The following is a 115,343-nucleotide window of genomic DNA, read 5'->3' as shown; positions in this document are numbered from 1 at the left end:
GGCACACTGATGATAGTAGACCCCGAGGGTGAAGTCAGGCTCGTTGTCCAGATTGCCGTAAGAACGCAGATAGTGGGCGAGCGCCAGATTGCGATATCCGGTTGCCTTTTCAGAGGCGGCGACGGTCTTGTTGATATGGATGTCGTCGTCCTCGGCGGCGGCCCGCACAAAATGGATGATTTCCGAAAGGGCTTCCTTCGGCGCATGGCCGGAGAGCAGAGCATCCGTTGTAACAATCGCTCCGGCATTGATAAACGGATTGCGCGGTTTGCCTTTTTCCTGCTCGAGCTTCATGACGGAATCAAACGGATTTCCCGATGGCTCGCGGCCCACCCGGCGCCACAGAGTATCCCCCACCCGGCCAAGCGCAATTGACAGGGTGAACACCTTAGAGATCGACTGGATCGAAAACGGCACATCACAGTCGCCCGCGCTGAGGATCATTCCATCCTCAAGCGCCACAGAAATCGCAAACTGGGCAGGATCGATGTGCGCGAGTTCGGGGATGTAGCTGGCAGGTGCACCCCAAACGTTGGGATCATCGGCAGCCAGAGCATGGACATCGGCAACCAATTGGTCCAGATAGTCCTTGCTAAGTTCTCTCGTCATGACCAGCCTTCCCTCACCATACGCATCACCGGGCTGCATTGCCTTGTTCCGTGATAATTTGGGAATGCCCGCTTGGCAAGGCATGGGAAAGCGCGCTTGTTCAATAAGAGGGCTTTTCCAGAGCCGACATTCCACTATGCTCGGGCCACTATGCTCGGGCCACTATGCTCGGGCAACCGATCAAACAACCACCAAAGCCGGGGGATGCCTTGCTTTTCTATCTCTGTGTCATTCTTCTTTGCCAGTTGGCCGGAGAGGCACTTGTTGCCCTCCTTGGCCTGCCCATTCCCGGACCAGTCGCGGGCATGGCCCTCCTGTTTGTCGGGTTATTGATCCATGGTGCCATTCCTGAAGGATTGTCAAAAGTCGGGGACGGATTGCTGGCGAACCTGTCGCTGCTTTTTGTGCCAGCAGGAGCGGGCATCGTTGTGCATGCGTCCCATCTCAAACGCGAGATGGTGCCGATAGCGGTCGCTCTGGTGATCAGCACGCTGCTTGCCATCGCGGTCACAGGGGTTCTGATGCAATGGCTCTCCAAAAACGCTGGAAGCGCTCCCGATGACCCAGAGCTTGACACCTCCAACAGGGAGCAGGCGTGATGGTCTTTGACCTGTTTTCTGAATTGAGTATCAGCCCGCTTTTTCATCTCACGCTGACCATCGCCGCGTATCTGATCGGCCTTGCCATCTATCGGCGCGCCGGCATGACGCCGCTGCTCAATCCGGTGCTGATTGCCGTTGCCATCGTGGTTGCGGTTTTGCTGCTGGCAGGCATCTCCTATCGCGCCTACTTCCTGGGCGCACAGTTCCTGCATTTCCTGCTTGGTCCGGCGACAGTGTCCCTTGCCATCCCGCTCTATCGTCATTTCGGCAAAGTGCGCAGAGCTGCAGCTGCAATTCTGATCAGCCTGTTGACGGGATCCGCTGTTGCCGCGAGTTCCGCGGTCGGCATCGCATGGGTGTTGGGTGGTTCGGAGCAGTCCTACATATCGCTCGCTCCCAAGTCGGTGACAGCCCCGGTTGCCATGGGCATTACCGAGGTGCTGGGCGGCTCGCCGTCTCTCACCGCGGTTATGGTGATCATCACCGGGATCCTCGGCGCGGTGCTCGGGCCTTATGTGCTCAACATGGTCGGCGTGACAAGCTGGGCCGCGCGGGGCCTTGCCATGGGCACAGCCAGCCATGGCATCGGAACGGCGCGGGCGCTTCAGGTCAATGAGGAAGCGGGTGCCTTCTCGGGCCTTGCGATGGGCCTGAATGCCCTGCTCACAGCGATCCTGTTGCCGATCATCTGGTATCTGATCTTCTGAGGCCGTCTGGCTCAGGCGATTTCGCCACTGGCGATCGCCTCATCCAGATCCTTGCCAAGTGCTTCAAAGACCGTGCGGATGATACCATCTGCATCCAGATTGCTACCCGCATACATATCCTGCGGCTTGCCGTGGTCGGTGTAAGCGTCGGCCATGGTCAACGAGCGGATCTTGAGATCCCGATCCAGTGCGCCTTCGTTTGCCAGCAGGTTGAGCACCTGTGATGCGAACCCGCCAACGGCACCTTCCTCGATGGTTATCAGCATGTCATGGGTGCCCGCCAGCTTCAGGATCATGTCCTTGTCGAGCGGTTTGGCAAAGCGGGCATCGGCGACCGTGGTCGATAGACCATAGCCATCCAGTCGTTCGGCTGCGGCCAGAGCTTCGGCGAGACGGGTACCCAGAGACAGAATGGCGACACGCGCGCCTTCCCTCACAATGCGCCCCTTGCCAATTTCGAGCGGAACACCCTCCTCGGGCATCTCGACGCCAACACCCTCTCCACGCGGATAGCGGAAGGCAATCGGTCCATCATCATAGGCAGCAGCGGTTGCGACCATGTGCACGAGCTCGGCTTCGTCGCTGGCTGCCATGACAACCATGTTGGGCAGGGAGGCCATGTATCCGATATCGAAACTGCCGGCGTGGGTCGGGCCATCAGCACCGACAAACCCGGCCCGGTCGATGGGGAATCGCACGGGCAGATTCTGGATCGCCACATCGTGGACAATCTGATCATAGGCGCGCTGCAGGAAGGTCGAATAGATGGCGCAGAAAGGCTTGTAGCCTTCGCAGGCCAGACCGGCAGCGAAGGTCACCGCATGCTGTTCGGCAATGCCGACGTCGAAGGTGCGGTCGGGAAATTCCTTCTCGAAGATATCCACGCCCGTTCCAGATGGCATCGCGGCCGTGATGGCAACGATGCGATCATCCTTGGCACCCAATTTGGCGAGGGCCTGCCCGAACACCTTTGTATAGCTCGGGGCATTGCTCGGAGCCTTGAGCTGGGCGCCGGTCACGACGTCAAATTTTGACACGCCGTGATATTTGTCCGTTGCATTCTCGGCCGGGACATAGCCCTTGCCTTTTTGGGTAACCACATGGACAAGGATCGGCCCTTTGTCTGTGTCACGGACATTTTTCAGGATCGGAAGCAGGTGATCAAGATTGTGACCATCGATGGGGCCGACATAATAGAAACCGAGCTCTTCGAACAGGGTGCCACCTGCCACGAAGGCGCGGGCGAACTCATCCATCTGTTGCGCTTTTTGCTTGAAGAAACGCGGCAATTGATAGGCGAGCTGCTTGGCAGCGTCCCGGATCGACAGAAACGTCTTGCCAGAAATGAGGCGGGCAAGATAGGCGCTCATTGCACCGGTTGGCGGTGCGATGGACATGTCATTGTCGTTGAGAATGACGATCAAACGGCTGTCGAGCGCTCCGGCATTGTTCATTGCCTCATAGGCCATACCGGCGCTCATGGCGCCATCGCCGATGACGGCAACCACATTGCGATGCTCGCCCTTGAGTTCGGATGCCACCTGCATGCCGAGACCGGCAGAAATTGATGTCGAGCTGTGTCCCGCCCCAAAGGGGTCGTATTCGCTTTCGGCGCGCTTGGTGAAACCACTCAGCCCCTTTGGCTGGCGCAGGGTCCGCATGCGATCGCGGCGCCCAGTCAAAATCTTGTGCGGATAGGCCTGATGGCCCACGTCCCAGATCAGGCGGTCATGGGGCGTGTTGAAAACATGATGCAGAGCAACGGTCAACTCGACCACACCAAGACCGGCCCCAAGATGGCCACCGGTCGCTGAAACAGCATCGATCATCTCGGTGCGCACATCCTCCACCAACGTCTTCAGCTCGGAGAGCGAGAGTGTGCGGAGATCCTGAGTGGTCTCGATGCTATCGAGCATGGGGGTTTTGGACACGTTTATCACCTGTCTCAGATTTTTGGTTTGTACATACGCAATGTGTCTGGCGTGATGTCTCTGGTTTATACGGAAAAGGGTTTGAAGAGGATTTCCAAAATCACCTCAACCCGATCCCAAGCACGCATTTGACTAACAAAATCGACCCAAATGCGTACGTTGGTTTCCAAGGGTTGGTCTATACTGAAAGCGCCAATAGGGCAAGAAGAAGACAACTCGCCAAATGGTCGGGTGGACTGACCGATCACGAAATCTTCATCAAGAAACTTTTTTTGTTTCACCAGCAACAATTCGAAACTATTATTGCCAAACATTGCCGGTTGTTTCTATAGAAAGGTTTTGTCATGATGAAGCGCTTATCTTCTCTCATTACGTGTATTTGCATTCTATTCGCCTTCTCTTCTGTCGCATCTTCCGAAGACCGTTTTGGCGCGTTTGCCGTGGCCGAAAATGGCGCTTATGGCTACGCTTGGGCCCACTATTCCAAGTCGGAGGCCCGACGCACCGCCATGAACGAGTGCCGCCGTCGAGGCCCGGGTTGCCGCAATGCTTTGTGGTTTCGCAATGCCTGTGGTGCGCTTGCGATGAATAGCCGCAACAGCTGGGCCACGGAGTGGAGTGAATCCCGCGCCGGTGCCCGTGACCGCGCCCTGAACAGCTGCAACAACAAGTTCGGCGGCTGCCGTATCCGCGAAGCAATTTGCAGCTGGGACTAGAATGATCGACTGGCCCGGCTGCCGTCAGTTTCACTCCAAACGCACCCGCGTGCTGGCAAGCCCTGCACGCGGGATTGATTTGTCGCACTAGATCGTGTTCCTCAGCACGATCATCTCATTGACAATGTCTCACGTCCGTTGGTATAGTATGGAACATATAGAGAACAAAAAAGCCCGGAGAATGCAATGTCGAGCACAGATCAACTGCAGGATACAGAGGCGCAGGAAGCGCCTGTCATTATGGCCCATGTGTCCATCGGCGTGAAGGATTTCGCCAAGTCCAAGGCCTTTTACGAGGCCGTGCTTGGTACGATTGGCGCCAAAATTGTCATGGATGTGGACGCGCCCACCATGCAAGCCGCAGCCTTTGGCAAGCAGTTTCCGGAATTCTGGGTTCAGACCCCTCATGATGGCGGCGAGCCGGGCGTGGCCAACGGAACGCACTTTGCCTTTCTCGCATCCAGTGTCAAAGCCGTGCATGCCTTCTGGGACACCGCCATCGAAATGGGAGGAGTGCCCGACGGTGAACCGGGGCCACGCCCCCATTATGGAGAGGCCTACTACGGCTGCTTTCTGCGCGATCCGGACGGGCATAAAATAGAAGCGATGTTCTGGGGGGCCCATGACCAATTCAAGGATGGAGAGGCGGTCAAAACCTCGGGCTGACCGGTGGTTGAATGCGATGAGCGCCCGATGCATTACGCAACACCAGTTGACAGGAGAGTTTGCATTTGTGATGACTTCCACCGGCATCGTGGCCCGCTTTGTGCGCAATAGAGCGTATGAGCACGAGAGGCCGCCCGGTGGTTGGCACTTGAGGAGAGCGTGATGAAGAAGATCTTGAGAATTCTGCTGTGGGGGCTCGTCATTCTGGTGGCCGCTGCACTCGCCTACATGATCTTCAACTGGTATCAGCAAGAACTGGGGGTGCAGCAGACCCAGTCGGGAGACACCAGCGTGCCAATCGGTGGTGACTTCCAACTGACCGACCATACGGGAAAGCCCGTCACGGCAGCGGACTTCTCCGACAAGCCGATGGTGGTCTATTTCGGCTACACCTTCTGCCCCGATGTCTGCCCTACGACCCTGAGCGAAATGACGCTGTGGGTTGAAGATCTGGGTGAGGACGCGGACAAACTCAATTATCTCTTCATCACGGTTGATCCCGAGCGCGATGATCAGGAAGCCATGGCCTATTATGTGGATGCCTTCTTCCCGCAACTGGTCGGCCTGCGTGGAACACCGGAGCAGACCAAGGATGTCATCAAGGCCTACCGGGTTTATGCCAAAAAGGTCGAGGAAGAAGATGGTGGAGACAATTACGTGATGGACCATACCGCGTCGGTCTATCTGATGAAAAAGGGCAACATCTTCTCGGGCACGATAGCCTATGGCGAGGAGCATGACACAGCGGTGGCCAAGTTGCGCAAATTGATCGCCACGGCGGAGTAGCTCAGAGGGTCCGGCCTTCTGTGGCGCGTCCCGGTGCGATGTGATAGGCTGGATCATCAACGGGCCAAGGCATGGAAGCGATGGACGAAATCTCTGCAAAGCAGGCAAACCGCGAAGTGAACCGGATCATCCTCTGGTCAGTCGGGATCTTGTCGCTCATTGCCATTTTTGGCCTCAGCGTCTGGGCCGATGCAGGCATTGCCGTATTTTTCGACAGGATTTCTGCATCCTTTGCCAATTGTTTCTAGTTGTTTGGCCCGCCTTCAGGCCCACGCCATTCACTCTTCATGTGAGGTTTCATGAGTAGAACGCGACTTGATCAGGCGCTTGTCGCGCGTGGCCTTGTGCCCAGTCGTGCCCGGGCGCGGGACGCCATCAAACGCGGCTCTGTTTCGGTGGATGGGATGCTCGCAACCAAAGCCAGCCAGATGGTATCGGAAGAGATGGACTTGCGCCTTTCTGACCCTGCATCAGGCTATGTTTCACGCGCAGCTCTCAAGCTCATTCATGCTCTTGATCACTTCGGCTTTGATCCGACGGGGCGCACCTGCGTCGATGTCGGCGCATCAACGGGCGGCTTCTGTCAGGTGCTGCTCGAACGGGGAGCTGACGCAGTTTATGGGGTCGATGTGGGCCATGGTCAGATGCATGAAAGCCTGAGGGGCAACGACCGGCTTACAGTGCTCGAAGGCGTCAATGCGCGTCATCTTGATCGCACACACATTCCTAAGCCCTACTCTGCCCTTGTCAGCGATGTTTCCTTCATTTCTCTCAAGCTTGCCCTGCCGCCTGCGCTCGAAATGGCGGAAGCTGGCGCGTTTGCGGCGCTTCTGGTCAAGCCACAGTTCGAAGTCGGGCGCGAGGGCATTGGCAAAGGCGGATTGGTCCGCGACCCCGCTGATGCAGACCGCGTTGCCAGAGCCATCGCCGACTGGATCCATTCCAGCGATGAAGGGGGCTGTGCCGGATGGCACGTGCTCGACCTTGTCCCCTCGCCGATCCTTGGCGGGGATGGCAACCGGGAATTTTTACTTGGCGCAGAAAAGCGCTGAGCCGGCCTTTTCTAGACCCACAGACTCGCTAGCAAGCCGACAAACAACAGCCAGCCGATTTGCGTGTTCGAGCGGAACAGGGCAAGACACTGCTCGGCGTCGTGAATATCGAGTTTCCAGATCTGCCAGCCCATATGCAGCGTTGCCGCTCCAAGCCCGACAAAGGCAGGCCAACTGACACCGGATGAGACGAGCGCGGACGCCATAAACACGACCATCACGCCATAGAAAAACATGAGCCAGATCTTGGTGTTGTCAGCAAACAGCAGCGCTGTGGATTTCACCCCGATCATGACATCATCTTCCTTGTCCTGATGGGCGTAAATCGTGTCAAAGCCGATGGTCCAGACCGCACAGGCGACATACATGAGCAGCGGCGCCAGCGCCAATTCTCCCGTGATCGCGGTCCAGCCGACAAGGCCTCCCCACGAAAAGGCGAGCCCCAGAACCAGCTGGGGCCAATGGGTGATGCGCTTCATGAAGGGATAAATCGCAACCACACCCAGCGATGCAAAGCCAAGCGCGATGGTATAGCTGTTGAATTGCAACAGAACGAACAAGCCGACAAGGGCCTGAAACGCCAGCCAGCCCCAAGCATGCAGCCGGGTCACCTGTTTGCTGGGCAAAGGCCGGGAGCGGGTGCGCTCGACCATCCCGTCGATCTTGTGATCGACCAGATCATTATAGGTGCAGCCGGCCCCGCGCATGGCAACCGCGCCAAGCCAGAAGACAAATCCGAACCAGAGAATCGTCAGCGCATCGGGATGGTGGGCCCTATCGGTCGTGGAAACAGCCAGCGTCATGGACCAAAGGCAGGGCCACAGCAAGAGCCACCAGCCAATCGGTCGCTCAAGGCGGGAGAGCCGGGCATAGGGGCGAAATACCTCGGGAAGCCATATATCGACCCAGTGATCCCGTACCGCGTCTGCAACCTGGCCCTTTGGCACGTCCATGTCATGCTTTGCTTGAAACTGTTCACTCATTCACTTGCCGTCTTTCTGGCACTTGCCGTCTTTCGGGCCTCGCCGTCTTTCGGGCACTCGCCGTGCTTTTGGAACGGCTGCCTTTCTGGCACGCGTATTCCCCACATTGGGTTTGGCCCAAGCAGACTGTGCCGTCAACAGTCCTTGTTCATTCGGCGTCAAATTTACCAGAACGTCAACGGGACAATTCGTCTTTGTCCGTTGCCTTGCTGCGAACAACAAAGCCTGTTTTAACGCCAATCCTCAGCTAAGGCTTTCAAAGCCCGCTAATCAGCCCCGCAAGGCTTGATTTTGCCATCACAGAAGGCTAGCAGACTGGCAGTTATACTGGCCGATCCTTGCCGACCGTCACTGGTCGAGCGGCGTGGTGCCCTCCTCTTTAGAAAGGTGACTTGATGTCCGATCGCCTCAATGTCCTTCTTATCGGCTCCGGTGGGCGCGAGCACGCCCTTGCCCATGCGCTCGTCAAATCTCCGCTCCTTGGAGATCTATACGTCGCTCCGGGCAATGCCGGATTGCTCGAGCTGGCAAAAAAGGCGGATGTGGCGGAAAGTGATCATGATGCCGTGATTGCGTTCTGCAAAGACAAGGCCATCGGATTTGTCATCGTTGGACCGGAAGCCCCACTGGTCGACGGACTTGTGGACAGTTTGACGGCCGCCGGGATCGAAGCGTTCGGACCAACAGCAGCGGCGGCGCAACTGGAAGGCTCCAAGGGATACACCAAGGACCTGTGCGCCGAGTTTGACATTCCCACCGCAGCCTATGCGCGCTTCTCCAATTGCGAGGCAGCGCTTGACTATCTTGCTGCCCATCCGGCCCCCATCGTGATCAAGGCAGATGGCCTTGCTGCTGGCAAGGGCGTAACGGTCGCCATGACCAACGATGAAGCCAAGGCGGCAATTGTCGAGTGCTTTGACGGTGCTTTCGGGGATGCCGGTGCCGAAGTCGTCATCGAGGCCTTTCTCGAGGGAGAGGAAGCCAGTCTGTTCGCTCTGTGCGATGGCAAGACCGCCATGCTGCTCGCCAGTGCTCAGGACCACAAGCCCGTTGGCGAGGGCGATACGGGGCCCAACACCGGAGGCATGGGAGCCTACACCCCCGCTCCGGTCATGACCACCACACTCACCCAGCAGGTCATGGATCGCATTGTCACTCCGACCATCGATGGCATGGCCAGCCGTGGCGAGCCGTTTGTCGGCGTGCTCTTCGTGGGGCTCATGATCACGCGAAACGGGCCGGAACTGATCGAATATAATGTCCGCTTTGGCGATCCGGAATGCCAGACGCTGATGATGCGCCTTGAAAGCGACCTTCTCGAACTGTTGATCGCTGCGGCGCGCGGCGAGCTGGCAGGCAAAGAGGCCAAATGGTCCAATGATGTCGTGCTGAACGTGGTGCTGGCATCCAAGGGCTATCCCGGCTCCTACGAGAAGGGAACCGTAATTGAAGACCTGAGCGCAGCCCAGGCCCTTGACGGCGTCACGATCTTTCATGCAGGCACGGAAAAGAAAGAGGGACAGCTGCTCGCCACGGGCGGGCGAGTGCTCAATGTTTGCGCCCGCGGCAAGACCGTGACCGAAGCTCAGGCTCTGGCCTACAGGGCTGTTGATGCTATCAAGTGGGACAATGGTTTCTGTCGCCGGGATATCGGATGGCGGGCGGTCCGCCGCGAAAAACAAGTCTTCCCGACACGATCATCATGACGACAAAAAGCCCGCTTCCCTTTTACTGAAGCGGGCTTTTTGATGTGTCGTGTCTGAAGCCAGATCAAACCACGCGGCGAGGGATGGGCCGTCTGGCCTTGCGCTTGCGGAATACAACATAAATGCTCACAGACATAATGGCGATCAGGGCGGCAAGGGCGGCGATGAGAATGCGCACCCAATTGTTGACAGACGCCACGTCATGCACGGCGCCCATTGCTGGTTCTGCAGCAGATACGACAAAGCCCGTAACGGATCGCACCACGCTGTCAAAGCTGACGGCAACCAAGTTGGCAACGGCTACGATGATCGACCCCAAATAAGCCAAAACAATTGAAACAAGATCGCCATTGTGTCTTTCTTCGGCTCTCAGGCGAGCACGCTCGGCAACGGTCGCCGGGTCGTCCCCGCCCCGTTCGATCAGCACCATACGCGCATCATTGCGCTTGGGGCGCATCTGATCGTTTGCGGCCGGGATCTTCCATGCCTTGATATCAAGCGCAACAGTTTCGCCAGCATTGACATCCATTGTTCTGTTGGTCTGCCGGTTGGTGACCTCGACAACGCCTTCATGCACGCGGACCGACGTGTCCTGATCCTTGATGTCGATTGTAAACTTTGTGCCTTTGACGGCTGCAACCATGTAAGGGGTCTGGACAGCGAAGTGTTTGACGTTCTTCTTGTCGACTTGCAAATGCAACGTGCCGCGAGCCTGATTGATGATCGTGCGACCCGGCAGCAGGTCATCAAAATCCGGCAAGCTCATGGATGTGTTGGAACCGATTTGAATGCGTTCCTTACCGCGCGTCAAAAGCAGCCTCGTGCGGGATCCTGTCGTCAGGGTTTGGCCGGGGAAAAGCATGCGGTTCTTGTAGACCCGCATCGGCTCCCGATTGCGGGTCTCGATCCATGCCTCACCACTCACCTTGCCAAGTCTCCACACATGGTCTTTGGTAACATCACTGCTGCCTGCTTCAGCCGGAATGCTAAGCACAAGCAGGAACGAGGCGAGCATTGCTGCAATGAAGGTCCGCACGGAAAACTCTCCCTTTGTGCATTTCACGCCGAAACCCTTGCGTCTTGTCACGATCATGAAATTGCGAGATTATACGTCTGACCAAAACCTACCCTCTCTGATTGAACATCCGGTAAATTTCTTAGATTTCGCCACTTCTGGTTAACGGAAACCAGTATCAACGATCCGCACAATTCAGCCACTCTTCTCAAGATATCTCTATCACTGGTTGTTACGATACAGCCACCACAATTACAACCCTGACTAAAACTCTGAAACGATTTGGCTTTCTCCTCTTACCGAGAGGCTTTGCAGAAATTATGCAGCAATTGACGCTTGAGTGTTTGCAAGCGGCAGGCTGACTGCTACAACGCAGCAAAAGCGGATACAGACCGATCCACTCATGATCGGCTTGATGCTCCCGACTGCCGGAAAAGCGTAAAGCCTCGATCACTTTTCAAAGGACCATTCCGATTGACCGATCCGGTTGAAATCACAATTGATGGACTAGGTGCCAAGGGCGACGGCGTCGCCTATTATGGCGGTGGCATGCTCTATGTCCCCTTCGCGCTTGAAGGCGAACGGGTCCGCGTGACCCCGATGGGCGAGCGGGCCGATCTTGAAGAGGTTCTGCAGCCATCCGAAGCGCGCATTGACCCGATCTGCCCGCTGTTTCAGACCTGTGGCGGCTGCATCATGCAGCATATGGCAACCAAACCTTATGGCGCATGGAAGCAGGAAATGGTGATTGACGCCTTGGCTTCGCGCGGATTGGAAGAGGCCAGTGTCGAAGAAACCATGCAGACGCGTCCGGGGGGCCGTCGCCGCGCGGTACTTACCGCCAGACTGATGGGACGACGCCTGCTGTTCGGTTATCACGAGATGCGCTCGGCGCGGATCGTGGACGTGGATCACTGCCCCGTCCTGACACCGGCTCTCAACGCCCTGTTGCCAAAGCTGGCTGATTTCCTGCCTCTTGTGATGACCAAGAAGAAGGAAGCGAGGGTTACGCTGCTTTCAACGGATTCCGGTGTCGATGTCAGTCTGGAAGACGTCAAAGACCTTCATGGCGGTCAGGACTATCTCAAGGCTGTCGAGATGGCCGAAACGCTTGATCTGGCGCGTCTGTCGGCCAATGGCGAGGTGTTACTCGAACGGCGTCCGCCTCTGTTGCGGATGGGAGACGCTCAGGTATCACCACCACCGGGCGCTTTTGTTCAGGCCGACGAAAGCGCCGAACAAGCCATGGTCGACATGGTGCTCGATGCGGTTGGCGATGCCAAACGGGTGATCGATCTTTTCAGCGGTTCAGGCACCTTCACGCTCCGGCTGGCCAAGAAGGCGCAGGTCTGGGCGCTGGAGAGCGAAGAGGCGGCGCTCAAATCGCTGGAGCGCGGCTGGCGCTTCGGAGCTGGGCTCAAGGGCATCAAGCCCGAGCGCAGAGACCTGTTTCGCCGACCTGTTCTGGCCTCTGAAATGAAGAAATTCGATGCCCTCGTTTTTGACCCACCCCGCGCAGGCGCCAAGGCGCAGTGCGAGGAGATCGCCAAGTCCAAGATTCCGGTCGTGGTGGCGGTGTCGTGCAATCCGGGGACCCTCGCGCGCGATTTGCGGATTCTGGTGGACGGTGGATACAAAATCCGCAGCGTGACGCCGGTGGATCAGTTTATCTTTTCTCCCCATGTCGAATGTGTGGCTGTGCTGCAAAGATAGCCCGGTTGCCCGCTAGGACCATCCCGCTCAGTCGAGCGGGATTCCTGCCTCCCCCTTGCTGTCCTGATAGGTGGCAGACATTTGATCATAGAGCGCAGCAATATGCTCGATGCGCTTCTCGAGCGGTGTTCGCTGCGCCTCATCGAGCGCGTGCACCATGTCCCCAAGAGCATGACTGTGCCAGAAAGCATTGTCGCGCGCATAGTCGCCATTCTCGAGCTTGAAGACTTCTTTCAGAATCTTGAGATCATGAGGGATGTTAAAGGCATCGCGTGTGTCCTCGTAGCCGAACAGGAAATAGAAATTGTCAAATCCGGTCCATGTGATCCCCGACAGGCAGAGCGAACAAGGCTCGTGGGTGGCCAGAAAGTAGCAATCACGCGAGTCGGGTCGCTCATCCTGAGGCAGTTCATAGAATCGCTTAAGCGCATGCATTTCGCCATGCCAGAGCGGATTTTCCGTTTCATTGTTGGTTTCGGCGATCACGACAGAAAGATCGGATTTGCGCAAAATCGCAGCGCCGAACAATTTGTTGCCGGTTTGCACAGCTTGCGCCGTTTTGGGTGCGATGTCTTTCTCGATGACGTCCAAAAGCCGTTCGATCAGTATCCGTTCGTTCATGCAATTTCCTTCTTGTAAACCGATAGAGGATGCGGCAAATACCCTAAGCATTTGTTGTATATTCGATCCCGTGTGGACTTGATTGCCTTGTCGGGAACCCTAAATTAGAGCAAATATGCGTTTTTAACCATAGTCCTCATGCACCGGAGACCGCCAAGGTATGGCACATCTCAAGCGCTGGCTCATGCTGTCAGCAGCCGTCGTTCTGTTTCTGCTGGGCCTTGCATCGGTCTGGACCCCTTTTCCCATTGGGGCCATCATGATGATGGCAGCAACGGTGATGCTGATCACACATAGTCGCACGGGGCGGTCGTTCGTGCGCCGGGTGCGTCGACGCTTTGCTTTCATTGATAATCTGATGATCTGGTTCGAGGATCGCAGCCAGGCCTCAATGGTTCGAATCCTCAAAACGACCCGTCCGCTGGAGAGCCGCCTGAAAGTTCGCTGACGGTCAACCGGAACGACCGGTTTTTGCCAGATCCGGCAAGGAAAAAGCATTGGCGGCTTTTTCAACGACAGTTGTCTGAAAATGCTCTGGCCGCCCTCATGTCGTGAAACTGTCATGAGCGGTCCCTAATTCATTGGATCGGCATGGAAGGTCGAGGATGCGCCAAGGGAGCGATAAAGTGTCCGCTCAGGCAATTCGACATTCCATCCCGTGATTTTTGACAAGTCTGCCGATGGTCGCAACTGGTGCGGTCCACGGGTGTGTGGGAGACGGATCGGTGATCACCAATCTGAAGCATTGGGCCGTACTGACTTTTGCAGTTCTCTGCATCATTGCCGGGCTGGCAACCATCTGGCTGCCCATCCCGACGGGCGTTCCCCTCTTGGCGCTCGGCTCTTTCCTCATCATTGCCAACAGCCGCGTCGGCCGCAATTTTTTTCGTCGGCTGCGCAAACATGTCAGCTGGCTTGATCATGCCTTGCTGTGGCTCGAGGAACGGACGGGCCGCACCTTTGGCCGCGTCCTCAAGACCACCCGCCCCTTGGTGACCCGGCACCGGCGAAGGGCCGAGTTGCAGAGCCTCAAACAAACACCTGATCAACGAGCGTCAGGCATGAGCCCTCGCTCCGGCCATGTTGTGACCGGCACGGTCAGTCTCAATCCGACCGGTGCGCTTAACAGCGCGTCCCCCGCCCAAACACCGGCCCCAGACGGCCATGCCTTACCCAAGCCTGACGCGGGCAACGTCGCTTGAGTGCAGATGCGGAGCGTTAGCCGCTCTTTCTTTGAGGTCTCTCCCTGCCTCTTTTCTTTGCAAGAGAGGCCCTAGGTGTTTGATCCCATGCTTTGATGGTGCACCTTTCTCATTTGAATGGAGGGAAGCACTATGGGCCAAGTTCTACACGGCAGCGCCACGACGACAGAGGCAGTCCGTCGAGCAATACAAAATAGTCAAGAGAGCCTGAGAGTGCTTTCCAAGCGATACGGCATCAATCAGAAAACGGTCGTCAAGTGGAAGACGCGCACCTCACAAGCGGACTTAAGAACCGGACCGAAGGAGCCACGTTCGACTGTGCTTTCGCGGCAAGAAGAAGCGACCATTGTCGCCTTCCGCAGGCATACCTTGTTGCCTCTCGACGACTGCCTTTATGCACTCCAGCCGACAATCCCGCATCTGACGCGCTCTTCACTGCACAGATGCCTGCAACGACACGGAGTTTCGCGACTACCGAGTGTCGAAGGCGACAAGCAGCCAAAGAAGCGTTTCAAGAGCTATCCGATCGGCTATTTCCATATCGATATTGCCCAGGTACAGACAGCTGAAGGCAAGCTCTATCTCTTTGTGGCTATTGACCGGACTTCCAAGTATGCCTTCGTTGAACTCTATACCAAGGCAGGAAAGATGAATGCTGCACAGTTCCTGCGCAATCTGGTCGCCACTGTGCCCTATACCATCCATACTGTTCTGACCGACAATGGCATCCAGTTCACCAATCGGTCTCGCGATCTCCATGAGTTCCAGCACATCTTTGACCGGGTCTGCACTGGAAACGGCATTGAACACCGCCTGACAAAAGTGAAGCACCCATGGACCAACGGTCAGGTCGAGAGGATGAACCGGACTATTAAGGATGCCACCGTCAAACGGTTCCATTACGACGATCACGAGCAACTCCAGAAGCATCTGGCTGTTTTCATAGATGCCTACAACTTCGCTAGACGATTGAAGACGCTAAGGGGCCTGACCCCATACGAATTTATCTGCAAAAAGTGGACAGAGGATCCGGAAAGATTCAAAATGAATCCGATCCATCAAATCCCGGGACCGAACAACTAGGCTATTGGCATCCCTTGGATGAATGGAGACTATTCAGCCCCCCTCGGTCGAGGCTATATTGAACGGCATGTGGCCCCCCGAAGCTGCCTGCAATGAAAGTGACATGATGTTGAAGCCGATTGTGAAAGTGATCGAAGTGCCGGTTGATTCCGCTACTGCCTATCAGCTGTTTACAGAGCAGATGGGCCTGTGGTGGCCTTTGGACAGCCGCTCCATTTCCTTTCATTCCGAAGGAGCGCCAGCAAAGGCGTTGAATATCGATCCAGTTGCGGGTGGTGCTATCGTTGAAATTGCGGCAAGCGATGAACGCCATGTGTGGGGCCGCTTTGTGGATTGCGATCCACCCCACTCGGTTGCCATCGAATTTCACATGGGGCAGCCGGAAGAACATGCCACAAATCTGCTGGTCACCTTCTTCGGCACCGGTGCCGACGAGACGCTGGTCAAACTGGTGCACAGCGGCTGGGAGACCTATGGCGGGTTTGCGGACATGATGCGCGAGGGATATGACACCGGGTGGGACGAGATCTTTTCAGGTGCCTATGCAAAGGCCTGCAAAGGACGCCGGCCACAGCCCGCCCCTGTGCAATCACAATAAACGGATGGCGCGGTTCGCGCCCCTCAATCCTCTTCTTCGTATAAAAAGAGCCCGGCGTGGAAACGCCGGGCTCTCGTAATTCCAGGTCTAGGCGGGAAAGTGCCGACCCGCCGCGGGGGCGCTTAAAGACCCAGAATGCTTTCTGCAGAGACGTAGTCGTAGCCCAGCGCACTGGCAACCGCTTCGTAGGTTACCTTGCCTTCATGCACATTGAGGCCGTTGCGCAGATGGACATCATCCTTGAGAGCCTGAACCCAGCCCTTGTCGGCCAGAGCCAGAGCAAACGGCAGGGTGGCGTTGTTCAGCGCAAAGGTCGAGGTACGGGCAACACAGCCGGGCATGTTGGCGACACAATAATGCACGACACCGTCGACAACATAGGTCGGATCAGAATGAGTGGTCGCCTTGGAGGTTTCGAAGCAACCGCCCTGATCAATGGCGACGTCGACAACAACAGAGCCGTCACGCATGGATTTGATCATGTCTGCGGTGACGAGTTTGGGCGTTTCCGCACCCGGGATCAGAACCGTGCCGATGACGAGGTCAGCATTGGCCACAGCAGCAGCGATGTTGCCCTTGTTGGAATAGACGGTCTTGATTGCCGTGCCGAAGCGATCAACAGCAGCACGAAGAGCGTTGACGCTGCGGTCCACCATGGTGACCGATGCACCCATGCCAAGAGCGATGCGAGCAGCGTTTGTGCCCGATACGCCAGCGCCAATGATGACAACTTCAGCAGAATCAACACCGGGGACGCCGCCGAGCAGGATGCCCATGCCGCCGCCATTGTTTTCCAGAGCCTGAGCACCAACCTGCGGAGCCAGACGACCAGCCACTTCGGACATCGGGAAGAGCAGCGGCAGAGCGCCGGTTGGAGAGGTAACCGTTTCATAGGCGATGCAGGTGGCGCCAGACTTGACGAGATCAGCGGTCTGCGTCGCATCGGGTGCCAGATGCAGGTAGGTGTAGAGAATCTGGCCTTCGCGCAATTTGGCGCGCTCGACTGCCTGAGGCTCTTTTACCTTCACGACCATCTCGGCCTTGGCGAAAATTTCATCCGGATTGTCGACAATGGTTGCGCCTGCGGCAACATAGTCTTCGTCAGAACAGCCGATACCAGCACCGGCATTGGTCTCGATCATCACAGAGTGGCCGTGAGCAACCAGTTCTTCGACAGAGGTTGGAACGAGACCGACACGATCTTCGTGGTCTTTGATCTCTCTTGGGCATCCAATAAGCATTAATGTCTTCCTTCTGAGGCAATTGCGTTGCTGCTGCACTTTTTATCGGGCTCGGCTTTATTGGATCCGGGCAATTCCGGGGTCCGGCCTTTTTGTGCATTCAGCGGTTGAACGATTTATCAATACTGATCCAACTTTCGCGCAATGTGTCGCGAAAATCAGTTGTATTAACCAGCAATTTTCGCATAAAATTCGAAGAACTAATAAATTTGGGGAATTTTATTGAATCTCAATGGCCTCGATAAACGGGACAAGCAAATTCTCAATTTGCTTCAGGACGATGGTCGACTCAGCAACGCGGAACTCGCGGAGAAGGTCAATCTGTCTCCCTCGGCGTGCCTGAGGCGCGTGCGACAGCTTGAAGAGAGCGGCCTGATCTCCGGATTCCACATGCAGCTCAATCTCAAGGCCTGCGGCATGTCCGGAGCGGCCTTTGTCTTTGTCACCCTTGATGGTCAGGGGCGGGAAACCCTCGCCCGGTTCGAAAGGGCGGTCAAGACAATCAACGAAATTCAGGATTGCTATCTGCTGGCCGGACAATATGACTATCTCTTGCGGGTCATCTATCGCAATGCCGAAGACCTTGAGCGCATCCACCACGACATTCTCACCAACCTGCCGGGTGTGGTGAGGGTCAATTCAACGCTCACCCTGAGAGCGGTCAAGCACACCGGGAAACTGGAAGTCTGAACGCCCTAACCGGAAGATGCAGCCTGATCACTATGGTTGCCCTGCTGAGATAGGGGAAATCGCACCAGAACGGTCAGCCCTCCCCCGCTTGTCTCGGCCAGTTCGATGGTCGCTCTGTGAGATTGGGCAATCTTGCGCGCGATCGCCAGCCCCAAACCAAATCCGGATTTGTCATCCATGGTGCGCGCATCCTCGCCACGGGTAAACGGCTCCAGCAGAAGGGCCCTGGCGTCCTCGGCAATGCCTGCACCGTGATCAACGATTCTCAGGCAGGCCGCGTCCGCTTCCCTGACCAACGACACCTCGCACGATCCTGCATACTTAATCGCATTGTCGATGAGATTTTCGGTGAGGCGTAAGATGTCGGTGGGTCGGGCGCGCAGTTTGAGGGTATCGCACTGCACCAGCGTGACGTCATGACCGGCATCTTCCCATTCACTCGTCAGGGTCTCTATCAAACTGCAGAAATCGAAAATGGTTTCTTCTTCATTGCGGGATCCACTGCGAAAATAGATCATCAATCTCGACAACAGGCCGTCCATCATGGCGATGTCGCGAAGAAGCCCTGCCTTGACCTCCTCCTGTTCAACCATGTCCGCCCGCAAACGCAGGCGGGTGACAGGCGTGCGCAGGTCGTGGCTAACTGCAACGAGCATCCGCGTCCGATCATCCAACAATCCCCGAATACGATCCTGCATTTTGCTCAGGGCTTGCGCGGCCACGCGCAATTCGGTTGGTCCTCCAACATCAACAGGTTGGGGGTCGGCCCCGTCAAAGGCGATGCGGTCGGTGATGGCAGACAAGCGCCGGATCGGACGGATCAGAAAAACAATCGCCCAGATCAGCAAAAGCACCATGCAGACAAGCACCAGCGCCAACATGAATGTCCACTTGGGAGGCGCGTTGATCATCATGCGTGTTTTGGCGGTTATGACCTGTTTGTCGGGCATCTGCATATGAATGCTGACAAGGGCCCAATTGGCCTTGGTCTCCTCGACATGCAGGGCAAAGGGCAGTTGGTTGATGCGAGAGGGCAAATACAATGAGAGCCTGTGATCCAGCCCATGGTCATCAATAAACTGCTGATAGTCTGTGAGCATGTGCTCTGAGAGTTCAAACGAGTCATCTTCGATCTGAAATTCGATCTCGGGATGATATTGTTTGAAATTCTGGATATAGCTCGGCCGGTCTGCTTTTTCCTGCATGGCAAGCATCTGACCGAAGACGAGTTCCTTTTCTGTAAAGGCCCTGACCGGTGGCGCGATATGGCTTTCGGTCACCATTGTGACGGCGACATAGAATCCGCCCATCAACAGGAACAGCGCGATCACGAGAAGCATCAGCAGCTGACTGGCGATGGAATTGCAGAACAACAGAACCTGCCGTCGCGAGAAGGTCATGCCTTGGTCTCGCTGACCTCTGCAATGAATTCGTAGCCCCCGGAGCGCACGGTATGAATGAGTTTCTGATGGTCTTTGCCCCGCTCCAGTTTGCGGCGCAAACGGGAGATGAGAATATCAATGCTGCGGTCGGTCGCGTTTGAATTGCGCCCATGGGTCAACTCGATGAGTTGCTCTCGGCTCAGCGTCAGCCCGGGGCGCTCGCAGAAGACCCGAAGCAGATCGAACTCTGCTGGCGTCAGATAGACGACCACATCATCATAGTCCGAGAGTTCGCGCTTGCGCAGATCCAGCTGCCACATGCCACCAAAGTACAGAACAGGTGCCTTGATCCAGGTTTCCTGAACCGACATACGGCTGCGGCGCAGCAGTGCCTTGATCCGGGCTTCCAGCTCACGCGGGTTGAAGGGCTTGGTCAGATAGTCATCCGCCCCCATTTCCAGCCCGACCACCCGGTCGATGTCTTCGCTCTTTGCTGACAGAAACAGGATTGGCAGTGTGGAAATCGCGCGCAGGCGTGCGCAGATGCTCAAACCGTCCTCACCGGGCAACATGACATCCAGAAGAATGAGGTCAATCCGGCGACGCGACATGATTTCATCCGCTTCCACACTGTTTCTGGCCAGTGAGGAGGTCCAGCCGTTGCGTTCCAGCAAATTGGCTATCAACGACCGGATTTCAGTGTCATCCTCGATGACAAGTATGTGTGTATCATTCTGCATGGGGTATTCTTCAGCTAGACCCAATCGAGATGCAACCGATGTCCATCCTTGCAACATCTTGTAGTTCAAGTCTTTTTTTTGGACCAGCCTTTTTGCGTCGTATCATTTCCAAAACGGAAATAGAACAAGCTGAACCGGCATGAAGCAGTTGGGCTGGTATTGAATTTGCTCAAGGGTGCCAATCAAGGATGCGATTAAGAAACAAGGCAACAAGGGAGGCGCGAAACGTAACGTGTAGGAATTACCAGTCTATTTGATCGACTGCAATTGCGATTCCTGACAATACCCGAAAGGTCTGCGACAAAGGCACCGTGCTGAAGGCCGTTGCCGAGAGGAATGCAATGATCATGCCAGGGATATCGGATACGAGAGAATCCATATCGCGGGACATCGGAGGCGCTTTTTATAGTCTTTATCCATCAACCGGTTTGATGATGAGATAGCCAAGTTGCGTTGGACGTCTATTGCAAATGCACTTATGGTCGCGGCAAAGAGAAGGACAGACCTATGAGCGAGATCTTGCATGGTCGCTGCCTGTGCGGCGCGGTGGAATTTGAATGTGACCCGGGGCATGAGCCAATGACGATGTGCCATTGCAAACAGTGCCGGCAATGGTCAGGTCACGCCTGGCCAAGCATCTCGGTGCCTGTTTCCAGTCTCAAGGTTACAAAGGGACACGACCAGATCAAATGGTTCATTTCGTCGGAGTTTGCAAAGCGTGGATTTTGCTCCGACTGCGGCTCATCTCTGTTTTGGCATCCAGATCGACATTCTGAGTGGAAAGACGAGATCGCCGTTTCGGCTGGAACCATCGAAGACTTTTTCGGCAGAAAACTCGCCAAGCATATCTTCGTCGCCAGCAAGGGCAACTATTACGATATCACTGACAAGCTGGTGCAAGAAGACGACTGACAAAAGCCGGGACCTAAAGCGCGCCGTTTCATGGCCAGAGGCCTGTTCGCCTCCAAACCTCGATCACCAGCAGGCTTGCAGATCGATTATTTGCCGAAAAGACGCGCCTTGAAAGTGCCGAGCGCTTGAAAGCAGTGGTTGGCGAGAGCCGACAAGCCGGTCAGAAACAGCATGGTACGCATTGGAAATCCCCTTTTCATTTCTTATTCTGGTGCAGATTAAACTACGTGCCATACTGATCTACGAAATGGCTGGGTGGATAGACAGGCTCATCGAGCATTTTCAAGATGGGGGAGTCATCTGCTTGGCCAATTCCTCATTGTCCGGTCAGATCAAGCTCCCCTTTGATTTCATCTTGGTGTCGCGTCCTGATGACTGGTCAGGTTTCTCATCCTGCCCATATACGAGCTTGGCGGCAAAATGGTTCCAAAATAGGGCGCTTCGTAACGTAGAAATATGAAAGAGTATTAAACTGTATCCAACTGGACGAACAACTCCGGTTTAGATCCAGCCTTGAAGCGCCAAAATCGACGTTCATGATAGCATGTTTTTGACGAAGGATTAAGCTAAAGCCAATCGCTAAACTTCATTTGATTTATTTAATTTCCTCATGGACAAAGAAAGAACAAAAATCAAACAGACGTCTCGGACAAGAACGTGCAAAATCCCAAAAAGAACAAACCATGATCGCGCCGTCTCGAAATGAATTGATTTTCCGTCATATTTTGATAAAGGTTAAGCGCTTAAAATCCCATTAACCTTTTTGTGTCAGCCGCCGCTTTCACAGTCGATTAAGGACCCGTCATGGACCTCTTTACCTCGGTCGATATCTATTGTGAACGCACTGATGCAAGCTATTGGTCAGAACCGATCAATGCCGTGACCAATCTGTCCTTCATCTTGGCCGCCATTTGGGCTTATTGGGTGTATCGGGCGATCCGGCACAATTCGAATCGGCGCGGTCATGACGTCCAGATTCTCGTTGCCATCGTGATGGCCGGACTGATCGGCATCGGCTCCTATCTGTTTCACACCCATGCTCAGGTCTGGTCGTCCCTTGCAGACGTGATCCCCATCTGGACCTTTGTGGCCTTCTATCTGTTTCTCGCCATCTACCGGATTGTCGGAACAAGCCTCGTGCGCGCCCTGACTGTCTATGGCGTGTCGCTGGCCGTTATCGCGGCACTGATTTACTTGGTTTCAAACCTCATCCTCGCCAGTGACAGCGCATCAGCAGGCAGCGACGGGTTCAACGGTTCCCTTCAATATCTGCCAGGTATTCTTGCGCTGTTCGGATTTGCACTGGTGATGGCCATCAAGCGCCATCCCGCCAGAGGCTGGATCTTTGCCGCCGCTGTCACGTTCACACTGTCCATCGTCTTCCGGTCTGTTGACATGGCTGTCTGCGCCCGCTTCCCGCTTGGCACGCATTTCCTGTGGCATCTGCTCAACGGTCTTTTCATCGGCCTTCTTCTTCAGGCACTTGTGCGACACGGCCAGCCGCGCCTTGCTAAAGCATATCGCAATTAATTAACCTCATACCCGGCAGCTTTGAAGTAGTTCAGACACTCCTTGGCAGAATAGAGGTCACAAATGTCACCGATCGCGTCTGAGATTGTATCGAAGCTTCTGGCTGCTCGCTTGCGCAGCAGTGTCTTGAGTTTGGAATATGCCATTTCGATGGGATTGAGGTCCGGTGAATATGGCGGAAGAAACAGCAGCCATGCTCCCTTTGATCTGACGAGCTTTTGAGCTTTCTCACTTTTGTGGAAGGCGACATTATCGAGGATGACGATGTCGCCAGCTGACAGGGTCGGCAGTAGTTGAGTTTCAATCCAAGTTTCAAAGATACGTCGGTTCATCGGAGCATTGACGATCCAGGGCGCAACCATCCCACGGGATCTCAAACCAGCGATGAAGGTCTGGGATTTCCAATGACCAAAAGAAGCGTGAGCGCGATAGCGCTGTCCTTTTGGTGACCATCCAGACCGTTTGGTCAGCTTCGTGTTGGTTGATGTCTCATCGATAAAGATCAATCGGGACAATGCTTTGTTGAAGAAAGGCCGGCGCTGATTGATCCATACATACCGATCATGAGCAATCGCGGCCCGTAGCTGTTCAGTGGCTACCAGACTTTTTTTTATGGCTCAGGCCGAGCCTGTGAAGCACGCGCCCAACGCTAGAGCGATGCACATGGACCCCGCGTTCAGCCAATTCCAGACAAAGCTCATCAAGCGTCAGATCGCCATTCTCAGACATGCGCCTTGTGATCCATTCATGATGCACACCCAACTTGCCTTTGTCTGGTCGGCCTTGCTTGCGAGGCTGCACAGAACCCGTCTCTTTCTTGAGAAGCATCAGGTTATTGACAAACCGTGGTGACACGCGGAAATGGCTGGCGGCCGCCCGATGCGAATGACCGGCATCAACAAATGAAGCAACACGTTCGCGCAATGCAATAGGAAGTGATTTGCCCATGATGATCCCCTTTTCTCAAAGGGAATCACAATTGGCAAAAAATGGGAATCCTGAATCTCATTAACTGCGACACGCTTTAGTCGCTGATGCGCCAAATTCTGGTTCGAACGCCGTATGTGCGGATCGCCCTGCCCTCTCAATGAGAACAAAACCCGCCAAGCAGAACAGCAAGGCGGGTTTTTCAATTCTTCAAAAGAGCTTTTGGGTCAAATCAGCACGGTGCCGGAGATTTGCAGGCCAAAGCCGTTCAAGCCGACATAATGCCGTTCCTTCGACGACAAGAGCTGGATCGAGGAAATACCCAGCTCCGTGAGGATCTGGGCACCAAGGCCGATATCGCGCCAGTCGTCATCGCGAGTCTTGGCGCTGCGATGCTCCTCGGTTTCGGCAGCTTCCAGCCCCTCGCGCGGCCGCATGGACCCATTTGCAACGCACGGCGATCCGTCGCGCAAATAGACCAGAACCCCCTTGTCGGCGGCGAAGCGCTTGACGATTTCATCCAGATTGCCGTTGGCACCAAACACGTCGCCAAGGACATTCTCCTGATGCAGCCGGACGGGAATATCGGTGCCGCCCCGGATGTCACCGAAGACGAGAGCCAGATGCTCCATATCATCAAACTGGGCGCGGAAGGTCACCGCCCGCGCAAGGCCATGGCGGGTGGCATAGTCAAACTCGTCGATCCGATCCACCAGATGCTCGGTGCGTTGACGATAGGCGATGAGATCGGCAACCGAGACATGCTTGATGCCATGCTCCTGCGCAAAGGCCAGCACTTCGGGGCCACGCTTGACCGACCCATTGTCGTTGACCAACTCGGAAATCACGCCAACCGGCGGCAACCCGGCAAGGCGGCAAAGATCAACGGCCGCTTCGGTATGGCCGGAGCGCACGAGAACGCCGCCCTCTTTGGCGATCAGCGGGAAGACGTGACCGGGCCGGACGAAATCCGCAGGCGCAGCATTGCCGTTTGCAAGGCCATGCACCGTTGTGCAGCGCTCCTCTGCAGAGATGCCTGTCGTGGTGCCATGCTTGAAGTCCACCGAGACAGTGAAAGCCGTTGAGAGCGGGGCGTTGTTGTGGGCCACCATAGGCGTAAGCTGCAGCCGTTCCGCATCCTCCGCCGTCATCGGTGTGCAGACGATGCCGGAACTGTGCCGGATGATGAAAGCCATCTGCTCGGGGGTGACTTTGTTGGCGGAAACGATGAGATCCCCTTCATTCTCTCGGTCATCATCGTCCGTTACGACAACCATTTCGCCTTTTTCAAAGGCCCGGATGGCATCGGCGACACGTTGCATATCGATCATTTCAAGGTTTCTCCAGTGTTTCGCACGGTATTCTGTCAGACAGTGCCAAAATGGCCCGCCCTCTGTCAGGCTTACTTATAGATGTTGTTCCGGACCACGCTATTCAACGTTCGCCCCCTTGCTGCGCGCGATGGAGCAAGGTGTGGTCGGCCAGAACGAGGGCCAGCATGGCTTCGCCAACCGGCACAGCCCGGATGCCGACGCAAGGATCATGACGCCCCTTGGTCATCACATCCACTTCATTTCCCGAGCGGGTTATGGACTTCTTGGGCGTCAGAATTGAGCTGGTGGGCTTGATGGCGAACCGGACCACGACGTCCTGACCGTTTGATATGCCGCCCAGAATGCCCCCTGCGTGATTGGAGAGGAAATTCGGCTTGCCATCTGGGCCGATGCGCATTTCATCGGCATTTTCCTCGCCGGTCAGCGCGGCAGCCTCAAAGCCTTCACCGATCTCCACGCCCTTGACGGCATTAATCGACATCATGGCGCTGGCAATATCCTGATCGAGCTTGGCGTAAATTGGTGCGCCAAGACCAGCAGACACGCCGGATGCCACCACTTCGATCACGGCTCCGCATGAGGAGCCGGACTTGCGAATGTCATCAAGATAGTCAGCCCACTGTTCGGCAGCTTCCTTGTCGGGACAGAAGAAGGGATTGTTGCCCACTTCCTTCCAGTCCCAGTTGTCCCGGTTGATCTTGTGCAGTCCCATCTGCACCAGAGCGCCGCGGATGGAAACATTAGGCAAGAGCTTACGAGCAACGGCACCTGCGGCGACACGCATGGCGGTTTCTCGTGCAGAGGACCGTCCACCGCCGCGATAGTCGCGAATGCCATATTTGGCGTCATAGGTGTAATCGGCATGACCGGGACGATATCGCTCGGCAATATCGCCATAATCCTTCGACCGCTGATCGGTGTTGTGAATGATCAAACCGATCGATGTGCCGGTGGTTACCTGTTCGCCCGTTTCGGGATGCGCAAAAACTCCGGACAGAATCTCGATCTGGTCGGGCTCCTGCCGTTGGGTCGTGTAGCGCGACTGGCCGGGGCGACGGCGATCGAGATCACCCTGGATGTCTTCCTTGACCAAGGGGACCAGAGAGGGGCAGCCATCGATGGTGCAGCCGATTGCCGGCCCATGGCTTTCGCCCCAGGTCGTGACGCGAAAAAGATGTCCAAAACTGTTGTGCGACATGGAAGACCGTCCCGCTTTAACGCCTGCCAGCCGGTCGCACCATGGGCGCCCCTGCGACAAGCCGGTTAAGAATTTCTGCTGTGGATGTATTAAAGAGCAGGAAGGCAAAGGTCAAACGGGCATTTTCTGATGGTGAGCCTGTCGGCGATCGTTGGGAGCGGCGCGTCAACCGAGCCATTGCCATCAGATGAATGACCAGACCGTTGGGGAAAAGTCTTTGGAGCGAGACCTTCTGTGGTTGGTCTTCGGAGCTTGGCGTTTTGAGCTTGGCCCTCGAAGAAAGCGCACGCCTTAACGCATCATCGTGGTCGACCAGTATTTTCTGGCGCTGGGCTGCACGATCTTGTTGCCTTTCTTGGTGCCACATGGACGCGTGGTCTTGTAGGTCCAGTCACGGGCGCCGTTGACGCCATCGTAAAGCACCATATAGACATTGCCGCTCTGACGGTAAATCTCATAGGTCCGGTAGACATGCTTGTTTTGGGACTCAGTCCTCAAAGACACACGCTCATACAGCATGATGCGATCTTCGCTGACATCACTGAGCGTCTCGAAGCTCCAGTTGGGGGTCAATTTTCCTTCTGTCGCTCCGCCAAATTCAAACACCACGCCTCTTTGCGGGAATCGATAGTCGATCCGCTCGACGCTTGCGACCTTGGTGTTGAAGTAATAGTCGTGTCCAGCGGACTCATTGCCCCCTTCGCAAACGAATGACAGATTGGCGAGTGGATTTTCGTGTTGCCCTGCGGCATTGGCCGCTGGGGTGGATTGGGACAAAACACCGATCATCAGAACAAACGCAGCCGACACCAATGGTCTTCTCATATTCCAATCCCCTATCGATACTCAGTGGCGAGGTTTCACACCCTCGTCTCCTTGCACACGAACTCATGGGAAATAAATATCAGAAAGCCCTTTAAGCTTCGTCATTTTGAACGATAAAATTGTAATTGTCGCGGCACGTCACCGAATATGGCATGACCTGACCAAAAAGAGCAGCGAGATGCAATCGCTCCAGAATTTCCTAACCCTCTGCGTCAACTGGTCTTTCTAAAGCAGGACTTCGCCTATAACCAGCTTGCTTCGGTGCCGGACCAAAAGTAAATTTTGTCTTGCGGCGTTTTCAACAAGGGCGCTTCCTGTTGAGGAATCTTCTCCAGAAAGTGACGGACAATTCTCAAAACACCCCCATGCGCAATCACAACGGTCGGTTTGTCGAGCTTGTGAAACCATGCGCCGACACGCAAGGACAAGTCCTCATAGCTCTCGCCATTGGGCATCTTGGTCGCCCATTTGTCCTGCTCGCGCTTCAGGTATTGTTCAGGTTCACGCTCCCTGATTTCCTCAAGGGTCCACCCTTCCCAGTCTCCGAACGAGAATTCCCGCAATCTTTCCTCGAACACACAGGTCCGAGCCCATGGGCTGTCCGTCCAGCCAGCGGCTTCCAGAGCCAGCGCGAGAGTCTGGCGCGTTCGGGTCATGGGACTGCAGAAAAGATCAACCCCGGTCGGATCAGGCAAAAGCTCTGCCAGCCGCCGACCATTTCGCTGCGCCTGCCCTTCCCCCTTGGCATTGAGCGGAATGTCCTTCTGACCCTGATAGCGGAATTCGGCGTTCCAGTCTGTCTCACCATGACGGATATAGAAAATCGGCGGGGTCGACATCATCTCTCCTTGTGCCTCCTGCAGCACTCAGCCTTGGGCTGACCTCCTCAGGAAAAGGATTGTTTATGGGGCAAAGATTGGCATGCCATCTTTAGGCACAAAAAAAGATCCCGGGTCAACCGGCAAAGGCCGGGATCCGGGATCAGACGAAAGTCATACACCAGAAAGGCATCCGACACCGGATGCCTTGTTGCTTCGGTACATCCGCGCGTTGCAGCCCGGTAATTAGTTTACCGAGATGTCCGGCGCGTCGACGGCCTTCATGCCGACAACGTGATAGCCCGAATCGACGTGGAGCACTTCACCCGTCACACCGCGAGAATAGTCAGAGAGGAAATAGACAGCGGAATCGCCGACTTCATCAATCGTAACCGTGCGACGCAAGGGAGAGTTATACTCGTTCCATTTCAGGATATAGCGGAAGTCGCCGATGCCGGAAGCTGCGAGCGTTTTGATCGGACCAGCAGAAATCGCATTGACGCGAATGTTCTGTTTGCCCAGATCCTCAGCCAGATAGCGCACAGACGTTTCCAGCGCAGATTTGGCAACACCCATCACATTGTAGTGCGGCATGACCTTTTCGGCACCATAGTAGGTCAGCGTCAACAAAGAGCCACCCTCTTTCATCAGCTTCTCCGCACGCTGGGCAATCGCGGTGAAGGAGTAGCAGGAGATGAACAAGGACTTGGAGAAGTTCTCGGCGCTTGTTTCAATATAGCGGCCGGTGAGTTCGTCCTTGTCGGAATAGGCGATGCAGTGAACGACAAAGTCGATTTTGCCCCATTCCTTCTCGATATTGGCGAAGACCTCGTCGATGGTCTCCGGAACGGTCACGTCGCAATGACCGGCGACAAAGGCGTCCAGCTGTTCGGCAAGCGGATCAACCCGCTTCTTGAGAGCGTCACCCTGATAGGTCAGCGCCAGTTCCGCGCCGGCGTCCCGACATGCTTTGGCAATGCCCCAAGCGATAGAGCGGTTGTTGGCAACACCCATGATCAGGCCACGTTTGCCCTTCATCAATTGCGGCTTTTCAGACATATAAAACCCTCTTAAACGTCCGTCGCGACTGGTTCGCGTGTCTTTTTGCTATCAAGCAAGCTTCAGGGTAGCGCATCCGGCACGGAGACTGCTGACCCACTCCGATCCTGCTTGGACGGCAAATTGTGGCAGATGGTCTCCGCAAACACGAAGAGTGCGCTAGGAGATGTGGCAAGGGCACTCTGTATCAAACAGCAGCGGCGCCGCGTCAGGGGCGTTGCTTAAGCACCATTGTCCGGCCTTTATCCATCATGTCGATGCAAAAAGGCAACGCCTAAATTTCACAGCGGTCGGCAGCATTGCTCAATCTTTGTTACAATTTCTTAACCGCTTGTGGAAAGCGCACTTTCAAACAGCTGCGTTGCTTGATGCAGAGATGGGCAGTAGGCAAAGCCGACAGACCGCAAGAGGTGCTCTTGCGGGCAGCGGCAAACGCCAGAAACAAATAAAAAACCAGCCATCAGGCAAGTGGCATAACCCAACTTGCCTGATTGACCGGTGATCTGTCTTTTGTCCAGTCGGCACTTGTGCTGTCGACCGGATGCTTGCTGTATTGAATGTTCAGGCGATGGCAGACATCGGAACGTCGATTTCGCCCTCGGTTGACTTGTAACCGGCAATGATCCCCCGGACCGCGAAGTCCAGACGTTCACTGAGATCAAATTCGCAACCGCCATTCAGCCACAGTTGCCCCATGCCAATCAGCACAGCGAGGCACGTTTTGCTAAGATCTGCCGCCCTCGTATCCTGTTGAACCTGTTTGTTGTCAATCGCAGCATTGCCGAGACGCTCGAGAGCGTAGCTCAGCTGTTCAATGGCATCCTTGTTGCCAGAAATACCGGACTGTTCATCCAGCATTTCTGCCTCGGCTGCGATGGAGCGCTGACAGATCAAGGTGAGCCAGACGCCCGGCTCCCTCTTGAAGCTTTCGCCCATCTGAATGATGATCTGACGCAGCAGGACAAGCGGACTGTTCCAGCTCTCCGAATTGCTGATGTTGCGTTTCAGCTCTTCGATGACGCGCTGATTGGCTTCATCCAATATAGCCTGATGCAATTGCTGTTTTGAGCGGAAATGCCTGAAGATCGCTGGCTGGGAGATCCCAACCTTATAGGCAAGCTCTGTGGTGGAAGTCGACAAGTGACCCGTTGCAGCGATGCAATCAAACGCTGCATTAACGATCTCGAGTCGTCTGTGAACGCTGTTCATACGCTGAACAGGTCTCTTACGTGTTATACCCTGTGAAGGCATCCAGCTGTCCCCTTGCTGTGATGCAGAACTAATCGTGCATGTTAATTTTATAGTGAATTTTTAAAGATTTACCATCCTTTTCCAGTCTAAGGCAGCTAAATATGAGCGAGGAAGTCCAAAAAACGTCATTCAAAGACTGACACTCTGTGCGTAACTATTGCAGTTGATAGTGACAATTGACAAAATGACCAGAAACACTGTCTTGCAGACTTGGCATCCAAAGACACTATTCGAAACTAGTCACGACCGAGTGCCTTTTCGCAGATAGCGCGCATGATAGAGCGAATTGCAACCCATGGCAACAAAGCTTGGGTTAATACGCCTATGATTACAACCGATAAATTGTGAACAAGTCTGATCATTGAGTGAAGAAATCTGATCTCACGCACTGTTGCACGCCGCTTGGGATCTGGAAAAAACGCAATCTCACGTTCCGTTGGGTCAGAAAGTGTCGATGGATCGATGAGAGACTAGGAACTGTCACCTGATTCTGCTAGTTTGAGCCTCCCAACAGCCAATTTGACCGCCGCTCTGGCGGCTTTTGTTTTTCCACCACATGATGCAAGATCTCCTCTCGTGACCTCGAAACTCTCCCCTCCCGCCAATGAAGCGTCATCTGGTCTCGCTCCTGATGTCCTTGACGACTTCAAGGCGCTGATCGGCGAACAGCATTGTCTGACCGAGCCGGCCGACATCGCCCCCTATTGCAGGGAATGGCGCAACAAATTCTTCGGGATATGCCCGCTCGTGCTTCGGCCAGGCAATACAGATGAGGTGAGTGCTATCATGACACTGGCCTATGCCAGAAACGTCGCGATCGTTCCACAAGGCGGAAATACGGGATTGGTGGGTGGCCAGATAACGGATCAGTCCAACGCGCAGGTGATTGTCTCACTCGAGCGGCTCAAGCGGATCCGCTCTCTCGACATCGAGGGCAATGTGGCGGTGGTCGAAGCTGGCGTCGTGCTCGAGACGGTGCAAAAGGCAGCCGAAGAGGCTGACCGGTTTTTCCCGTTGGCCCTTGGTGCACAGGGCTCCTGCCAGATCGGCGGCAACCTTTCCACCAACGCAGGTGGTACCAGCGTGCTGGCCTATGGCAACGCACGGGACATGGTGCTTGGTCTTGAAGTCGTCCTGCCGGATGGGCGCATCATGCGAGGGCTGCGCAGCCTGCGCAAGGACAACACAGGCTATGACCTCAAGCATCTGTTCATCGGTGCCGAAGGGACGCTGGGCATTATCACGGCGGCATCGCTCAAACTCTATCCTCTGCCACGGGATCGTCAGGTGGCCTTGGCAGGCATCGAGACGCCACGGGACGCCTTGCGCATCTTCAACATTGCGCGTTCCCGTGTCGGATCGATGCTGACCGGATTTGAGCTCATGCCGCGCATCGGAATGGAGTTTGCCGTTCGCCATCTGGAAGGGGCTCGAGACCCGCTCGTCGAGGCCCATCCTTGGTATTGTCTGCTTGAACTGTCCATCGGTTCGGATGCCATCAACGGGCGCGAGTTGATGGAAACCATGCTCGAGGAAGCCTTCGATGCGGATTTGATCCGGGATGCGGTTCTGGCTGAAAACACCAGGCAGATGCAGGACATCTGGCATATACGGCACGGCCTGAGCGAGGTTCAGAAGGAAGAAGGCGGATCGATCAAGCACGACATTTCGGTTCCGACCCATGCGATCCCGGACTTTCTGGATCGCGCCATTCCGGCCTGCCTTGAAGCCATTCCCGGCTGCCGTCCGGTCGCATTCGGTCATCTGGGGGATGGCAATCTACATTTCAACATCTCCCAACCAATCGGTGCAGACAGGGACGCATTCCTCAACCGCTGGGAGGAGATCAATGCGATGGTCCATGCCATCGTCGCCGATCTTGAAGGTTCAATTTCTGCCGAACACGGCATTGGCGTTCTGAAGCGCGATCTGCTGCCGGGTGTCAAGGATCCGGTGGAACTTGAATTGATGCATCAGATCAAGACCCTTCTTGATCCCAAGGGCCTGATGAATCCGGGCAAGGTGCTTCAATAGTCCTCCAATAATGCCCCCTCCCCTGACAACGAGGACTGAAGAACATCATGTCAGACCTGATCATCTCTGAGATTGAAGATACTGACGTGACGGATGTCATCGCGCTCTGGCAGGCCTGCAATCTGACGCGGCCTTGGAACGATCCGAACAACGATATTGCCGTGGCGCGCTCATCCTCCAGCTCAACCATTTTGGTCGGCCGGCTTGAGCCGAACGGCCAGATCCTTGCGTCCATCATGGCCGGGTTTGACGGACATCGGGGCTGGGTTTACTACCTCTCGGTTTCGCCCAACCATCAGGGCAAGGGGTTTGGCAGACAGATCATGAAAGCAGCCGAGCAGTGGCTTCTGTCGATGGGCGGCTGGAAAATGCAGTTGATGGTGCGAACAGGCAACGAGCCCGTGCAGGCATTCTATGAAAGCCTCGGCTACAATGTGAGCCCGACACAGGTTCTTGAGAAGTGGATCGATCCATCAAGACGTGGTGATCAGTGACAGGTGCACACCTGACACCGACATCAAAGATAGGACTGGCGGGACGTCAGGACTTGGGGCCGAACAGAATAAGTATGAACCAGATCGGCATGATGACCACCATGCCGAGCAATGTATTGGGCACGGCCCAGATCACAAGCCAGTTGATTGTCAGTTCCATCGCATCCGTCAGTTGGTCGATGTAGATGGACATGCCGGGGAAAATATCTCTGGTTGTGATGCCAACCACCATCAGCACCGTTCCCGTTACCAAAGATGCGAGCAAGGCCTTACCCAGACTGGTCAGCATGGAAGCAAATCGCACCGATCATCTCCTCTTTCATTCGTCCCGATATCCAACGTGAGAATGGTCCTCCGCCTCCGACGGTTCGATGTCATCGACAAAACACGCCCGCATTCGGATTGCATCGACATGCTAGCAGCTGATCGGAAAACTTTCCATTAACGACGCCAAGCCGCTTTAGGTGTCACCAGCAGCACATTGCATACGCGCCGAATTTTCGCTCACTGCGTGTTGTCGTCGCTCCCTGAGGGCAGCAGGCTTTCAAGAGCTTTCTTCGCTGCTTCCCCGACAGATTCCTCCAAGGCTTCAAAACTGCTCTGTTCGGTGTCTGGAGCATCTGTCGCAGGAGGCACTGCAGCTAGATCTTCGCCTAAACCAGGCAGGGCATCCTGCCCCACCGGAGCTTCATCCGGGGTCGCCTCTTCTTCAGGCTCCTTGGTCGCTTCAGATGAAGGTTCCGCAGCGGGCTGTCTCTGTCCTCGCTCCGATGCACCCGGCATCGTTGCGGGAACCCCCGGCGCAAGAATATCCTGATCCCGTGGCTGCTGGCTGTCACTTTTCGCGCGTCGCGTCAGGGTTGGATTGGCAATCGGCCCCTTCAGACGGAACTCGAACGCTTCAACCGGATCTTCTGTCGACTGACTTGCCGGGTCAGCCGTGTTGTAGAGTGCCAGTGTTCCGGGGAAGTCGAGTGTCATCCTTTCGAGATCAAGGTCTGCTGTTCCAACCAGCGCGCGATTTCCCGACGTCATGCGAATGCCGTCAATGCCAAGGATACGGTCATCCATCCGTCCACGAATGGACAGGACATCGAAACGCGAGCTTTTGGCATAGAGCGTATCGGACGCGATATCTTCCTTGAGTTCCAAAGCATCCTGAAGGCCATCGAGATTGAATCGTTTGAATTCGCCATCCGTCAGAACCAGCGACGCTGTCCCTTGCGAGGTGTTCAGCAGCTCCATCAGGCTCCGTCCCTCGCCCTGAATGTCAATTTCGGCGAGTGCGGTTCCGGTAAGCAGGTCCTGCTGCAAGGCTTCGCGGGTGAAGCTGCCCGCCAGCAATCCATTGGTCTTGCCACGCAGATGGGCGTTGATCAGTTGAGAGTTTTCTTTGGCCGGGCGCATGTCCAAACTCGCCTCGATGCGTCCGCCATAGACATAGGCCTCGCCAAGAGAAAAGGACATCTGCTGATCGCGCGTGACAAGCGTCGCTGCGGCACGGCCCAGAGTCATCGACCCCATGACCACCTGATTTGCCGACAGGCGGATATCAAGATCTGCCCGGCCCATATCATTAAGCGACAAGGGCTGATCCACCAGAGGCACTTCGCCCTCGCGATTGCCGAAATAAGGCGTAAGGTCGAGCGAATCCCCTGCAAGAGTGCCTTGTACAAGCGCACGGTCGCGGCGGAAATCGAGTTGAATGACACCATCTGCGCGATTGCCATCGAGCATCAGCGACAGATCTGAAAAGGCAACGGACTCGCCTGCAAAGTTGGCACGCGCCGTCATGGATGCCTCTTCCAGTCCCCCCACCGAGCCAACGGGAAGATCGATCCAGCCGAGAAAATCGCGCAAGGATGACGTCTTGAAAGAAAAATCACCTTCCAACTGCAAATTGGCCATCGTGCCGGCTGTGCCATCGCCCTTCATTTCAAACAGGGGTGAGGAGATCTCGGCGGTCAGTGGCGAGAGAGCGCCTCCGAACAATTCTGTTGGCTTGTCAGACCGGGCCATAAGCGAAATCGGTTGACCGCGCCAGTCGAAGCGTCCCTCGATCGTTGCGCGCTCTTCGGTGCTTGGCCATTCGAACTGCAAGACGATGTCGTCGATATTCTCGTCTTGGCCTGTCGCCTCATCTCGATAGTGCAACTTGCCGCCGGAAATCCAGAAACGACCAAGAGTGATGTTCTCAGCCAAGGTCAAACGGCCATTGTCCGGTGCCGTCGTCACAATAGAGCCACCAGTCATGTCCCACGAACTGTTGCCATCCTTGTCACGCGCAAATTCGAATGTCGGCTTGATCAGATTGAAACGGCGGACCTCATAATTGCCGAGCAGTAGCGGCAACCAGTGCATTTCAACACGCAGGGCTTCCATTGAGACCAGAGGCGGCTCGCTGCGCCCCAGATTCGATTGTACTTCCACATCCTTGAGCTTGACGGTCAAATAGGGAAAGACCGTGATGACCGGCTCGCCGCGAACGCTGACAGGCAGGCCCATCCATTCGGAGATCTGCTTGGAGATCTCCTTTTTGGCAACCCGGGTGTTGATCAGGTAGGGAGAAGCAGCGGCAAGTCCTCCGGCTAAAGCCAGAACGGCAAATATGGCCCACAGGATTCGGATCCGCGTGGTCGGCGTCATGTTCCGCACCTTTTCCTTTTTGAACTCTCACTCGGCCTGATCGTGGGACCGGTTGCCCGGTCAATCATCCCGCTTGAACGGATCAGACGAATTTCCATACCGGTTTTGACCCGGATTGGATTGAAAATCGACGGGAGACCAGCGTATCACGCCGAGGAATAGTCTTATCTCAATTCCGGAGCCATACTAACGATCTTGCTCGCACGAATACAAAGCAAAAAACGGTAAGGTTTCAGGTTAACAACAAAAACACGGCAATGCATGCAGGATCGGATCGACACTTGAACGTCCGCATGGGAGGAAGCCTCAACAGGTCTATAGCCAATCGCCTCCCACACCGCAGATCAATCGTGCGATGCTCCTTTTTGTGCCGCCGGGCGAACGTCCGAAAGCCGCGCCATGCGCTTTTGGTTTCCCCAACCGCCTCACACCCTCGTAAATATTACCTAATCTATTTCAGATCAACCTTCAGATTGGCTACTGTTTTCGCCTGGACTTCATCGACATCGACGCCGGGAGCCAGCTCAATCAAAGAAAGGCCATCCTCGCGGACTTCCATGACGCCCAAATCCGTGATGATGAGATCCACAACGGCCTTGCCGGTGAGAGGCAGGGAGCAGGACTTGAGGATCTTGCTCTCGCCCTTCTTGTTGGTGTGATCCATGACGATAACGATGCGCTTGACGCCCGAGACCAAATCCATGGCACCGCCCATGCCCTTGACGAGCTTGCCCGGGATCATCCAGTTTGCGAGGTCACCATTCTCGGCCACTTCCATTGCCCCCAACACCGAAAGATCGATGTGTCCACCCCGAATCATCCCAAAGGACTGGGAGGAGGAGAAATAGGAGGTGCGCGGCAACTCCGTGATCGTCTGCTTGCCTGCATTGATCAGGTCGGCGTCGACTTCGTCTTCCCTAGGGAAAGGCCCCATGCCCAACATGCCGTTTTCCGACTGGAGCGTGATCTCCATATCCGAAGGCACATAGTTGGCGACAAGAGTGGGAATGCCGATGCCTAAGTTCACATAGAAGCCATCTTCCAGTTCGGCGGCGGCCCGTTCGGCCATTTGATCGCGTGTCCATGCCATGTGCGTCTCTCCCCTTAGCTGGCCCGTACCGTGCGCTGCTCGATGCGTTTTTCGTGGTTTCCCTGAACGATGCGCTGGACGAAGATTTCAGGGGTATGAATGGCCATTTTGTCGAGCGAGCCGACCGGGACCATTTCTTCGACTTCCGCGATTGTGACCTTGCCTGCCGTGGCACATTCGGGATTGAAGTTCATCGCGGTCTTGCGATAGGTGAGATTGCCCTTTTCATCTCCGCGCCAAGCCTTCACAATGGCCAGATCCGTCTTGATGCCCCGTTCGAGGATGTAGGTTTCCCCCTCGAAGTCCTTGTGCTCCTTACCTTCGGCAATCAGGGTGCCAACGCCGGTTTTGGTATAGAAGCCAGGGATTCCTGCGCCGCCGGCGCGCAGGCGCTCCGCTAGCGTTCCTTGCGGATTGAACTCCAGTTCAAGCTCGCCGGAGAGATACTGGCGCATGAATTCGGCATTTTCACCGACATATGACGAAACCATCTTCTTGATCTGGCGGGTTTGCAGCAACAGGCCCATGCCAAAGTCGTCAACGCCGCAATTGTTGGAGACGACCGTAATGTCTTTCACACCAGTCTCGCGCAAGGCGATGATGAGATTTTCGGGGATGCCGCACAACCCGAAACCACCAACAGCAATTGTCATGCCGTCGAAAACGAGCCCTTCCAACGCATCAGCGGCGCTGGTGTAAACCTTCTTCATTCTGCTCTCCCAATCTGCAACCTCTCACGGCCTACAAGCCAATTGATGGTCTACTCTCTGTTTCGAGCCATCATTTGGCAAATCAGACTTCTTCGGACAAACCCAAATGCGGATCATGATACGCACGCATCACAATGCCTTGCCAGCCACTGTGCATGCAGCTCTGACCGCAGGGCCATGTCTTTGTTGTCTCAGCGAAATAAACCATCGACACGTGACCCGATATCTCGAAACCCAAGCAACAGTTGCAAGGGCGGGCGTGTTTTACAAGTCTGGATTGGGCGCATTCATCTAAAGGCCGATGCTTTTTTGTGCGGGCGCGTGCCTAATCTCTTGTTAACGCACAATGTAAAATGCTGCATAATTGCGTAGTTTTAACTACGAAGCATGATCGACATGGTGTATGTTGTGATTGTCGAATTACGCCAGTGCTCGGTCGCCACATGCCTGTGGTTGCCTCACTGGCGTTACAGTCTCAAGCGGCCAACGATAAGGTCGCACTTTCCGCCACCTTGATGCCCGGGCTTTTCCGGGTTTTTTTCGTTCTGTTTCAAGCTGAAAAACAGCGCGCCTGCATTACTCACTCTGATGGGATCGGGTCGAGGTTCGCGAGAGCAAAATGACAGGCAAGATGCCCACGGCAACGATTGTCAGGGCCGACAGGGATCCCTTTTCAAAGGCTTCCAAAGATGCCTGTCCATACACCAATGTTGCCAGTGTATCGAAATTGAAGGGCCTGAGCAGAATTGTTGCGGGCAGCTCTTTCATGACATCAACGAACACCAACAAAGCACCAGAGACCAGCGCGGGGCGGATCATCGGCAAGTCAATCTCGATGAGTGTCCGCATCGGACTGCGGCCGAGGGTGCGGGCAGCGGCTTCCAGATTGGGGGACACACGCTGGAGGCCCGTTTCCCCTGCCCCATAGGACATGGCCATGAAGCGCACACAATAGGCATACAGCATGGCCGCCCCTGAGCCGATGATCAAAAGCCCGGTCGAAATCCCGAACAGGTCTCGCATACTCGAAGCGATGAAATTGTCGAGACTTGCAACCGGGATCAGGATGCCAACCGCAAGCACGGTTCCCGGCACGGCATAGCCGATGGATGCGATGCGCGTGAACCCCGCAACGAGGCGATTTTTCTGAAGGCGCGCGAAATAGGCCAGTGTGATGCCGACCGATGCAGTCAGAATGGCGGCGAAGCTGGACAGAAAGAGCGAATTGCCCATGGCGGAAAAATAGTCCGCGCTGAGGTTTTCGCTCCAGTTGAGAATGGCGGATCTGAGCAGCACCATCGCCGGCAGCAAAAAACCAAGGACAATCGGCGCAAGACAGACCAACATGGCGAGAATGGAGCGCAGTCCCGAGAGCTGATAGCTCGGCAGAGCCTGATAACGACGCGAGGTGACGGCATAGCGCTGCTGTCGGCGACCCCGTCGTTCGATCCAAAGGAGCAACAACACCACAAGCAGCATGACCGTCGAGATCTGTGCAGCGCCTGCAAGACTGGCCCGATTGAGCCATGTGTCATAGACACTGAAGGTCAGGGTTTTAACGCCGAAAAACTGCACGGCCCCGATATCATTGAGACATTCCATCATGGCGAGGGTGATGCCGACCACGATGGCTGGCCGTGCAAGCGGCAACGCCACCGCTGCGAACAGCCTTACGGGTCCAGCTCCCAGTGTGCGCGACACATCAAGGGCGCAGGCGGACTGCAGCAGGAAGGTCGCTCGACTGGTGAGATAGACATATGGGTAGAGCACAAGGCTCATCACGACGATGGCTCCGCCCAGCGAACGCACTTCGGGGAACCAATAGTCGCGAGCATTGCGAAAGCCGAACAGCCAGCGCAGCGCGCTCTGGGCCGGGCCGGAATAATCAAGCAGCTCTACAGATGCATAAGCGACGATATAGGTGGGGATGGCAAGCGGGATCAGAAGCGCCCACTGAAAGATCTGTTGTCCGGGAAAGCGGCACATGGTGACAAGCCATGCTGTCGAAACGCCGATCAGCGCCGTCATGGTGCCGACACCGAGCATCAGCCAGATGGTAGTCATCACGGAGCGCGGCAACACAGTCGAGACCAGATGCGGCCAGACATCCCCGGCATCACCAAATGCAATCACGACAAGGGCGATGATCGGCAGGGTGACCAGAAAAAGCGTCAACAGCAGCAAACCAAGCCCGACCATGCTGCGCGCCTTCATGCCGCGCACCCTCTTGGCTGCCCTTGCGAGCTTGCCGGAAGCTTTGGAGCCCAAGGAAGGCGTATCGGGGCTTAAACTGCTCTCTGTCACTTAAATACGCTCTTCCATCAGGAGATCTTCCGAGAGGTCTTCATCCTCACAGGCACTCTTGTCTCGTAGGCACCCTTGTTTCGCATCGAAACAGATGATCGGCAGGCCTTCCATTGTTGACTGTTAGATCCAACAATTATGAAGGAAACAGGAATGACGCGTGCTGTCAAGATTGTGAAACAGGCCTTGCCAACCGGTCGAGCAATCGATCTGTGGCTTTTCCAGAGCTTGACGCCTGAATTTGACAAATGTCCGCGACGCGCGCTTCTTGGCATAATAGAAAAAGTGCCATGGCATCTCTGCCATGACACTTTCTATCAAGATGGCTCCGGTCGGGGAAGCGAGAGGGACCAGCTTTCGTCCCCGCAACCGGTGGCTATGATCAAATCCCCTTTTCAACAGTGACCTTGCCAAGGGCAAGATCGATGTCGGTGTATTTCATCCAGTCGTTGAAGACAAAGGGACCAGCTTTGTCTCATCGGTCCGGATGAGGGATTTGCGGGAAGTGCGCCAATAGCAATAGACGGATGCAAGAGGACCAGAAAAGCATTGTCCTGTCTATCGACGCTTATTGGGTGAGACTTCGCATTCCGCACGTTTCCGAGGACCAGATCGAAAGGTGCGGCTTGGACAGAGCCAATTAGAGCAGAGCCTCAACCAATTCTTTTGAAGTGTCTTTCTCTACCGTCAGTTTGCTCCGGCGTCGAAATCCACCACATCTACCAGCTCGGACGCGGCCTTGCGCTGATCGGCAATCTCATTGAGGGAGATGGGATCGGGCTTGAAGTCCCCCCAGCTCTTGACGATTTCCGACGGCTCGACAGTACCCAGGACTGGATATTCATAATTGCCTTCCGCATACAGCTTCTGCGCTTCTGCGGACGAGAGAAACTCCATCAGCTTGATGGCATTGTCCTTGTTTGGCGCATGCTTGGTGAGCAACATGCCTGAAATGTTGACGTGCGTACCGCGACCTTCGGAATTGGGGAAGAGGATGCGGACCGACTTGGCCCATTCCTGCTGTTCCGGCTCATTCTCGTTGGTCTGCATGATACCCATGTAATAGGTATTGCCCAGTGCGAGATCGCACTCGCCAGCATAGATCGCCTTGACCTGCGCACGATCATTGCCTGTCGGGCGGCGCGCCAGATTGGCTTTGAGGCCTTCAAGCCATGTCTTTGTCACTTCCTCGCCTTTGTGGGCGATCATCGAAGCGAACAGGCCGATGGAATAGTCATGCTGACCAGACCGGGTGCAAAGGCGGCCTTTCCACTTGGGATCGGCCAGATCCTCGTAGGTGATGGTGTCAAGATCGACCCGCTCGTTGGAGGCATAGACGACACGAGCACGCGTCGTCAGTCCAAACCACTGATCGTCCTTATCGCGAAAGTTCGCCGGAATATTCTGCTCAAGCACTTCGGACTGGACCGGCTGGGCGATGTCCTGCCGCTTGGCAGCCTCGAGACGCCCAACATCGGTTGAAAGGAGAAGGTCGGCGGGCGTGTTTTCGCCTTCGGCCTTGATGCGGGCTTCAAGGCCCTGCGTGGCGAAGATGATGTTGGCCTGAATCCCCGTTTCTTCGGTAAACCGATCCAGAAGCGGCTCGATCAGGAACGGTTGACGATAGGAATAGATATTTACATCCCCATCTGCCATGGAAGGCGAAGGCGCAACAGTCGTCAGAGCCACGGTCGTCAGAATGGCGAGGGCGGATTTGTTCATTGTCTTTCTGTCTCCAATAGTGGGTTCAAGGCCCAGGATTGGGGGGCAAGGTCAGGACCGATGCGTTTTGCTTTGGCGTCTGCCTCGTGAAGTTGAGGCAATCATTGCTGCGAACCATTCTCAAAGTCAACACGAACAACCTAACAAAACAGTAAGTTAGTTGCTTTGTTGAGCAAAAAATATTAGAATTCTTCCAATCACTTGCGGTAAGGTCTTTTATTTGTTGCACTAAATTCTCAAGTTAAAACACACGCCGCATGGTCGCATTAATTGTTGAAAACAATACTCAGCTTTAAGCTCACCGCAAGGCCTTTCATAGAAACCGATCAATCGCCCCTATCTGACTTGCGAGGCGTCGCATGACTCTAATGAATGACAAATCCCACCCTCTGGCAAAGAGCAGGCCGGCCTATCTTGTATTCATCTATGAGTGGAAAGGGAGCTTGGAGATCGCATCGGCAATGGTGAACACGAAAGAAGCGCAGAATCAACCGCGCTTCTCTCATCGGAAGTCCAGTCCCCACACAAACTCCGGTGATGGCTGGCCTGAGGTTTTCTGGCCAGTCTTCTTGCTTGCCGGTTTGCTTTGAACGAATACTATCCCATACAGGCTGTTTTACCAAGTGAACTCGACCAAGAATAGGCACTATTCCGCAACCATTCGCAATGCGTGTATTTTTATTTCAACCTGTCGCAACAAAACAAGCAAAGCGCGAAATGGAAACAAATCCTGCCCGGTTCTCCCCCGATGTCCAACTATCTTGCCTGCTTTGTGCTTCTGGCATTTCAATCCGCGACAGGGTGCGCTAAATCGATTCCCATAAGCAGCACGGGACTCCAAAGAGAGTCTTTTGCCTCAGATATTGTGAAAAGACGGAATACCGATCATGTCACAAAAACCGGATGCGCCGAGAGCCTGGCAGCGGATGTTGTCGGGACGCCGGCTTGATTTGCTTGACCCCTCCCCCTTCGATATCGAGATCGAAGATATCGCCCACGGCCTTGCCAGAGTGGCGCGATGGAACGGACAAACCATCGGAGATCATCCGTTTTCCGTCGCACAACACAGCCTGATCGTTGAGATGATCCTTCGCGTCAAAAACCCGAACCTGCCGGTGGAAGCTGCGCTCATGGGTCTGTTGCACGATGGTCCCGAGTATGTGATCGGCGACATGATTTCTCCGTTCAAGTCGGCAATCGGCGTCGGTTACAAGGATATCGAGGAAAGACTGGAAGCGGCAATCCATCTGCGCTTTGGCCTGTCCCCTCACCCGACGAAAGCACTCAAGAAGAAAATCAAGGAAGCTGACAGAATCTCGGCCTATTTCGAAGCGGTGCATCTGGCCGGGTTCGAGGTCAAGGAAGCCAAGGAGCTGTTCGGCCGCCCCGAGGGCCTTTCCGAAGACCAGCTTCCGATCAAGCCATGGAGCACCCAACAGGCACAGGCTGCCTTTCTTGACCGGTTCCATAGTCTGCACGGTTTGCTTGACTCCTGACCCCGCCTATTGGCGGTATCTCAGGCAAGCATGCAGAGCATTCGACCAATTGGCTACCATCTGTTTTGTCCATCAGGCAGTAGATTTGTCCATACGGCGTCTCTGCCCACCCCATCAATTTTAAGGATTGAATCATGCTCTATGTCTGTTCATTGGCAAAGGTTGGTGAAGTCGTTGACACCGTCGAGGCGACGTATCTTCTCAGTGTGCTCAATCCCGACACGCCAGTGGAGCGCCCAGCACGGATCCTCGCCGAAAACCATCTCTATCTTGGCATGAACGACATTTCTGTCGCGACACCGGGATTCGAGATGGGCTCTCAGCAACAGGTCGAAACGATGCTTGCGTTTTTCCGCGCCTGGGATCGCCGTACGCCGATGGTGGTGCATTGCTGGGCAGGTGTCAGTCGATCCACCGCCTCGGCATTCATCGCCGGGTGTTGCCTAAGGCCGGATCTGTCAGAGATGGAGTTGGCATTGTCCTTGCGCGAAGCCTCCCCTCCAGCGACGCCAAACAAACGCCTTGTGGCGTTGGCGGATGCAATCCTGGGCCGCGAGGGGCGCATGGTGAAGGCCATCGAGAGCATCGGGCGCGGTGCCGATTGCTATGAGGGCAACATCTTCGCAATGCCGCATATCGGATGAGGCGAAGCGGCTGCGGCTTTGCGCTGGATCCATGCTGTCAGGCTGGTACACTCGAACCAGAATAGCCACCTCAAACCCAAGCGAATGCCCCCGACCTTTCAACCCCGTTGCAAACAAGAGCGAGAGACGCGTGAGCGACACGTCCCCATTCACCTCAAGACGCCCGATCACTGTGGGACTGAACGCCGCCATCATCGCGATGCGCGATCTGTCGCCGGTGACGCTGGTGGTCGATCTCAAGCAAAGGGATCAAACCGCCGGGCTTGGCGGCCTGCCCTTCGGTCCATTCGATCCGGTCCACCACCGCACGCTTGAAGCGGGCTTGCGCACATGGGTGGATGAGCAAACGGGTCTGAAACTGGGATATGTCGAACAGCTTTACACCTTTGGTGACCGGGGCCGCCTGACAAAACTGGGCGGAGAGGACAGTCACGAAGTGTCGATCGGTTATCTCGCCCTGACGCAATTGCAGCGCAATGATGCCGCCATACCGGGGCGAGGCCTCATTGACATGGGCGGACGTTGGCGCAGCTGGTATGGATTCTTTCCATGGGAAGACTGGCGGGATGACAGGCCGCACATGCTGGACGACAGGATTTTGCCGTCGCTGGAAGTCTGGGCCAAAAGCGCCCGGGATGACAAATTGCGCCCGATGACTCCCTTGCAACGATTCAAGCTCTACTTCGGACTTGGCAGCGGCACATGGGACGAGGAACGGGTGCTTGAGCGCTATGAACTGCTGTATGAGGCAGGGCTCGTTCACGAATATTATCTGGATCGGGGTCTGGAACCGCCGGATGACGGCACGCCCCTGTTCGGTCATCCAATGAAGATGGACCACCGCCGCATTCTGGCGACCGCCATCTCTCGGCTCAGAAGCAAGCTGAAATACCGCCCTGTGGTGTTCGAACTCATGCCCGAGAGTTTCACGCTCACTGAGCTTCAGACAACGGTGGAGGCCATTTCCGGTCGCCATCTTCACAAGCAGAATTTCCGGCGACTGGTTGAACAGGGACAGTTGGTCGAACCGACTGGTGCCAGCTCGTCCGCAACGGGCGGCAGACCTGCCAAGCTGTTTCGGTTTCGCCGATCTGTTCTGGCGGAACGTCCTGCGCCCGGTCTGCGACTGGGCGGCGTGAACTAGGGACGGCAAGAATGACAAAGCGCAAGAAACAGGTCCAGATGTCGTTGTTAAGCGCGCGCCCCGATGGCCCGGATTTCGCGCTTGAGGAAAGCGCCATCAAGCGATTTGGTGGCCCTGTTGCGGGCGTCGACGAGGTGGGGCGCGGGCCACTTGCCGGGCCGGTGGTCACAGCTGCGGTGATTCTCGATCCTGCGGCAATCCCCGAGGGACTTAATGATTCCAAAAAATTGAGCGAGGCCCGGCGCGAGGCGTTGTTCGATATTATTTGCGAAACGGCCCATGTCTGTGTTGCCAGTGCAGCACCAGATCGGATCGATGCGCTCAACATCCGCGGCGCGACCCTTTGGGCCATGGTGAAAGCACTGGAGGGGCTATCGCTCCCGCCCGCCTATGCGCTTTTTGACGGAAGGGACGTGCCGCCCGGAGCGCCCTGCCCCGGCGAACATGTCATCAAGGGCGACGGGCGCTCCGTGTCGATCGCAGCGGCTTCGATTGTCGCCAAGGTGGCCCGCGACCGCATGATGAAGCGGATCGGGCGGGCCTTTCCCGGATATGGTTTTGAAGTGCACATGGGCTATGGCACAAGACGGCATCAGGAAGCGATTGAGCAGCTCGGTGTCTGTGTGCATCACCGCAGGAGCTTCAGACCCATAGCCGAGCGCCTTGCAAGGCAAGACGCTTCGACCAAGACCGATTAGGCCCTTACCAGCCACCACCACCACCGCCGCCGCCGCCGCCGCCCGAAGACCCGCCACCACCGGAGCCCGAGGAAGACGATGCAGGCGGCGTCATGGCACTCGACAGGTCACGACCGAGCGAACTGGTCATGCCTGCAAGAGATGCAGCGGGTCGGCTGGGATTGAAGTGGGTCCCGCGATACCAGGTAGGGCGATAGGCTCTCTCCGGCGGCAATTGCGAGAAAACCTTGTCCTCGAACACATCGGACCAGTCTTTTTCAACACCAAGCGCGATCGCGTAGGGCAACAGATCCTCATAGAGCTCAGGTGTCAGATCGGGAAGACCCGCGACTTGGGCTTCTCGGGCTTGTTCAGCGACTGCCACCGTCATGTAGAGTTTCAGACCCTCGACCTCGTCCATGACTTTTCGGCCCAATCTGGTCGGTGCCTTCATCCAGTCAGAGAAAAAGATGATCATCAGGATACCCAGAATGATCAGCAAGATGGAGCTGATGCGGAAGAAGGCAAACCCCAGCGAGAAGCTCGCCTCATCAGCGACAAAAACGCCAAAGCCAACGCCGAGAAATATCGTGAAGAAGACCGTCAGAAAGGCACCCTTTAGCGCAGGGCCTGATGACTTTTTGCGGATCGCCTGAAAGATTGCAAACAGCACCGTCAGGACAACCACACTCAGGGCCGCGCCGACAAGCTCAACAATCGGGAAAATATATGGCGCGGCAAGCGCGACCGAACTGTAGACGAAGGCAATCAAAGCAACGACCGCAATCGCAAGACCGGGCAGGAAATAGCCCAGATTGCGGTTGAAATAGACCTGATTGGTTTCGGTTTCGATGGCCCCCGAGAAGGCATTCATGATCGTGGCCATCTTGGCGTGTTTCATGTCGGCAAAGGTTACCGCGCTTGTACCGCCAAAGAGCGCTGAATAAAGCGCCTTTTCTCCTGCGGGCAAGCCATCTGTGCCGACATCTCCCCATGGACCGCCGCTTTCCTTCCGGACCACAAGATCATCCCCGGTCTCATCGATCACCACTCGCCGTTTGATCGCCAGATCGATCAGGGCAGCCATGAAAGCGGACTGATTGCCGGTCTTGAATTGTCCCATGCCGGTGATATAGCTGGCCAACGCTGGAGAGAGGTCTTTGGAAGGGCGATAGCGCGGGATGATGGCGCCGCCTTCGGGGTCCTTGCCAACGCGCATCCAGGCGAACAGGAACCAGCCCCCGAGCGCCAGATTGCCAATCAGCAGCACCAGTGTGGGGACATTGTCGAGAAGAAGGGCTGTTGATTGCTCGGCTTTGGTTGGCGAGGGAACCACACCCTTCTGCCAGCCGACCGCGACGGTCATGCCTTGTCTGGGGGCGAGAGCCTTTGTTGTGCGGACAACAAGGCTGTTTGCGGTCTTTGAGACCAGTTCATAAGCATCGCCTGTCGCCCCCGCCGCACCGGTATAGACCGCATACTGGTCACCAATCTGCGCTTCGTCCGGCAAGGTCACAGAGACCGTTGCCTCCTCGATGCGGAAGGCCCATTCGTTGCCGGTCGCATTCCAGTAGATCTCGTCATAGTCATCGAAAAAGCCGATGGAATCCTGAACGCGGTAGCTGATCTCATAGGTATGCAGGCCATGCTCAAGCATCACGTCCGCATCACCGATGCGAATGCGGGTATAACGCCCCTGCTGGGACGTATTGTAATGCTCGCTTCCCCCATCGCGCCGGACGCCGGTCACATCGAGATCGAGATCAACAATCATCCCGTCGTTGCGCCGATAGCGCACGGGAATATCGCGAAAGATCCCTCGCTTGATTTCCCGCCCCTGCGCATTGACCGTGATGGTTTCGGTGATGTCGACCGTGCGATCCGTGTTGACGATGATATCAACGCGATAGTCCTGGATCGCCTCTTCAGCGATCTGGGCATTGGCACCCCCGAGCGTCAGAAGCGCGACAGCAAGGACGGTCAAAAAAGACAGGCAAAGAGAAAGGAGGCGTTGCATGACAAATCTCTGTTGTAGGTCTGGTGTTGGTCTGGCGATCGAATACCGGCCAACGCAGCCGCATCATGCAGCGCTCGGCTAATCTACCCTGCGTTCAGATTGTGGCGACACTAAAACTGCACCTGCGGGGTTGCTCGATCCGCCTCGTTTTCCAGTTCGAAATAGTCTTTCTTTGCGTAGGAGAAGAAGCCCGCGATGATGTTGGACGGGAACTGGTCGATCATCGTATTCAGATTGCGCACCGTGCCATTGTAGTAGCGGCGCGCCAACTGAATCTCGTCCTCAAGGCCAGAAAGCTCCCTTTGAAGATTGAGAAAGCCATCGTTGGCTTTCAGGTCCGGATAATTCTCGGCAACCGCCATGAGATTGACCAGAGCCTTGCTGAGATTGCCCTCGGCCTGGGCCCGTTCTGCCGCTCCGCCCTTGGCCGCACCGGCGGCTCGGGCACGCATTTCGGTGACCTTTTCGAGCGTTTCCCGCTCGTGTCCCATGTAGCCCTTTACGGTTTCGACAAGGTTGGGAATCAGATTCGACCGACGCTTGAGCTGGACATCGATGCCGGACCATCCCTCATCCACCATCTGACGCGTCTTGACCAGCTTGTTATAAATAAGAATGGCATAAAGACCGAGCGCAACGATGATTGCGAGCAAGACCCAACTGATAGCCATTGTGTATTCTCCCTTGATTGTGGGCAACCCAGCGGGCAACCGTTGGCAGGGAGATTAACGTACGGGAGGTAAAGTGCAAGCCTAAGCAGATCTGCAGGCACAGGGAATCGCCATATCATCCCGCCCTCACCGCCTGACGCAATTGTTATCGGTGCCGAGCAATTGCGTGCTGGCATCGGCAGATCCCTGCATTATGATTGGGCATCAATCAATCAAACAGGAGCTGGTCAGCGCTCTTGTTTTGTCTTTCTGGGTCTGAATTCGGGTGCCATTCCATGCCGCGTTTCCGTCATTTTTCTTCCGCTCTTGCCTGTCTCGTCGCCATTATGGGCACTCTGCCCGCCAACTCACAAGAGGATGTCATGCTGTTGACTGACCATCCAATGGCCGGACAGCTTTATGCGGTTGGAACCGGCACACGCATCAAGCCAGACGCCTTGCGGGATGCGCTGGAAAAGGCCCGCTATGTGCTCGTCGGCGAGAAACACGACAATCCGATCCATCATCGCATACAGGCAGATGTTGTGCGCTGGTTGGGCGAAGAAGGCCGCACGGGACAGTTGGTTTTCGAGATGATCGAAATGCGCTATGCAGAAACGCTCTCTGACGTTCAAAGAAGCAACTTGTCCAATCTTGGTGACGCCGTTGAATGGCAGCAACGGGGCTGGCCGTCCTGGTCGCTCTATCAGCCGATTGCCGATGCAGCCCTCGCCGCTGACATGCGCCTCAAACCCGGCAATCCTGATCGGGATGAGATGATGCGCGTGGCGCAAGGCAAAGCCGTTGCGGAAACCGCGCTTGAAGACCTCAGCTGGGACCGTGACTACAGCAAGGACCAGTTGGAGGGCCTGTTGGATGAACTGGTTGATGCCCACTGCGGCATGATGGACAAAGACAGCCTTATGCCCCTTGCAACAATGCAGCGATACAAGGACGCACATATGGCGCGCGCCATGCGACAGGACCTCAAACCCGATGAGGTTTCAGTGCTGATAGCTGGCAACGGGCACGTCCGCCGCGACCGAGGCGTTCCGATGTTCCTTGACGATCAGACCGACACCATCGTCATCGGGTCAATCGAGGTGATCAGAGACAAAACCAATCCTCAGTCCTACGCCGCCTTTGATCCCGCTCTGTACGATTATGTCTGGTTCACGGCGCGTGTCGACGAGATCGATCCCTGTGTGCGGTTCAAAGAACAGCTCGAACAAATGAAAAAAGGCACCTCCAAGTTGTCACCCAAACAGAGCCAATAGTCTCTTCATTCGTCTCTATATTTTGGACATAAATACTCTAAATTCCTCGTTTTTATTTCGTCTCCATCTGTGCCAATAAGTACAAATCCCGCATTTCTGATTGGCCTATTTAGACATTGTTCACTGTGTTCTAGATAACCCAAGTTGTTTCTGTCTATTTCTGTTGAAATCCACTCGGACAAACTTCGGGTTAATCCAATCTTGCACCCGTATGTGGCATTTTACGCATATATGAAAACATCAAAAGAGTGCCTTGTGTCCTAGCAGGAAAGCGCTGATCACCATGTCCAGACTGCAAACCCTCCTCATCGTCATCGCCATTGCCTTTTGGCCCAGTTATGCCGCGTCGCAGACTTCGCACGAATGGTTGGTCGCCAAAATTACAGGCGTCGCTTACTTTGCGTCAAAACAGGGCCCCGCGAGCAAAGTGCGCAAAGGGATGCGGTTTCAGCCCGGACAGACCCTTTCAACACATTCAAGAACACGCATTCTTTTGACACGAGGCGCTGAACGCATTCAGGTCGGCCCGAATGCGATCCTTGCTCTGCCGCCATCAAAATACAATCAGCAAGGCAAAACGCTCGTCTTGCAGCAAAGCGGCAAGATCGAACTGTCAGTCAACAAGCAGGATCGCCAGCATTTTTCTGTCAGAACACCGTTTTTGACCGCTGTGGTGAAGGGCACCGTCTTCATCGTGGAGGTTGGGCAGAACCGGTCCGATGTGTCCGTTCGCAACGGGCAGGTTCAGGTTTCCAACAACGCATCGGGAGAAACCGTGCAAGTCAGACCCGGACAGGGCGCCGGGGTTCAGATCAATGCCAACGGAGCCTCGCAAATGACGAAGAAGCCGGCCGGAAAGCCCATGCCGGTCTCCGTTATCAGACGCAACCGTGTGAAAGCGGGCTTCTATGCGACCGTTACCAAGGGCAACAAACAATATGCTCTTGAGGCAGGTTCTACCAAGAAGACCATTTCCGTTGACAAGGCCCAAAAGCAGGCAACGTCCAAACCCAAACGGGGCAATTCCAAGTCGCAAAACCGGTGGGACAACAAGCGTTCAAACCGCAATTCGAGCGATTTAAGTTCGGAACGCCGGAACGCCAATGCCAGAGACTCCGAAAAGAGCAACAATGGCAACAATGGCAACAGCGGTAACAACGGCAACAATGGCAATAACGGCAACAACGGCAACAACGGTAACAACGGCAACAACGGTAACAACGGCAACAACGGCAACAACGGCAACAACGGCAACAAAGGCAACAAAGGCAATAACGGCAACAACGGCAATAACGGCAATAACGGCAATAACGGCAATAACGGCAATAACGGCAATAACGGCAATAACGGCAATAACGGCAATAACGGCAATAACGGCAATAACGGCAATAACGGCAATAACGGCAATAACGGCAATAACGGCAATAACGGCAATAACGGCAATGGCCGAGGGATGGGCGGATAGGCTCAACGCGGCATTTCAAAATACAAAAAACCGGTTTCGATCCCAGATCAAAACCGGTTTTTCTTTACAATAGAGATGACGGCACCCCACGGGGCAACCGATCCGTCAATCGTTATCCCACATAATCCACGCCGCCAGCCTTGGTCAGCAAGAAGGCTTCACCGCAGGCCTTGGCCAATTCCCGAACGCGCAAGATATAGCTCTGACGCTCGGTGACAGAAATCACGCCGCGCGCATCAAGCAGGTTGAAGACATGAGAGGCCTTGATGCATTGATCATAGGCAGGCATCACGCACAGGTGGATGTCGCCGCCCTCGCCCTGTTTGAGCAGAGCCTTGCATTCCTCTTCGGCATCCTTGAAGTGACCGAACAGCATTTCGGTGTTGGCATATTCGAAATTGTGCCGCGAATATTCCTGCTCCGCCTGCAGGAAGACATCCCCATAGGAGATCTTGTCGTCTCCGTCCCGGCCGTTGTAGTTGAGATCGTAGACGTTATCGACGCCCTGAACATACATGGCAAGGCGTTCCAGCCCATAGGTGAGCTCCCCTGAGACCGGCGAGCATTCGATGCCGCAGACCTGCTGGAAATAGGTAAACTGGGAGACTTCCATGCCGTCGCACCAGCATTCCCATCCAAGCCCCCAGGCCCCAAGGGTCGGGCTTTCCCAGTCGTCCTCGACAAAGCGGATATCATGGATGGAGCTGTCGATGCCGATGGCCTTCAACGACCCCAGATAAAGCTCCTGCAAATCCTTCGGACTCGGCTTCAGCAGAACCTGAAACTGATAATAATGCTGCAAACGGTTCGGGTTCTCGCCATACCGTCCGTCTGTTGGGCGGCGGGACGGCTGCACATATGCGGCACGCCATGGGCGCGGACCGAGCGAGCGCAATGTCGTGGCGGGATGAAATGTACCGGCACCGACTTCCATGTCATATGGCTGGAGAACGGCACAGCCGTAGTCGGCCCAATATCTTTGCAATGCCAGAATCATGCCCTGAAAGGAGCGTTGCGGCTGCATGTGGGGAGCGATGGTGTCGGTCATCTTCCTGTCTGTCTTCTCATCTATGGCAAATTGGCAAAAGGGCGAGCAACGCAGGCGGCTACCCTTTGTCTCGCGCGGACCCTAATGCAAAGCCGGGTATAAGGAAAGCGCGATTTTGCCTCGCCAATGCCCTTATTGCGAGATGAATTCACAGCGGTGCAAAATTTTTATCCCCTCTGAGCCACACAAGAAACCGGCAACTTGCCGGATTATTGACATCCACCGGCAATTGACACGCCCGATACGCGCAAAACGGCACATTTCAGCCTTTTATGAACACAGTATGAATGACCACATCAGATAGTGTTCACCATACGGCTGATAGAAGGCGCCACCCGGATCCTGCAGAAGGTGCGGCTTTCAAACTGCAGCCCCGGGCAAGACCAACAGAAAAGTGACAATCACTATGCGACCTTCGGAGGCAAGCTTCCGAAGCGTTGTCGATCTGCTTTTGATCCTGATCACGACTGGTTCCCTCGCATTGTTTCAATGAGAGTCCCCCGGAGGGTTCCGTGACTGATGGAAGGTGTCCCTACAATTCCAATTCCTTCGGATGGATTAAAAGCAGATCCCCTTCTTTGGTCTGCTCGCCCTACCCTTCCTGATCGACATTAAGCCAGATCGACATTAAGAGTGCCGCAGCACCGTTCCCTTGGTCGTCTGCTCAATAATTGACATCAGTGATAATTATTTGCGCTTTCCTTTGCGTGATTGGAGGGCTAAATCCGGTCTTGACGTATTTCGAAACAGTATTTTTCTCAGATCGAAGGGCATTGAGATCAAATGGGTATCAGGGATCAAGACGATGCCGAGAAGGTGAAACACACTCTGTTCGAGGACATTCAGGGGATTGCATTCGGCGTTTTCTCCTGTGCGCTTGGCTTTGTTTTCCTCACGCATCTGGGCCTGATCACCGGGCAGACAGCAGGGCTGGCGCTCATCATATCCTATGTCTCTGGCTACAATTTTGGCCTTGTGTTCTTTCTGGTCAATATCCCGTTCTACTGGTTCACCTACCATTCGCTTGGACTTGCTTTCACGATCAAGTCGGCGATCTGTGTGGCCTGCATGTCGCTGCTTGTTGAGGTAATGCCCCATATGATCGTGTTCGAGCATCTTGATCCCTTCTTTGGGACGCTCGCTTTCGGCGCTATTACCGGCATTGGTCTACTGGCCATCATTCGGCACGATGGCAGCATGGGGGGCGCAGGTGCCCTCGCCTTGACCATACAGGAACTGACCAGCTTCAAAGCAGGCTATGTGCAGCAGATGTTCGATGTGCTGATCTTTGGCTCTGCGCTGTTTCTTTTCCCGCTTGAGAAGGTGGCATTCTCCCTCTTGGGATCAATCATTCTCAACTTCATCATTGCAGTGAATCACCGTCGCGACCATTATGTCGCGCGGTAGCAGGCTGGCGAATCGCTGGCGCAAGCCGCATGGCCTTGACTTGTCTAGGCCTGTCGCTTGAAGCTGTCGCCGCGCGGAGCATGCCGCCCTCTATTCATTCGGCGCGATCCTCCGCAAGACCAATCGTTCCTTCGCTTCCGCAGCAGAAAGTCATGCCATGGCGCACTCCTCGTCCCCCCGCTCGTTCATCCCCATGAAAATCGCGATCCTGACGGTCTCCGACACACGAACCTTTGAAGACGACAAGTCTGGACAGGTTCTTGTCGACCGGCTGACTGCGGCCGGGCACACTCTGGCAGATCGTGCCATCGTCAAGGACGATGTTGACGCCATTCAGGCGCAGGCCAAGGTGTGGATCGCGACAAAGGATGTCGATGTGATCATCACGACCGGAGGCACTGGCTTTACTGGACGGGACGTGACGCCCGAAGCCATGGAACCGTTGTTCGAGAAGAAAATGGACGGATTTTCATGGCTGTTCCATAAAGTTTCCTTCGAAACCATCGGCACATCGACCGTTCAGTCGCGGGCAACCGGCGGCGTCGCCAATGCCACTTATATCTTCTGCATTCCCGGCTCGAGCGGGGCCTGCAAGGATGCCTGGGACGGCATTTTGTCCCATCAGCTCGACTATCGGCACATGCCGTGCAATTTCGTGGAAATCATGCCGCGGCTCGACGAGCATCTCAAACGCGCGAAGCTTCAGGGCAAATAAAGGGACGAGGAAAAGCTAATGAGCCGGGCGGTGATTAGGCCGCACGATCAGGCAACCTTGCCCAATGCTGCGGACATTCGGCGGATCCCGTCGAAGTCTGCAGGAACCCTGTCGATATCGGGAAAATTCTCAATCGAAGCCGCTGTCATTGCGACATAAAACTCATCGATCCTGCCGCTGTTGTCAAAGTCACGCAGCGCCTGAAGGGCGTCAGTGAGGTTCTGGCAATCGGAATAGCACGGAGAGCCGGACTGGCCGAACCAGGCCAGCTTGACGTAGGCACCAAAGCGAGGACCCGACAGATCGGCGCTTTCGATCTGCTGTTTTGCATAGTCAGCAATGTCCGCAACCAGCGCTTCGAGCGCAAATGTGTTGGCTGCCATCAGTCTGTCCCCCGTCAATGTCTATGGGAACCAGAGTATAAAAAACATATTTAACAAATGCTGAAAGGGCCGCGTTTCTCAGCCTTCAAAACGCCTCAGATCGGCACCTAAGCCGCTATCCAATTGATTTTGTGTAACTTTATTTGGTCACTTTTTATTAAAAAAATTCAGTCATTTAGCGAAAAGCTGGCGTAGGTTGGCAGAGTGACAGCAACCTCGGCCTCGCCAGCGAACATGGGCTGCGACTCCTTGATGGCTTCGGAGACCCGATCAAAGCGCACAATGGCAAGGCCCGCAGTTCCCGACACGGTACCAAGCGTCCCGATTGGCTTGTTGTCCGCCATGATCTGCGTTCCGCTTTCAGGCAGCGGAACACCTGCCGTGATGGCCACTAGGCGCCGCCGGGCAGTGCCGCGATGTTTCATGCGGGAGACAACCTCCTGCCCGACATAGCAGCCCTTGGCAAAATCCAGCCCCTCGAGACAGTCCATGTTAATATCGTGCGGGAAGACATCGCCCGGACTGAAGTCCTTGCCGGAATCCGCAACAACAGCCCGGACCCGGCGTGCCTCATACTCGGCCTGCATGGCCTCATCCACCGCAAAGGCCCCCGGCTCGCCGCGCAGACGATAGCCAAGCAGCTCCGAACGGGGATCGGCAACGGCATCGGGATGATCGGTAAAACTCAGTCCCACGGCTGCATCGAGTTTGTCGATCGTGACATCCGAGCGCATGCGGTAAAGGGTCATCTTCTTGACGAACTCATCGGCGGAAGAGGACGCCAGATCAAACAGGAACCCCTCGGGCTTCCGGGCCACCAGAAAATCCATGATGATCTTGCCCTGTGGTGTCAGCAGCGCGCCATACCCTGCCTTGCCCATTTCGAGATCATCCAGATCCGTGGTGATCAGGCGCTGCAACAACGGTTCGACCTCTGATCCGGACATCAGGACCAAGGTACGATCTGCGAGGCGATGAATGGACATGGTGAGGGTTCCTTCAGGGCGATATGAACGGCTCGAACCGACGACGATCCGTCGGCACAACCACATGGATTGTCCCCACAGATCTAGGCTTTACAGAGCGTTAGTGCAAGGGTGCTACCAGCAAAGACGCGGCATCCAGGCCACCGTCTCGACATCCTCGTGCGTGAGACGAAGATTGACCTTTGCATCATCGGGGGCATCGGAGGGGCCGAAATCCGCGGCATGGATACCCGAGCTGATAAACAGGGCGTCGATCTTCTGATAATGCCCGCCACGCATGTCCGTTGGCAGGGAATCACCGATGATCAACACATCCGATCGATCGACGGGTTGGCCGCTTGCCTTCTCGAGAGCCGCCATGGAAGCCGCATAGATTGGCGCTTCGGGTTTTCCCACAAATGTCGTCTCACCACCATAGGCCTCGAAACGGTCGGCCAGAGCCCCGGCACAATAGAAGATCTGGGCCCCCTTCTGCACGATGCGATCCGGGTTGGCGCAGATGAACGGCAGATTACGCCGCGCAAATGATTGCAGCATGTCGTCGTAATCGTCCGGCGTTTCGCGGGTCTCATTGAGAAGACCAGTGCAGCAAACAATTTCGGCCTCTTCCTCGCCGACCAATGTGACATCGAGCCCGTCGAACAGAGGCAGGTCACGCTCCGGACCCAAATGCAAAAGCTTCGTCTTGCCGGTTTCAAGGATCGCGGTGCGAGTGACATCTCCGGAGGTCACCACATCGTCATAACTGTCGGCGGGAATTCCGAGGCGCTCGAGCTGGGTCTTGATCGGAGCGTTCGGGCGCGGGGCGTTGGTCACCAGTATAACCGGCCCGGATTCTTTACGGAACGCGCGCAAGGCTTCGGCTGCGCTCTCGAAATAGCCGACACCATTGTGCAGGACACCCCAGACATCGCACAGGACGCCCTTGTAGTTCGGTGCAATGACAGAGAGACCTGAGATACGGGATGACATGGCAACCCCTTTTCGCGCGCGGACTGACAGAATCGCAGCCTATCATGCCTTGAAGCCGATGCTGCGGGTGTCTCTTTTTGTCTCCTGTGCGCCGGACAAGGTCAAGTGCACCGCAAGCGGTAAGCACAGACTGTTGCGCCGGATTGCCTCAGCCTATCGGATGAGGCGCTCGAAACGGGCGGCCTCTGGCCCGGCCCCATCGCTGGAGGCAGTCCTGCGGGGGCGCGCTGCCTCGGACTGAGGTGCTGCCGGTTCGCTGAGATCAATGAACTGGCCGCGCTCTGGTCCGGTGTTCAGGCCAAATTCGTCAGCGGCAGGAAGACGATCGGACAAACGGGTGGAGACTTCGGGAGCAGCGGATCTGGCACTCGAGGCCGCTGTTGCCGCGTCAATACGGGCATTGGTGCGGGATTCGGAGTTTTCCAACAGCCCCGCGGCCTCGGCCAATACGGCGCGGAATTGCGTCCGGGTGTCGCTGTCCTCGCCATCCCCAGACGCCAGCGCACGCAAGGCTTTCGCAATGCGCGGGTTTTCTCCCAGACTGCGGTTGGTCGAAGCCGCTCCGTTCGCGACGGCCCCGTTTGTTGCAGCGGCAGGTGCGGTCTGGCCGGTGGGACGATCAACTGCTGGAGGGGTCGCGCGTTGGGGCTGACCATTCGTTGATTGTGGGCCAGATTGTCCCTGCGCTGCTTGTCCCTGAGGATGGCCACCCTGAAGTGGGCCGGGAGCGATGCGCCTTGGCGACGATTGCTGAGGTGTTGCCCGGGTGCTCGTCGCCTCATTGGATTGGCTGGAGGCAACGCCGCCCTGCCCGCCGTTTCCTGCGCCCTTGAGCGCCTTGGCGGGTGCAAAGTGATCGCCTTGGGCTAGATGGACGTTGAACTCGACCAAGCTAACCAGCATGCTCTCATTGGCCACATGGGTGACGATGAGCTCAACGCCCTTGCGCGACAGCACGCGCGAGAAATCGACCGGATGAATATCCAGTCCGCGCCCGGCATCCTTGTTGGTCAGAATGGGTGCGGCAACCTTTGCAAAGCGGATGCCCTTGCGCGCGAAGGCATCAAAATCCGTACCCAGATTGGTGATCTGGTCAACCGAGAAGCGGAAGCCCATGGAGCGCAGCAATTGCAGCGTCTCGTCTTCGAGAATGCCAAAATTGCGCAAGTCGGCTTGACGGAATTCAAGAATGACATGTTCGGCGAGATCCTGATTCTGCTCGAACAGATCGCGCATAAGCGCAAAGAAATCACTGTCACCAAGGCTCTGGATCGACAGATTGCAGAAGATATCAACCGCCCGGCCCCGATCTGTCAGACGACGCAGAAGCCGGAAAGCCTCGTTCATGGCCATCCGGTCCAACATTGGCATGAAATTGCCATCACGACATACAGGCAGGAAAACATCTGGCGTGATGAGACCACCGTCCTCGGTCTTGAGACGGGTCAATGCTTCGTAATATTGCGGTTTGCGCATCGGCAGGGTGACGATGGGCTGCATGAACAGTTCGATCTTGCCAAGCGCCAGAGCGCGTCTGACGGCTGCCTCATCTTCCTCGCTGATCGAAGGCTGCCGAGCCTGTCCCGGCTCTTCAAACTCCGGCGGCCACTCGTCTGCCGCTTCCGGAGCGGATGCTTCCTCGTACTCATCATAGCCGAGGGGTTGATGATCATACTCCGCAGCAGTCTCATAGACCGGGCGCTCGGGAGCGATTGGCTCCCTCAATGGCGGCTCGTCGGCCCATTGCGGTTCGGATGCAACAGGGCGCGGGGCGGGGTCTCTGCGCGGGGCTGCTTCGGCGCGGGGCGTTCGGTTGGACAGGGCACGGGCGTTGGCCCGGAGCATCTGTTCCAATGCCATGACCGACTGGGTCGCGGAGGAAAGCTGCTCGCGGACATCATCCACCTGCCCCTCGCCGGTTTGCACGCGTTCATCCAACTCCGCGCAGGTTTCTGCCAGTTGCTTGACGATGGTTCCGATGACATCCAATTCGGACAGAAGGGGCTCAATCTCATCGCGCACCCGTTTCGCAACATCCTCGTCGAGCTGTCGGGCCATCTCCCGCACATCCTGCAGCTCTTTTGTCAGTCCCAGCTTCAGGCGGGTAAGATCATCCATCTGCTCATCGAGCATCATCCGGTCCCGAACACGGGAAATCTGATAGTGGATCAGCAATAGGGTAAGAAGGATACCAAAGGCAATCGGGGAGGCTTCCGGGATCGAAAGGCCGAAACTATAGTGAAAGATGGCTCCGACAGACGTGGAAATGGCGACCATACAAACGGCGATAAAAACAGCCCCAAGCCTTTGCATGTTCTCAACTCCACTCATACTGTCCCTTTTGGGACGAACCGTTCTTGTTCTGCGGGACCTGACTGGGCCCATACCAGCAAGTCAAGGTTTCGCTTCAGGTCCATTTTTTGGCCTGAATATCGCCAATTTACAGGTCAACCCACGAATCAAGAAGGTGCACCTGCCTAAGGGTAGTCTTTGCCACACTTTTGTGAAAGAGCTGAGCAAATTGGGTGTGGGTTACTTGGCAGGCGCGCGTTCCGCACCAGTCTTCAGCGCGGATCGAGATCCGCACGCTTGTCCCCGCAAGGCTATGGTTCTCATGTTCTGGCTGAGGAGGCCTGCCCCATCAGGCATGTATTTTTAAAGAATACTGGCTAACTAAAAAAATACTGCCCCGTTCCGGTATCAGTGACGATACCGAAACGGGGCAGTAGAGTGCGCAGCAAACGGAAGGCCACCTTTGCCGCGCGGCAGGAACGATGCGGCGAGTTCCTGCCAAGACGTTTAAAGCCCATGCTTCGTCAAAAGAATAGCTGTTCAAAAGCTATGGTCATTGAGTCCAAACAGCGATCGACAAGCAAAAATCCGAGTGTTCTATATAGTTTTGATTAATACTTGTCAAAACTATTTGTTCATACAAAAGCTGGGCCTTGTTCCACTCGTACGCGACATTGCTCGCCAGAAACGGGGATCGCGCTAGAAGCGGGCCTAGTCGAACAGCGAGAGCTGGGCCACCTCGCTCTTGGGCTGCGTGAAATGCTGAAGGGACAGCCGTGTCTTGCGCGTGGCATAGCCGAGTGCGCGACAGGCTACATCCATACGCTTGTGAAGGATCTCGGCAAAGGGTCCACTGCCCCGCATCCGCATGCCGGAACGGCTATCGTAGTCCTTGCCGTTGCGCATCGAACGCAACACATTCATGACATGGCGGTATCGGTCGGGGTAATTCTTGACGAGCCAATCCTGAAACAACGGGCTGACTTCACCGGGCAGCCGCAACAGGATCGTCCCGGCTTCCCGCGCTCCTGCCTCGTATGCCGCCTTGAGAATCGCTTCCAATTCACTATCGTTGAGCGCAGGGATGACCGGTGCAATCATTACCGAGGTTGGGATGCCCGCGTCAGCCAGCCCCCGGATGGCCTCCAGGCGCCTTTTCGGACTTGAAGCCCGGGGTTCGAGCGCCCGCGACAGCTTGTGATCGAGAGAGGTCACGGACAAGGCCACCTTGACCAGATTGCGCTCGTTGAGACGCTTGAGCTTATCAAGATCCCTGAGAATGAGGGCCGACTTGGTCACGATCCCGACGGGGTGGCCGAATTCATCCAGCACGTCGAGCAGATCACTCATCAAGCGATATTGCCGTTCGATGGGCTGATAGGGATCCGTATTGGTGCCGATGGCGATGGGGCGCGGTCGATAGCCGGGCTTCGACAGCTCGCGACGCAACTGTTCGGCGGCATCGGGCTTGGCAAACAGTTTGGTTTCAAAGTCGAGCCCGGCGGAAAGCCCCATATAGGCGTGGGTTGGACGAGCGAAGCAATAGATGCAGCCATGCTCGCAGCCACGATAGGGATTGATGGACCGGTCGAACGGTATATCGGGCGAGTCGTTGCGTGTGATGATGGTGCGCGACTTTTCCTCCTGCACTTCGGTGCGCAAGGGAGGAAGGTCTTCGGCCGCCCAAGCACTGCCCCAGCCGTCATCCTCCGGTTCCTTCGCATAGGGCTCGAACCGCCCGGACTGATTGGAGGTGGCTGCGCGCCCACGCACGCGGCGACCAACATGTAAATCCGGGTCGACCTGAAAGCCGACGAAAGGATCGACATCTTCCACCCGCTTTTTCGTATTTGCGCCTCGACGCATTGCCATGTCCAGAACCCCACCAGTCGCAGCGGAGTGATTCCAACTGCTTCGTTTCTATTTTGTTCCTCTCAAGGATTGCAGCACAACAAAGAACATTTCAAGAACAATTTTCAATGACCCGGCTGGTTTTTCCTCTGCAAGTCCACTGCGGCCACGGTTGATGCTGGTTTGAGCACAATCCACATTGTCAAACCCGGCGAACCGCTCTAAGGGGAGAAGGTACGAATGTGCGTAGTTTGATCATTGAGGAGAGCCAGATGAGCGACGAAGAAGAACAGAAAAGCCCGGAAGAATCGATTAGCAAGCAAGCCGCCGAAGCCCTTTTCAAATCCCGGTCCATTTTCATTTATGGTGAAATCACCCAGGATCTTGCGCACAAGGTTTGTGCCCAGTTGATTGCCATGGCGGCCGTCAGCGATGACGACATCAAGATTTTTGTCAACTCACCGGGTGGGCATGTCGAGTCGGGCGATTCGATTCATGACATGATCCAGTTCATCGCCCCGAAAGTCTGGATCATCGGCACAGGCTGGGTCGCCTCGGCTGGCGCGTTGATCTATATCGCATCGCCAAAAGAGCTGCGCCTGTGTCTTCCGAACACCCGCTTCCTTCTGCACCAACCCTCCGGTGGTGCACGCGGGCCGGCTTCCGACATTGAAATCCAGGCGCGTGAAATCATCAAGATGAACGAGCGCCTGCACAAGCTGTTTTCCGAAGCCACGGGACAAACGATCGAACAGGTGGCCAAGGATACGGACCGCGATTACTGGCTGTCTGCTGAAGAAGCGAAAGCCTATGGTCTTGTTTCCCGCGTCATCACATCGTCCACCGATATCGGCTGACGATCTGCCAAGACGGTAAAAAAGAAAGCCCGGGTATCACAAGGTGCCCGGGCTTTCTTATGTCCAGCGGTTCGTCTGCCACCCTTGCAAGCAGTGCGAGCCCGGCCAATCCGCGAGCCACCGTCTGGGCAGATCAGATCAGGCGCGCCAGAATGGTTTTTTCGTCTCGGCCAAGGCTTCTTGCCATGTCATACCGAAATCGGCGAGGACTTCATCGGTGAATGTGTCAAGATCCCGGCGCATCTGATTGCGCTCGACAAAGCGGTGCCACCAAAGAGCGAGCAGTGAAAGGATGCCAATCCTGCGGTTTGCCGCGCCACCGTTTGCGGCCCTTTGATTGATCAGCGCAAGCATTTCGCTTTCGCTCATCCGCCTTGCCTTCAAGGCACTGTCAGGATTCATCGGTATAATCCTTTATTGTTGTTTTTGAACCTTTTCCATGTCTTCACTATTGCTCCTTTTCGAGCGCAAAAAAATTGAATAATGTGAACGCATCATGTGAGAAAAAGTAACATCTTCAATTATTGCGAATGTGAGCCGGATCATGAAAGGAAGCAATAGATGTCTCCCCTGCCACCGCTGACGTCCTTGCTCGTGCTCGAAGCTTTTTATCGTTCCGGCTCAGTGACCGGTGCTGCGGCGCTTCTGGGGCGCACACATGGCGCTGTCAGCAAGCAGTTGCACCAACTTCAGGATCACGCCGGCGTTGCCCTGTTTCAAAAGTCTGGATCGGGCATCGAATTGACCAAACCGGGGCGCATCTTCGCCGCGGCCATCACCGACAATCTGTCGGACATGCGCAGGGCCTATCAAACCCTGTGTGGCGGACAGGAAGACAAGCGCGTATCGATCAAGGTCAGCTCGACCTTTGCCCGCCTGTGGGCCATTCCTACCATTGCACGCTTCAACATGGACTACCCGGATATCGAAATCCAGATCAGTCTGACGATCGCCCAAAACAGTCATTCAGAGGATGGCCCGGTGGATCTGGTGCTCTCCTGGGATCGCTTGACGAGCCCGATCAAGGCACACCCGAACGCAACGACATTGGGCGATGTTCATATCGGCCCGGTTCTCTCGCCAACATTTCATCACACCATTGAACCGGGTGTCCTGTCCTTCAAGACCCGCATCAACCGGCGCGGCTCAGAAAAGGCGTGGGAGCAATGGACCGCGCTGACGGGCGTTCAGGTTCGGTACGAGAATGAGATGAGCTTTGATCTGGCAGGGCTTGCCTTCGAGGCTGCAGAACGGGGCATGGGTGTGGCGATGGCACCGAAGTTTCTGATCGAAAAGGAACTGCGAAGCGGCACCCTTGTGGCACCTGCCGGATTCTACTGCTTCACGGAAGGGCTTGTCGTTCGTCCCTCAACAGAGCGCACGACACCCAGTCGCAATGCCCTCATCTTTCTTGAGTGGTTGCGCGCGCACGGTCGGCTCGGAGAGGATGGCTTTCTGGTTTCCACCATCCTCGAACCGGTGTGGGGCTGATGTCCGAACGCGTCAAAGCGTCGGATGCATGCCCAGATAGATGGCGAAGATCGTCAGGCTGACCACTGTCGAGACCGCCAGCGCGTTCGTGACATAGACGCGCTCGCTTTCTTCAGCATTCTGCATAAAGAGTGGAATGATAAAGGGCGGCGGCAGGATCATCAGGGTGAAGAAGGCGATCTGGAATGGCTTTTCAAGCTGAAGCCACTGGTCGAGGACGAAATGGTTGAGCAGCATAGCCGACCTTTTCAAGCCCGTAGGCGCCACCGAACAGGCTAACACCAAGCATGCCATACTCAAGGCCGGTGAAAAGAAAGCGGAAATAAGGATGATGTGGCGCAACCAGTCGCCCCAGCACAAAACCAAGCCCGTAAAGACCAAGGCAGATGCCACCAACGACGACGAAGACGCCCGCATAGGCGGGCTTCATTTCCATCTCTAGGAAAACTGTAAACAGAACGCTTGGCAGCACGATATTGACGACAACCCGTGTCAGGCTTTCAATCGCACTGGGTGAGAAAACCTCAAACCTGCGCAGGGCCACGCCAACCAGAATGATCAGCAGTATGGGCAATATCTGCTCAACTAGTGTCATGACCCCGCCTCCCATTGGCGCGGCGCGTCGAATCGCGCCAAGCGGAGGCATGGTAGTCATTCAGGACAGTAGTGAACAGAGCCAGTGCAACCCAATAGGGTTCTGGCCCTGCGACAAATCATTTCTCTCGGAAATCGCCCGTCTCGGGATCCTCTTCCAGATCGATGATATCGGCCTCTTTTTCCGCCGTTTCGCGCTGAACACGTTTGGTCTCGCGTTTGCGATGGCTATCCAGTTCGGTGTCCTTCTGGCCAAGCTGTTTCAGCAGCTTCAGCACGAACCAGGCTCCACCAAAAAGGCCCACAAGCACCAGAATTTTTGCCATCACCTTGCGTCTTCCCGTCAGTCTTGCGCATCAAAGCAGTGTTTTACAATCCGATCCGGGACCATAACGCACGCTCTTCAAGACTTGCAAGCACCGCTTCGGGTGTAAAGCCGGCTGCGATGCGCGAGACGGGATCACCGGCGCCCAACTCGACACCTGCAGCCCGGCACCGTCCGAAGAATCCGGATGGAGGGCTGATCAATTTCAGTTTGGCCTCTTCACCAAAATGCCGTTTGACATAGGTTCCAAGATCGCCCAGTTCGTCAACCAGTCCGAGGTCAAAGGCCTGTTTGCCTGTCCAGAAAGCGCCGGTGAAGAGTTTTTCTTCGTCCTCTGTCAGCTTTTCGCCGCGGCGCGAGCGGACAAGATCCTTGAAGGTTTCGAACAGGTCCTTGAGCAAGGTATCAAGATGGGCAACATGCTCGGGGTCTTCCGCCTTGAAGGGATCGAGCATCCCTTTCTGAGTGCCTGCGGTGTAGATACGGCGTTCAATGCCCAGCTTTTCGATTGCATCCACAAAGCCGAAACCGCCAGAAACCACACCGATGGAGCCGACAATCGAGCTGGGATCCGCAATGATGCGATCCCCTGCGATGGCAATCATGTAGCCCCCGGATGCTGCGGCATCTTCGCAAAAGACCAGAACCTTTTTCTCCTTCTCCTCTGCCAGCTGCCGGATGCGCTGGTAGATGAGCCGGCTCTGAACAGGCGAACCACCGGGACTGTTCACCGAGATGGCAACCGCCGGGGCTTCCTTCATCGAGAAGGCCTTTTGTAGCTGACCTGCCACCGACGCCAGATTGAGCCCGGACCGAAACTGGCTGCTGCCGCCTGTGATCTGCCCTGTCATGCGCACAACCGGGATGACGGGAGCTTCATCCAGCAGCTTCTTGGGCAGCAGCTTTTCGGGTAGGAGCTTCTTGAGGGTCTTTTTTACACTCACGACTGAGGTCCTTTGAAGGTTGTTGGCGATGTCCAGCGTAGAGGCGCGGCACCGAGGCCTGATTGGCAGGTCAAATCCCTTGATGAATTGTATCTAAGAAGCGGGCTGTGGAATTTCCACCCTTGCTTACGCGGATCTCCGTAGGAATCTCGTAGGTAACTTTGACAAGCTCGCCTTTGGTGGCACAATTTGTTGCAATCTTTGCTCTTTACGCGCTACAGCAATGCTGTAGGAATATGCATAGTTTCTCTCTTATGCGGTAGGGGCATGACATGAGGCGGAACAGCGAGGAAATCGACTTTGCAGCCATCGGTCTGAGCCATGGTTATGTCTCTGGCATGACGCAAGGGAAGCACTGTGGCGGCATTCAGGTCGACCAGTTCGTACCCTTCGCTGAGGCGAGCAAGGCGAAAGTCGTTTATGCCGCGTTTGGCAAATTCGCCCACCAGGATTGGACCACTTCCAAGAGTTTTGGTGAATGGTCTCTTCAAGCCGGATCTTCGAAATCCTATATAAGAATAGAACGGTTCCGCTCAGACGCTTTGCCCCAATTGGGCGATGGACGCCTTTTCATGATCGGCAGCGAGGGAACCACCGAGCTCATGAACTATACCGATATCTGCGGACGGTCCGACAAGGATCATCTGTTTTTGGTCAATGACATGGACCAAATCCATATGGAATGCTCTGACGCAGACCTGCACTCTATTGGCAATCTTGCGAAGGATGTGATCATTCGCACCAAAGTCGCTTGTCCGCACTCCCACACATATGCCGCTATGAATCTGGCCATTCGGGCGCAGACCACTGCGGAACAAAGAGGTAATCTGGCACAATGACCACGCTTCTTACCGACACCCAACTGGAACAACTGGTTGACTTCCGCCACCTCCTTCACCGTCATCCGGAACTGTCTGGCGAAGAAGCAGGCACAGCGCAGCGCATGATCGATGCTTTTGAAGTCTTGCGTCCGGACAAGATCGTGACCCGTCTTGGCGCGTGGCAAGAGCCCGACGGCAGCACCCTTGGTGGCACCGGCGTTGCTGCGGTTTACGATTCAGGTACCCCCGGCCCGACGCTCCTGTTCCGATGCGAACTTGACGGCTTGCCGATTGACGAAATATCTCAGCTGCCCTACCGCTCCCGTCATCACAAACAGGCCCATCTGTGCGGTCATGACGGCCACATGGCGATCATGCGCGGTCTTGCGATGCGGCTCTCTGATCAGCGGCCGGCCAAAGGCCGGGTGGTGCTGATGTTCCAGCCAGCCGAGGAAACCGGCAAAGGGGCCAAAGCGGTCCTTGCAGATCCGAATTTTGCACCTCTCATTCCGGACCATGCTTTTGCCCTTCACAATTTGCCCGGCGTGGCATTGGGTGAGGTCGTGCTCAAGTCAGGTGCCATCTGTTGCGCTTCGCGCGGTGTGAAAATCACCTTTGATGGCAAGACTTCCCATGCGTCCATGCCGCAAGATGGGCTGTCGCCCGTGGATGCCATACTCAAGGTCGTTGAGGGTCTTGAGGCGCTTTCGAACGGCATCAATCCCGATCAGAAGCTGGATGATCACTTCAAACTTGTTACCATTACTCATCTGACCATGGGCGAACCCTGTTACGGCGTTGCGCCTTCTCATGGCGAAATATGGGCCACCTTGCGGACCGTGACGGACGAGGCCATGGAGGATCTTTTCAGGAATGCACATGATCTCACCATCAATGAGGCCCGTCGGTATGGACTGTCGGTCACCTTTACCGAGGATGATGGGTTTGAGGCCAGCGTGAACAGCGAGGAGACAACCCAGATCGTCCGCGAGGCGCTTCAGGCAGAGGGCATTCCCATCCATGAGGCGACGGAGCCGGAACGATTTTCGGAGGATTTCGGGCGGTTCAGCAGCCATTGCCCGTCCACGCTGTTTTTCATCGGCTCCGGCGAAACACAGCCGCAATTGCACAATCCCGACTTCGATTTCCCCGATGAACTCATCGGCATCGGCTGCGGCATCTATGAGCGCATCATCAAGCAGCAGCTTGGCTGATGGGCTTTGATGAGGACAGAGGAGCGGCGCATTCCATCAGACCCGCGTGTCTTGAGGACGCCTGCGCTCTGTCTGCCTTGTCGATCGAGGTTTGGTTGCATACCTATTGTCGCCCTGCAATCCCGCGTATCTTTGCGGCTTATGCGCTTGAGGCTTTCGGTGAAGCGGCGATAAGGGACCGGATCAATGATCCCCATCATCATCTGCTTGTGGAATGGGTCGACTATGCGGGTGAATCGGCGTTGCGCGGATATCTGGCCTGGAGCGACACTTCCTCCCCGCCCCTTCCCGATTGCCCGACATGCGAGATAGTCACGCTTTATGTGCGTGAGCGCCACAAGGGTCTTGGTATCGGCTCGGCCTTGCTGGAGGCCAGTTATCAAGCGATGCGCGAGGCCGGTCACGTCGCCACATATCTGACCCCGAACAGCTAGAATAGAGAAGCCATCGCTTTCTACCGGCACAAGAATTTCCGTGTGATCGGCGAAACGCAGTTCGAAATCGACGGCAGGGTCTACCCAAATCTGGTGATGGAAAAAGCGCTCCACTGACGATCTTAAGATCTGCCTTTCACTTTTGCGCATCCCTTTAATTCTATACAATCAATCCAGCTCGACTCTGGCTATGCTTGTCTTGTGATGGAGAGGGAGAAGCGCCAAATGGGAAAGAACATTGTCATTCTGTGCGATGGCACATCGAACGAAATAGAGGCCAACCGGACCAACATCCTGCGCCTGTTTGGCTGCCTCCAGCGCGACAAGACCCAATTGGTCTACTATGATCCGGGCGTTGGCACGTTCGGGTCTGACGACACTTTTTCTCGCATGAGGCGGAAGGCGACCGAGCTGGTCGGACTGGCCTTCGGTCGTGGCATCAACGAGAATGTGATGGAAGCCTATCGCTTCCTGATTGAAAACTACGACGATGGCCGCAGCAACAACACGGAACCAGACCGCATCTATCTGTTCGGCTTCAGTCGTGGTGCCTATACGGTGCGCGTGCTGGCTGGGCTCATGCATATCATGGGCCGGATGGACAAGGAACAGCTCAATCTCTTGCCCTATGCCTATCGCGCCTATCGCAGCATCGGCTACCGCGATGATGCAAAACGGATCGAAGAGGAAGAGCGATACAGCAAGACCAAGGACGCCTTTGCCGAGGTCGGGCTCTACCAGCGCGTCCTGAATCCCGATGCCATGCCCATTCACTTCATGGGGCTGTTCGATACGGTCACTTCGATCTTGGAGCAGACAGGTCGCGGCATGCGGTTCCGCACCCATGCCTACACACGCCGCAATCCATCCGTGAAGAACGTCCGCCATGCGGTCGCCATTGACGAGCGCCGCACCATGTACGCACCTCAATTGTTTCCGTCCGGTGGCACGTTCAAGCCCCTGCTGGGATCCTTTGAGGAAAGCGAGCAGGATTGTCAGGAGGTCTGGTTTTCCGGCACGCATTGCGATGTCGGAGGGGGGCTTCCAGAGGCGCTGAGCGGACTTGCGAAAATTCCGCTCGACTGGATGATCAACGAGGCCGATGCGAAGGGACTACAGGTCAAGCGCAACGTGGTGGAGCGCATCGTGCTCGGGGAAACGGGCGAGTCATACTGCAAACCTCAGCCACTGGCCAAGCCCTTCAAGTCCATGACCAAAGGCTGGCCCCTTGTTGAATGGATCCCGCGGCCGGTGCATTCGTTCGATGATAAGGGCAACGAACACTCGACATTGCTTCTGAACAGGGGCCGCAGGAGACGGATTCCGGAAGGGGCGTTCATCCATCCTTCGGTCTTTGAAAGACGAGGCACCAGTCAGGATTATGATCAGCCCAATCTGCCCAAAAGCTATTCGGTGATCGAGCCTCTGGAGGGAGGCGAGACGGAATGGTGGAACAGCTAGGCATTTGAGCGCGAGCGAGGATCACCCCAGATCAATCGCGGCCCCATGCCGGTGAACCGCTTCGATGCGTTCGGCGGGTATGTCTTTGCCTTGGTCGTGTAAAGAGATCATGGGCAACAGACGGAAGGGAGCTCGGGATTGCTTGCGGCCCTGAATGACCACGCGGTGCGCTGCTTCGCCCTCACGCGGAGCAAACGGCTGGACCGTAATGCCGCCAAATCGCCCCTGCATCAGGCGCAGCAGCTCAGGCAATTCATCCGCCCGCTGGATGAGCGTGAAGGTGCCGCCCGACTTGAGGATCGACACGGCAGTGCGAAACCACGGCTCCATGCCTTCATCGGTCAGCATGTGGGCCATGGCCCGGGCCTCGTTGGGCGAGGTCTGGTAGCGCTCCGAGCGGTAATAAGGTGGATTGGCGATCACGTGATCGGCGAGGTTTTCAACGAGACCAGCCTGTTTGCGCGCCTCGCCCCGGATGGCAACATCGCAGTTGAGCACGGAAGCGGCCTGAAGATGGGCATGACAATCGGGCCGGTTCATGTTGGCCAGCGCAATCCGGGCCACATCGGGTTCGATTTCTACCGCCAGCAGCCGCAGCGCTCCGACACGAGCGGCAACACAAAGGCCTGCCGCTCCCACACCGGACCCCAGATCAACGACCAGATCACCGGAGTGCGCCGGCGTGCAGGCGGCAAGAAGAACCGCGTCCGTGCCAGACCTGTGGTGTCCCTTTTTCGGCTGATAAAGGGTGATCCGTCCGCCCAGAAACTGGTCTTCGCTCATGGCACTCACTGCGGACAGATCACTGTCCATGACAGCGGCACTGCTGTGCAACAGAGGAGGTGTCGGATGCGTCATGGCCGCTTGTTCAACTTTTCTGTTTCGGCGTCTCGGCTTCTTCTTCAAGGCCCGCATCGACCAGCAACTGTCGCGCCTGAGCCTCGCGATCTTCATCGACCAGTACACGGCGCGGCAGGATACCGAGCGATCCATCCATAATGCTCATGTTCTGGTCGAGGGTTTGAAACGGAATTTGCGCGTCGCGGAGCAGCGCTTCAACAAAGGACAGGGTCACTGCGTTGTTGGTTTTGATCAGAAGCTTCATGGTTGGCCATTTTTCCGTCGTAGATACAGAGCTCAAAGCACAATTGACTGGACATTAATGTCAAAACCTCACCATGAAAAGGCCTTCACGAAGAGTTTGGTCAGGCCCTCCGCTGGGCTTGCCGTCAGGCAACCAAACCCTGAGCGTGGAAAAACAGCACCCGTCGATGCAAGACAGCTTTGTTTTTTGTAGCTTTGCCCTTGTGGACTTGGTGTCTTGCTCCTATTCTCGCCCCGATTTTGCGACATCAGTCCTTGGAGCCTTTGCGTGAGCGCACCTTCCCAAAACGAGACGAAGAAGCCAGAAGCCAGCATCCAGCCTTTGATCGATCTGGTCCAGTCCGATATGGATCGGGTGAATGATCTGATCCTGTCAAAAGCCGGATCGGATGTGGAGATGATCCCGGAAGTGGCGAAGCATCTCATCGACAGCGGTGGCAAACGTCTGCGCCCGATGTTGACGCTGGCCTCGGCAGGCATGTGCGGCTACGGCACAAACGCAACGGACGAAGCTGTTGATGGCCACATCAAACTCGCCATGAGTGTCGAGTTCATGCACACAGCCACACTTCTGCATGACGATGTCGTCGACGAGAGCGGCATGCGCCGCGGCAAGCTCAGCGCACGGATGCTCTGGGGCAACCAGGCCAGTGTTCTGGTCGGAGACTTCCTTCTCGGACAGGCTTTCCGTGTCATGGTCGAGGTTGGATCACTCAGAGCGCTGGAAGTCCTGTCATCAGCCGCCTGCATCATCGCGGAAGGCGAAGTTCTGCAATTGTCGGTCGCGCAAAACATGCAGACCTCGGTGGAAGATTATATGAAGGTCATCCGCTCCAAGACCGCTGCGCTGTTCGCGTCGGCCTGTGAAGTGGGGCCTATCCTTGCAGGCAGCAATGAGGCAAAAATCGAAGCCTTGCGCACCTATGGTCTCGAACTTGGCAATGCGTTCCAGTTGATCGACGATGCCCTCGATTATGGCGGCTCGGCCGCCGCGCTCGGCAAGAATGTCGGCGATGATTTCCGCGAGGGCAAGATCACTCTGCCTATCATTCTGGCCAATGAACGGGGCAGCAAGGAAGACAAGGCTTTCTGGAAACGCGTGATGCAGGATCGCAAGGATGTGACCGATGGCGCGCTCGATTATGCGATGGGTCTGCTCAAAGAAACCAATGCCCTTGAAGACACCCTGAAGCAGGCACGCCAGCACGGCTCGGATGCGATCAGAGCGCTCGATGTGTTTGAGGATAGCGCCTACAAATCCGCGTTGGTCGACGCTGTGGAGTTCTGTATTTCCCGTGCCCATTGAGCGCTTGGCCGTAGCTGACGACCGGAAAATCGCGCACATGAACGCGAATCAAATGCTTGCTTTGCGGTGATGTTTTTTTGTGGCCTTGATCAAATACGACCTTTGGTGAGCCTATATGTCTATCCATGTCGTTCGCGGAAATATGTTGTTAACGTCGTGGCTTGGCCGTCCTCGGCTGGGGATCATAATTGTGCAGGCAAGTTGATCCGGGGCTTGCTCGCCAGCCGTAAAAAAGCCATTCTGATTGGGTAAATGAGGTTTGATTGATCATCAACGATCGATTGCACCAAGGTTATTCCAAAGGCGGCGCCTGTATCGGGCGCGCGACATTTATGCCTTTTAAGGCGTCGAACCATTTGATTACAGGCAACAAGGGCAACTTCATGCACCTCACGCGCTCATCAGCTTTTTTCCGACAGTTCCTGCTTTCAAGCGTTCTTGGCACAGCCATGCTTTTCGCGCCAACTGGCCCCGGTCAGGCGCAGCCAGAAACCCTAGAATCAGTGGCAGAAGCGCTTGAGGATATGCCCGAGACTCTTGCCGGAGCCTATTTGTCCGCACGTGTGGCTCAGGAAGAGGGTGATCTGACGCTCGCGGCGCATTTTTATGCTCAGGCGCTCGAAAAAGATCCGGAAAATCCGCAACTGCTGGAACGCAACTTTGCCCTTGCCTTCGCAGTTGGCAACTATGACGTCGCCTTTTCCCTTGCCGAACGCATGACCCAAACGCTTGGGCGGACCGAAGCGGGCAACGAAACCGCCTCCTCCGAGGCCAAGGACGACGAAGACCAGCCATCGGAAGAAGATCTTTTCGCCACGCAGCAGATTGCTCCAATGGTGCACATGGCTTTGGGCATCAAGGCACTCAAGGGCAAGAACTACGCCAGCGCATCGAAGAACTTTCAGTCCGGGCTCGATCAGATGATCAACAATCCGGTCGATCTTCTGCGCTCGTTGCCCTTCCGCAGCAATATCAACAACCCGGCTTTGCTGAGTGCGTCCGCACAAAACGGTCCATTTGCCCTCATCTCGCAGAATATCCTGCACGCCTGGAGCCTTATCGGACAGGACCGCAAGAATCTGGATAAAGCGCTGCTGGCGATGGAAGACATCAATTCGAGCGACGTGAACCAGTTCTTCTTCTCGCTGCACTCAGGATTGATCGCAGCCTATGCCAAGGATTACAAAAAGGCCGCTGACTATCTGCAAAGCAGCCTGAAGGCCGATCCGAATTCGGTTGCCACCGCTGACGCGCTCATCAATGTCTATCTGAAAGCAGGCAACACCGACAAGGCCAAGGAAACTCTTGCTATTTTCAATCTGACGTCAGCTGATACAGAAGAAAAAGCATGGCTGAAAGAGACCTATGCCAAGATGCAGCCCACGGCGAGCCCAATCCGGACCCCGCAGGATGGCGCGGCTGAATTGTTCTCGACCCTCGGGGATGCTCTTGCGCAGGAAAACGCAATTGAGGGCGGTGCGCTGTATCTGCAATATGCCAACTATCTGCGCCCCGATCATGATCGCACGGAATTCGCCCTTGGGCAGCTGTTCGAGCGAATGAAACGGGACGAAAAGGCCCTTGAGTATTTCGATCAGATCCCGGAAAGCAGCTATCTTTATCGTCAGGCCCAACGCCGGGCAGGCTTTTCGCTCACACGCCTCAAGCGCGCAGATGATGCGATCGACCGCTTAAGTGCCATGCTAGGCGATGATGCCAGCGATCTGGAAACCGTGTCGGTTCTCTCCCGCATCTACCAGTCGCAGGATCGCTTCAAGGACAGCATCGATCTGTTGACCCGCGGCCTTAACAGCGTCAAGAAAAAGCGCGACATCCACTGGTCTCTCTATTTCCTGCGCGGCTCGGCTTACGATCAGATCAAGGACTGGCCGAACACCGAAAAGGACATGCAGGAAGCCCTTGAGCTGTTTCCCAATCAGCCAACGGTTCTGAACTATCTGGGCTATAGCTGGGTAGACCGTGGCATGCATCTGGAAAAAGCCATCGAGATGATCAAGCAGGCTGTTGCTCTCAAACCCTATGATGGTTTCTTTGTCGACAGTCTCGGCTGGGCCTATTATCGCCTCAACAAATATGAGGACGCGGTACAATATCTGGAACGGGCCGTCGAGCTGCGCCCTGAAGATCCCACCATCACGGATCATCTGGGGGATGCCTACTGGAAAGCGGGTCGTCAAAACGAAGCTTATTTCCAATGGCACCGCGTCAAGGCGATGGACCCGAGTGACGAATTGATGGCACAGGTGGACAAAAAAATCGAAAATGGTCTTGTCCCAAGTTCTGATTGAACGGCTTCAACGCGCGGCTTAACGGCACAAAGGCACACAATCACCTGCGGTGCTGGCGAAACCTTCGCCAGCACCGCAGGTGATTGTGTGACCGTTCGACCGAGGGAAAATAGGGCCACCCAATCAGTCAAATAGGGGTTTTCCTCAGTACGACCAATTCAGCAGCGGGCCATCCTATGCTGAGGGCGACATTTTCTCTAGAATCATCTTATTCTTGAGAAAGCCTGATGGAGGAGCAAATCGGCAGCTCACTAGATGAAACCCCGCCGCGATTGTTTTCGTTCGGGAAGTCAATCCGATATGATCCGATCACGATACGCGAGCCCGTTCGAGACCCTGCGGTATGACCAGCCAGCCACTGAAAGAAACAGCCCTCTCTCTTAAGGCCCCGGCCAAAGTGAATCTGGCGCTGCACATAACGGGGCAGCGTGAGGATGGCTTCCATACGCTGGATTCGCTGGTGGTGTTTGGTGGAGCCTTCGACCGTCTGGTGTTCGAGCCGTCGGATCGGCTGCACCTGTCCGTCACCGGTCCCTTCGCCGATGGCCTGCGTCAGGAACCGGACAATCTGATGGTTCGGGCGGCCCGCTTGCTCGCCAAGGACCTCAATATCCCGGCCAAGGCCGAATTGTCCCTTGAAAAGCACCTCCCCATTTCCGCCGGCGTCGGAGGCGGCTCGGCCGATGCGGCAGCAACTTTGCTTGGTTTGCTGCGGCTCTGGGAGCGCACAATCAAGGATGAAAAACTCAGGACCATCGCGCTGAAGCTGGGGTCGGATGTCCCCATGTGCCTTGAGGGTGCCTGCCTTCGCGCGACTGGCATCGGTGACACGCTCGAAGAGGGTCCGCGTCTTCCCAAAGATGTCGGGCTTGTTCTGATCAATCCGCGGGTTCCCATTTCAACGCCCACCATATTCAAGAAACTCAAACGCAAGACAAATGACTCGATGGGGCCGATTCCCTCGGCCTTTCTGTCTGCGATGGCCCTTGCCGACTGGCTCAGCGATCAGCGCAACGATCTGCAAATGGCTGCCATCGAGCAGGCCCCGGTGATCGAAACGGTTCTCCAGGCGCTGGGCGATGATGGAGATTGCCTGTTTGCCCGCATGTCAGGATCGGGCGCCACCTGCTTTGGGCTGTTCCAGAGTATCAAGCATGCCGAATATGCCGCACGGCGTCTCGCCTTCACCCATCCCAATTGGTGGGTGAGCTATGGTGGCGTGAGCTGATCGCAAAGTGCCTTCACGCGCGGCAATCACGGGCCCGTCTGACAATCGGAATTAGAGGGTGAAGGGCCTTTGTCGCTGGGCGATGGCCAAGGCAGCCTCAGCGGCGCTTTAAGAGGCGCGATCTGAGCCTATTTCTCTTCCAGCAGTCCCTTTGCCAGCACCATGGCAACAAACACACCGACAATCTGGCACAGAATGAACAGCGCGGCATCCTCGGGGCGGATACCAGCAAAGGTGTTTGAGAAAACGCGCGAGACGGCGACCGCCGGATTGGCAAAGCTGGTTGAAGATGTGAACCAGTAAGCAGCGGTGATGTAGAGGCCGACCGCAGTGGGGATCGCGTCGGGCTTGGATCTCAGGCAGACAAGGATTGTCAGCAGTAGGCCAACCGTTGCTGTCACCTCCGAGGCCCATTGGTTCGGGCCGGTGCGGATCTTCTGAGAGATCTGAAACACATCGAGATCGAACATATAGTTGGCGACAAGGCAGCCCAGAATGCCCCCTGTTATCTGGGCGATCACAAACTTGACCGCTTTGGGGATCTCCAGCTCCCCCCGCAAGGTGAAGGCAAGGGTAACGGCGGGATTGAAATGCGCCCCTGAAATGGGCGCGAGCATGGTAATCAGCACAAACAGGATCGCACCGGTTGGAATGGTGTTACCCAGAAGGGCGATGGCCACATTACCGCCCGCTAGGCTCTCCGCCATGATCCCGGAGCCGACAACTGTGCAGACCAGAGTCCCAGTTCCCAAAAATTCAGCCAGTAACTGGGCTCTTGCCGTGAAGGTCATCGAAGTGCGCCCCCTGATGCGCTATCGGTCAATCGCGTCAGTTCGCCGCTCTTTTCAGACGACGCTCTTGGCCGAGGTCCATGTCACTCTGATCGGTGTCATCGACCGACTGGGCAACGAGTGCACGCACCTTCTGTTCAATTTCCCGGTAGACCCCGTCGAACGCCTGCTCCATTTCCCTGTCGTCGCCCACATCTTCTGCGGGATCGGAAATGCTCCATTGCTCAATGACGGTTTCGTCCGGCCAGTTGGCGCGCAATGGCTCCACAGACCTGTCGCAGATCGCGACGATCAGGTCCATTTTCGGTGCATGTTTCGAGCGAAACTCGGACCATGCCTTGCAACGGAACATGCCGATGTCATAGCCCTCGCGTTCCAGCAATCGCAATGCCCACGGGTTGGGTTGGTCGCGCGTATCCATGCCTGCAGAATAGGCCTTGAACCGGCCCTCACTCAGCCGAGACATGAGTGCTTCTGCCATAATTGATCGGGCTGAATTGCCCGAACAAAGAAACAGTATATTTTTCATTGATTCCTCCCGCGCCGCCCTCCGACCTCGCAGGCAAGAGACGACATTTGTCTTCGCTTCACTATCGTGAATATTCTCTATACTCAACCTATTATTGTGCCTCTTCGGAACAATTTTCGCGGGCCCGCGAAACCCCTTCGGGTTGCTCGCAGGCAGGGATCATTTTTCGACAGGTCTGATCGAGAAAAAGCAGCAAGGCTTCAAGACCGCCGGGTTCGATGAAGTAGGTCACATTTCGGCCACCCCGTTCAGACCGGATCAGCCCGGCATTCTGCAAGATGGCAAGGTGGGTGGAAAGCGTGTTGTGGCGCGTTGCAAGCTCCCGTGCCAACTCCCCTGCCCTCATGCCAGTCTGTCCGGCACGGGCAAGAATACGAAAGGCCTCAAGGCGCGTTGGCTGCGACAAAGCAGACAGGCGGGACAGGGCATCCACTTGCTCGCACGCATTAAGCGGTGCGAGATCTTGCGGAGCGCGCTCCCGGTCCTTTGTGATGATCGTAGCGTCGTTGTTCATCTAAGATATCATTTGAACCAAAATGCAAAAGCGGGTCTCGGACGGCCCATACAGCGGTGATGTTCACGGGTTGCGGGGCCTGAATATGTCGAGAAATATCGACTAACGATGACAGCGACATGACATCAAACCGTCGATCGACAGAAAACGAGTTCGACACCAGCATCCGGCATTCCAGCAAAGGCATTGGAAGGCACCTAGACGCGCACCGGATCAAGTCAGTGCGCACCATCTTTCGGATTGCCTCATGCTTCATAAGGCTAGCAAAACTCTTGGTTTAACAGGAAATGCCATGGAATTTGTTGCAACGCAACATTGATCACTCTATATTTGAAGCTTCTGTTGCAATTGCTTGTCCACTGCGCGCCGGGAACCGCATGGCAGGCCAACAAGAACAAAATGATCGGGTATCGTGTGCTTCAGTCTTGATCTATTGGTCGAACAAGTTCACAAGACTCAGGTTAAGAGAGGAATGTGGCATGGGCCAGACGACCAAATGGGTCTACAGCTTTGGCGGCGGACGCGCTGATGGCAGCGCCGAAATGCGCAGTCTGCTGGGGGGCAAGGGTGCCAATCTCGCCGAAATGAGCAATCTCGGTCTGCCTGTTCCGCCCGGCTTCACCATGACGACAGATCTTTGCCGTCGTTACCTCGCTGAGGACCATAGCTATCCGGACGGTCTTAAGGACCAGATCGGCCAAGCGCTCGCTCAGGTCGGCGCACTCACGGCCCGGACGTTTGGCAGCATCGACAAACCGCTTCTTCTTTCCATCCGTGCCGGTGCGCGCGTGACCATGCCGGGCATGATGGAAGCCATTCTCAATCTGGGACTGAATGACCAGACCGTCGAGGCGCTCGCCAAAGAGACGGGCAACGCCCGGTTTGCCTATGACAGCTATCGCCGGTTCATCCAGATGTATGGCGACGTGGTGCTGGGTATCGACCAGAATGAATTCGAGGATATTCTTGAACAGATCAAGGACGAACAGGGCTTTGGCCTGGACACGGACCTTGAGGCGGAGGACTGGAAGGGCATTGTCGAGAAATACAAGGCCCTGATCGAGGATGAGCTTGACGAGCCGTTCCCGCAAGATGTCCATGATCAGCTTTGGGGTGCCATCGGGGCAACCTTTTCCTCCTGGATCAGCGCTCGGGCGATCACCTACCGACGATTACACGACATCCCTGAAGACTGGGGCACGGCCGTCAATCTGCAGGCCATGGTCTTTGGCAATCTGGGGGATACGTCCGCGACCGCAGTTGCCCATACGCGGAGCCCGACAACAGGTGAGAAGAAACTCTGTGGCGAGTTTCTGCTCAATGCACAGGGCGAAGATGTTCTTGCGGGCAACCGGGCGGCTCTCAATCTGACGCACAGGGCAAGGCTCGAGAATGGCTCCAAGGATTTGAGCCTTGAAGAGCTGATGCCGGAGCAGTTCGGACAGTTTCTTTCCATCTGCGAGCAGCTCGAACATCACTATCGAGACATGCTGGAGCTGGAATTTACCATCGAGGGCGGACGCCTCTGGATGCTCCAGACGCGCACAGGTCGACGTACGCACAAGGCCGCACTGCGCATCGCGGTGGATCTGGCCAACGAGGGTCTGATCAATCGGGAAGAAGCGGTGATGCGCGTCGATCCGCGTTCGCTCGACCATATGCTGCACCCCACCATTGATGAAGAAGCCAAGCGAAATATTCTTGCCAATGGGCTTGCGGCCTCGCCGGGTGCTGCCGCTGGCCATCTGGTCTTTGAGCCAAAGGACGCCGAGTTCTTTGCCAATCAAGGCAAGAATGTCATTCTGGCGCGGATCGAGACGAGCCCCGAAGACATTCACGGCATGCATGTGGCGCAAGGCATCCTCACGGCTCGCGGAGGCATGACCAGCCATGCTGCAGTTGTTGCGCGCGGCATGGGCATCCCGTGCGTTTCAGGTGCGGGCATGATCCGCATTTCCTATGAGAATGAGACCCTGACCGTGGGCAGCGCAGTTATGCGCAAAGGCGATCTCGTGACCATCGATGGCGGCACGGGTGAGGTCATCGACGGCGAAGTGCCAATGCAGAAACCGGAGTTGACGAAAGAATTCAATCAACTCATGGAGTGGGTCGACGGCATTCGCCGCATGAAGGTTCGCTGCAACGCGGACACGCCGCAGGATGCCAAGTCCGCCCGTGAGTTTGGTGCCGAAGGCATCGGCCTGTGCCGTACAGAGCACATGTTCTTCCACGAAGACCGGATCTCGGCCATGCGTGAGATGATCATCGCCAACAGCGCCGAAGCACGCAAGCAGGCGCTCAAAAAGCTGTTGCCGATGCAGCGCGCCGACTTCATCACCCTGTTTGAGATCATGGCTGGCTTGCCGGTCATCATCCGTCTGCTCGATCCGCCTTTGCATGAGTTCCTGCCGTCAGAGACCGGCGATATCAAGGCCGTGTCGGAAAAACTCGGTGTCACCGAACAGCAGCTGTTCAGCCGCATTCACACCATGCATGAGTTCAATCCGATGCTGGGGCACAGGGGCTGCCGTCTGGCCATTTCCTATCCTGAAATGGTGGAAATGCAGACCCGAGCCATCTTTGAAGCGGCGCTGGATGCTGCTGCAAAGACCGGAAAACCAGTCCAGCCAGAGATCATGGTGCCACTCGTTTCAATCCGCACCGAGCTGGAATTCGTCAAGGCACGCATCGACACCACAGCAGCAGCTGTCATGAAGGACGCAGGCCGAACCATTCCCTATAAGGTGGGAACAATGATCGAGTTGCCAAGGGCCGCTCTGCAGGCCCGCAAGATTGCCGAGAAGGCCGAGTTCTTCTCGTTTGGCACCAATGACCTCACTCAGACCACCTATGGTATCAGCCGCGATGATGCGGCCCGCTATCTCTCGGATTATTTGAGAGCCGGTGTTATCGAGCAGGATCCTTTCATCTCGATTGATGCGGACGGGGTGGGCGAGTTGATGGAAATTGCCGTCGAGCGCGGCCGGTTTGCACGCCCCGATCTCGAATTGGGCATTTGCGGCGAGCATGGCGGTGATCCAACATCGATCGATTTTTGTGAACGCATCGGACTTGATTATGTTTCCTGCTCACCGTTCCGCGTTCCCATTGCGCGCCTTGCAGCAGCTCAAGCCACGATCAGACGGCATAATCGAGGGCGATAGGACCATTCACAAACGCGCCCTTCGCAGGATATTTTATTGAAATTCCTGTATAATCAGCAATACTTGTTGCCAAGGTACATTTAGCAACAAGCCTTACTGCATATATTCCATATTCCGCAATTATTATTGCTCGGCCTCATGTTCCCGGATATCATACAGCACTTTTTGCTTCCTGGGTGAGACTTCATGGCAAGCATTTTTCTACAAGGGGCTCTCGTTGGTCTTGCGGTGGCCGCTCCGGTTGGTCCCATCGGTTTATTGTGCATTCGGCGGACCTTGCGGGACGGTCGGCTTGTCGGTCTTGCAACAGGTATGGGTGCTGCGACTGCGGACGGGCTCTATGGTCTTGTTGCGGCCACCGGTCTGGCCATCTCGGGCTTGCTGATCAGCCATGGTGACCAGATGCGGCTCTTTGGGGGCCTTTTGATCCTGTATCTGGGCATCTCGACCTTTCGTCGCGGATTGAATGACTTGCCTCACGACCCAGCCAACGCGCCCCCGAGCCATGCACCCTTGCGAGCTTATGGTACGACGTTCCTGCTGACGTTGGCCAACCCGGCAACCATCCTGTCCTTTATCGGCATGATTTCTGGACTATCCAAAGGGGCGGAAAGCGCTCCGGGTGCAGCCTATTGGTTGGTGTTCGGGGTTTTCTGCGGGTCAGCGGTCTGGTGGCTGTTCCTTGTCACGATGACCGCGCTCGTTCGAGGACTGATCTCGGACCTCATCATGCGGATCATCGACGTTGCCTCTGGTGGCCTGCTCATCCTTTGGGGCGCATGGATGATGTGGCAAGCGCTGCAGACTTTCCTGATCTAGGGTCTTATTCTTTGGTCAAGCCTGCGCCTTTCGTCGGTTCGGTTGGGGCGCAAGCTGTGATATGCGGAAAGCTCTGAACGTGTCTCACCCAAAGGATCGTCCTGTATCATGCCCGGCCCTCTCTCTCTTTCGTTTGATACCGTTGCACAAGGTGGCAAGCGCGCTTTGGCTCGGGCGCTCAGTGACATCGAGGCGAATGATGGGCATCCAGATGTGGCGCGGTTGCTTGATGAGGCGGCAACCGAGGCCCGGGCTCATGTGGTCGGCCTGACCGGTCCGCCGGGCGTCGGCAAATCGACCCTGACCAATGCCCTCATCCGTCACTGGCGCAGCGAGGGTCAAAGCGTCGGCGTGGTAGCGGTTGACCCGTCGTCTCAAATCTCGTCCGGGGCCTTGCTCGGAGACCGCACCCGGCTGGATACGGACCCGACAGATCAACAGGTATTCGTGCGGTCCATGGCGGCCCGCGATAGATTGGGTGGTTTATCGGATGAAGCGCTAGCAGCGATCATTCTCATGCGAGCCCTGTTTGACCGCGTATTGGTCGAAAGCGTTGGAATCGGCCAGTCGGAAGCTGACATCGCCTTTGCTGCAGACAGCATCGTTCTGTGCATTCAACCCGGATCAGGGGACAGCCTGCAATTCATGAAGGCAGGTGTCATGGAGTTGCCGGACATTGTCATCGTCACCAAAGCGGACATGGGGTCACCGGCGCGGCGGGCACGGGCCGATGTGGAGGGGGCACTTTCGCTCGCTCTGAGAAAGCAGCAGGACTGGTCTGTTCCGGTTCTGCTCGCATCTGCACAGGACGGGACAGGTCTGCAAGATCTGGTCACAGCGCTCGATGCCCATTTCGCGCATCTTGTCTCCACCCACAGTCTTACTACGCAGCGAGATCGACAGGCCCGTCAATGGATGCACGATCGTATCCGACGTAAATTTGGTCAAATCGGTTTGAAACTATCTCAATTCGACAGATGGCACGACAGTGGTTTGGCGCTTTTTGAATCAGAACGAAAATCCCACGAAGATCTGCTGCGACGATTGACTGATAACAGCTAAAAGGACGGTTAAATTGAGCCTCAAAGGCAACTCATACACAGGCAATTTTGCTGCTGCCTGTCCTCAAATCCGTCAAATTAGGTCACATTTAAGTACAAGCAAGAAACCTACAACCTTGGGTAAAAGGTCAATTTATCAATCAAAAACAGTCGTTTTAACCAGACGAGACGACCATCTTTCAAATCACCAAAAGCAAAACTATAGGTCTTTGGTACTATTTTGGGCATTGGTCCAAATTTTTGGGGGTGATTTGCTCGCAATTTCGCGCTAGATTTGTATTGGCTTGAAGGTACGCCCGGGCATGTCACCTGATTTGGCTCATGGTGTCTACAGACAATCTGCGGGGACTGTTCTGAAATCTGCCACAACATTCGGGTTCTTTGCTGGTTTGATCCTGAATGATGGGCTACTAACAAGCTTTACTTGCCCGAACCTGGTTCTCCGGGTTCGGGCTTTTTCATGCCCATGAAACCATCCCCCGACTTCAATTTTCAATAACCGACCGATTGATCTAATTGTGTTTATGCCGCCCCACCCGCTATAACAGACATTTTGGGCTTTGGTCCATTCGGTCCGGCACCAACAATTTTGACGCGAGCAAACCGATTTCACGCGCCCTTTGATCGCCTCATTCAAGGCCTAAAGGTCGTCGTTGAACAAAGGCCATTCTGTTAACGGTCTTTCAAGGTTAATGCCGCATTATTATTTTCAAGTGCCGTGCTGGACGGCGAGCTTGCGCCCTGCGTCAGTTGAGGGGCGATCGAGTGTAGTATTGCGTAGTGCAAGTTGGTGGCAGAATGTCGAATACCAAGCTTGGCAAGAATAGCCTTGGCCTGACCGCTCGAATTCTTCTTGGATCGGGGCTGGTCCTAGTCTTCACACAATCTCTGGATGAAGCCGGTACGGCAGGTCCTTCGGTCGCCTCGTTGAATCAACAGGCCTGGACCAGGGAAGTCTTTGCCGGCAACTTGCTTGAGCATCGCGGAACGAGCAAAGACATCCTCGCTCCGAAGACACAAGATACCGGCTATGGCCGGTCATCTGCGCGCTTGCAAGCCACTGCGTTCGATCCAACCAAATCGAACCAAAGCGCTTATATTCGCATCGCTGAAACGAGCAACACATCGACATCCGTAGAAACGCTCAAACTGACAGCGAACAGTCTTTCCGATCTCAAAGAGGCTGTGCACGTATCCCGCAAGGGCAAAAGCGATAGGCGTCTGGGCTGGGGCTGGGAGCCCTTCAAGGTTGGCCATGGACGCCGTGCCATCGCGCTCAATTGGTCTGGATCGCTGTGGTCCATGTCCGGCCCATTCGAGAAGCGGGCACATGAAGCCCTGCCCAAACAGGCTTTCGCGCCTTCCGACGATTTGAAGCTTGTGATGGCGGATGCATCCAAGTTTCTGCCACCTGAACCGCTTATCGCTCCAACCAGCATGGTTGCAAAGGCCGAAATTCCTGCAAACAGCGCAATCAAAGCTGAGCAGCGCCCAATCGCTGACACGGCCGCGCTCGCCTATGCGCCCAATTCTGCGGAAGCCCTCGAAGCGCCCTTTGAGGCAATCCTGACCGAGCAACGCAAGGGCCAGATCAGCGAAGACAATCAGGTAACGGTACTTTCTGCGGTTGAACAGATCAACGGTGAGCTGGATGAAGACGATGCAACCAGCGCCTTGGCGACCCTGAGCACCCTGCCCCGTTCACGCGCTCCGGTCTCGACTTCTAGCGACACCGACGAAAACAAAGTGAGCAAACCGCTCGATACATCCCCCCTTGTTGCCAGCCTTGAAGCGCTTCCCAAAAACACCGGCGACGAGACTGCAACACAGAATGAAGGCCTGACGCTTGCCATGAGCAAAGCGCGGCGCGCTGAACTGAAGCTTGCATCGCTGACAACAGGTGAAGACGAAGAGCCCAAGAAGCGCTCCCGTTTTGCACGCTGGTTCGGATTTGGCGGCCCGACAAAGGCCAAAATCGATCCCAAGGGTGAACATGCCTGGATTACCAACAAGTTGCCCAAATCGTCCTTCAGCAAGAAGCAAAAAACCTGCCTTGCCAACGCCATCTATTTCGAGAGCCGTTCGGAACCTGAAAAAGGCCAGATCGCTGTGGCCCAGGTTGTCGTCAATCGGGTGAAAAACCCGACCTATCCGAACAGCATCTGCGGTGTGGTCTATCAGAACCAGCATAAGCGCAATCGCTGCCAGTTCTCCTTTGCCTGCGACCGCATTCCGGATCGTGTGCGCTCCAAGAAAGCATGGGACACCGCTTGGAAAATCGCCAATCAGGTCGTCAAGCAGGAAGTCTGGCTGAAGGAAATTGGCTCCTCCACCCACTACCATGCGACCTACGTGCACCCGCGTTGGGCCCGTACCATGAAGCGCCTCGACAAGATCGGTCTTCATATCTTCTATAAAACCTATGGTGGCGGCTGGAGCTGATCAAACCAAGGTGACATACAAAAAGGCGGGTGCCATGGCCCGCCTTTTCTTTGTCTGACTATAGGATTGTCCGGTGTTCACGTGTGGGTGTCGAGCTTTGCCGAGACCTCCAGCAAGTCCTGCCATGCCGCCCGTTTTTGCGCAGGTGTGCGCAACAGAAACGCCGGATGCAAGGTCGCCATGACCGGAATGTCTGCACCCGCAGCATGATAACTGCGCCACCGACCGCGCAATCGCATGATGCCATCCTTGGTATCGAGCAACTGCTGAGCAGCTGTGCCGCCCAGAAAAACCAGAACCTTGGGATTGACCAGTTCGATGTGACGATGAATGAACGGTTGCAGCATCGCCTGCTCATCAAGGCTTGGCTTGCGGTTTCCCGGCGGCCTCCACGGCAGGATATTGGTAATGTAGGCCCGTTCCCGATCAAGACCTATAGCAGCCATCATCTTGTCCAGAAGCTGCCCGGCACGCCCCACGAAAGGCACGCCCTGAAGATCCTCGTCCCGTCCCGGTGCTTCGCCGATGAACATTACATCCGCATCCGGATTGCCGTCCCCGAACACGAGGGATTTGGCCGAGAACTTCAGGCTGCAACCATCAAAGCTGGCCAGAGCCTTACGCAACTCAGCCAACGTGGGCGCTGCTTTGGCCACCGCCACGGCATTTTCAACGATTGCTGCCGTTCCTGCATTCTGGAAATTCGGAGCGGATTGTCCATTGGTGCTAGATGGAAAGGCGACTTGACCTTGATGCTGCGGCGCACTATTGGACGAAGGGCGTGATTGATTGTCAGGTGACCTTGACGTAAACGTAGCCTGAGAGGTGTTGGCAGGAGGAACGGCACGTGGCTGTGCGCCCCCTTGCGAGGGGCTGTTCTGGGCATTTTTCGCTCCGGCATCAACGGCCTGACGGCGTGCCACTTGCTGACGGCGGCTTTCTTCGAAGCGATCCTGAGGAGTATCATCAAGCATACAGTCGACGCCCAGAGCCTCATACCAATCCAGAAGACCGGCAAGGTCATGAGCTGTCGTCACTGTATTAGGCAAATTCGGCATTTGGTTTCCGTCTACAATTCCCGTAATAAATAATTTATACGGCATGGGACAATCGGAGGCCAACCCTTTAATGCTGCTGGCAAGCGCTGAGACCAGGCGAGAGTGAAAAGGACCTGCAAATGACTGAAATGAACGAGCTTCCCGAACGCGAAAGTATGGAATTCGACGTCGTGATTGTGGGCGCGGGACCGTCGGGACTGTCAGCGGCCATCCGAATCAAGCAACTCGCCGAGGAAAAGGGCGAGGACATTTCGGTTGTCGTGCTGGAAAAAGGCTCCGAGGTTGGTGCCCATATTCTCTCAGGAGCGGTGATTGATCCGGTTGCGCTGACACGCCTCATCCCCGACTGGAAAGACGACGACAGCTGCCCGTTAAAAGTTGCTGTCAAGAAAGACCGCTTCCGCCTGCTTGGACCTGCAGGCGCCATTCCTCTTCCCAACTTCGCCATGCCGCCTTTGATGAGCAACCATGGCAACTATATCATTTCCCTTGGCAATCTGTGCCGCTGGATGGCCGAGAAGGCCGAGGCGATGGGGGTTGAAATCTACCCCGGCTTTGCTGCTGCCGAGCTTCTCTATGATGACAATGGCGCGTTGCACGGAGTGGCAACCGGTGACATGGGCGTGGGCAAGGACGGCCAGCCCAAGGACACCTATATGCGCGGCATGGAGCTTCTGGGCAAATACACCCTGATTGGCGAAGGCGTGCGCGGGTCTCTGGCCAAGGAGCTGATCGCCAAATATCAGCTCGACAAGGATTGCGACGTGCCGAAATTCGGCATCGGCATCAAGGAAATCTGGGAAATCGACCCCGACAAACACAATGAAGGTCTTGTCGAGCACAGCTTTGGCTGGCCTCTGGATGAGAAGACCGGTGGCGGATCCTTCCTTTATCACATGGAAGACAATCAGGTTGCCGTCGGTTTCGTAGTCTATCTCAACTACAAAAATCCCTATCTGTCGCCGTTCGAGGAATTCCAGCGCTTCAAGACCCATCCCACGGTTCAGCCGACCCTTGAGGGCGGCAAACGCATTTCCTATGGTGCGCGCTGCATTGCCGAAGGGGGCTATCAGTCCGTGCCGCGGCTCACCTTCCCCGGCGGGGCGCTGATCGGCTGCTCGGCAGGTTTCGTCAACGTGCCGCGCATCAAGGGCATTCACAATGCCATGGATTCAGGTATGCAGGCCGCCGATGTCCTGATGGCAGCGCTTGGCGAAGGCCGCGCCAATGACGAGCTGGTTGCTTATGAAGAGGGCTGGCGCAAAGGACCGATTGGCAAAGACCTGTTCAAGGTGCGCAACGTCAAACCATTGTGGGCCAAATTGGGCCTGACGATCGGCGTGACCCTTGGTGGCCTTGATATGTGGCTCAACAGCCTCTTCGGCTTCTCACCCTTTGGCACTCTCAAGCACGGCAAAACCGATGCCCAGAGCACCCTGCCCGCCAGCCAGTGCAAGCCGATTGACTATCCAAAGCCTGATAACAAGATCACCTTTGACAAGCTCTCTTCGGTCTTTTTGTCCGGTGCGAACCAAGAAGAGGATCAACCCTGCCATCTGGTCGTCAAGGATCTCGCCTTGCAGAAAAGCTCCGAGCATGATGTCTATGCTGGACTATCTCAACGCTTCTGCCCGGCTGGCGTTTATGAGTGGGATGAAAGCGGCGAAAGCCCCACCTATGTGATCAACGCCCAGAATTGCGTCCATTGCAAGACCTGCGATATCAAGGACCCGAACTGCAACATCATCTGGACTGTGCCCGAAGGAGCCGGTGGCCCGACCTATCCGAACATGTGATTGCGTTCATCGCATCGAGATTCAAAAAGGACCGCAGAGAAAACCTGAGCGGCCCTTTTTTCGTTTGAGCAGACAACGGGCTGTTGAACCTTTGCTACAGGCCTTTGATATTACGCCAAATGCCTGTGCTTTGCCCGCCATCTCCCCCTTTCGCTCGGCTTGTCATGCCGGTATACAGAAACGATAAGTTTGCCAAGCCGGTAGACTAGGTGTTTGATCCCATGCTTTGATGGTGCACCTTTCTCATTTGAATGGAGGGAAGCACTATGGGCCAAGTTCTACACGGCAGCGCCACGACGACAGAGGCAGTCCGTCGAGCAATACAAAATAGTCAAGAGAGCCTGAGAGTGCTTTCCAAGCGATACGGCATCAATCAGAAAACGGTCGTCAAGTGGAAGACGCGCACCTCACAAGCGGACTTAAGAACCGGACCGAAGGAGCCACGTTCGACTGTGCTTTCGCGGCAAGAAGAAGCGACCATTGTCGCCTTCCGCAGGCATACCTTGTTGCCTCTCGACGACTGCCTTTATGCACTCCAGCCGACAATCCCGCATCTGACGCGCTCTTCACTGCACAGATGCCTGCAACGACACGGAGTTTCGCGACTACCGAGTGTCGAAGGCGACAAGCAGCCAAAGAAGCGTTTCAAGAGCTATCCGATCGGCTATTTCCATATCGATATTGCCCAGGTACAGACAGCTGAAGGCAAGCTCTATCTCTTTGTGGCTATTGACCGGACTTCCAAGTATGCCTTCGTTGAACTCTATACCAAGGCAGGAAAGATGAATGCTGCACAGTTCCTGCGCAATCTGGTCGCCACTGTGCCCTATACCATCCATACTGTTCTGACCGACAATGGCATCCAGTTCACCAATCGGTCTCGCGATCTCCATGAGTTCCAGCACATCTTTGACCGGGTCTGCACTGGAAACGGCATTGAACACCGCCTGACAAAAGTGAAGCACCCATGGACCAACGGTCAGGTCGAGAGGATGAACCGGACTATTAAGGATGCCACCGACGAGCCCATCGAACCAACCTGTTCACGTGCGGCATGCGGGAGCGAATCAAGGCCTATGCTATCGCCTTGGCATCAACCACCTCCCCGCCCCTTCTGTCATTCATCGCGACCGGAAGCTGATCTACGACAGGCCAATCGCCCGGCGATGCGCATGCCTTTGGTGATCTGCACACCAAGATTCATCGCTCGCGCAAATGGATGCAGATCAGCTATATCTGGAATGCCTTCTTCGGCTTCGATGCCGCCACCCTGCCCAACCCGAAGCTTTTCGTTTTCGACAATGAGCGGGTGAATTTCTATGGCTATCACAAGCGCATTTTCCCGTTTCTGACGGTCGGCGGCGACACAGGGGCGGCGTTGCACTACTACATCAAGCAGACACCGGAGTTCCGCCTTCGCCAGATCGACTTCTGCCGGATGGGGGAATGGGACGGTAAGGATGTGAGCTTCCTCGATCCGGCTGTTCTGGCCTTTCTGGAGAAGGACACCAAGACGAAGGAGAGTAAATTTGTTGCCGAGCTCTACAACGGGGCTTTTCTGCACTTGATGAACGGGGGCAACTGGCGTGTCAGCGAAGCAAAAAAGAAAACCCTGCCCGCTGACAATCTGGGCACCGAGACCTTGCGCGCGGCGCCCTTTTATCGGCGCAAGCGCGGTTTGACCGAGAATCTGGCCAATCTTCTGGTCGACGCGGAAAAGGCTGTCGTTCTGGACGAATTGAACAAGAGCCTTGATTCCCGTTTTTATACGGAAATGGATGAACTCAACTATTTCGACTGGTCTGACTGAGAAACCACGTCAACCTGGACACAAAAAAGCCGGGACGAGCCCGGCTTTTGAAACACTCTTCTGGATCACGGCTGCCAATGATCAGTCGAACAAAGCGTCAATGTCGTTTTGGTCGCTTTTATCGGTGTTCTTTTCGTTTTCCTCACCAAACCCGAGTTCGGCCAGCATTGCGTCAACCTCAGACTGATTGACGCCCTCGCCCTCTTTCTGCGGTCCATGAAGAATGAGTTCGCGCTTGCGGCGTTCCGCTTCGGTTTCCTCGAGATCCTCGTCTTCAACACTGTTCATCTTCATGCGATCGATGAAAGTGGAGACGCGCTCGTCGATGACGTTGAGAACGTGCACAACCTTGGAAATGCGCTGCCCGGTGATATCCTGAAAAGAGCAGGCTTCAAAAATTTCGATGATCTTGTCGTTGACAATAGCCTGATAGGCTTCGGCGTCGCTCGGATCGGCTCCCATGATCTCCTCGGCAGAAGACATGATGATATTGGTTGCCTTCTCGGTCGCTTCAACCACGGCATCCAGTTCGCGTCCGGCATCGGGGATTGCGTTGTGGCGCATGTCGGCGGGGCGCAGAGCGGAGATTTCCCGCTTCATTGTTGAAATCTCATCCGCGATGCTCATGAACTCGTGGTATACGGTCTTGTCCATGGCCCGAATATGGGACTCTAGGCTGCTCGCCATTACTTCGGCCAGCGACATGATATCCGTCAGTGAAACATCCTCTCCCTTGCTATGCTCAAGAAAGGTGACAAGCTTGGTGACCTTGTCTGCGCTGAGGGTTTTCTGCTGAGATTTCATTGATTTCTTGCCCACTTCATGTCTGCGTTGCTCACTTCAGAGCGAACCTGATAAAGGTCTTTCGTTTCTCTCCGCTTATAAATCGTGTTTTCAAAACGAGACCGTTATTGCCCTTTGTTGACCCTCTTTTTATTCGCCCGGCTGGTGTCGGGCCAAGATCGGGGCCTCAATTGCGCCGGGTCCTTGTTTCTGGAGAGACGCTCAGTCGCTCGCGACAACGAAGATCCGGGACGTGATGCCGGGATTGCGGTTTGTTAACTTCTGGCATCGGAAGAGCCAGCCAGCTTCACAGAGCAAAAGCGGCGGGTTGGCCACAGAATGCATGCCTCACTTGGTGTGGAGGCGGTGGGAGCGGGTCGGGATGCTTCCCGACCCTTGGCCCAACTAAACAATCTTGTTACCAATTTCGACATACCTAGCCACGACCGCCATCGCGGCTGGCGCACGTCAGCCTTAGCTGTCGAATACGGCGTCGATCTTGGTTTTCAGGGTGGCGGCGTTGAAAGGCTTCACGATGTAGTTGTTCACACCGGCCTTTTTGGCAGCAATAACGTTTTCGGTTTTGGATTCTGCTGTCACCATGATGAATGGTGTCTTGGACAGGCTATCACTTGCGCGCACCTGTTTGAGCAGTTCATAGCCGGTCATCGGCTCCATGTTCCAGTCGGAAATCACCAGACCGTAACGACGGTCCTGCATTTTCGCCAGGGCTTCAGTGCCATCAGCGGCGTCGTCAACATCCTCGAACCCGAGCTGCTTGAGCAGGTTCTTGATGATCCGGATCATGGTTTTATAGTCATCGACGACCAGTACCGGCATAGAAAGATCGAGGGCCATTTGTTTACTCCAAACTCACACTGCTTTGCCGCTTTGTTGGCGGACTATTCGACTTTGCAGACCTTTTGTCTTCAACTGCCAGAGAGCTTGCACTCCCCGGAACAGATTGGAGACTAGCTCAAGGAATTAAAAAACCGGTTAACCGGCCAAGAGAGGCAAAAGTTGAATTGCCCAATAATGACCTCGAATTGAAGTAAATACGATGAAAACGCTGAAAAATTTACTTTTACGAAGTAGTTTGTTCAGAGATCGCTAACCTTTATTTCGGTTAACCATAAACAAACTCAAATCTACGTTGCAAAGCTCGCCATATTCCGAAGCGCAGCAAGTCGGCCCGCGAGCGCGCCGTATCCCTTGGGATTTGCCTGCTGATTTCAAAGGTAGGATTGCCATGCATCCGCATTTGTGCATATGCTCAGTGGATGCTGCGTCGCAATATCCACAGGTCACCGGACAGTACGCGAGAAGACGGGCCAGTCAGAACAAGAAAATGGCCGACGCAGGGGAAGAGAGGAACCAGAGAATGAATGCACCCCTAAAGGGCGTTGCGCCCAGAACCGTCTATTATGAAGAGATGAGCATCGGCCAGAGCGAGAGTTTTCGCCATATGGTGAGCGACAAGGACATTTCCGCCTTTGCTGCGGTATCGGGGGACTATAATCCAGTGCATGTCGACAAAGCCTATGGCGAGGCCAGCCGTTTTGGCGGCAATATTGCGCACGGGCTCTATACTGCAAGCCTGTTTTCTGCCCTTCTGGGCATGCGCCTGCCGGGCCCGGGAGCCATCTATGTTGAACAGACGCTGAAATTCATGGCACCAGTCCGCCCGGGAGACGAACTCGAAGTATCCGTTTCCATCAAGGAAATGATCGATCGAGGTCGTCGGGTGATCCTTGACTGCGAGGCGAAGGTGGATGGCGCCCTCGTGTTGTCTGGAGAGGCAACGGTGTTGGCTCCCCCAAAGCCCGCACAATGAAGCCCGCGCAATAGAGCCTTAACAAGGCGGCCTTGTATCTCAAGGCCATCTTGTCCTGCTCAGGGGCCTTTTAGGCTTCAGCCACGATCGGCTTGAGAAGCCCCAGACGCTCGCGGTTCCAGAAACGATAGGCCAGACAGAAGGCGGTCACCGCAAGGCCGATTGCAAGACCGATCCAGATGCCCGACCCGCGCCAACCGAGAACAAATCCCAGAATATAGGATGTCGGCATACCACACAGCCAGTAGCCGACCACTGCGATCAGCATGGGACCACGCGTATCCCCCAGCCCTCTCAAGGCGCCGGAGGCGACAGCCTGAAGACCATCGACGAGTTGGAACAGCCCGGCGAACGCCAGATAGCTGACAGCCAGCGTGATCGGCATTGCGTTGATTGGATCTGACGGATCCAGAAACAGCTCGATCAGCACATGGGGGATGGTCAGGAACAGCATGCAGGTAAAGCCCATGAAGCCGACGCCGAGCCCGATGGACACCCAGCCGGCCCGTCTGATCCCTTCCCACGCGCCTCGCCCGAAGGCCAGCCCGATGCGGATGGTGGTGGCCTGCCCCAATCCCATCGGCACCATGAAGGCAAGTGCAGCACATTGCATGGCAACCGTATGGGCCGCGAGTTCATCGGTGCCGAGCCAGCCCATGAGCATGGTCGCGGCAGAGAACAAGGCGACCTCCACCATGACCATGAAGCCGATCGGAACCCCGATGCGCAGAATGTCACGGAACCGATGCCAGTCCGGCCGCCAGAAGCGGGCGAACAGATCATAGGCCGCGTAGGTGTGCCGCCGTCCAACATAGACAATCATGAAGATGAACACGAAGAGATTGACAATACTGGTGGAAATCCCGGCTCCGGCCAATTCCAGACGAGGAAAGCCGAAATGACCGAACATCAATACATAATTGCCCGCGAAATTGACGAAAAAACTGAGAATGGTGACCATAAGAACGATCTTGGTCTCGCCGTGCACACTGGTCAGAGAGCGAAGGGCAATAAACCCAAGCGCCGGAAACAGACTGAAGGCAGCGTAGTCCAGATAGCTTTGCGACAGTGCGGACAGCGAGGGCAACTGTCCGGTCATGATAAAGATTGTCTCGGCCTGAAAGACGATGGCCATCAGGAACAGCGCTAGAAGGAAGGCAACCCAGATCCCCTGCCGCGCCGTGCGGCGCACGGACCTTGGTTCATTGGCTCCGATTGCCTGTGCAGCCATCGGCGCAACGGCAGTCAAGGATCCGATGCCGAACAGGAGCAGCGGGTGAAACAGCGCTGTCGCCAAAGACCCGGCAGCAAGATAATCACGCCCAAGCCAGCCCATCATAATGACATCGGTGATGTTGAGCGAAAATTGCGCCAGTTGCGTGAAAACGAGCGGCCATGCCAGCGACAAGGTGGCTCGTGTCTCGCCAGACCAGCTCAGGGTCGAGGGACCCACGTCCTGCGCAACAACATAATCCCCGACGATATCGTCGCGGCGCCGCTCTTCCGGTGAAAAAGGCCGGTCGGACATGGTTCTACCTACAGCTTAAGCCAGATTTTGAAAGAAGAAACCGATGGTACCTAGAATTGGGGGCCGATTTGTTGGCTTAAAGATACCACGGCGCCATACTCCGATCACCGGTTTCAGCGATTTGAGAGGCGCCAACTTAACGGTATTGGCTTGGCCTGTATAGATGTGAGGGGCTTTTGTTTCATGCTGTGGCTGGAATGCTACACAGCCTGAGGGCGCAATCTGAGGGCGCAATGGTTTGCGGGACGATCCGAACCGGTGCTGCTCGGGCATACCTGATCGGCGTCAAGTCAGCTTCTGGTCATCGTCTTGCGGCACTTGACCGCAAATCCCCTCTCCTACCCCCTATTTGCTGCTGTCGTTGCCTGATTTGGCGCGGAATGTGGATGGATTGCGCCAGAGATATCACTCGGCCCTTGACCTTGTTGCACGAAGTGGGCAACTTCGCGCCGGTATTGACCAAAGGATGAAGCCATCCTATCTGGTTGATCATTCGACCCGCCTATTTCGGAGTCCGCCCCGCCATGATGGCCATCGCCCCGTCCTTTACCGCATTGTATCAGCCAACGCTGCCGCTTCCCGAGTCCCTTCGCGGTTCGGTCGTGGCCATCGGGAATTTCGATGGCATGCATCGCGGTCATCAGGCCGTTCTGGAAGATGCGGTTCAGGAGGCACGAGCCTCCGGTCTCAAAGCGGTGATGCTGACCTTTGAGCCACATCCTCGCACGGTCTTCCGGCCCGAAGCCCCTGTATTCCGGCTGACACCGCATGCGGAAAAAGCCCATATCGCCAGAGCGATCGGCCTTGATGCCATGGTCTCGCTAGCCTTTACACCGGAGTTTTCCAGCCAGTCTCCGGATCGGTTCATCGAGGACATGCTGCTTGGGGCCTTCGGCGCGCACAATGTGATCTCCGGCTATGACTTTCATTTCGGCAAGGACCGCGCTGGCACGCCGGATTACCTGCGTGCTCAGGGACTGGCCAGAGGCTTCGGTGTAACCATTGTCGATATGCGGGCCGACCGGTCCGGTGACGCGGTGTCCTCGACCCGTATTCGGCAGGCTCTGGAAGATGGCGCCCTCAATCCGGCCAACCAGCTTCTGGGCTATCGCCATTTTCTGACCGGGACCGTGGTGCACGGGGAGAAAAATGGTCGCAAGCTGGGTTATCCCACCGCCAACATGAAGCTGCCGCTCAACAGTCGCCTGTGTGAAGGGGTGTATGCCGTCAAGCTGGTTCGTCAGGATGGATCGCTTCACAATGGCGTGGCGAGCTTTGGCCGCCGTCCCATGTTCGACAATGGGCCGCGGGTCTTCGAAGTGCATATTTTTGACTTCAATGAAGACCTTTACGGCGAGGAAGTGCGTGTGGCTCTTTATGGCTATCTCAGAGGCGAAGCGCGCTTTGACAATCTCGACGGGCTGATCGCGCAAATGGATCAGGACAGCGCGCAAGCCCGCGGTATCCTGTCTCATTCCAAACCGCTTTCCGAATTGGAAGAGCGGCTCTGGGGTTAGCCGCTCATTGCTCGCGTCCAATGATGGGCCCCACCTGATCAGTCAACGGCGAGCAAATCCCCCTGAACCCAGCCCTGTTGATTGCCGGTGTCGACCAGATACCAGTGCTCGAAATGCCCAAGCGTATTGAACCGGCCTTCTCTTATCACCTGAACCGGTTCTCCCTTGTCCAGAACCATGATGATATTGTCATGATAGGAAGGCCAACGGCGCAGGTTGGCCTCAGCCAGTAGGACCGGGGCATCGGCGGCATCCCCTTCACCGAAGAGATGGGCGCGCAACCCTTGCAATGGAAAGAGCGGATTGGGGTCGGTCTTGCGCCCCGGTGAGATCTCGAAATGCCCGGCCAGAAAGGTCAGATCATACTTCTCGGCCAGCGTGGAGCACAGGGCTGTCACAGTGAGAATCTGCGCCTCTGTATAGTCGAGCCACCACCCCTTGCCATGGTACCGGGTGGCGACATGGGCAAAACTCAAACCATTCACGCCATCGCGGTAGCTGGCCTTGAACCAGGGTTGCAGGCTGTTGTCCCTGAGCTTGACGCATTTTCCCAGATTGACCATTTCGATACCAAAAGCGAAGGCATTGACGTTTTGCTCGCCGCGATAGCTGCTTTTTCCCGCGTGCCACGCCCGACGGTCAAACCCCACCTGCTGCGTCACCGATCCGTCCCGTTCAACAGTGATGTGAGCCGAAGCTCGCGCTTCAGGCTGGAGGAACCAGTCCACGGCGCTTCCCTTTTCCAGCCGTCCGGCGGTGTCATGCAGGATGATGCCGCGGGGTGCAAAATCACCGGACTGGTGTGGAGAGCGCAGGAAGCGGACCGGAAGATCGTCTTCATACAGTCGATGGCTCTTGATGCTGAATGGATTGGATGGGACGCTTTTGATCATGGCTTTGCCGTTTCCTTGCCTGTTCTGGATGAGAATGATGGCAAGAGCCTTGCACGGGATCGGCGAGCGGGGATTAGCGGGACAGGGTTGAGTTGGTTCGGCGTCTTTGATTTGGCAGAGTCTTTGGTTTGGCAGAGTCTTGGGGGCTTGTGCTGGCTTGCCGGTTCAATTATGGTCGCGCGCGTAATACAAAGCAGATGATATGCTGACGAGACGTGCGGACCGCACGATAATCCAAATGAAATGTGCCCTTTTGCAGCGACTGAAACAACATCCGGCGCTGCCCGCTTCGATAGACATCGGTTGGCGAGCGATCCGAATTACTGGCCCGGCCTTCGTGTGACCGGCGCATAGGCGCCCACGAGGGACCGGGAAAAGACAAGGGCCTGGCATATGTGATCTGCCAGCGTGCCCCATCCCACAGACTTAACAAATGACAGCGTCGGGCAGCAGTCTTCTCGTCCCGAGCTGGGGAGCCGGAAATCGGTTCTCCCACGAGAAACCGGCCCCCGAAGACAAGGGGGCCTGTTCGGGCCTGCTGCCAGTGACATCAATGTCCGATAAGTGATAAACATGACCGAAGCACGCGACTATTCCAAAACTCTCTACCTGCCGCAGACGGACTATCCCATGCGGGCGGGCCTGCCCAAGAATGAGCCCAAAATCCTGCAGCGCTGGGAAGAGATGGATCTCTATAAAGCCTTGCGCGACAGCTCCCGCGGGCGCGAGAAATATGTTCTTCATGACGGCCCCCCCTATGCCAATGGCCATCTGCATATCGGCCACGCGCTCAACAAGACCATCAAGGACATCATCACCCGCTCGTTCCAGATGCGTGGATATGATTCCAACTATGTCCCCGGCTGGGACTGCCACGGTCTGCCCATCGAGTGGAAGATCGAGGAGAAGTACCGCAAGAAGGGCAAGAACAAGGATGCCATTCCGGTCAATGAATTCCGTCAGGAATGCCGTGACTTTGCGTCCGAATGGGTTTCGATCCAGTCCGAGGAATTCAAGCGCCTTGGCGTGATCGGCGATTTCGTCAAGCCATACAAAACCATGAGCTTTGACGCGGAAGCCCGTATCGCCGGCGAGTTGATGAAATTCGCCATGTCCGGCCAGCTCTTCCAGGGCTCCAAGCCGGTCATGTGGTCGGTGGTTGAGAAAACCGCTCTGGCCGAGGCCGAAGTCGAATATCAGGACCACACCTCTTTCACCATCTGGGTGCGCTTCCCTGTCTCCGGTGTGCATGGAACGGTCGACGACGACAAGCTCGACGCCCTGCTTGATGCAGATGTGGTGATCTGGACCACCACCCCGTGGACCATCCCGGGCAACCGCGCCATCTGTTTCGGCCCGTCCATCAGCTATGGCCTTTATGAAATCACCGAGGCTGCAGACGACAACTGGGGCAAGGTCGGCGACAAGCTGATCGTGGCTGACACACTGGCTGCTGATATCTTCAAGGCTGCGCGCGTTGATGGCTATGAGCGCAAGTTCGATGTCGATCCGTCCCAGATCTCAGAATGCACCCATCCGTTTGCCGGACAAGACGGCACTGATGGTTACTATGACTATGATGTGCCGATGCTGCCCGGCGATCATGTGACAGAAGATGCCGGTACCGGCTTTGTGCACACCGCTCCGGGCCATGGCGCGGAAGACTATGAGGTCTTTGTTGCCAATCGCGAGCGTTTCGCCGAATGCGGCACACCGGATATCCCGCATACCGTGATGGAAGATGGGGCCTATTTCCCCCATGTGCCCCTGTTTCAGGGTCACTATATCCTCAACCGCAAGGGCGGCGAAGGCACCACCAACGGAGTCGTTATCGACAAGCTGGTCGAAGTCGGCGCACTCTTGGCGCGCGGCAAGGTCAAGCACAGCTATCCGCACAGCTGGCGCTCCAAAGCTCCTCTCATTTTCCGCAACACGCCGCAATGGTTCATCGCCATGGATCGCGGCATCGACGGTGAAGGCGATACTCTGCGCAAGCGGGCGCTCAAAGCCATCGATGCGACGCGCTTCGTTCCGGTATCCGGTCAGACCCGTCTGCGTTCGATGATCGAAACGCGCCCGGACTGGGTGATCTCGCGTCAGCGTGCCTGGGGTGTTCCGATCACGATCTTCGTCAAGAAGGATGACCCAACCGCCGTTCTGCAAGATGACGCGGTCAACGCGCGCATCTTCGACACCTTCTACGAAGAAGGGGCTGATGCGTGGTTCGCTGAAGGGGCCAAAGAGCGGTTTCTGGCTGGCGACTATGATCCCGAAGAATGGGAACAGGTCTTTGACATTCTCGACGTCTGGTTCGACTCAGGGTCAACCCATGCCTTCTGTCTGGAGCAGCGCGACGATCTGAAATGGCCTGCCGACCTCTACATGGAAGGCTCCGACCAGCATCGCGGCTGGTTCCATTCGTCACTGCTGGAAAGCTGTGGCACGCGCGGTCGCGCTCCTTATAATGCAGTTCTCACCCATGGCTTCACCATGGACGAGGACGGCCGGAAAATGTCCAAGTCCCTTGGCAATACGATCGCACCGCAGGATATCATCAATCAGTATGGTGCCGATATCCTGCGTCTGTGGGTGGCAACCAGCGACTATACCGATGATCAGCGCATCGGGCAGGAAATCCTCAAGACCAACGCCGATGCCTATCGCAAGATGCGCAACACAATCCGCTGGATGTTGGGCTCGCTTGCGCATTATGATGGCAACGTGGTGTCTGTCTCGGATATGCCGGAGCTCGAACGCCTGATGCTCCACCGCATCTTCGAACTCGACAAGATGGTCAACGAGGCCTACGACGGGTTCGACTTCAAGCGTGTGATGCACGAGCTCAATTATTTCATGGGTATCGAGCTGTCCGCCTTCTACTTCGATGTGCGCAAGGATGCGCTCTATTGTGATGCTCCGAGCTCTGCCCGCCGCAAGGCAGCGCTCTATGTCATCCATGAGCTGTTCATGCACCTGACGGCATGGCTGGCGCCGATCCTTCCGTTCACCATGGAAGAAACCTGGCTCAATCGATTCCCGTCGGAAAGCGATTCGGTCCATTTCCGCCAGTTCCCCGAGGTGCCCTCGGAGTGGCAGAATGATGCCCTGGCAGCCAAATGGAGCAAGGTGAGAACCCTGCGCCGCGTGGTCACGGGCGCGCTCGAAGTTGAACGCAAGGAAAAGCGGATCGGCTCCTCACTGGAAGCAGCTCCCAAAGTCTATGTGTCTGATGCTTCGATCATCGAAGCCATGAAAGATGTCGATCTCGCCCAGATTTCAATCACATCACAGGCTGAACTGATCGAAGGGGACGCTCCTGAAGGGGCCTTCATGATGGAGGACATCTCCAGCATAGGCGTGGTACCAGCTCTGGCTGAAGGGACAAAATGCCAGCGCAGCTGGAAAATCCTGCCGGATGTCGGATCGGATCCGGAGTATCCTGATCTGTCACCGCGGGATGCCGCAGCCATGCGAGAAATCGAAGGCGCGTAAGTCACTGACGGCCTTTAGGCAACGACAGGCTGGATCGCGGGGTGCCCCGAGGTCCGGCTTTGTCACATTGAGCTTCAATTGCCCGAACCGGCATTCATGGGTGCACCGGTCAAAAGACAGAAAGGACCCGACGTGTCGGCAAGACAACTTGGCTATTTCATCGCCTTCATCGGGTTGCTGGTGGATCAGGCGTTCAAACTCTTCATGCTCTATGGTTTTGGCATCGAGGAGGTTGTGCTCACAGAGGGACCGGTTCAACTGACGCCATTTCTGGATCTCATCCTCGTGTGGAATCGCGGCATCAGCTACGGGCTGTTTCAGCAGAACAGCGATTTGGGCCGGTATCTTCTGATCGGAGTCGCGGGCTGCGCGTCACTTGGCCTCATGATCTGGATCTGGAGGCTGCACAACCGGATGCTGGCGATCGCACTCGGTCTGATCCTATCGGGTGCGATTGGTAATGGCATAGACCGTATCCTGCACGGTGCCGTCGTCGACCTGTTGCATTTTCACATAGAAAGCCAATGGGGCGATTTCAGCTGGTATGTCTTCAACCTTGCAGACTGCTGGATCGTGGTCGGTGCCGTCTTGTTGTTCTATGACAGCTTTTTCGGCCCCAAAGATATAGAGCCAGCTGATCGAGAGGACTCTGGCCGCAATGATGCCGCAAAGCCGTGATCTTTGTGCTCCCAACGATCAAGCCCTGAGGAATGGTGCTTGATCTCAAACCCTGATAAGCTGTATGTGTTTGGCTCAACATCGCGTTTTTGGCGAGCATTGCAGGTTCAAGCGTATCGGACAACCGGTTATCAGACGCGCCGAATGTTGCCCGAAAGAGTGCCCGAAGAGTGCCAGAATATTGTAAGGCGAATCTGACATGAAAGAAGACAAGACCGAAGGCCGAATCCTTCCATCCCGTCACAGCGAGACCCGGCGCTCAGCGCTTGGCAAGTCCGCCTTGTCAATGGCATGCCTCCTGGCTCCGCTGGGCCTTGCCGCCTGTTCGGGCATAGGAGGAACCACCTATGGTACCGGCGTAACGCAGGAACAGGCGTTGATTGATGACATTTCGTCCCTGGCCGGTGGCGGCGCATCCAAGGATCAGCCGCGGATCGAATACACGCCGCGAGCCAGCCTTGTCCTGCCCCCAGACACCTCACGTCTCCCCCCGCCTGATCAGAAAAACCCGCTTGTCGCCAAGAACGCGGATTGGCCGACCGACCCGGACGAGTTGCGCAAGCTCTACGCCGAGCGTATGGAGAACATGACAGACAAGGAACGCCAACAACTGCTCGCGGCCATTCGTCGTCTTCCGCCAGAACAGCGCAATGCGATTATCAAGAACAATTCCAACAGCGCCAACTTTGCCCGGCAGATCAAGGAGCCTGATCTGAAGGCCTCTGCTCAGGCAAAGGCTGATTATGAAAAGCAGGTTCAGGAGCGTCTGGCACTGATCCGTTTGCAGCAGGGCAAGAATTCAAAGGGCCGCAAGTATCTGACCCAACCGCCTGAGCGTTTCACCGATGTATCACCGGAAGTGCAACAGGAGCTTGCAACGCTCAATCCCGAAAAAGAAAATGAGTCGGTGTTTCAGAAAATCTGGCCGTTCTGATCTTTTGATTAAGAGCTCCACATAAACCGGAGCCACACAATGCCAACCCGATCACAAGGTTCAACAGACCATTGTGGTCGGGTTTCTTATTTCATGGGTGCGAACGCTCAGGTCAGACGAACGCACTCCGCTTCTGTTTCCCGCCTGACTTGAAGACCCCACAAACCGACTTAGTTTGGGTGCTGATTTTGAGAATCGATTCTCGTATATGAGCGGCAAAAAGCGACTCATTGGAGCTTCACCCCGTCATTTTTCTGGTCCAAGGGCACGAAGAGCATAAAATTCAAGACTTGAAGCGACGCTCAGCCTAGCAGCAGCCCTTAACAGGTGCTTAATTTTTCGAGGACTGGCATTAACCAAACAGTAACGATCTCGCAGAAAACCGCGGTTTGAGGGCATTTTTGTGTTTTTTGTGCAACAGTCCGAGCAAACAGATCGAGACAAGGATCAGAGATGATTGATCCGCGGTGAGAAACAGGTATTGTCTCCCTTGTCGCAAGCAGTGAACCCGATTGGTCTGACTGGACTGGTCACTGCATTTATAAAGTTTTATGACAAATGAAGGTCAGAAACATGAACATCAAGAGCCTCATCCTCGGTTCCGCAGCTGCCATCGTAGCAGCTGGTGCCGCACAGGCAGCAGACCTGCCGGTTGCTGAACCTGTAGATTACGTTAAAGTATGTGACGCCTATGGCGCTGGTTACTTCTTCATCCCAGGTACCGATACCTGCCTGAAAATCAATGGTGAAGTTGCCTTCTTCGTTGGATCCCACGGTTTCGGTGGCGAAGATGAAATCGGCAATGTAAAGCGCGAAGAAGATCTGCTGGACATGTATGTTGAAACCAACATCACATTTACCGCTCGCCAAGAAACCGAATATGGCACCCTGTCTGCCGTTCTCGAAATGGATGACGCTGACAACGGAGACGAAGACGGTTCCGTACTTGGTGGTGGCACCGCTTTCGATAAAGCTTGGCTGTCTCTTAACGGTTTCTATGCTGGTGTAACCGACTCCATCATCGACTTCAACGCTGGCACCACCGGCTTTGACGATTTCGCATTTGGCCAAGGTGACGTTGTTGCCATCGGTTACGCAATGCCAGTTGGCAACGGTGTAACCATCACCGTAGCTGCTGAAGATTATGCTGGTAATGCAAATGCTAACATTAACGGGGCTGCTCCTGCTGCTGGTATCTCTATGCCTTCCTTCGCTGCTACCGTTGGCGTTGATCAGGCTTGGGGTTCCATCGTAGTTGGTGGTTCTGTCTTCCAGGTTCGTTACCCGAACGCTGCATTTGATACCGATCTCGGCTACTCAGTCGGTGGTAAAGCTACCGTAGACATAGCTGAAGGCCTTAGCGTTGGTGTTGCTGGTGGTTATTCCCGCGGTTCCAACATGTACCTGCCTAAGTTCACGACTGCCCTATCAGCGCCTTCCGCATTCGACGGCACTCTGATGGCTAACTGGACAGTGTCTGCAGGTCTTGAATATTCCTTCGCTGACAACGTAACCTTCGCTCTTGACGGTGGCTACGAAAAGTGGATCGACAAGACCGTTACTAACTTCGACACCTCTCACTGGGGTGTTGCAGCTCAGATTGATTACGAAGTAGTTGATAACCTGAACGTTATTGGTCTTGTTGGCTACCAGAAAACCGACTACTCTTCGGCTTCTGGCGTGAAAGACTGGGACGACGTACGCGCTCGCCTCAAAATCATTCGCACTTTCTAATCTTGGCTTAATCGCTTAGATTACGAAACGCAGGTTTCGAGGCCCCGGAGAGTTTCTCTCCGGGGCCTTTTGTATTTGAGAGCCACGACGCGACAGGATGTCTCATCCATATCGTCTTCAGATGCCGCTGAGACTCAACTTTTGTAATTTTCTCTTCACTTCGTCAAACATTTGGAAACCCACGCCTTCTAAGCTTGGACTCAATTCCATTTCTTCATGGACACCGCGCTGTAGGTAAGGCAGGCATGAGCGAAGTTGAAACTCTCAGGGATCCGCAGGCTTTACGCGCTGCGAACATCAATCCCGACACGCTACTGGCAACTGATTATCTGAATCACTTCAATGAAGTACTCATGCTGATCGAGATGCTGCCAGCAATGCCGGATTGCGCCGAGGACGTGTTTTCATGGCAGCCAATGAGCTATGCCGACTATTTCGAGCAATCCACCTTCAAGGAAAAGACCCTCGCCATTGAGCTTTATGACGAGGTTTCACCTGAGGTGAAGAAACTCTTTGAGGATCTGATCGGGAGAATCGATGAAAATGTCTTCGGGTTGATCGAGCGAATTTCGAATTTGAATGGCGATCTTTCAGGCGCGTCTTATGAGAGCCTCGCCTTTTCAGCCTCGACCGAGATCCGGCCATTGATCGACAAAGCCAGTGCGCTGGTGAATGCAAGTGCTGGTACCACGGACTGGATGCTTGCCATTGATCATCCGACTGCTCAGGATGAAGTCGACCGCCTTTTTGACTAATGCTGGTCCGACTGCTTTCGTCGTGACCTGCCGTTGGTCTTTTATCCATCCAGAGCCTTAAATAGACTTGGATTGAGACAAGGTTATTCCATGGCGACGTCACGCTCCTACCCCGACCATCCGTTTCTCGGCGTAAGTGCTCTTATACGATCCGGAGATCACGTGCTTCTGATTGAACGGGGCAATCCACCCCTTGCGGGCGAATGGAGCCTGCCAGGTGGCACGGTGGAGACCGGCGAGAGTCTTGAAGAGGCAATCCAGCGCGAGATTCTTGAAGAAACAGGTCTCGATTTCACGCCCAAGGGTGTTGGAGAACTGGTTGAAGTCATTCTCCACGATGAAGAAGCACGCTGTAGCCGTCATTTCGTCATCGCGGTCTTTGTCGGTCACCCATCGGCTCTGGATCTTCCCCTGCCGATCCTGTCAGCGGGCGATGATGCGCGACAAGCATTGTGGGTGCCGCTTGATCAGGTCAAAACCTATCCCCTGACTGACGGCACCATCGACGTCATAAACCGCTTGGTAAATGGCGGGAAACGCATCTACCTGCCCGCGTGAGAAGCCAAGCGCAGCCACACTGAAGCCTGATTCACCCACGCTCAGCACTAAAGCGCGGCCGTCGACCAAGGATCAGGCCTCATCTTCCTGCACGATCCATGGCTCCTTGAGCGCGGCTTCCTCCCATTGCTGCCAGGCAGGCAGGGCTTTCATCGCCTTGCGATAGCGACCGAACACGTCGCTATCGCTCAATGCATATTTCTCGAACCGATTGATGACAGGCGCGTACATGGCATCGATGGCGCCGAAATCGCCAAACAGAAACGGACCGCCCGATTGATCAAGACATTCGGACCAGATCTGTTCGATTCGCTCCACATTCTTGACAACAGCGCCTGCACTGTAGGGATCAAGGTCAAGGGCCTTGATCTCTCTGCGCATGTTCATCGGACACGACCCACGAAGACCAAAGAACCCGCCGTGCATTTCAGCGGCAAAGGCTCTGGCCTTGGCCCGGTCCATGACGTCTTCGGGCCACAGCGATGCTTCGGGGAACAGATCCGCCACCACTTCCAAAATCGCGAGGGATTCGCAGATGGTGACCGTCTCAGCTCCTTCCTGCTCGACTCGCAAGGCCGGCACTTTCTTGGTGGGAGAGAATTCGATGAAATGGGCGTGCCCCGTCGCCTCGTCGAATTGCAGCAAATGCTCGGTGAAAGGGATGCCCTTCTGCGTCATCGCAATCCACGGCCGAAAGGACCAGGAAGAATAGTTCTTGTTGGCTATATAGAGCGTCAATTTGAGATCGCGAGACTCTGGCCGAGACATGAAAGCACCTTTGGGTTTGGATGTTTTCCATAGATTAGGCAAGAATTCAGACCATGACAACTTCTGAGCGCAGTCTCCAGACGATAGAATAGAGATGTTGAGGTGGCCGATAGCGGCACTCAGGCCCGGTCGACAGAAGGGTGGCCGGGGGGCACGGTGGCGAGAGCTGCTTTCTCGTCATCATCGCTGATCAACTCCTCGGCCGCCTCCAGATTGACAGACACCAACTGCGAAATCCCGCGCTCTGCCATGGTGACACCAAACAGGCGATCCATGCGGGACATGGTGATCGGGTTGTGCGTGATGGTGACAAAGCGGGTTTCGGTCAACTGGCGCATTTCCAGCAGCAAGGTGCAAAAACGCTCCACATTCGCATCGTCGAGCGGTGCGTCGACCTCATCAAGCACGCAAATCGGCGCAGGATTTGTCAAAAAAACCGCAAAAATCAGCGACATAGCCGTCAGCGCCTGCTCGCCACCAGACAACAGTGTCATGGTTTGCGGCTTCTTGCCCGGCGGTCGTGCGACAATATCGAGACCGGCTTGCAAAGGGTCATCCGCTTCGGTGAGCTGCAATTCGGCCTGACCGCCACCAAACAATTTGGAGAACAGCGACTTGAAGTGTTCGTTGACCACTTCGAACGAGGCAAGAAGGCGCGCACGGGCTTCCTTGTTGAGGTTGAAAATCCCATTTCTGAGCTTCTTGATCGCCTCAATGAGATCATCGCGCTCGGTTTCCATGGTGCTCAGTTGATCGGAGATTTCGGTTGCCTCTTCATCGGCGCGCAAGTTCACGCCTCCGAGCCGCTCGCGTTCGTTGCGCAGGCGCTCAAGCTTGCTCTCGATTGCCGCCATCGCGGGCAAGGGAGCGCCTTGCTTGAGGCCAGCCAGCCCGAACGTCGCGGCAGGGGCGCAATCAAGCGCTTCGGCGATCTGTCGCGTCAGTTCCTGTTTGCGGCTTTCGATGCCCTTCACGCGTTCATCGGCGCGGCTACGCGCTTCCCTTGTCGTGCTCAGCCCTTCCATGGCGACCTTGGATGCAACATCAGCTTCCATCGCCGCGCGTTCGGCTTCGGCGAGAGCATCGCTGGCTTCTTTCTGGATTTCCTCTGCCTTGGCAATCCCGGAGAGAAGCGACCGCCGCCGCGCCGCAAAATCGTCTGGCGCATCCTCAAGAGCAGAGATTTCCTTTTCTGTCTCCTGAAGGCGTGCATCGAGCGTGGCAATCTGGGCGTCCGCATTTTGCGCGCGGGCCACCCAGCTTGACCGCTCCCGTTCAATGGCCTCAAGGCGCCGCTGCCGCATGTCGGTCTCGCGGGTCAGTCCCTGAACATTGGCGCGGGCTTCTGCAACCAGACTGCGGGTTTCCGACTGGACGAGGCGCGCCTCATCTCGCTCGCGTTGCAGATGCGCAAAGTCCGGTAAATCCTGCAGCTGTTGTTCCGCCTCATACAGCACCGCGCGGGCTTCTTCCTCATCCTCAACAAGGCGCTCAAGCGTCGCTTCGAGCGTCGCTTTTCTGGCCAGCAACTGATTGGCATCCCGTTCTGCACGGGACAGTGCATCTCTCAGGAGTGAAAGGCGTTTCTGGGCATCACGCCAGCGGTTGCGGGCGGTCTGTTCCGCCTTGGCGCTGTCAGCAGCCGCATCCTGCTTTTCCTGAAAGGCCCTTCGCGCCATCTCCAATTGGTCTTGTGCTTCTTCAAGCCGCCCTTCCAGTTCCTCCAGCCGGTTTCTTTGCTCTAGGCGCTGAGCGGCCGAGGTTGGTGCACCGGCTTTCATGACAAGGCCATCCCACCGCCACAGATCTCCTGCAAGGCTAACCAGACGCTGACCGGGCTTGAGGAGCGGTTGCATGCCGGCGCCATCGCTGGCGGCAACGATGCCAATTTGATTGAGGCGGCGCGTGACGCGATCCGGCCCGGCAACCATCTCAGCGAGCCTAGGCAAATCATTCGGCAGATCGGGATCATCATCAAATGGCGGTAGCTCGTCCCAGTGACGGGCAGCATTGGCATCAAGAGCCGCATCAAGGTCGTCCCCGAGCGCGGCTGCCAATGCGGTTTCATAACCGGCCTCGACCTTCAAGCGAGACATCAAGGTTGGAAAACGGGTGTCTTCACCGGACTGGACAATTCTGGCCAGGGTGCGGGCTTCGGTGTCAAGGCGGTTGAAAGCGCTCTCGGCATCGGCGCGGGCGCGGCGAGCCTCGGTTTCGGCCTCGCGCATCTCGGCCACGGCAATGGATGCGGTTTCGGCCGCGGCTTCAAGAACCTCAAGCTCTTCAGATGCTGTCTCAACCTCGGCACGGCGTACATCGAGATCGCTGTCACGATCGAGCTCATCACTCACCTTGTCCAGATCCCGGCGGCTTTGGGCCGTCTGGCTTGCAAGACGGGCAACCCGCCCCCGGGCCGCTTCGGTCGCCTGAGCCATCTGGCGGGCCGTACCTTCCGCCTCGGCCAGACGAGCGGTCAGGTCGCTTGCATGGCTTTCGGCCTTTTGCAGCTCCGCTTCAGCATCGGCAAGCGCTTTCTCGGCCTCAAGTCTGGTTGTGCCCGTGGCTTCTTCCTCGGTGACCAGCTGTGCCTTTTCCTCATCAAGAGCGGCCAACAGGTCGGCATTCTCGGTGACCAACTGCTGTTCGCGCGCGCGGTCTTCCTTCAATTGCTCCACGCGGCGCGTGAGATCGACCATCTTTTCCTTGACGCGCTGTTCTTCTCCGTCCAGTTCGCGTGCGGCCAGCGTCAGCCGCTGGAGGGCTGCGGCCTTTTCCGCCTGTTTGTTACGCAAGTCCGGCAATTGATGTTTTGCGACGGCTTCTTCACGCGCGGCGGCTGATTGCTGCGTTGTTGCTTCTGCTACAGCGAGATCGGCGCGGCGCAGTTCCTCTTTCGCCTTTTCCTCATCGCTCATCACATCGCGCCAGCGCAAATGATAGAGCGTGGCCTCTGTGGAACGGATATCAGATGAAAGATTGCGATAGCGGTTGGCCTGGCGGGCCTGTCGCTTCAGACCCTCAAGCTGGGTCGCGATCTGCGCCATAATGTCTTCAAGACGCTCAAGATTGCCTTCTGCCGCCTTCAGACGCAGTTCTGCTTCGTGGCGGCGCGAATGCAGCCCCGATATGCCAGCGGCCTCTTCGAGCAGGCCGCGGCGCTGTGTCGGCTTCTGGCTTATGATCTCGCCAATGCGCCCCTGCCCGACCAGCGAGGGTGAGCGCGCGCCCGTCGACGCATCCGCAAAGAGCAACTGCACATCACGAGCACGTACGTCTTTGCCATTGATCTTGTAGGCCGAGCCGCTCTCCCGCTCAATGCGGCGGGAAATCTCGATCGCATCCTCATCATTAAAGCCCGCAGGCGCGGTGCGGGCCGTGTTGTCCAGAAAGACGGTCACTTCGGCGGTATTGCGCGCCGGTCGATGGGTCGATCCGGCAAAGATCACGTCATCCATCCCCGAAGCACGCATGTTGCGATAGCTGTTTTCGCCCATCACCCAGCGTAGAGCCTCGACAAGATTGGACTTGCCGCACCCATTGGGCCCGACCACACCGGTCAAACCCGGATGAATGATGAAATCCATCGGCTCGACAAAGGATTTGAACCCAAGCAGCCGCAGCTTCGTGAAAATCATCAGACACCTCTCCCGGAAGAGGGCGTGGCTGCAATCAGGCGGCAGGGCACCAACGACAAAAGGCGTGCCAACGACCCTGACCGGACCATTTGACACGCCTTGAGAACTTGGTCGATGCGGAACCGACCAATTCGATTAGAGCAGTGGTTCCAAAATTTTGTCGAACTCCTCAACCGACATGGCTCCGACATGTTTTTCGCCGTTCACAAAGAAAGTCGGCGTGGAATCAACCTTGAATTCCTCATGTCCACGTTCCCGCACTGCCGTGATATCGTCCAGCAGTTTTTGGTTGGTGAGACATGCCTTGAAGCTCTCCTGTGTAAAACCTGCCTGTTTCGACATGATTTCCAGCTGCTTTACAGGATCGTCCGAAAAGGCCCAGGTGCGCTGGGTATCCAGCAACAAGCTGATCATCGGCTCGGGATTGCCACTGGGTGCGCAACGGGCGAGCATGGCCCCGGCTGCAGCAAGTGGATCCAACGGGAACTCGCGCAGGATGAAGCGGATCTTGCCTGTCTTGATATATTTCTCATCGACATGCTTGAAGGTGGTCGCATGAAAATTGGCGCAATGACCGCACGTCAAAGAGAAATACTCGATAACGGTGATCGGTGCATCGTCCTGACCGAGAACGACGTCTTCCAGATTGCCCTTTTCAAGGAGCTTGTCCTGATCAAAGCTCTCAGCAAGGGCTGGTGCGGTTGACAGCGCAGGCAGGCTGGCGAAGGCTGCGAGCCCTAGCGTTAGTCGGCTGCCGGTCGCCAAAAGATCTCTACGCGTGATGGCCATGTTCTGTTCCTTGTCATCGTTGTCTTTTACGCTCGGTGAACTTGGGCGCATCATAGCGAGATTGGCCCTCTTCGTCCTCTTTGTTTGCTGACACTTCAATCACATTTTGGCGAATAAAGGGCAAGATCCTGACTGAGATATTCACCTTGCGGATTTGTAATGTTTGATTTTTCGAACCTATGATTGGACTTGCGATAAGGAAAAGGGCGATCTCCGAGATAGAAATCACCCTTCGAGTTTGTTAGGGGACTGTTTTTCTTAACTAACGCTGAGCCCAACACGGACGTTGCCGCGTGTTGCGTTGGAATAGGGACAGACCTCATGGGCTTTCTCAACGAGGCCTTTGAGCTCTGCCTCATCAACACCCGGGGCTTGGACTTCGAGATCTACATCGATTGCGAACCCGGCACCGCCGTCTGCTGGATTGGGGCCAATGCCAACGCTGGCCGTTACGCTCGCGCTGTCATCCAGTTTCACCTTCGCCTGGCTTGCGACCAGTTTCAGGGCACTGAGGAAGCATGCGGCATAGCCTGCTGCAAACAACTGCTCGGGATTGGTGCCCGGGCCGTTGTCGCCGCCCAGTTCCTTGGGAGTGCTCAGAACAGCTTCGAGCTTGCCATCAACGGATTTTGCGGTGCCTTCACGGCCACCGGTCGCTGTTGCGCTGGTCTTGTACATGATCTCCATGAGATAACTCCTTCAGTTGGGTGGCTTAACAATCACCGGAAAACGTCACCAGATATTTTGTTATTGCGATAACTATTATATTAAAGAGATAGTGACGCTGCTCCGATCTGTCAACCGGTCCTTGCAATTGCTTTTCATGGCATCACCTAAATGTGAGCATCCAGTAGATTGCCGCGCAGGCGGGCCAGTGTCTCACGCAAATGGATGAGATCGTCAACCGCCATCGCGCTGGCGTCCAGCACGCACGGTCCAATTCCAGCGGCCTTTTCACTCAGCGCATGCCCTTTTGCCGTGAGATGGATATCGAGCGCGCGTTCATCACTCTTGCTCTTTTCACGCGTTATCAGGTCATCCTCTTGCAGACGCTTGAGCACAGGCGTCAACGCCCCCGATTTCTGGCCCAGTCTGGCGCCGATCTGCTTGAGTGTCAGGCCATCCTTCTCCCACAGGATGAGCATCACAAGATACTGCGGATAGGTCAGGCCAATCGGATCCAGCAGTGGCTTGTAGAGCTGAGTCATGGCGAGCGACGCAGAATAGAGTGTGAAGCAGAGCTGTTCATCCAGAGGCAAGGGGTGCTTCATTTCAGCGCTGTTTTTATTCCGGGATGACATTGGCAAATCCTGTTTTAGTTATCGCACAATTTAATGGGCGCTTGGTCGAAAGACAAGCCCGAGCCTGCCAATCCGCGAGCCATCTTCAAATCCGGAGCTTGGAGATGAAAGGTGTGGTATCATGAGACGCAACCGGGCTGTTTCATGTATCAAGCATTTTCCGGATCAATCGAAGGGGGAGAGCCAATTATGTCTTTCAAGAAAAGTCCAAAGTCCGCACGGCAGCGCCTCTTGATGTATTTATTTGCCATCGCGTGGACCGGCTGGCAGGGCACGTTGGAGGCACAGGCCACATCGGGACCGGGATGTCTTTACGTGGTCAATGTTGCCAATTGGGACGCGCTCAATATGCGCGCAAGACCATCTGCAAAATCCCGGATTGTCGACTATCTGAAGCCCGGCCAGCATGGCATCATTCGCCTTGAAAGGCCTTGCGTGCCCCTCTCACGGCCTTGGGCACAGCGCTGGTGTCCTGTTACCCATTACAGCGGCTACGATACAATGCGCGGATGGGTGAAGGCGCGTTACGTACGCGATAGCCATTGCCCCTAACCGGTCACTCAGCACCACCCATTGCCGGATATCATTGCCGGACTTGTGCCTAGGAGCGGGCGTTACTGTGCTTGGATTTGGCTTTAAAAATCTCAGCTCTTGACCAAGACGGCATGTCCCAGACGCCGCAACGCTTCGGCCATTTTGTCGTCTTTGACCCCTTCAAGCTGCATATCGAGTGCAACGGTCTCACTTCTTGTCAAAGGTCGCAAGGGATCCGGGTGCCGGTCCGGTTTGGCCCGCATGGGACGTTGCAAAATCTGGATACGGTCCACCGCAGGATAGCCGAAATAGGCATTCACCCGCTGAATGATTGTCGCCTGCTCGTGCTGAAGAAAGACAGACTGCGCGCCTTCGCAATGAAGGACCAGCGTGCCGGGCCGAAAGCCCTCCCCCTCCGTCCGCCGAGGCCAACGAATGCGCTCCGGTTCGGTGCAATCGGCGAACTGCGGACCGACGATTTGTTTCCAGTGCCGTAAGATATCCGAGGACGCAAAACCCTGCTTGCGGCAAAGCGGCGTCAGACAGGATCCGATGATGTCGCCGAGCACCTGTGCCCCTTTCTTGGGTGCAGCCCTCGTGTTGCGCATTCCGGTCTTGTTGCCTGACTTCTTGTTCAGATTACCTGATTTATCCATTATTCAGCCGGTCCTGTTTTAGCGACTGTTCCAACTGTAACACCAAGCAATTGAGTGCTTTTGACCACCATTCGATCCATCGCCGTGGTCTCATCCATTTGTAAGCTGATTTGCGCTGATTAACCAGAGTCTCAAGTGGGTAAGCGCATTAACAACAAAGAATTACGGCAATTTTTCAGTGGTCACCAACATGTTTCACACAAACGATCAAAATCGCTTTACTTTTCGTTCCAGAGGCGGGTGACATTGCAAATCAGCGTGCTAGCCGGATACCCACCCCTGATTGTCTTGAAGTGAAACAGCAAGGTTTGATTAATATAAACCTTTGGTAACCAATTTTAACTTTCTGTTATCTATAATTTTTTGGGTTTTGCAAGTGTTTTTCATTTGGTTGGCTAAAAGGCGATTTCCAACAGTTAAGTTTAACTGGTGATTTACCATGTTCGATCAGGATGGGATATGTTCAGCGGATGAAATCTTATTCGTTGCGGCAAGAAACTCTTGCGCGCCGTCTTAGCGGCCTTGGGAAATTCTTGTCTTCGAGCGTACGCACGGCTGCGTTTTGGGGAATTCGATCTCTTTGGCAGTGCGTTTTCAGTATGAGTAACAGGTGGTTTGAGTAGGCGCATGCGTTCATCAGTATCTATAAAATCAGAATTCGACGGTCACCCAACCAGCAAACCACTCTGGCTGGATACCATACTCAAAGGCGATTGCATTGCTCAGCTTGAGGCCCTTCCCAAGCACTCGGTTGATGCCATTTTCGCCGATCCTCCCTACAATCTACAACTCGGCTCAGGCCTGACACGGCCGGATCAATCCGAAGTCGATGGAGTCACCAACGATTGGGACCAGTTCGAGAGCTTCCAAGCCTATGACGCCTTTACCCGCGCCTGGCTGCTTGCCTGCAAGCGGGTATTGAAGCCGGATGGAACGATTTGGGTGATCGGCTCCTATCACAATATTTTCCGTGTCGGCGCCATCATGCAGGATCTGGGATTCTGGATGTTGAATGATGTGGTCTGGCTGAAAACCAATCCGATGCCGAACTTCAGGGGCAAACGCTTCACGAATGCCCACGAAACCATGATCTGGGCAAGCCGGGGAAAAGAGTCCAAATACACCTTCAATTATGAAGCACTGAAGGCCTTCAATGACGACGTGCAAATGCGTTCGGACTGGGTTTTGCCGATTTGTACCGGCAACGAACGCCTCAAGGGCGAGGATGGCAAAAAGGTTCATCCAACCCAGAAGCCGGAGAGCCTGCTCTATCGCGTCATGCTGTCCTCGACCAATCCGGGCGATATCGTTCTCGATCCCTTTTTCGGGACAGGCACGACTGGGGCCGTCGCCAAAATGATGGGACGCCATTTTGTCGGCGTGGAGCGCGACCCCGATTATATCAAGGCAGCGCAAGAGCGTATTGATGCGGTGGTCCCGATCGAACTGTCTGCTTTGGAAATCAGCCGCGGAAAACGATCGCAGCCTCGCATCCCCTTTGGGCGCCTTCTTGAGGAAGGTCTGTTGAAGCCGGGTGCGGAACTTACTGATAAACGCGGTAAGATTTTTGCCAAAGTCCGCGCAGATGGATCACTGGTCTCTGGTGTCCATACCGGCTCCATACACAAGGTCGGAGCGGGTGTACAGGAACTCGAAGCCTGCAACGGATGGACTTATTGGCATTTCGACAAAAACGGCGCTCGCGAGCCGATCGACGCCTTGCGACAGGTCATAAGAGACGCCGCCTGATCTTTCGCTTTCCAGACAACGTATGTCTGGCACAACAAGAGACTGAAAAACCGAGGAAATGTTCTGAGTTCCAACCATAGGTGAAAATCGGTTCCTGTCCATCACACGTCTGGCAAGGGTTTTGCGTACCGGACGTAGGTTGCAGGAGCCGTAGACGCGACAACTGACTTTCACCTAACTCGAGGCGGCCACTGGCCGCCTCATTTTTATGCGCGGTCACAGCTTATGCGTCGCTTTATTAGCTTTCCGGCTAAGCGCTTTTAGTTCTTCTTGTATTTTCCTTATATTGAACGCAAAAACCCCCATAGCTTATAGCGATGGGGGTTTTTTGATATTGTTCTTGCGTTTAACAGGCCTGGCAGCGACCTACTCTCCCACGTCTTAAGACGGAGTACCATTGGCGCAGAGGAGTTTAACGACCGAGTTCGGGATGGGATCGGGTTTGGCCTCCTCGCCATAGCCACCAGGCCGGTTAAACGCAAGGACAATGAAGCTGGTCTTTTAGTCGACGCTTTTCAGGATTTTTGTAAAAGCGTTTGAATGGTCATAGATAAATGAGAGTAATCAAGCCTATCGAGTTATTAGTACCGGTAAGCTTCGCACATTACTGCGCTTCCACACCCGGCCTATCAACGTGGTGATCTTCCACGGCTCTCAGGGAGAACTCGTCTCAAGGGGGGCTTCCCGCTTAGATGCTTTCAGCGGTTATCCCTTCCACACGTAGCTACCCTGCAATGCGGCTGGCGCCACAACAGGTCCACCAGAGGTGTGTCCAACCCGGTCCTCTCGTACTAGGGTCAGCTCCTTTCAATTCTCCTACGCCCACGGCAGATAGGGACCGAACTGTCTCACGACGTTCTGAACCCAGCTCACGTACCGCTTTAATTGGCGAACAGCCAAACCCTTGGGACCTGCTCCAGCCCCAGGATGCGATGAGCCGACATCGAGGTGCCAAACAATGCCGTCGATATGGACTCTTGGGCATCATCAGCCTGTTATCCCCGGAGTACCTTTTATCCGTTGAGCGATGGCCCTTCCACTCGGGACCACCGGATCACTATGACCGACTTTCGTCTCTGCTCGACTTGTCAGTCTCGCAGTCAGGCTGGCTTATGCCATTGCACTCAACGACCGATTTCCGACCGGTCTGAGCCAACCATCGCGCGCCTCCGTTACTCTTTGGGAGGCGACCGCCCCAGTCAAACTACCCACCATGCGCTGTCCCGGATCCGGATAACGGACCGCGGTTAGACAGCCATGACAACAGGGGTGGTATTTCAAGGATGGCTCCATCTGAGCTGGCGCCCAAACTTCAAAGCCTACCACCTATCCTACACATGCCAACACAACTGTCAGCGCAAAGCTATAGTAAAGGTTCACGGGGTCTTTCCGTCTGACCGCAGGAACCCCGCATCTTCACGGGGAATTCAATTTCACTGAGTCTATGCTGGAGACAGCGGGGAAGTCGTTACGCCATTCGTGCAGGTCGGAACTTACCCGACAAGGAATTTCGCTACCTTAGGACCGTTATAGTTACGGCCGCCGTTTACCGGGGCTTCAATTCGCAGCTCTCACCACTCCTCTTAACCTTCCGGCACCGGGCAGGCGTCAGACCCTATACGTCGCCTTGCGGCTTCGCAGAGCCCTGTGTTTTTGATAAACAGTCGCAACCCCCTGGTCTGTGCCACCCGCTAAAAGTTGCCTTCAAACGGGTCTCCCTTCTCGCGAACTTACGGGAGCAATTTGCCGAGTTCCTTCAGCATAGTTCTCTCAAGCGCCTTGGTATTCTCTACCTGTCCACCTGTGTCGGTTTAGGGTACGGTCTAACGTGGGTGCTATTTCCTGGAACTCCTACGCTGCATCATCAATCCAATAAGACAATACAACTACCGGAATCCGTCACATCCCACTGGTTGAGGAATATTAACCTCATTCCCATCGACTACGCATTTCTGCCTCGCCTTAGGGGCCGACTAACCCTGCGCTGATTAGCATTGCACAGGAACCCTTGGACTTTCGGCGAGAGTGTCTCTCACACTCTTTATCGTTACTCATGTCAGCATTCGCACTTCTGATACCTCCAGGTGCCCTCACAGGTCACCCTTCATCGGCCTACAGAACGCTCCGCTACCGCGTGTACATAGTACACACCCGCAGCTTCGGTGCATGGCTTTAGCCCCGGTACATTTTCGGCGCAAAGACCCTTATTTAGACCAGTGAGCTGTTACGCTTTCTTTAAATGATGGCTGCTTCTAAGCCAACATCCTGGTTGTTTTGGGATCCTCACATCCTTTCCCACTTAGCCATGACTTAGGGACCTTAACTGGCGGTCAGGGTTGTTGCCCTCTCCACGACGGACGTTAGCACCCGCCGTGTGTCTGCAGGATAGTACTCTTGGGTATTCGGAGTTTGGTTAGGTTTGGTAAGTCGGTAAGACCCCCTAGCCCATCCAGTGCTCTACCCCCCAAGGTATTCATCCCACGCACTACCTAAATAGTTTTCGCGGAGAACCAGCTATCTCCGGGTTTGATTGGCCTTTCACCCCTAGCAACAAGTCATCCCCGCCTTTTTCAACAGGCGTGGGTTCGGTCCTCCAGTGCGTGTTACCGCACCTTCAACCTGCTCATAGCTAGATCACCCGGTTTCGGGTCTAATCCATCGAACTAACGCCCTATTAAGACTCGGTTTCCCTACGCATACACCTAACGGCTTAAGCTCGCTCGATAAATTAAGTCGCTGACCCATTATACAAAAGGTACGCCGTCAGGCTTTCGCCCTCCGACTGCTTGTAGGCGTTCGGTTTCAGGATCTCTTTCACCCCCCTCGTCGGGGTGCTTTTCACCTTTCCCTCACGGTACTGGTTCACTATCGGTCGACAAGGAGTACTTAGGCTTGGAGGGTGGTCCCCCCATGTTCAGACAGGATTTCACGTGTCCCGCCCTACTCTAACGGCTGCTTTTCATACCGGTACGGGGCTGTCACCCACTATGGCGCTCCTTTCCAGAAGCTTCCCGTTTTATTACAGCACGGCCTGGTCCGCGTTCGCTCGCCACTACTAACGGAGTCTCTGTTGATGTCCTTTCCTGCAGGTACTTAGATGTTTCAGTTCCCTGCGTTTGCCTCTCAACCCTATATATTCAGATTGAGATACCCTTGCGGGTGGGTTTCCCCATTCAGATATCCATGGATCAAAGCTTGTTCGCAGCTCCCCA

The 115,343-nt window shown here is 55.6% G+C and carries 101 protein-coding genes, 2 rRNA genes and 3 pseudogenes (2 of these 106 cut by a window edge); 52 read left to right on the top strand and 54 right to left on the bottom strand.

Features of this window, described 5'->3' with window-relative positions:
• Nucleotides 1-609: the 5' portion of a glutaminase gene (locus CPH65_RS13930; RefSeq protein WP_096176413.1), read on the bottom strand. The gene continues 324 nt to the left of window position 1, outside the view; only the first 609 of its 933 coding nucleotides appear in the window; the start codon lies at nt 607-609; the stop codon falls past the left edge of the window.
• Nucleotides 610-818: 209 nt separating this feature from the next.
• On the opposite strand from CPH65_RS13930, the gene CPH65_RS13925 reads away from it, so the two are divergent.
• A complete protein-coding gene (locus CPH65_RS13925) occupies nt 819-1,208 on the top strand; it encodes a CidA/LrgA family protein (protein WP_096174096.1) in 390 nt (129 codons plus the stop codon).
• Nucleotides 1,208-1,918: an LrgB family protein gene (locus tag CPH65_RS13920; protein ID WP_096174094.1), complete on the top strand. Its 711-nt coding sequence runs from the start codon at nt 1,208-1,210 to the stop codon at nt 1,916-1,918. Before CPH65_RS13925 ends, CPH65_RS13920 begins: the two co-directional genes overlap by 1 nt.
• A gap of 11 nt (nt 1,919-1,929) precedes the next feature.
• On the opposite strand, the gene dxs is transcribed toward CPH65_RS13920, so the two are convergent.
• Together dxs and CPH65_RS13910 are read right to left on the bottom strand one after the other, a co-directional pair.
• Nucleotides 1,930-3,855, bottom strand: a complete 1,926-nt coding sequence (gene dxs, locus CPH65_RS13915; RefSeq protein ID WP_096176412.1) for a 1-deoxy-D-xylulose-5-phosphate synthase — start codon at nt 3,853-3,855, stop codon at nt 1,930-1,932.
• Between the two features lie 59 nt (nt 3,856-3,914).
• Nucleotides 3,915-4,163, bottom strand: coding sequence for a hypothetical protein (locus CPH65_RS13910; protein WP_096174091.1), 249 nt, complete (start codon nt 4,161-4,163; stop codon nt 3,915-3,917).
• A 33-nt stretch (nt 4,164-4,196) separates the two neighbouring features.
• On the opposite strand from CPH65_RS13910, the gene CPH65_RS13905 reads away from it, so the two are divergent.
• The 3 genes from CPH65_RS13905 to CPH65_RS13895 all read left to right on the top strand — a co-directional run bounded on the left by CPH65_RS13905 (nt 4,197) and on the right by CPH65_RS13895 (nt 6,017).
• Nucleotides 4,197-4,565, top strand: coding sequence for a DUF4189 domain-containing protein (locus tag CPH65_RS13905; protein ID WP_172891522.1), 369 nt, complete (start codon nt 4,197-4,199; stop codon nt 4,563-4,565).
• A gap of 186 nt (nt 4,566-4,751) precedes the next feature.
• Nucleotides 4,752-5,231 (top strand): VOC family protein, encoded by a 480-nt coding sequence (locus tag CPH65_RS13900; RefSeq protein ID WP_096174085.1) that lies wholly within the window; start codon nt 4,752-4,754, stop codon nt 5,229-5,231.
• Nucleotides 5,232-5,393: 162 nt separating this feature from the next.
• Entirely contained in the window at nt 5,394-6,017 is a 624-nt protein-coding gene (locus CPH65_RS13895; protein ID WP_096174083.1) for an SCO family protein, read from the top strand.
• A 1-nt stretch (nt 6,018) separates the two neighbouring features.
• Here CPH65_RS13895 and CPH65_RS23930 read toward each other — a convergent pair whose 3' ends face one another.
• The gene (locus CPH65_RS23930) at nt 6,019-6,255 is read right to left on the bottom strand and encodes a hypothetical protein (protein WP_157747691.1); all 237 of its coding nucleotides are present in this window, start codon (nt 6,253-6,255) and stop codon (nt 6,019-6,021) included.
• Nucleotides 6,256-6,316: 61 nt separating this feature from the next.
• On the opposite strand from CPH65_RS23930, the gene CPH65_RS13890 reads away from it, so the two are divergent.
• Nucleotides 6,317-7,069 (top strand): TlyA family RNA methyltransferase, encoded by a 753-nt coding sequence (locus CPH65_RS13890; RefSeq protein ID WP_096174080.1) that lies wholly within the window; start codon nt 6,317-6,319, stop codon nt 7,067-7,069.
• 11 nt (nt 7,070-7,080) lie between these two features.
• On the opposite strand, the gene ubiA is transcribed toward CPH65_RS13890, so the two are convergent.
• Nucleotides 7,081-8,052, bottom strand: coding sequence for a 4-hydroxybenzoate octaprenyltransferase (ubiA, locus tag CPH65_RS13885; RefSeq protein ID WP_244574410.1), 972 nt, complete (start codon nt 8,050-8,052; stop codon nt 7,081-7,083).
• Between the two features lie 395 nt (nt 8,053-8,447).
• On the opposite strand from ubiA, the gene purD reads away from it, so the two are divergent.
• On the top strand, nt 8,448-9,758 hold the full coding sequence (gene purD / locus CPH65_RS13880; protein ID WP_096174075.1) for a phosphoribosylamine--glycine ligase: 1,311 nt from the start codon (nt 8,448-8,450) through the stop codon (nt 9,756-9,758).
• Nucleotides 9,759-9,822: 64 nt separating this feature from the next.
• Here the strand turns inward: purD and CPH65_RS13875 are convergent, their stop codons facing one another.
• Entirely contained in the window at nt 9,823-10,794 is a 972-nt protein-coding gene (locus CPH65_RS13875; RefSeq protein WP_172891521.1) for a FecR family protein, read from the bottom strand.
• A 453-nt stretch (nt 10,795-11,247) separates the two neighbouring features.
• On the opposite strand from CPH65_RS13875, the gene CPH65_RS13870 reads away from it, so the two are divergent.
• Nucleotides 11,248-12,486: a class I SAM-dependent RNA methyltransferase gene (locus CPH65_RS13870; protein ID WP_244574409.1), complete on the top strand. Its 1,239-nt coding sequence runs from the start codon at nt 11,248-11,250 to the stop codon at nt 12,484-12,486.
• A gap of 27 nt (nt 12,487-12,513) precedes the next feature.
• Here CPH65_RS13870 and CPH65_RS13865 read toward each other — a convergent pair whose 3' ends face one another.
• A complete protein-coding gene (locus tag CPH65_RS13865) occupies nt 12,514-13,107 on the bottom strand; it encodes a nucleoside deaminase (protein ID WP_096174070.1) in 594 nt (197 codons plus the stop codon).
• Between the two features lie 160 nt (nt 13,108-13,267).
• Here CPH65_RS13865 and CPH65_RS13860 point away from each other — a divergent pair, with 160 nt between their 5' ends.
• The 4 genes from CPH65_RS13860 (at nt 13,268) to CPH65_RS13845 (ending at nt 15,990) form a co-directional block, all read left to right on the top strand.
• A complete protein-coding gene (locus CPH65_RS13860) occupies nt 13,268-13,555 on the top strand; it encodes a hypothetical protein (protein WP_096174067.1) in 288 nt (95 codons plus the stop codon).
• Nucleotides 13,556-13,832: 277 nt separating this feature from the next.
• Nucleotides 13,833-14,309 (top strand): hypothetical protein, encoded by a 477-nt coding sequence (locus CPH65_RS24305; protein ID WP_197703848.1) that lies wholly within the window; start codon nt 13,833-13,835, stop codon nt 14,307-14,309.
• A 132-nt stretch (nt 14,310-14,441) separates the two neighbouring features.
• Complete coding sequence (locus tag CPH65_RS13850) at nt 14,442-15,392, top strand: IS481 family transposase (RefSeq protein WP_096172544.1); 951 nt, start codon at nt 14,442-14,444, stop codon at nt 15,390-15,392.
• Nucleotides 15,393-15,414: 22 nt separating this feature from the next.
• Nucleotides 15,415-15,990, top strand: coding sequence for an SRPBCC domain-containing protein (locus tag CPH65_RS13845; protein ID WP_096174064.1), 576 nt, complete (start codon nt 15,415-15,417; stop codon nt 15,988-15,990).
• A gap of 122 nt (nt 15,991-16,112) precedes the next feature.
• On the opposite strand, the gene ald is transcribed toward CPH65_RS13845, so the two are convergent.
• A complete protein-coding gene (gene ald / locus CPH65_RS13840) occupies nt 16,113-17,231 on the bottom strand; it encodes an alanine dehydrogenase (protein ID WP_096174061.1) in 1,119 nt (372 codons plus the stop codon).
• Between the two features lie 222 nt (nt 17,232-17,453).
• Here ald and CPH65_RS13835 point away from each other — a divergent pair, with 222 nt between their 5' ends.
• Entirely contained in the window at nt 17,454-17,921 is a 468-nt protein-coding gene (locus tag CPH65_RS13835; RefSeq protein WP_197703847.1) for an Lrp/AsnC family transcriptional regulator, read from the top strand.
• Between the two features lie 5 nt (nt 17,922-17,926).
• Here CPH65_RS13835 and CPH65_RS13830 read toward each other — a convergent pair whose 3' ends face one another.
• Both CPH65_RS13830 and CPH65_RS13825 read right to left on the bottom strand, forming a co-directional pair.
• Nucleotides 17,927-19,321 (bottom strand): ATP-binding protein, encoded by a 1,395-nt coding sequence (locus CPH65_RS13830; protein ID WP_096174056.1) that lies wholly within the window; start codon nt 19,319-19,321, stop codon nt 17,927-17,929.
• Nucleotides 19,318-20,043: a response regulator gene (locus CPH65_RS13825; RefSeq protein WP_096174053.1), complete on the bottom strand. Its 726-nt coding sequence runs from the start codon at nt 20,041-20,043 to the stop codon at nt 19,318-19,320. The genes CPH65_RS13830 and CPH65_RS13825 overlap by 4 nt, the downstream gene beginning before the upstream one ends.
• A gap of 507 nt (nt 20,044-20,550) precedes the next feature.
• Here CPH65_RS13825 and CPH65_RS13820 point away from each other — a divergent pair.
• Complete coding sequence (locus tag CPH65_RS13820; RefSeq protein WP_096174051.1) at nt 20,551-20,955, top strand: GFA family protein; 405 nt, start codon at nt 20,551-20,553, stop codon at nt 20,953-20,955.
• Between the two features lie 804 nt (nt 20,956-21,759).
• Nucleotides 21,760-22,485, top strand: a complete 726-nt coding sequence (locus CPH65_RS13810; RefSeq protein WP_096174046.1) for a ceramidase domain-containing protein — start codon at nt 21,760-21,762, stop codon at nt 22,483-22,485.
• Here CPH65_RS13810 and CPH65_RS25060 read toward each other — a convergent pair.
• From CPH65_RS25060 to fabI, 6 genes and pseudogenes are all read right to left on the bottom strand, one after another.
• Nucleotides 22,482-23,433: pseudogene (locus tag CPH65_RS25060) on the bottom strand (IS630 family transposase). The gene CPH65_RS13810 and the pseudogene CPH65_RS25060 overlap by 4 nt on opposite strands.
• 206 nt (nt 23,434-23,639) lie before the next feature.
• Nucleotides 23,640-24,743: a 3,4-dihydroxy-2-butanone-4-phosphate synthase gene (ribB, locus tag CPH65_RS13800; protein ID WP_096174043.1), complete on the bottom strand. Its 1,104-nt coding sequence runs from the start codon at nt 24,741-24,743 to the stop codon at nt 23,640-23,642.
• Between the two features lie 103 nt (nt 24,744-24,846).
• Entirely contained in the window at nt 24,847-25,944 is a 1,098-nt protein-coding gene (aroC, locus tag CPH65_RS13795) for a chorismate synthase (protein ID WP_096174040.1), read from the bottom strand.
• A 291-nt stretch (nt 25,945-26,235) separates the two neighbouring features.
• Entirely contained in the window at nt 26,236-26,769 is a 534-nt protein-coding gene (locus CPH65_RS13790) for a hypothetical protein (RefSeq protein WP_157747690.1), read from the bottom strand.
• Nucleotides 26,770-27,011: 242 nt separating this feature from the next.
• Nucleotides 27,012-27,608, bottom strand: a complete 597-nt coding sequence (locus CPH65_RS13785) for a histidine phosphatase family protein (RefSeq protein ID WP_096176410.1) — start codon at nt 27,606-27,608, stop codon at nt 27,012-27,014.
• A gap of 225 nt (nt 27,609-27,833) precedes the next feature.
• Nucleotides 27,834-28,646 (bottom strand): enoyl-ACP reductase FabI, encoded by an 813-nt coding sequence (gene fabI, locus CPH65_RS13780; RefSeq protein WP_096174035.1) that lies wholly within the window; start codon nt 28,644-28,646, stop codon nt 27,834-27,836.
• Nucleotides 28,647-28,812: 166 nt separating this feature from the next.
• On the opposite strand from fabI, the gene CPH65_RS23925 reads away from it, so the two are divergent.
• On the top strand, nt 28,813-29,148 hold the full coding sequence (locus CPH65_RS23925; RefSeq protein WP_157747689.1) for a hypothetical protein: 336 nt from the start codon (nt 28,813-28,815) through the stop codon (nt 29,146-29,148).
• A 59-nt stretch (nt 29,149-29,207) separates the two neighbouring features.
• Here CPH65_RS23925 and CPH65_RS13775 read toward each other — a convergent pair whose 3' ends face one another.
• Nucleotides 29,208-29,855 (bottom strand): TetR/AcrR family transcriptional regulator, encoded by a 648-nt coding sequence (locus CPH65_RS13775; RefSeq protein WP_157747688.1) that lies wholly within the window; start codon nt 29,853-29,855, stop codon nt 29,208-29,210.
• 618 nt (nt 29,856-30,473) lie between these two features.
• On the opposite strand from CPH65_RS13775, the gene CPH65_RS13770 reads away from it, so the two are divergent.
• Both CPH65_RS13770 and CPH65_RS13765 read left to right on the top strand, forming a co-directional pair.
• Nucleotides 30,474-31,931 (top strand): FAD-binding oxidoreductase, encoded by a 1,458-nt coding sequence (locus CPH65_RS13770; protein ID WP_197703846.1) that lies wholly within the window; start codon nt 30,474-30,476, stop codon nt 31,929-31,931.
• A 47-nt stretch (nt 31,932-31,978) separates the two neighbouring features.
• On the top strand, nt 31,979-32,425 hold the full coding sequence (locus tag CPH65_RS13765; protein ID WP_096174030.1) for a GNAT family acetyltransferase: 447 nt from the start codon (nt 31,979-31,981) through the stop codon (nt 32,423-32,425).
• Between the two features lie 46 nt (nt 32,426-32,471).
• On the opposite strand, the gene CPH65_RS13760 is transcribed toward CPH65_RS13765, so the two are convergent.
• From CPH65_RS13760 to CPH65_RS13730, 6 genes are all read right to left on the bottom strand, one after another.
• Nucleotides 32,472-32,729 (bottom strand): hypothetical protein, encoded by a 258-nt coding sequence (locus tag CPH65_RS13760; protein WP_157747687.1) that lies wholly within the window; start codon nt 32,727-32,729, stop codon nt 32,472-32,474.
• A gap of 200 nt (nt 32,730-32,929) precedes the next feature.
• Complete coding sequence (locus CPH65_RS13755; protein ID WP_096174025.1) at nt 32,930-35,071, bottom strand: AsmA family protein; 2,142 nt, start codon at nt 35,069-35,071, stop codon at nt 32,930-32,932.
• Between the two features lie 451 nt (nt 35,072-35,522).
• The gene (locus CPH65_RS13750; RefSeq protein ID WP_096174022.1) at nt 35,523-36,161 is read right to left on the bottom strand and encodes a CoA transferase subunit B; all 639 of its coding nucleotides are present in this window, start codon (nt 36,159-36,161) and stop codon (nt 35,523-35,525) included.
• A 14-nt stretch (nt 36,162-36,175) separates the two neighbouring features.
• Entirely contained in the window at nt 36,176-36,871 is a 696-nt protein-coding gene (locus tag CPH65_RS13745) for a CoA transferase subunit A (protein ID WP_096174019.1), read from the bottom strand.
• A gap of 576 nt (nt 36,872-37,447) precedes the next feature.
• Entirely contained in the window at nt 37,448-39,139 is a 1,692-nt protein-coding gene (locus CPH65_RS13740; RefSeq protein WP_244574406.1) for an iron ABC transporter permease, read from the bottom strand.
• A 723-nt stretch (nt 39,140-39,862) separates the two neighbouring features.
• Complete coding sequence (locus CPH65_RS13730) at nt 39,863-40,897, bottom strand: Fe(3+) ABC transporter substrate-binding protein (protein WP_096174012.1); 1,035 nt, start codon at nt 40,895-40,897, stop codon at nt 39,863-39,865.
• Nucleotides 40,898-41,784: 887 nt separating this feature from the next.
• Between CPH65_RS13730 and CPH65_RS13720 the strand changes: the two genes are divergently transcribed.
• From CPH65_RS13720 to CPH65_RS13705, 4 genes are all read left to right on the top strand, one after another.
• Nucleotides 41,785-42,393: a YfbR-like 5'-deoxynucleotidase gene (locus CPH65_RS13720; RefSeq protein WP_096174007.1), complete on the top strand. Its 609-nt coding sequence runs from the start codon at nt 41,785-41,787 to the stop codon at nt 42,391-42,393.
• A gap of 134 nt (nt 42,394-42,527) precedes the next feature.
• Entirely contained in the window at nt 42,528-43,037 is a 510-nt protein-coding gene (locus CPH65_RS13715; RefSeq protein WP_096174004.1) for a tyrosine phosphatase family protein, read from the top strand.
• Between the two features lie 199 nt (nt 43,038-43,236).
• A complete protein-coding gene (locus CPH65_RS13710) occupies nt 43,237-44,181 on the top strand; it encodes an NAD regulator (RefSeq protein WP_096176408.1) in 945 nt (314 codons plus the stop codon).
• 11 nt (nt 44,182-44,192) lie between these two features.
• Nucleotides 44,193-44,879, top strand: coding sequence for a ribonuclease HII (locus tag CPH65_RS13705; protein ID WP_096174002.1), 687 nt, complete (start codon nt 44,193-44,195; stop codon nt 44,877-44,879).
• Nucleotides 44,880-44,883: 4 nt separating this feature from the next.
• On the opposite strand, the gene CPH65_RS13700 is transcribed toward CPH65_RS13705, so the two are convergent.
• Nucleotides 44,884-46,875, bottom strand: coding sequence for a DUF2207 domain-containing protein (locus CPH65_RS13700; protein WP_096173999.1), 1,992 nt, complete (start codon nt 46,873-46,875; stop codon nt 44,884-44,886).
• Between the two features lie 110 nt (nt 46,876-46,985).
• On the bottom strand, nt 46,986-47,546 hold the full coding sequence (locus CPH65_RS13695) for a LemA family protein (RefSeq protein ID WP_096173997.1): 561 nt from the start codon (nt 47,544-47,546) through the stop codon (nt 46,986-46,988).
• A gap of 275 nt (nt 47,547-47,821) precedes the next feature.
• Here CPH65_RS13695 and CPH65_RS13690 point away from each other — a divergent pair, with 275 nt between their 5' ends.
• The gene (locus CPH65_RS13690) at nt 47,822-48,802 is read left to right on the top strand and encodes a ChaN family lipoprotein (protein WP_096173994.1); all 981 of its coding nucleotides are present in this window, start codon (nt 47,822-47,824) and stop codon (nt 48,800-48,802) included.
• A gap of 283 nt (nt 48,803-49,085) precedes the next feature.
• Complete coding sequence (locus CPH65_RS13685) at nt 49,086-50,267, top strand: FecR family protein (RefSeq protein WP_096173992.1); 1,182 nt, start codon at nt 49,086-49,088, stop codon at nt 50,265-50,267.
• 112 nt (nt 50,268-50,379) lie between these two features.
• Here CPH65_RS13685 and CPH65_RS13680 read toward each other — a convergent pair whose 3' ends face one another.
• Nucleotides 50,380-51,315 carry a glycine--tRNA ligase subunit alpha gene (locus tag CPH65_RS13680; RefSeq protein WP_096173990.1) on the bottom strand — a complete coding sequence of 312 codons (936 nt, stop codon included), beginning with the start codon at nt 51,313-51,315 and terminating at the stop codon, nt 50,380-50,382.
• Between the two features lie 783 nt (nt 51,316-52,098).
• On the opposite strand from CPH65_RS13680, the gene CPH65_RS13675 reads away from it, so the two are divergent.
• Nucleotides 52,099-52,722, top strand: coding sequence for a YitT family protein (locus tag CPH65_RS13675; protein ID WP_096173988.1), 624 nt, complete (start codon nt 52,099-52,101; stop codon nt 52,720-52,722).
• A 157-nt stretch (nt 52,723-52,879) separates the two neighbouring features.
• On the top strand, nt 52,880-53,437 hold the full coding sequence (gene moaB, locus CPH65_RS13670; RefSeq protein ID WP_096173985.1) for a molybdenum cofactor biosynthesis protein B: 558 nt from the start codon (nt 52,880-52,882) through the stop codon (nt 53,435-53,437).
• Between the two features lie 47 nt (nt 53,438-53,484).
• Here the strand turns inward: moaB and CPH65_RS13665 are convergent, their stop codons facing one another.
• The 5 genes from CPH65_RS13665 to CPH65_RS13645 all read right to left on the bottom strand — a co-directional run bounded on the left by CPH65_RS13665 (nt 53,485) and on the right by CPH65_RS13645 (nt 59,942).
• Complete coding sequence (locus CPH65_RS13665; RefSeq protein WP_096173982.1) at nt 53,485-53,820, bottom strand: hypothetical protein; 336 nt, start codon at nt 53,818-53,820, stop codon at nt 53,485-53,487.
• A 167-nt stretch (nt 53,821-53,987) separates the two neighbouring features.
• Nucleotides 53,988-54,806 carry a folate-binding protein YgfZ gene (locus CPH65_RS13660; protein WP_172891520.1) on the bottom strand — a complete coding sequence of 273 codons (819 nt, stop codon included), beginning with the start codon at nt 54,804-54,806 and terminating at the stop codon, nt 53,988-53,990.
• Nucleotides 54,807-54,920: 114 nt separating this feature from the next.
• Nucleotides 54,921-55,778, bottom strand: coding sequence for a TIGR01459 family HAD-type hydrolase (locus tag CPH65_RS13655; protein ID WP_096173978.1), 858 nt, complete (start codon nt 55,776-55,778; stop codon nt 54,921-54,923).
• A 153-nt stretch (nt 55,779-55,931) separates the two neighbouring features.
• Complete coding sequence (locus CPH65_RS13650; RefSeq protein ID WP_157747686.1) at nt 55,932-58,109, bottom strand: EAL domain-containing protein; 2,178 nt, start codon at nt 58,107-58,109, stop codon at nt 55,932-55,934.
• Between the two features lie 672 nt (nt 58,110-58,781).
• A complete protein-coding gene (locus tag CPH65_RS13645; RefSeq protein ID WP_096173973.1) occupies nt 58,782-59,942 on the bottom strand; it encodes a PA0069 family radical SAM protein in 1,161 nt (386 codons plus the stop codon).
• 251 nt (nt 59,943-60,193) lie between these two features.
• Between CPH65_RS13645 and CPH65_RS13640 the strand changes: the two genes are divergently transcribed.
• The gene (locus CPH65_RS13640; protein ID WP_096173970.1) at nt 60,194-60,778 is read left to right on the top strand and encodes an ATP-dependent Clp protease proteolytic subunit; all 585 of its coding nucleotides are present in this window, start codon (nt 60,194-60,196) and stop codon (nt 60,776-60,778) included.
• A gap of 138 nt (nt 60,779-60,916) precedes the next feature.
• On the opposite strand, the gene CPH65_RS13635 is transcribed toward CPH65_RS13640, so the two are convergent.
• The gene (locus tag CPH65_RS13635; RefSeq protein WP_244574404.1) at nt 60,917-61,180 is read right to left on the bottom strand and encodes a DUF1127 domain-containing protein; all 264 of its coding nucleotides are present in this window, start codon (nt 61,178-61,180) and stop codon (nt 60,917-60,919) included.
• Nucleotides 61,181-61,339: 159 nt separating this feature from the next.
• Here CPH65_RS13635 and CPH65_RS13630 point away from each other — a divergent pair, with 159 nt between their 5' ends.
• The gene (locus CPH65_RS13630) at nt 61,340-62,269 is read left to right on the top strand and encodes a LysR substrate-binding domain-containing protein (RefSeq protein ID WP_096173968.1); all 930 of its coding nucleotides are present in this window, start codon (nt 61,340-61,342) and stop codon (nt 62,267-62,269) included.
• 12 nt (nt 62,270-62,281) lie between these two features.
• Here the strand turns inward: CPH65_RS13630 and CPH65_RS13625 are convergent, their stop codons facing one another.
• The 4 genes from CPH65_RS13625 to CPH65_RS13610 all read right to left on the bottom strand — a co-directional run bounded on the left by CPH65_RS13625 (nt 62,282) and on the right by CPH65_RS13610 (nt 64,132).
• Nucleotides 62,282-62,506 carry a hypothetical protein gene (locus CPH65_RS13625; protein ID WP_096173966.1) on the bottom strand — a complete coding sequence of 75 codons (225 nt, stop codon included), beginning with the start codon at nt 62,504-62,506 and terminating at the stop codon, nt 62,282-62,284.
• Nucleotides 62,463-62,864, bottom strand: a complete 402-nt coding sequence (locus CPH65_RS13620; protein WP_096173963.1) for an AEC family transporter — start codon at nt 62,862-62,864, stop codon at nt 62,463-62,465. Before CPH65_RS13620 ends, CPH65_RS13625 begins: the two co-directional genes overlap by 44 nt.
• Before the next feature lie 118 nt (nt 62,865-62,982).
• Nucleotides 62,983-63,189 (bottom strand): hypothetical protein, encoded by a 207-nt coding sequence (locus CPH65_RS13615; RefSeq protein WP_096173960.1) that lies wholly within the window; start codon nt 63,187-63,189, stop codon nt 62,983-62,985.
• 43 nt (nt 63,190-63,232) lie between these two features.
• Complete coding sequence (locus tag CPH65_RS13610) at nt 63,233-64,132, bottom strand: S49 family peptidase (RefSeq protein WP_244574403.1); 900 nt, start codon at nt 64,130-64,132, stop codon at nt 63,233-63,235.
• 272 nt (nt 64,133-64,404) lie between these two features.
• Between CPH65_RS13610 and CPH65_RS13605 the strand changes: the two genes are divergently transcribed.
• The 4 genes from CPH65_RS13605 to CPH65_RS13590 all read left to right on the top strand — a co-directional run bounded on the left by CPH65_RS13605 (nt 64,405) and on the right by CPH65_RS13590 (nt 68,062).
• Nucleotides 64,405-64,971 carry a hypothetical protein gene (locus CPH65_RS13605; RefSeq protein ID WP_096173957.1) on the top strand — a complete coding sequence of 189 codons (567 nt, stop codon included), beginning with the start codon at nt 64,405-64,407 and terminating at the stop codon, nt 64,969-64,971.
• Nucleotides 64,968-66,167, top strand: coding sequence for an amidohydrolase (locus tag CPH65_RS13600; protein WP_096173955.1), 1,200 nt, complete (start codon nt 64,968-64,970; stop codon nt 66,165-66,167). The genes CPH65_RS13605 and CPH65_RS13600 overlap by 4 nt, the downstream gene beginning before the upstream one ends.
• Entirely contained in the window at nt 66,167-66,601 is a 435-nt protein-coding gene (locus CPH65_RS13595) for a GNAT family N-acetyltransferase (protein ID WP_096173954.1), read from the top strand. The genes CPH65_RS13600 and CPH65_RS13595 overlap by 1 nt, the downstream gene beginning before the upstream one ends.
• A 225-nt stretch (nt 66,602-66,826) precedes the next feature.
• Nucleotides 66,827-68,062, top strand: a complete 1,236-nt coding sequence (locus CPH65_RS13590) for a DUF2235 domain-containing protein (protein WP_096173952.1) — start codon at nt 66,827-66,829, stop codon at nt 68,060-68,062.
• A gap of 21 nt (nt 68,063-68,083) precedes the next feature.
• On the opposite strand, the gene CPH65_RS13585 is transcribed toward CPH65_RS13590, so the two are convergent.
• Both CPH65_RS13585 and CPH65_RS13580 read right to left on the bottom strand, forming a co-directional pair.
• Nucleotides 68,084-68,920 carry a tRNA1(Val) (adenine(37)-N6)-methyltransferase gene (locus CPH65_RS13585; protein ID WP_157747685.1) on the bottom strand — a complete coding sequence of 279 codons (837 nt, stop codon included), beginning with the start codon at nt 68,918-68,920 and terminating at the stop codon, nt 68,084-68,086.
• A gap of 10 nt (nt 68,921-68,930) precedes the next feature.
• On the bottom strand, nt 68,931-69,167 hold the full coding sequence (locus CPH65_RS13580) for a DUF2007 domain-containing protein (RefSeq protein ID WP_096173946.1): 237 nt from the start codon (nt 69,165-69,167) through the stop codon (nt 68,931-68,933).
• A gap of 267 nt (nt 69,168-69,434) precedes the next feature.
• On the opposite strand from CPH65_RS13580, the gene CPH65_RS13575 reads away from it, so the two are divergent.
• The 3 genes from CPH65_RS13575 (at nt 69,435) to CPH65_RS13565 (ending at nt 74,009) form a co-directional block, all read left to right on the top strand.
• Nucleotides 69,435-70,472 carry a polyprenyl synthetase family protein gene (locus CPH65_RS13575; RefSeq protein ID WP_244574402.1) on the top strand — a complete coding sequence of 346 codons (1,038 nt, stop codon included), beginning with the start codon at nt 69,435-69,437 and terminating at the stop codon, nt 70,470-70,472.
• A gap of 503 nt (nt 70,473-70,975) precedes the next feature.
• Complete coding sequence (locus tag CPH65_RS13570) at nt 70,976-72,781, top strand: tetratricopeptide repeat protein (RefSeq protein ID WP_172891519.1); 1,806 nt, start codon at nt 70,976-70,978, stop codon at nt 72,779-72,781.
• A 343-nt stretch (nt 72,782-73,124) separates the two neighbouring features.
• Complete coding sequence (locus CPH65_RS13565; RefSeq protein ID WP_096173941.1) at nt 73,125-74,009, top strand: 4-(cytidine 5'-diphospho)-2-C-methyl-D-erythritol kinase; 885 nt, start codon at nt 73,125-73,127, stop codon at nt 74,007-74,009.
• Between the two features lie 128 nt (nt 74,010-74,137).
• On the opposite strand, the gene CPH65_RS13560 is transcribed toward CPH65_RS13565, so the two are convergent.
• From CPH65_RS13560 to CPH65_RS13550, 3 genes are all read right to left on the bottom strand, one after another.
• On the bottom strand, nt 74,138-74,800 hold the full coding sequence (locus CPH65_RS13560) for an MIP/aquaporin family protein (protein WP_096173939.1): 663 nt from the start codon (nt 74,798-74,800) through the stop codon (nt 74,138-74,140).
• Nucleotides 74,801-74,837: 37 nt separating this feature from the next.
• On the bottom strand, nt 74,838-75,329 hold the full coding sequence (locus CPH65_RS13555) for an arsenate reductase ArsC (protein ID WP_096173936.1): 492 nt from the start codon (nt 75,327-75,329) through the stop codon (nt 74,838-74,840).
• 91 nt (nt 75,330-75,420) lie between these two features.
• The gene (locus CPH65_RS13550; RefSeq protein WP_096173934.1) at nt 75,421-75,843 is read right to left on the bottom strand and encodes a helix-turn-helix transcriptional regulator; all 423 of its coding nucleotides are present in this window, start codon (nt 75,841-75,843) and stop codon (nt 75,421-75,423) included.
• A 479-nt stretch (nt 75,844-76,322) separates the two neighbouring features.
• On the opposite strand from CPH65_RS13550, the gene ppdK reads away from it, so the two are divergent.
• The 4 genes and pseudogenes from ppdK to CPH65_RS24645 form a co-directional block, all read left to right on the top strand.
• Entirely contained in the window at nt 76,323-79,007 is a 2,685-nt protein-coding gene (gene ppdK, locus CPH65_RS13545) for a pyruvate, phosphate dikinase (protein WP_096173932.1), read from the top strand.
• Nucleotides 79,008-79,193: 186 nt separating this feature from the next.
• Entirely contained in the window at nt 79,194-79,826 is a 633-nt protein-coding gene (locus CPH65_RS13540; protein WP_096173930.1) for a LysE/ArgO family amino acid transporter, read from the top strand.
• 108 nt (nt 79,827-79,934) lie between these two features.
• Complete coding sequence (gene meaB, locus CPH65_RS13535; protein ID WP_096173927.1) at nt 79,935-80,888, top strand: methylmalonyl Co-A mutase-associated GTPase MeaB; 954 nt, start codon at nt 79,935-79,937, stop codon at nt 80,886-80,888.
• Between the two features lie 1,988 nt (nt 80,889-82,876).
• Nucleotides 82,877-83,329 (top strand): annotated as a pseudogene (locus CPH65_RS24645) (cell wall hydrolase); the annotation flags it as partial.
• Nucleotides 83,330-83,406: 77 nt separating this feature from the next.
• On the opposite strand, the gene CPH65_RS13525 reads toward CPH65_RS24645, so the two are convergent.
• Nucleotides 83,407-84,387: a uracil-DNA glycosylase family protein gene (locus CPH65_RS13525; RefSeq protein ID WP_096173925.1), complete on the bottom strand. Its 981-nt coding sequence runs from the start codon at nt 84,385-84,387 to the stop codon at nt 83,407-83,409.
• 119 nt (nt 84,388-84,506) lie between these two features.
• Here CPH65_RS13525 and CPH65_RS13520 point away from each other — a divergent pair, with 119 nt between their 5' ends.
• The 3 genes and pseudogenes from CPH65_RS13520 (at nt 84,507) to CPH65_RS13510 (ending at nt 87,993) form a co-directional block, all read left to right on the top strand.
• Nucleotides 84,507-86,183 carry an electron transfer flavoprotein-ubiquinone oxidoreductase gene (locus tag CPH65_RS13520; RefSeq protein ID WP_096173922.1) on the top strand — a complete coding sequence of 559 codons (1,677 nt, stop codon included), beginning with the start codon at nt 84,507-84,509 and terminating at the stop codon, nt 86,181-86,183.
• 266 nt (nt 86,184-86,449) lie between these two features.
• Nucleotides 86,450-87,202: pseudogene (locus CPH65_RS13515) on the top strand (IS481 family transposase); the annotation flags it as partial.
• Between the two features lie 200 nt (nt 87,203-87,402).
• Entirely contained in the window at nt 87,403-87,993 is a 591-nt protein-coding gene (locus tag CPH65_RS13510; RefSeq protein WP_096173919.1) for a hypothetical protein, read from the top strand.
• Between the two features lie 81 nt (nt 87,994-88,074).
• On the opposite strand, the gene CPH65_RS13505 is transcribed toward CPH65_RS13510, so the two are convergent.
• Together CPH65_RS13505 and CPH65_RS13500 are read right to left on the bottom strand one after the other, a co-directional pair.
• Entirely contained in the window at nt 88,075-88,797 is a 723-nt protein-coding gene (locus CPH65_RS13505) for a protein phosphatase CheZ (protein WP_096173918.1), read from the bottom strand.
• A 453-nt stretch (nt 88,798-89,250) separates the two neighbouring features.
• A complete protein-coding gene (locus CPH65_RS13500) occupies nt 89,251-89,634 on the bottom strand; it encodes a response regulator (protein ID WP_090070733.1) in 384 nt (127 codons plus the stop codon).
• A 523-nt stretch (nt 89,635-90,157) separates the two neighbouring features.
• On the opposite strand from CPH65_RS13500, the gene CPH65_RS13495 reads away from it, so the two are divergent.
• Nucleotides 90,158-90,610 (top strand): MaoC family dehydratase, encoded by a 453-nt coding sequence (locus tag CPH65_RS13495; RefSeq protein ID WP_096173917.1) that lies wholly within the window; start codon nt 90,158-90,160, stop codon nt 90,608-90,610.
• A gap of 70 nt (nt 90,611-90,680) precedes the next feature.
• On the opposite strand, the gene CPH65_RS13490 is transcribed toward CPH65_RS13495, so the two are convergent.
• Nucleotides 90,681-92,138 (bottom strand): MATE family efflux transporter, encoded by a 1,458-nt coding sequence (locus CPH65_RS13490; protein ID WP_096173916.1) that lies wholly within the window; start codon nt 92,136-92,138, stop codon nt 90,681-90,683.
• A 485-nt stretch (nt 92,139-92,623) separates the two neighbouring features.
• Between CPH65_RS13490 and CPH65_RS13485 the strand changes: the two genes are divergently transcribed.
• Nucleotides 92,624-93,655 carry a bifunctional riboflavin kinase/FAD synthetase gene (locus CPH65_RS13485; protein WP_244574401.1) on the top strand — a complete coding sequence of 344 codons (1,032 nt, stop codon included), beginning with the start codon at nt 92,624-92,626 and terminating at the stop codon, nt 93,653-93,655.
• Between the two features lie 38 nt (nt 93,656-93,693).
• On the opposite strand, the gene CPH65_RS13480 is transcribed toward CPH65_RS13485, so the two are convergent.
• The gene (locus CPH65_RS13480; RefSeq protein WP_096173915.1) at nt 93,694-94,548 is read right to left on the bottom strand and encodes an N-acetylmuramoyl-L-alanine amidase; all 855 of its coding nucleotides are present in this window, start codon (nt 94,546-94,548) and stop codon (nt 93,694-93,696) included.
• A gap of 564 nt (nt 94,549-95,112) precedes the next feature.
• On the opposite strand from CPH65_RS13480, the gene ileS reads away from it, so the two are divergent.
• The 6 genes from ileS (at nt 95,113) to CPH65_RS13450 (ending at nt 102,699) form a co-directional block, all read left to right on the top strand.
• Nucleotides 95,113-98,040, top strand: a complete 2,928-nt coding sequence (gene ileS, locus CPH65_RS13475) for an isoleucine--tRNA ligase (RefSeq protein ID WP_371359340.1) — start codon at nt 95,113-95,115, stop codon at nt 98,038-98,040.
• A gap of 132 nt (nt 98,041-98,172) precedes the next feature.
• A complete protein-coding gene (gene lspA / locus CPH65_RS13470) occupies nt 98,173-98,718 on the top strand; it encodes a signal peptidase II (protein WP_244574400.1) in 546 nt (181 codons plus the stop codon).
• A gap of 199 nt (nt 98,719-98,917) precedes the next feature.
• Nucleotides 98,918-99,652: a hypothetical protein gene (locus tag CPH65_RS13465; RefSeq protein WP_096173912.1), complete on the top strand. Its 735-nt coding sequence runs from the start codon at nt 98,918-98,920 to the stop codon at nt 99,650-99,652.
• Between the two features lie 573 nt (nt 99,653-100,225).
• Nucleotides 100,226-101,386 carry a porin gene (locus tag CPH65_RS13460; protein WP_157747684.1) on the top strand — a complete coding sequence of 387 codons (1,161 nt, stop codon included), beginning with the start codon at nt 100,226-100,228 and terminating at the stop codon, nt 101,384-101,386.
• Between the two features lie 245 nt (nt 101,387-101,631).
• A complete protein-coding gene (locus CPH65_RS13455) occupies nt 101,632-102,141 on the top strand; it encodes a hypothetical protein (RefSeq protein WP_096173910.1) in 510 nt (169 codons plus the stop codon).
• Between the two features lie 90 nt (nt 102,142-102,231).
• Complete coding sequence (locus tag CPH65_RS13450) at nt 102,232-102,699, top strand: NUDIX hydrolase (protein WP_096173909.1); 468 nt, start codon at nt 102,232-102,234, stop codon at nt 102,697-102,699.
• 72 nt (nt 102,700-102,771) lie between these two features.
• Here the strand turns inward: CPH65_RS13450 and CPH65_RS13445 are convergent, their stop codons facing one another.
• From CPH65_RS13445 to CPH65_RS13425, 5 genes are all read right to left on the bottom strand, one after another.
• Nucleotides 102,772-103,467, bottom strand: a complete 696-nt coding sequence (locus tag CPH65_RS13445) for a glutathione S-transferase (protein WP_096173908.1) — start codon at nt 103,465-103,467, stop codon at nt 102,772-102,774.
• Between the two features lie 119 nt (nt 103,468-103,586).
• Nucleotides 103,587-107,102 (bottom strand): chromosome segregation SMC family protein, encoded by a 3,516-nt coding sequence (locus CPH65_RS13440; protein WP_096173907.1) that lies wholly within the window; start codon nt 107,100-107,102, stop codon nt 103,587-103,589.
• 135 nt (nt 107,103-107,237) lie between these two features.
• Nucleotides 107,238-107,891: a DsbA family protein gene (locus CPH65_RS13435; protein WP_096176402.1), complete on the bottom strand. Its 654-nt coding sequence runs from the start codon at nt 107,889-107,891 to the stop codon at nt 107,238-107,240.
• Nucleotides 107,892-108,149: 258 nt separating this feature from the next.
• A complete protein-coding gene (locus tag CPH65_RS13430) occupies nt 108,150-108,578 on the bottom strand; it encodes an organic hydroperoxide resistance protein (RefSeq protein ID WP_096173906.1) in 429 nt (142 codons plus the stop codon).
• Nucleotides 108,579-108,724: 146 nt separating this feature from the next.
• On the bottom strand, nt 108,725-109,192 hold the full coding sequence (locus CPH65_RS13425; protein ID WP_096173905.1) for a MarR family winged helix-turn-helix transcriptional regulator: 468 nt from the start codon (nt 109,190-109,192) through the stop codon (nt 108,725-108,727).
• A 189-nt stretch (nt 109,193-109,381) separates the two neighbouring features.
• Here CPH65_RS13425 and CPH65_RS13420 point away from each other — a divergent pair, with 189 nt between their 5' ends.
• Nucleotides 109,382-109,744: an SH3 domain-containing protein gene (locus tag CPH65_RS13420; RefSeq protein ID WP_157747683.1), complete on the top strand. Its 363-nt coding sequence runs from the start codon at nt 109,382-109,384 to the stop codon at nt 109,742-109,744.
• A gap of 92 nt (nt 109,745-109,836) precedes the next feature.
• Here CPH65_RS13420 and CPH65_RS13415 read toward each other — a convergent pair whose 3' ends face one another.
• Complete coding sequence (locus tag CPH65_RS13415) at nt 109,837-110,382, bottom strand: DUF721 domain-containing protein (RefSeq protein ID WP_096173903.1); 546 nt, start codon at nt 110,380-110,382, stop codon at nt 109,837-109,839.
• A 627-nt stretch (nt 110,383-111,009) separates the two neighbouring features.
• Here CPH65_RS13415 and CPH65_RS13410 point away from each other — a divergent pair.
• Entirely contained in the window at nt 111,010-112,131 is a 1,122-nt protein-coding gene (locus CPH65_RS13410; protein ID WP_096173902.1) for a site-specific DNA-methyltransferase, read from the top strand.
• A gap of 353 nt (nt 112,132-112,484) precedes the next feature.
• Here CPH65_RS13410 and rrf read toward each other — a convergent pair.
• Both rrf and CPH65_RS13400 read right to left on the bottom strand, forming a co-directional pair.
• Nucleotides 112,485-112,599 (bottom strand): 5S ribosomal RNA (gene rrf, locus CPH65_RS13405).
• A gap of 92 nt (nt 112,600-112,691) precedes the next feature.
• Nucleotides 112,692-115,343 (bottom strand): 23S ribosomal RNA (locus CPH65_RS13400); it runs 79 nt beyond the window's last position.

This window comes from Cohaesibacter sp. ES.047, assembly GCF_900215505.1.
Lineage (GTDB): Bacteria > Pseudomonadota > Alphaproteobacteria > Rhizobiales > Cohaesibacteraceae > Cohaesibacter.
Note: the sequence above shows the minus strand (reverse complement) of the source record. Positions and strands in the feature narration are given on the sequence as shown.

What these genes read in the sequence shown, in the direction of transcription:
- CPH65_RS13920 (WP_096174094.1), top strand. Translation starts at nt 1,208, where the DNA reads ATGGTCTTTGACCTGTTTTCTGAATTGAGTATCAGCCCGCTTTTTCAT.
- CPH65_RS13910 (WP_096174091.1), bottom strand. Translation starts at nt 4,163, where the DNA reads ATGTTTGGCAATAATAGTTTCGAATTGTTGCTGGTGAAACAAAAAAAG.
- CPH65_RS13905 (WP_172891522.1), top strand. Translation starts at nt 4,197, where the DNA reads ATGAAGCGCTTATCTTCTCTCATTACGTGTATTTGCATTCTATTCGCC.
- CPH65_RS13900 (WP_096174085.1), top strand. Translation starts at nt 4,752, where the DNA reads ATGTCGAGCACAGATCAACTGCAGGATACAGAGGCGCAGGAAGCGCCT.
- CPH65_RS13895 (WP_096174083.1), top strand. Translation starts at nt 5,394, where the DNA reads ATGAAGAAGATCTTGAGAATTCTGCTGTGGGGGCTCGTCATTCTGGTG.
- CPH65_RS13890 (WP_096174080.1), top strand. Translation starts at nt 6,317, where the DNA reads ATGAGTAGAACGCGACTTGATCAGGCGCTTGTCGCGCGTGGCCTTGTG.
- ubiA (WP_244574410.1), bottom strand. Translation starts at nt 8,052, where the DNA reads ATGAGTGAACAGTTTCAAGCAAAGCATGACATGGACGTGCCAAAGGGC.
- purD (WP_096174075.1), top strand. Translation starts at nt 8,448, where the DNA reads ATGTCCGATCGCCTCAATGTCCTTCTTATCGGCTCCGGTGGGCGCGAG.
- CPH65_RS13865 (WP_096174070.1), bottom strand. Translation starts at nt 13,107, where the DNA reads ATGAACGAACGGATACTGATCGAACGGCTTTTGGACGTCATCGAGAAA.
- CPH65_RS13860 (WP_096174067.1), top strand. Translation starts at nt 13,268, where the DNA reads ATGGCACATCTCAAGCGCTGGCTCATGCTGTCAGCAGCCGTCGTTCTG.
- CPH65_RS13850 (WP_096172544.1), top strand. Translation starts at nt 14,442, where the DNA reads ATGGGCCAAGTTCTACACGGCAGCGCCACGACGACAGAGGCAGTCCGT.
- CPH65_RS13845 (WP_096174064.1), top strand. Translation starts at nt 15,415, where the DNA reads ATGGAGACTATTCAGCCCCCCTCGGTCGAGGCTATATTGAACGGCATG.
- ald (WP_096174061.1), bottom strand. Translation starts at nt 17,231, where the DNA reads ATGCTTATTGGATGCCCAAGAGAGATCAAAGACCACGAAGATCGTGTC.
- CPH65_RS13830 (WP_096174056.1), bottom strand. Translation starts at nt 19,321, where the DNA reads ATGACCTTCTCGCGACGGCAGGTTCTGTTGTTCTGCAATTCCATCGCC.
- CPH65_RS13825 (WP_096174053.1), bottom strand. Translation starts at nt 20,043, where the DNA reads ATGCAGAATGATACACACATACTTGTCATCGAGGATGACACTGAAATC.
- CPH65_RS13820 (WP_096174051.1), top strand. Translation starts at nt 20,551, where the DNA reads ATGAGCGAGATCTTGCATGGTCGCTGCCTGTGCGGCGCGGTGGAATTT.
- CPH65_RS13810 (WP_096174046.1), top strand. Translation starts at nt 21,760, where the DNA reads ATGGACCTCTTTACCTCGGTCGATATCTATTGTGAACGCACTGATGCA.
- ribB (WP_096174043.1), bottom strand. Translation starts at nt 24,743, where the DNA reads ATGATCGATATGCAACGTGTCGCCGATGCCATCCGGGCCTTTGAAAAA.
- aroC (WP_096174040.1), bottom strand. Translation starts at nt 25,944, where the DNA reads ATGTCGCACAACAGTTTTGGACATCTTTTTCGCGTCACGACCTGGGGC.
- CPH65_RS13790 (WP_157747690.1), bottom strand. Translation starts at nt 26,769, where the DNA reads ATGAGAAGACCATTGGTGTCGGCTGCGTTTGTTCTGATGATCGGTGTT.
- CPH65_RS13785 (WP_096176410.1), bottom strand. Translation starts at nt 27,608, where the DNA reads ATGTCGACCCCGCCGATTTTCTATATCCGTCATGGTGAGACAGACTGG.
- fabI (WP_096174035.1), bottom strand. Translation starts at nt 28,646, where the DNA reads ATGTCTGAAAAGCCGCAATTGATGAAGGGCAAACGTGGCCTGATCATG.
- CPH65_RS23925 (WP_157747689.1), top strand. Translation starts at nt 28,813, where the DNA reads ATGTGGCAAGGGCACTCTGTATCAAACAGCAGCGGCGCCGCGTCAGGG.
- CPH65_RS13775 (WP_157747688.1), bottom strand. Translation starts at nt 29,855, where the DNA reads ATGAACAGCGTTCACAGACGACTCGAGATCGTTAATGCAGCGTTTGAT.
- CPH65_RS13765 (WP_096174030.1), top strand. Translation starts at nt 31,979, where the DNA reads ATGTCAGACCTGATCATCTCTGAGATTGAAGATACTGACGTGACGGAT.
- CPH65_RS13755 (WP_096174025.1), bottom strand. Translation starts at nt 35,071, where the DNA reads ATGACGCCGACCACGCGGATCCGAATCCTGTGGGCCATATTTGCCGTT.
- CPH65_RS13750 (WP_096174022.1), bottom strand. Translation starts at nt 36,161, where the DNA reads ATGGCATGGACACGCGATCAAATGGCCGAACGGGCCGCCGCCGAACTG.
- CPH65_RS13745 (WP_096174019.1), bottom strand. Translation starts at nt 36,871, where the DNA reads ATGAAGAAGGTTTACACCAGCGCCGCTGATGCGTTGGAAGGGCTCGTT.
- CPH65_RS13730 (WP_096174012.1), bottom strand. Translation starts at nt 40,897, where the DNA reads ATGAACAAATCCGCCCTCGCCATTCTGACGACCGTGGCTCTGACGACT.
- CPH65_RS13720 (WP_096174007.1), top strand. Translation starts at nt 41,785, where the DNA reads ATGTCACAAAAACCGGATGCGCCGAGAGCCTGGCAGCGGATGTTGTCG.
- CPH65_RS13715 (WP_096174004.1), top strand. Translation starts at nt 42,528, where the DNA reads ATGCTCTATGTCTGTTCATTGGCAAAGGTTGGTGAAGTCGTTGACACC.
- CPH65_RS13710 (WP_096176408.1), top strand. Translation starts at nt 43,237, where the DNA reads ATGCGCGATCTGTCGCCGGTGACGCTGGTGGTCGATCTCAAGCAAAGG.
- CPH65_RS13705 (WP_096174002.1), top strand. Translation starts at nt 44,193, where the DNA reads ATGACAAAGCGCAAGAAACAGGTCCAGATGTCGTTGTTAAGCGCGCGC.
- CPH65_RS13700 (WP_096173999.1), bottom strand. Translation starts at nt 46,875, where the DNA reads ATGCAACGCCTCCTTTCTCTTTGCCTGTCTTTTTTGACCGTCCTTGCT.
- CPH65_RS13695 (WP_096173997.1), bottom strand. Translation starts at nt 47,546, where the DNA reads ATGGCTATCAGTTGGGTCTTGCTCGCAATCATCGTTGCGCTCGGTCTT.
- CPH65_RS13690 (WP_096173994.1), top strand. Translation starts at nt 47,822, where the DNA reads ATGCCGCGTTTCCGTCATTTTTCTTCCGCTCTTGCCTGTCTCGTCGCC.
- CPH65_RS13685 (WP_096173992.1), top strand. Translation starts at nt 49,086, where the DNA reads ATGTCCAGACTGCAAACCCTCCTCATCGTCATCGCCATTGCCTTTTGG.
- CPH65_RS13680 (WP_096173990.1), bottom strand. Translation starts at nt 51,315, where the DNA reads ATGACCGACACCATCGCTCCCCACATGCAGCCGCAACGCTCCTTTCAG.
- CPH65_RS13675 (WP_096173988.1), top strand. Translation starts at nt 52,099, where the DNA reads ATGGGTATCAGGGATCAAGACGATGCCGAGAAGGTGAAACACACTCTG.
- moaB (WP_096173985.1), top strand. Translation starts at nt 52,880, where the DNA reads ATGGCGCACTCCTCGTCCCCCCGCTCGTTCATCCCCATGAAAATCGCG.
- CPH65_RS13665 (WP_096173982.1), bottom strand. Translation starts at nt 53,820, where the DNA reads ATGGCAGCCAACACATTTGCGCTCGAAGCGCTGGTTGCGGACATTGCT.
- CPH65_RS13660 (WP_172891520.1), bottom strand. Translation starts at nt 54,806, where the DNA reads ATGTCCATTCATCGCCTCGCAGATCGTACCTTGGTCCTGATGTCCGGA.
- CPH65_RS13655 (WP_096173978.1), bottom strand. Translation starts at nt 55,778, where the DNA reads ATGTCATCCCGTATCTCAGGTCTCTCTGTCATTGCACCGAACTACAAG.
- CPH65_RS13650 (WP_157747686.1), bottom strand. Translation starts at nt 58,109, where the DNA reads ATGAGTGGAGTTGAGAACATGCAAAGGCTTGGGGCTGTTTTTATCGCC.
- CPH65_RS13645 (WP_096173973.1), bottom strand. Translation starts at nt 59,942, where the DNA reads ATGGCAATGCGTCGAGGCGCAAATACGAAAAAGCGGGTGGAAGATGTC.
- CPH65_RS13640 (WP_096173970.1), top strand. Translation starts at nt 60,194, where the DNA reads ATGAGCGACGAAGAAGAACAGAAAAGCCCGGAAGAATCGATTAGCAAG.
- CPH65_RS13635 (WP_244574404.1), bottom strand. Translation starts at nt 61,180, where the DNA reads ATGAATCCTGACAGTGCCTTGAAGGCAAGGCGGATGAGCGAAAGCGAA.
- CPH65_RS13630 (WP_096173968.1), top strand. Translation starts at nt 61,340, where the DNA reads ATGTCTCCCCTGCCACCGCTGACGTCCTTGCTCGTGCTCGAAGCTTTT.
- CPH65_RS13625 (WP_096173966.1), bottom strand. Translation starts at nt 62,506, where the DNA reads ATGCTGCTCAACCATTTCGTCCTCGACCAGTGGCTTCAGCTTGAAAAG.
- CPH65_RS13620 (WP_096173963.1), bottom strand. Translation starts at nt 62,864, where the DNA reads ATGACACTAGTTGAGCAGATATTGCCCATACTGCTGATCATTCTGGTT.
- CPH65_RS13615 (WP_096173960.1), bottom strand. Translation starts at nt 63,189, where the DNA reads ATGGCAAAAATTCTGGTGCTTGTGGGCCTTTTTGGTGGAGCCTGGTTC.
- CPH65_RS13605 (WP_096173957.1), top strand. Translation starts at nt 64,405, where the DNA reads ATGAGGCGGAACAGCGAGGAAATCGACTTTGCAGCCATCGGTCTGAGC.
- CPH65_RS13600 (WP_096173955.1), top strand. Translation starts at nt 64,968, where the DNA reads ATGACCACGCTTCTTACCGACACCCAACTGGAACAACTGGTTGACTTC.
- CPH65_RS13595 (WP_096173954.1), top strand. Translation starts at nt 66,167, where the DNA reads ATGGGCTTTGATGAGGACAGAGGAGCGGCGCATTCCATCAGACCCGCG.
- CPH65_RS13590 (WP_096173952.1), top strand. Translation starts at nt 66,827, where the DNA reads ATGGGAAAGAACATTGTCATTCTGTGCGATGGCACATCGAACGAAATA.
- CPH65_RS13585 (WP_157747685.1), bottom strand. Translation starts at nt 68,920, where the DNA reads ATGACGCATCCGACACCTCCTCTGTTGCACAGCAGTGCCGCTGTCATG.
- CPH65_RS13580 (WP_096173946.1), bottom strand. Translation starts at nt 69,167, where the DNA reads ATGAAGCTTCTGATCAAAACCAACAACGCAGTGACCCTGTCCTTTGTT.
- CPH65_RS13565 (WP_096173941.1), top strand. Translation starts at nt 73,125, where the DNA reads ATGACCAGCCAGCCACTGAAAGAAACAGCCCTCTCTCTTAAGGCCCCG.
- CPH65_RS13560 (WP_096173939.1), bottom strand. Translation starts at nt 74,800, where the DNA reads ATGACCTTCACGGCAAGAGCCCAGTTACTGGCTGAATTTTTGGGAACT.
- CPH65_RS13555 (WP_096173936.1), bottom strand. Translation starts at nt 75,329, where the DNA reads ATGAAAAATATACTGTTTCTTTGTTCGGGCAATTCAGCCCGATCAATT.
- CPH65_RS13550 (WP_096173934.1), bottom strand. Translation starts at nt 75,843, where the DNA reads ATGAACAACGACGCTACGATCATCACAAAGGACCGGGAGCGCGCTCCG.
- ppdK (WP_096173932.1), top strand. Translation starts at nt 76,323, where the DNA reads ATGGGCCAGACGACCAAATGGGTCTACAGCTTTGGCGGCGGACGCGCT.
- CPH65_RS13540 (WP_096173930.1), top strand. Translation starts at nt 79,194, where the DNA reads ATGGCAAGCATTTTTCTACAAGGGGCTCTCGTTGGTCTTGCGGTGGCC.
- meaB (WP_096173927.1), top strand. Translation starts at nt 79,935, where the DNA reads ATGCCCGGCCCTCTCTCTCTTTCGTTTGATACCGTTGCACAAGGTGGC.
- CPH65_RS13525 (WP_096173925.1), bottom strand. Translation starts at nt 84,387, where the DNA reads ATGCCGAATTTGCCTAATACAGTGACGACAGCTCATGACCTTGCCGGT.
- CPH65_RS13520 (WP_096173922.1), top strand. Translation starts at nt 84,507, where the DNA reads ATGACTGAAATGAACGAGCTTCCCGAACGCGAAAGTATGGAATTCGAC.
- CPH65_RS13510 (WP_096173919.1), top strand. Translation starts at nt 87,403, where the DNA reads ATGCAGATCAGCTATATCTGGAATGCCTTCTTCGGCTTCGATGCCGCC.
- CPH65_RS13505 (WP_096173918.1), bottom strand. Translation starts at nt 88,797, where the DNA reads ATGAAATCTCAGCAGAAAACCCTCAGCGCAGACAAGGTCACCAAGCTT.
- CPH65_RS13500 (WP_090070733.1), bottom strand. Translation starts at nt 89,634, where the DNA reads ATGGCCCTCGATCTTTCTATGCCGGTACTGGTCGTCGATGACTATAAA.
- CPH65_RS13495 (WP_096173917.1), top strand. Translation starts at nt 90,158, where the DNA reads ATGAATGCACCCCTAAAGGGCGTTGCGCCCAGAACCGTCTATTATGAA.
- CPH65_RS13490 (WP_096173916.1), bottom strand. Translation starts at nt 92,138, where the DNA reads ATGTCCGACCGGCCTTTTTCACCGGAAGAGCGGCGCCGCGACGATATC.
- CPH65_RS13480 (WP_096173915.1), bottom strand. Translation starts at nt 94,548, where the DNA reads ATGATCAAAAGCGTCCCATCCAATCCATTCAGCATCAAGAGCCATCGA.
- CPH65_RS13465 (WP_096173912.1), top strand. Translation starts at nt 98,918, where the DNA reads ATGAAAGAAGACAAGACCGAAGGCCGAATCCTTCCATCCCGTCACAGC.
- CPH65_RS13460 (WP_157747684.1), top strand. Translation starts at nt 100,226, where the DNA reads ATGAACATCAAGAGCCTCATCCTCGGTTCCGCAGCTGCCATCGTAGCA.
- CPH65_RS13455 (WP_096173910.1), top strand. Translation starts at nt 101,632, where the DNA reads ATGAGCGAAGTTGAAACTCTCAGGGATCCGCAGGCTTTACGCGCTGCG.
- CPH65_RS13450 (WP_096173909.1), top strand. Translation starts at nt 102,232, where the DNA reads ATGGCGACGTCACGCTCCTACCCCGACCATCCGTTTCTCGGCGTAAGT.
- CPH65_RS13445 (WP_096173908.1), bottom strand. Translation starts at nt 103,467, where the DNA reads ATGTCTCGGCCAGAGTCTCGCGATCTCAAATTGACGCTCTATATAGCC.
- CPH65_RS13440 (WP_096173907.1), bottom strand. Translation starts at nt 107,102, where the DNA reads ATGATTTTCACGAAGCTGCGGCTGCTTGGGTTCAAATCCTTTGTCGAG.
- CPH65_RS13435 (WP_096176402.1), bottom strand. Translation starts at nt 107,891, where the DNA reads ATGGCCATCACGCGTAGAGATCTTTTGGCGACCGGCAGCCGACTAACG.
- CPH65_RS13430 (WP_096173906.1), bottom strand. Translation starts at nt 108,578, where the DNA reads ATGGAGATCATGTACAAGACCAGCGCAACAGCGACCGGTGGCCGTGAA.
- CPH65_RS13425 (WP_096173905.1), bottom strand. Translation starts at nt 109,192, where the DNA reads ATGTCATCCCGGAATAAAAACAGCGCTGAAATGAAGCACCCCTTGCCT.
- CPH65_RS13420 (WP_157747683.1), top strand. Translation starts at nt 109,382, where the DNA reads ATGTCTTTCAAGAAAAGTCCAAAGTCCGCACGGCAGCGCCTCTTGATG.
- CPH65_RS13415 (WP_096173903.1), bottom strand. Translation starts at nt 110,382, where the DNA reads ATGGATAAATCAGGTAATCTGAACAAGAAGTCAGGCAACAAGACCGGA.
- CPH65_RS13410 (WP_096173902.1), top strand. Translation starts at nt 111,010, where the DNA reads ATGCGTTCATCAGTATCTATAAAATCAGAATTCGACGGTCACCCAACC.